Source organism: Rhizobium sp. YTU87027 (genome assembly GCF_050644135.1).
Classification (GTDB): domain Bacteria; phylum Pseudomonadota; class Alphaproteobacteria; order Rhizobiales; family Rhizobiaceae; genus Rhizobium.
Map to the genome: position 1 here is coordinate 3,482,501 of NZ_CP098440.1, position 112,697 is coordinate 3,595,197.

Consider the following 112,697-nt stretch of genomic DNA (forward strand, 5'->3'; position numbering starts at 1 on the left):
AATCAAACTCGGAAATAGCTGGTTCTCCGCGAAATCTATTTAGGTAGAGCGTCGACCGAATACCCTGGGGGGTAGAGCACTGGATGGGCTATGGGGACTCACCGTCTTACTGATCCTAACCAAACTCCGAATACCCAGGAGTACTAGTCGGCAGACACACGGCGGGTGCTAACGTCCGTCGTGAAAAGGGCAACAACCCTAACCTCCAGCTAAGGTCCCCAAGTCATGGCTAAGTGGGAAAGGATGTGAGGATCCCAAAACAACCAGGATGTTGGCTTAGAAGCAGCCATCATTTAAAGAAAGCGTAACAGCTCACTGGTCTAAATAAGGGTCTTTGCGCCGAAAATGTAACGGGGCTGAAGCCATGCACCGAAGCTGAGGATGTGTAGCAATACACGTGGTAGCGGAGCGTTCCGTAAGCCTGTGAAGGGACAGTCGTGAGACATCCTGGAGGTATCGGAAGTGCGAATGTTGACATGAGTAACGATAAAGAGGGTGAGAGACCCTCTCGCCGAAAGACCAAGGGTTCCTGCTTAAAGTTAATCTGAGCAGGGTTAGCCGGCCCCTAAGACGAGGCGGACACGCGTAGTCGATGGGAACCACGTTAATATTCGTGGGCCTGGTGGTAGTGACGGATTGCTCAACTTGTAAGGTCTTATTGGATTGATCTTGCAGGGACGCGGTTCCAGGAAATAGCTCCACCGTATAGACCGTACCCGAAACCGACACAGGTGGTCAGGTAGAGTATACCAAGGCGCTTGAGAGAACTATGTTGAAGGAACTCGGCAAATTGCACGCGTAACTTCGGAAGAAGCGTGACCCCTTCGCACGCAAGTGTGGTGGGGTGGCACAGACCAGGGGGTAGCGACTGTTTATCAAAAACACAGGGCTCTGCGAAGTCGCAAGACGACGTATAGGGTCTGACGCCTGCCCGGTGCTGGAAGGTTAAGAGGAGAGGTGCAAGCTTTGAATCGAAGCCCCAGTAAACGGCGGCCGTAACTATAACGGTCCTAAGGTAGCGAAATTCCTTGTCGGGTAAGTTCCGACCTGCACGAATGGCGTAACGACTTCCCCGCTGTCTCCAACATAGACTCAGTGAAATTGAATTCCCCGTGAAGATGCGGGGTTCCTGCGGTCAGACGGAAAGACCCCGTGCACCTTTACTATAGCTTTACACTGGCATTCGTGTCGGCATGTGTAGGATAGGTGGTAGGCTTTGAAGCGGGGACGCCAGTTTCCGTGGAGCCATCCTTGAAATACCACCCTTATCGTCATGGATGTCTAACCGCGGTCCGTTATCCGGATCCGGGACAGTGTATGGTGGGTAGTTTGACTGGGGCGGTCGCCTCCGAAAGAGTAACGGAGGCGCGCGATGGTGGGCTCAGACCGGTCGGAAATCGGTCGTCGAGTGCAATGGCATAAGCCCGCCTGACTGCGAGACTGACAAGTCGAGCAGAGACGAAAGTCGGTCATAGTGATCCGGTGGTCCCGCGTGGAAGGGCCATCGCTCAACGGATAAAAGGTACGCCGGGGATAACAGGCTGATGACCCCCAAGAGTCCATATCGACGGGGTTGTTTGGCACCTCGATGTCGGCTCATCGCATCCTGGGGCTGGAGCAGGTCCCAAGGGTTTGGCTGTTCGCCAATTAAAGCGGTACGTGAGCTGGGTTCAGAACGTCGTGAGACAGTTCGGTCCCTATCTGCCGTGGGTGTAGGAATATTGACAGGATCTGTCCCTAGTACGAGAGGACCGGGATGGACATATCTCTGGTGGACCTGTTGTCCTGCCAAGGGCATAGCAGGGTAGCTACATATGGAATGGATAACCGCTGAAGGCATCTAAGCGGGAAACCAACCTGAAAACGAGTATTCCCTATCAGAGCCGTGGAAGACGACCACGTTGATAGGCCGGGTGTGGAAGCGCAGCAATGTGTGAAGCTTACCGGTACTAATAGCTCGATTGGCTTGATCGTTCTCATTGATCAATGCTCATCTCCGACACAAGCGTGTCGGGGTGACGCCTAAACGTGTTCAAAAGAAAACAGGCGAATGCCTGCCAGCTTCTCAATTGTTGCGCTTCGCTGACCTGGTGGTTATGGCGGGGCGGCTGCACCCGTTCCCATTCCGAACACGGCCGTGAAACGCCCCAGCGCCTATGGTACTTCGTCTTAAGACGCGGGAGAGTCGGTCGCTGCCAGGTCTGCTAAACGCAACAACAAATCTTCTCATCATGAAATGACGGCCCAAGCCGAAACAAAAAGGGCCGCCTAAAGCGGTCCTTTCTGATTTGGGCCCTATATACAGAATGAAAAATCGGCGCACCGGACAGCTCGTCTGATGGTGCGTCCCTTACATGAACAACTTGTCTTCGCAAGTTGCTCAGGAAGAAGGCATAACCGCCAAGCGGTTACGCCGCCGCGACATTCGGTAAAGCCGAATGCGCTGGACGCGGGGTGGAGCAGCCCGGTAGCTCGTCAGGCTCATAACCTGAAGGCCGCAGGTTCAAATCCTGCCCCCGCAACCAATCCCCTAAAAAGCTAGAAAGACCGAAGTGTCCATAGCGCACCCACGCCTGGCAAATATCCTTGATCTTTGGCCCTCGGTGCTCTTTTGATGCATGTTGCATCAATTTATACCTCTATTGTTGTAATGGTTGGGAATATATTAGGCATTTTGCAACAAGAAGGCGCATGTTATTCTTGGAAGTCCTTAGGTTTTAGGGGGATGTCGGGATTGCCCCCGACATGGCATCGGCGTTGTTTGGTCTTAGATGAGCCAACGAGCGTCGTGTTGTTGTAAGCATTGGCTGCACGACTAGGAAAAATACAATCGGGAGGAGGCCTCCGATGTTTCGCATTGAGACGTGGCTTTTCTAGGCCGTTGAGGCGTGTTGCCAACAGGCGAGTGGCTGGGAACCACCTTCGACCGCACGGTCGGACCGGGATGAAGGTAGCCTGAATTATTCATGAGAGCTGAAAGCGCGGCAATGGTGCCGCTGTATACGGTATCGGGCGGATAGCGTTGTGAGAGCACGCGTCCGTATCTGACACTTTGGAAATTCGCCACAGCATTGGAGTGGGTCCGATGATCAATAGCTTTGGTGAAGACATCTACTTGCCTTTGGTGCAACTGATCTATGAGACCGTTGTCAGCCCCCCCGAATGGGAAAAGGTCTTAGCGGAACTGATCGACATCACCAAAGCAGCGGCGGGTGCTGTCGTGGGCTTTAAGGGAGCGGAGGATCGGCGCGCGAGCGTGTTCGCAAAGGGCGTCCCGAAAGTCGCGCTCAGCAATCCGCAGATGATAGCTGCATTGCATGCAGCGACGCTCACCCTGGGGCAAGGGGCGTTCCTGACGGTCGATCTAAAAGTCAAGATCAACCCGCAATGGAACGTGCCCGTACACGAGTGCTTTGGTACCGAGGGTAGCCTTCTCATGCTCTTGCTCGTCAAGGAAGGCGGGCGCCGGATTGCACTGATGCTTCATTTCGATCGGCCAGGTCGAAGCGAAACCGACAGAGCAGCTGAAACTCTGATGAAACTATTGCCACACTTTCAGACAGCCTTTGCGATTCAAAAGGCTGCGCTCCTAGAGCGTGAAAAATCCGCACATATGGAGAGCGCCTTCTTTAGTTCGTCGGCACCCTCTGCCCTCATCACCGAGGATTATCAGGTGCGCCTGGCGAATGCGAGCTTTGAGAAGTTTGTCGAAGCGTCGCATCTACTCGTCGAATATAGCGACTCGGTGATCGATTTCGTTGATACGGCCCTGCAGGAAGAAGTTGCTCGGCTGATCGGCATGGCGGCCTCCCATGGGCGCGTCCGGCATGTCGCCTGGGTCGAGGATAAGGTAAAGAATATCAAGTGGCTTGTCAGCGTGGACGCGTTGTCGGGGCGCGTTGGCCTAGGATCGCAATTCAAGAATGTTTTTGCCACCAACGAGCGTGTTTACATGCTCACGATACGGGAACTTGGTGGAAACAGCCTGCTGGCGCCTGACACCATAAAGTCGATTTTTGGCCTGACGCCGACGGAGGCTGATCTCGCATATTGTCTCCTGAGGGGAGAGACGGCTTCGGAGATCGCTCGGCAGCGCGGCGTCTCAAAGAACACCGTCCATAACCAGCTTGCCTCTGCGATGGCACGCGTAGGCGTGAGCCGGCAGACTCAATTTCTGCACTGCCTGTCCATGCTTTCCGCGATGTGTTGAAGTCCCGCTCAGAATCGCCAGGTAATGCTGACGGAAACGTTGTAGTCGATCGCGTGACTCATGCCGATTGTAGGCGATACGCCACCTGCGTCCGCGATGTAATTGATCGTCGGCACTTTGTTGAGGTAGTCAATGCCGGCGTTCAAACCGACAAGCAGGTTCTCCTTGGGCGCATAGCGCAGCCCGGCGCCAATGCCGGCAAGCAGGCTGGCGTCGTCACGCGTTTCGGAGACGAAGTCGAAAGCACCAGTCGATACACTCGGCAGAACTGCAGAGTAGTGGCTGCGATAGCGGGAGTGGAGGTAAGCGCCACCAAATCTCGCATCGAGCGAGACGCTGAGATCCGGCTGCAGCGCCTTGGCTATGCCGAGTTCGGCCAGAGCGCCGACATAGCGTGCATCGAGTTCATCGTTCTGTTCGACGCCAACCTGCGGGACCGATATGCCAGGGATGCTGGACCCAATAACGAGCGTCCTGCGAAAATCCACGTCGCGATCAATGGAGCGATACATCGGGCCGAACTTCGGGGTGATAGTCCAGCCGCCCTGGAGGTCGATCGGAGCGCCGAGTAGCAGTTCCTGATCGATGACAGTGGCATCCTCGCTGCGCTCGTCGACGATCGCGCTGTTGCTGAGGTCGCCGGTTGCTCGCAAGGTGAGGCCGGTGTTGTCAGCATAGGCCGCGTAAGCCGCAGCACTGGGTGTGCCACCATTGGTCACCAGCGCGGTAAATACGCCACCGGTAATCGAGCTGCTCGAGGCAAACTGGGTAATCCGGCCAGTGGGGTCCGACGACGACGCCGTGGAGTTAATGTGCGCTGTCCCGCCCGCGCTGTCGTTTACCGTCACATCTGCCACGGCGGCTGCTGGAAGGATGCCCGCCGGGGATGCCGTTAGTGTATTGATGCTGCCGTTCGCCGAGTTGCCAAAGCTTAGGTTCAGCGAATTCTGTCCGGCAAGGCTCGTTCGGTTCGTGGAATTGGATGAAAGGCCCGCGATGCTGCCGTTCCACTCCAGAACAAGGGGCTGCGACCCTATCTGCCCAAGCGGCAGATCCAGGCTGATGCCAAGGTTGAGACCGTCGTCAACGACCCTGCTGTCTCCGCTTCCGAAGAAATCGGGCCTTCGCGAACCCCAACTCGGCAAGCTTAACCAGTTGATGCCTGTCCCGATCTCCAGGCTTGGGGTGGCGTCCTCGTTCTGCGGCGCTAGCGTGGTGTCGTCGGCACGTGCAGTGGAGGTTGTGCCAGTAAGGCTTGCTAGGACCGCAACCAGAATTGCGGCCACTTTCTGGGGCAGAACGGCTTGGCGGATTCGCATTCTCTCGTCACCTCAAGATGGCGCCGACGCAGGCCGACGCGACACGCTGAGGTCTATTACTATTATAATTTAGTATACAATCAATTAGTCGCGGCGTCCGTCCTTGGGAGATGGTGCCATCGGGACATAAATGTCACGGCACCGAAACCACGCAGAGCTTCTCGCCGTTCGGACCATAGACGGTGAGCCGGGCGCTCCATCCGTTCGGCGACACGGAGACGGTTGATCTTGAAAGCGCGAGCCGTCCCGGGTTGTCCTTCTGGAAATCACCGCCTTGAACGTTGCTTGAAGTGTTGCCATTGGAACTCGAGAAAATCTCAAACTGATAACTTCCTGCGCCGCGACCGTCGCTTTCGATCGTCGGGACCAGGGTCATGGCATCCCCATTCTCTTTATGATGCTCGATGATGCAATGGACGGGGGGGAGGGCAGCAATCATTGTAGGACTCCCTAGCAAAGGAGGTCAGCGGCACGGCCGCTGACCTAAAGATATACTCGACTAATGCTGGATGGTCGTGGAGCTGTTGCCGACGCCGGACTGAACAGTGAGCGAGTTGTTGCCGAAGCCGGACTGGATGGTAGCAGAGACGTTTCCTAGGCCCCCTTGTACGGTAGTTGAGTGGTTGCCGACGCCGAATTGGGCTGTACCGGATGCGTTGTAGGCACCGAACTGAACGGTTGCCGAGTGATTCGCAATACCGGATTGGCCGGTAATGCTGAAGTTCCGGAAGCCGTTCTGGGCCGTGCCGGCGACGTTGCCCCAACCGCTTTGAAATGTCTGGGCTATATTATCCGCGGCGAACGCGCCGGAGATTGACGAAAGAGCAAACACGGTTGCAATTACTAGGCCCTTGATTTTCATTGTATCTCTCCTCTTCCTCCCGCCGGAATTGACGGTTGAGAGACACTACCGCATCGCTAGTCGCGCTAGGGCTGCAAAGCTTGCCTAACCCAAGAGGGAAGTCTCTAGTTTGAGCCAAGGAATATGGCTGCGAATTGGTCAGAGAGTGTGACAGGTGGTCTATTGCGCCATGCCAATAGGGATCTTCGCCAGAAGATTGGGCAAGAGGAACAGCAGAGTTTCCCGGGTTGCGCTGCGCCTAACGCAGCAGATGGAAGATCTATACAGCTATCCGCTTAGAAAGCATATACGGGCAGCGTTTTGCCGTGACGCCCGAGCCTATCCGGCAAGACGATGACTGGGGGATCCACTGGCCCCCTCGACCAGGGTAAGGTTCCTGCCCTCGGATTTCGCCCGTAAGAGCGCGGCATCCGCCCTTTGCAATAAGGTCGCGGTTGGCTTCCCGTCTTCCGTCGAGGCGATCCCGACTGATACGGTCACCGTCCCCAGGGGTTCCCTGATAGGTAATGGGGGCGGCCTCGACCGCAATACGGACCTTCTCTGCAATACCAAAGCCCATGTCTCTCGTCGATTCGGGCAGAATGATCGTGAACTCCTCGCCACCGAAGCGGTAAACGGAGCCTGACTTGCCGGCCGTTTCGTCCATGAAGGTTGCGACCTGCCGCATCACGTGATCACCGGCGTCGTGTCCGAACTCGTCATTGAAGCGCTTGAAGTGGTCGATGTCGACCATCAGGCAGGCCGTCGGGCGATCCGCGGAATCTCGGCGCAGTCGGTTCATTTCGTCGTCCAGTGAGCGTCGATTGAGAAGACCGGTGAGAGGGTCCCTGACGGCAAGATGCGTCAACCGATCTCTGAGCTGCAGATTGGCGATCGCCAGCCCGATGTTCTCGGCGATGATTTCGATGTAGAGCCGTGCGCTCTCCATTGCTTTGCCGCCATCCGTTCCCTCGAAATAGAGGAGGCCGACCGTGTCGCCGTGGGCTGACAGCGGTATGCAGATACAAGCATCGTCCCCAGCCTCCAGATGTTGGCAGGGTATATCGCCGCCCGAATGGTCGCTGATATGGGGCCTACCGCGCCGCAACCCCCAGCATTCCGCCGGCGCCAGGATGTCGTGTGACCGGCGCGGCTGGTGCCACTGGCTGGCAGACGTCAGCGCCGACCGGCCGCTGTTCATGAGGTACAGGTGCCCGGCGAGGTGCGGCAAAATCTGTGGCGCGAAAAGTGAGACGACCTCGGCAAGCTCTTCATGCTGCTGGCAGGCCTGAAGTCGATGCATCATCTGAAGGATGTGATCTTTCGTCTTTTGATCGTGCCGCCGCTCGGCATCAAGGCGCTCTCGTTCCAGGCCATTATCTCTGAAGATCTGGATCGCTTCGTTCGTTATGGGCGGACAAAATGAAAGCCCCGCCTGAGACAACAGTGAGTACAACCGCAACGGCATATGCCCAATTGGTGATCGTGCTGATCCGCATCCTGTTTCGTGCTCCGCGACACGTTGGTTCGCCTGCGTGGGCTCCTCGATGCTAAACTACGGCGATAAACGAGCATTTGATTCAGGCTCTCCAGGCGATACGCCTGGCTGATGCAGCGGGAGCGTCGCCGGCAGTCTAACACGTTGTCAATGGTTCCCGCCGCCTTTTGTCTATTCGACACGTCACCCTGGCCTTTGGCTTGCCGGGGTTGCCGGTGCTATTGATCCTATGTGCGAGAAAAAGTATTCCTTTTGTCGACAAAAGGATTCCAGGATGACTGATAACGATACGAATTCCACTCCTGAACGCAAGCGCGGCTCCGGCGTCAAGGTGGTCTATGACCTCCTGCGCGACGAGATCCTTGATCTGGTTTTGCCACCCGGCAGCCCGATCGATGAGGTGCAACTGGCCGAGCGGTTTAAGATGTCGCGCACACCGATCCGCGAGGCGCTGGTTCGGTTGGCGGGCGAGGGGCTGATTGATACGTTGCCCAATCGTTCGACCATGGTCTCGAACATCGATTTCTTCAACATGCACACCTTCTTCGATGCGCTAGTGCTGATGTATCGCGTGACGACACGCCTTGCCGCCCAATATCATCGTGCCGAGGACCTGCAGGTAATCCGCGCGCGTCAGGCCGAGTTTGCTGCCGCCGTGGCGGCGCAGGACGCCTTGGCTATGATTGCCACAAACGCCGCCTTCCATTCGGCCATCGCCGAGGCGGGTCGGAACGCTTATTTCACCGGCCTTTTCAATCGCCTTCTCGACGAAGGGCGGCGGATCCTGCGGCTCTATTACCAGTCCTATGAGGATCGCTTGCCGCAACGTTTCGTCGACGAGCACGAGGACATTATCGCGGTCATCGCTGCGCGCGATACCGAGGCCGCCGACCGCTTAGCGACGATCCATGCAGAGCAGATCGTGCAGCAGATACAGAAACTTTTCGCACGCGGCGGCAAGCTGGATATTGCTCTTTGATCTGCTGCATAATTTTTGTCGACAAATAATATGCAAGTGCTATAGTTGCCTTCGAAGACACGGGGACCGGGCCAATGCTTGCGAGTCGATCCCTTCCGTCCCGCCAGGCAAACAGGAGTTTCTCAATGAAGGCCAAGATTTTTTCCGGTGTAATTCCAGCTCTGATGACCCCCTGCAAGCAGGATCGTACCCCCGACTACGACGCCCTCGTCCGCAAGGGGCAGGAACTGATTACCCAGGGCATGTCGGCAGTCGTTTACTGCGGCTCCATGGGTGACTGGCCGCTCCTCACCGATGCGCAGCGCATGGAAGGCGTGGAACGCCTGGTAAGGGCCGGCATTCCGGTCATCGTCGGCACCGGCGCTGTCAACAGCGCGTCTGCTGTTGCCCATGCGGCGCATGCCCAGAAGGTCGGGGCAAAGGGTCTGATGGTTATCCCGCGCGTCCTGTCGCGCGGCTCGGTGATTGCAGCTCAGAAGGCGCACTTCAAGGCGATCCTTTCGGCTGCTCCGGATCTTCCAGCGGTCATCTACAACAGCCCTTATTATGGCTTCGCCACCCGCGCGGACCTGTTCTTCGCGCTCCGCGCCGAACATCCGAACCTCGTTGGCTTCAAGGAGTTCGGTGGCGCGGCTGATATGCGCTATGCGGCAGAAAACATCACCAGCCGCGATGATGGCGTTTCGCTGATGATCGGTGTCGACACGGCCGTCTTCCACGGCTTCGTAAATTGCGGTGCGACGGGCGCCATCACGGGCATCGGCAACGTCCTGCCGAAGGAAGTGCTGCATCTTTGCAACCTGGCCCAAGCCGCCGCTGCCGGCGACGCGGATGCCCGCCAGCGGGCGCTGGAGCTCGAGCAGGCGCTGGCCGTCCTCTCCTCCTTCGACGAAGGCGCGGACCTCGTGCTGTTCTTCAAGCACATGATGGTGCTGAAGGGCGACAAGGAATACACGCTCCATTTCTACGAAACGGACGTTCTGACGGACAGCCAGCGCGGCTACGTCGAGTCTCAGTTCAAGCTTTTCAACACCTGGTACGCAGAATGGAGCAAGCTCCCCGGCGCTGTAGAGAAATACAAGGTCTGATTTCAAGGACTCTCAAATCAAAAGGCCCTCCGCTTGGAGGGCCTTTGCGTTATCAGCGGTGTCAGGCGGTGGCTCAGGCCACCGCATCCAGGCCGAGCGCGAACAACCGTTCGAGCTGCTTGATCTCGGCGTCGGTCAGCGTAATGCCATCGGCCTCCGATTTGGCGCGTGCCACATACCGGCGCTGCGAGGGCAGGCGGGCGCCCTGGCCAACGATTGCCTCGAACAGTGTCTCGGCCCGTGCAAACGGATTGCCCGGTCGGCCGGCTGCGAAGGCTTCAGGGGAGAAGGCGATGATCAACTCGCCGTGGAACGGCGCAAGCGTGGTCGTGCCGAGATAGTCCAGCACCTCAGGGCTTGTCAGATCGCCGATCATGATGCCGGCCAACAGCTCGATCATCGTACCGATCGCAGATCCCTTGTGTCCTCCGAAGGGCAGCATGGCGCCGGCAAGCGCAGCTTCCGGATCGGTGGTCGGATTGCCTTCGGCATCGATCGCCCAGCCCTCCGGCAGCGACTTGCCGGCCCGCCGGTGTAATTCGATTTCGCCGCGCGCGGCGACCGACGTTGCAAAATCGAAGACATAAGGCGGTTGGCCGGCGCGCGGCCAGGCGAAGGCGAAGGGGTTGGTGCCGAGCAGCGGCTTGTTGCCGCCAGTCGGTGCAACCGTCGCATAGCTCGGGCACATCACCAGGCCGGCAAGCCCCTGTTCGGTCAGCGCTTCCGCTTCCGGCCAAAGTGCCGAGAAATGCGTGCAGTCGTTGATGACGAGCGCCGCAAGTCCGCAGGAGCGGGCGCGCTCTACGAGCGCCGGCAGGCCGAGTTCGAAGGCCGGATTGGCAAAGCCGCCCTTGGCATTGACCTTCACAATCGCCGAACCCTCCTGCAGCAGCAGTTCCGGCACCGCATCCGGCTTTACCTTGCCGGCCTTGACAGTGCGCAACGCACCCTCGATCCGGTAGATGCCGTGCGATTTGCAGGCATCCCGTTCCCCGGCGACGATCACGCGAGCGAGTGCGCCGGCTTGGATCTCGTTGAGGCCGGCCTTGCGAAAGATCGCATCGACCCGCTCCTTCAGTGCCGGGACGGTCAGGGTGGTGTTATCGCTCATCTTGTGTCTCTCATGGATGGCCCGGCCGCCGACAGCGATCGAGTGTTGATGTTGTAAATACATAGAGTATACAAAGATCCGACTTGTGCAATTCGCCTCCGGACGGATTTTCGCGTAAAGCACTCCGGGCACTCAAGAAAGGAATCGCAGATGGTCTTCACTCCCAATGGAAAACACCTCATCGCGGGCGAATGGCTCGACGGAGCAGGTACTTTTGCATCCGCGCCGGCCCACGGTCCAGTGCATCAATTCGCCGTCGGCACCGTTGATCTGGTGAACCGCGCTTGCGAGGCAGCCGAAGATGCTTTCTGGAGCTACGGCTACTCCACCCGAGCGGAACGGGCGGCATTCCTGCGTGCGATCGCCGATGAGATCGAGGCTCGCGCCGAAGCGATCACGGAGATCGGTAGCCAGGAAACGGGTCTGCCTCAGGCTCGCCTGCAGGGCGAACGCGGTCGTACGACCGGCCAGTTGCGTCTCTTCGCCGAGCACATCGAAAAGGGCGAATATCTCGACCGCCGCCGTGACGCGGCACTACCCGACCGTCAGCCTGCGCCGCGCCCGGAAATCCGGCTCATCCAGCGCCCGGTCGGCCCGGTGGCTGTCTTTGGCGCTTCGAACTTCCCGCTGGCCTTCTCGACTGCCGGCGGTGACACAGCGGCAGCACTTGCCGCGGGTTGCCCTGTCGTAGTCAAGGGGCATTCGGCGCATCCCGGAACCGGCGAAATTGTCGCGCAGGCTATCGAGGCGGCTATTCGCAAGACGGGTGTTCATCCTGGCGTCTTCTCGCTGATCCAAGGTGGCAACCGCGATGTTGGTCATGCGCTCGTGCAGCATCCGCGGATCAAGGCTGTCGGCTTCACCGGTTCGCTCGCCGGCGGTCGTGCGCTCTTCAATCTCTGCGCGGCGCGGCCGGAGCCGATCCCCTTCTTCGGCGAACTCGGTTCGGTCAATCCGATGTTTTTGCTGCCCGAAGCGTTGAAGGCGCGTGCAGAAACGCTCGGCCAGGGCTGGGCTGGGTCGCTGACCATGGGTGCCGGCCAGTTCTGCACCAACCCCGGCATCGCCGTAGTGGCGGAAGGCGCCGATGCCGATCGCTTTGTTGCGGCAACGGTCGAAGCACTTGGCAAGGTAGCGCCACAGACCATGCTGACCGATGGTATCGCGAAGGCCTACCAGGATGGGCAGTCCCGCTTTGCAACTCGCAATACGGTCAAATCGCTGTTCACCAGCGAGTCCTCCGGCCGCTCAGCCGCTCCGAACTTGTTTGAGACGACTGGCGCACAGTTCCTCGCCGATCACGCCCTGGGCGAAGAGGTCTTCGGACCGCTCGGCCTGGTCGTCCGTGTGCAGACGATCGATGAGATGGAGCAACTCGCTCGTGGCTTCGAAGGTCAGTTGACGGCGACGATCCATATGGATGCAGGCGACATTGCCGACGCCCGTCGTCTGCGCCCCGTGCTGGAACGCAAGGCAGGACGAGTCCTGGTCAATGGATTCCCGACCGGGGTCGAGGTGGTCGATTCCATGGTCCATGGCGGACCCTATCCAGCTTCGACAAACTTTGGGGCAACCAGCGTCGGCACAATGTCGATCCGGCGCTTCCTCCGCCCGGTTTCGTACCAGAACATGCCGGAAGATCTCCTGCCGGAAGATTTTCTCGGCTGATTCCTATCAAGGGTAGAAAAGCAAAGGGCGGCCATGACTTGGCCGCCCTTTTTTGTCGACATGGCCGCTATTCAACTTATACTTTTTGCATACTTCATGTATTTTAGCATTGATTTGCGCGCGCCGACGGGGAATAGTGCGCCTCGCTGTCAATCGACAATCCAACTCTGGGAGAGAGAATAGAATGAAACCCTCGGTCCTCGCCTTCGGCCTTCTGGCCGCCGCCACCGTTCTGACCAGCCCGGCCAAGGCCGATAAGCTGGATGACATTATCGGCTCGGGCACGCTGCGCTGCGCTGTCGTGCTGGACTTCCCGCCGATGGGTTCGCGCGACGAGAACAATAATCCGATCGGCTTCGACGTGGACTATTGCAACGATCTGGCCAAGGCGCTGGGCGTAACTGCCGAAATCGTTGAAACCCCGTTCCCCGAGCGTATTCCGGCACTGATGTCGGGTCGCGTCGATGTCGGCGTCGCCTCGACGTCCGACACGCTGGAGCGTGCCAAGACCGTTGGCATGACGGTTCCCTACTTTGCGTTCGAGATGGCTGTTACCGCCAACGAGAAGTCGGGTGTGAAGTCCTTCGAAGACATGAAGGGCAAGGTGGTCGGCGCCACTGCCGGTACGTACGAAGCAATCGCGCTCGAACAGCAGGTCAAGGCCTGGGGCGTGGGCGAGTTCCGTCCTTACCAGACGCAAGCCGACGTGTTCCTGGCACTGAGCCAGGGCCAGCTTGACGCCACCGTCTCGACCTCCACTGTTGCTCAGGCCAACGTCAAGACCGGCAAGTTCCCAGGCATCGCAGTGGTCGGCAAGGCGCCGTTCGATATCGACTACGTCGCGCTCTTCACCAACCGCGAAGAATACGGCCTCGTCAACTACCTGAACCTGTTCATCAACCAGCAGGTTCGTACTGGCCGCTACGCCGAACTCTACAAGAAGTGGGTCGGCGGTGACGTCCCGTCGCTCGCGGTCAACGGCGTTTACCGCTAATCCGTGCCGTTTCTCCCGCGGCGCGAGGTCATTCCTCGCGCCGTAGCTCTACGAAAAGGTGAGACGGTCATGTTCAACTACACCTTCCACTGGAACCAAGCGTTCAAGGCCTTGCCGCATATGCTGGACGGCGCGCTGGTCACGCTGCAGATTGCGCTCTTGTCCATGATCATCGGACTGGCTTGCGCGATCGCGCTGACCCTGTTCCGACTATCCGGCAACCGCATTCTGGATGGTTTTGCCACGGCCTGGGTCGAGATCGCGCGAAATACGCCTGCGCTCTTCCAGATCTACATGGCCCATTTCGGGCTCGGCAACTTCGGCATTCACCTCACTCCGTTTACCGCGCTTCTGGTCGGTATCGCCTTCAACAATGCCGGTTATCTGGCAGAAAATTTCCGCGGCGCGCTAAAAGCGATCCCGGACACGCAGACACGCGCCGGGCGCTCGCTTGGCATGACGTCGATGCAGGCTTTTCGCCTGATCGTGCTGCCGCAGATGCTACGCGTGGCCTTTCTGCCGGCGACTAACCAGATGGTCTGGGCCGTCCTGATGACATCGCTCGGGGTGACGGTCGGCATGAACACCGATCTTGCTGGTGTGACGCAAGAGCTGAATGCACGTTCTTTCCGCACCTTTGAATTCTTCGCCTTGGCTGCCGTGATCTACTACGTCATCGCCAAGGTTCTGACCTTAGCCGCCCGGGCACTCGCCTGGCGTATGTTCCGCTACTGAGAGAGGTGAGAGATGTTTAGTACTGCCCTCACCTGGAGTGATCTGGCCTTCCTCGCGCAAGGCGCGGGAATGACGCTTGCGGTCACGGTCGTTTCGGTTGCTGCCGGGACCGTTCTCGGTATCCTTTTTGGGATGATCCGCGTCGAACTCGGACCCTACTGGTCGGCACCGCTGACCTTCGCGCTGGACGTCTTCCGCTCGGTGCCTTTGTTGATCCAACTCGTGCTTGGCAACGCCCTCCAGTCGATCATGCGGCTTGGCTGGCCTCCGTTCACGACTTCCTGCGTCGTGCTGTCGCTCTATACGGCCGCCTATTGCACGGAGATCGTTCGCGGCGGTATTTCCGCGGTGCCGCCAACCACGCGTCGCGCGGCTCGCTCGCTCGGCATGACCTGGTGGCAAGACATGCGCTATATTGTTGCGCCGCTCGCCACCCGCGTTTCGCTTCCCTCCTGGATCGGCCTGACGCTCGGCGTCATGAAGGATTCAGCGCTGATGCTCTGGCTCGGCCTGATCGAGCTGTTGCGCGCCTCGCAGATTCTCGTGACCCGGCTGCAGGAGCCGCTGTTCATTCTGATGATCTGCGGTGCCGTCTACTTCATTATCAGCTTTCCCATCGCCCGGATTGGCGGGTATCTCGAAAAACGGTGGTCCCCCAATGATTGAGATTGAAAACGTCCGCAAATCCTTCGGCCCTTTGGAGGTTCTGAAGGGCATCAACCTCACTGTCCCAAAGGGTGAGGTGCTGACCATCATTGGCGGCTCCGGTTCGGGAAAGTCGACGCTGCTCACCTGCATCAACGGCCTCGAAGCCATTGACAGCGGTCGTATTGTCGTTGACGGCACTGATGTCCATGCCAAGGCGACCGACCTCAACAAACTCCGCCGCAAGCTCGGCATCGTCTTCCAGCAGTGGAACGCTTTCCCGCACCTGACCGTGCTGGAAAACGTCATGCTCGCGCCGCGAAAGGTGATCGGCCTCTCCAAGGCGGAAGCCGAAGCGATCGCCGTGAAGCAGCTCACCCACGTCGGCCTTGGGGAGAAGCTCAAGGTCTATCCGAACCGTATGTCCGGCGGCCAGCAGCAGCGCATGGCGATTGCCCGGGCGCTGGCCATGTCGCCGGAATACATGCTGTTCGATGAAGTCACCTCGGCGCTTGACCCGCAGCTTGTTGGCGAAGTGCTAGACACGCTCCGCATGCTCGCCTCCGAAGGCATGACGATGATCTGTGTCACGCACGAAATGAAGTTCGCACGTGAAGTGTCAGACCGCGTTGCCTTCTTCCACAAGGGCGTGATGGCCGAGATTGCTCCGCCGGAAGAGCTGTTCGGTGCGCCGAAGGACCCGGAGCTGCAGGCTTTTCTGGCTGCTACCCATTGAGGCGATGATGAACAATCAAAACCAACCTGACGTCATTGTGATCGGCGCGGGTGTCGTTGGACTTTCCGCGGCGATCGTAGCACAGGCAAGAGGGCTTTCCGTCGTCGTACTCGACCGGGAGGGTCCTGCTGCCGGAGCATCAGCAGGAAATGCCGGCGCCTTCGCCTTTACCGACATCTTGCCGCTTGCCTCGCCCGGCATCCTGAAGAAAGCGCCGAGGTGGCTTCTCGATCCGCTCGGCCCGCTGTCGGTGCGGCCTGCCTATGCCTTGCAGATAGCGCCGTGGATGTTCCGGTTCTGGCGTGCCTGCGCGCCGGGCCGTGTCGCCCATTCGACAGCGGCGCAAACCGCGCTGATGGACCTTTCGAAGGCCGAGCTCGAGCCATTCCTCCAGCAGACCGGCACCGGCGCCATGCTGCGCAAGGACGGCAATCTGCAGGTCTACGAAGGCGAAGCGGAATTGAAGGCCTCGCTTCCCGGCTGGAAGGCACGGGAAGCGCATGGGATCGAATTCCATCACCTTGATGCCAAGGGTATCGCCGAGATCCAACCGGGTCTGGCGCCGCGCTTTACTCACGGCACCTTCACGCCCGGCTGGTACTCGATCGCCGATCCCAAGCTATATACCCTGGCCCTGGCGGATCATTTTTGCGCCTTGGGCGGCGCGATCGAGCGCGCAGAAGTCACGGCTTTGCGTCCCGGCGAGGGCGGCGTCGATGTTGTAAGCGTCGGTGGAGCCTCGCGACGTGCTGCACGGGTGGTTCTGTCGGCGGGCGCCTTTTCGCACCAAGTGGCCCGCACGATCGGCGAGAACATTCCGCTCGAAACGGAGAGGGGCTACAATACCACGCTTCCTCCCGAGGCTTTCGACCTGCGGACACAAATTACCTTCGGCGGCCACGGTTTTGTCGTTACCCGGCTATCGACGGGTATCCGCGTCGGTGGCGCCGTTGAACTTGGAGGTCTCAAGCTCCCGCCGAATTTCCGCCGCTCGGACGCGATGCTGGAGAAGGCGCGCAATTTCCTGCCCGGCCTGAAGCCGCAGGGCGGCGTGCGATGGATGGGGTTCCGCCCGTCCTTGCCCGACAGCCTGCCCGCCATCGGCCAAGCCCGTGACACGCAGCGGGTGATCTACGCTTTCGGTCACGGCCATCTCGGCTTGACGCAGTCGGCAGGCACCGCACGGATCGTCGCGGATCTGTTGACTGGCAAGAAGCCCGCGATCGACATCGCGTCCTTCTCGCCCCAAAGATTCTGACGGAGGCGAACAGCGAGCCGACAGCGATGTTGGCTCGTAACGCCCCCGTTGGTGACCGCCATCTCCCCGTTTGAGGCCTCACCTGAATGAAACAGTCCGCACTCGATCGCAGCATTCTCGGTGGTTCCGCCAGTGGCCGCATCATCGCCACCCAGGAGGCCTTGAGCTTCTGGGGAGGAGTGGACCCGGCGACCGGCAGCGTGATCGATGTCCACCATCCGCTTCACGGAACCTGCTTGACAGGTAGCATCCTGATGATGCCGTCGAGCCGCGGATCCTGCACTGGTTCCGGTGTGCTTCTTGATCTCGTGCTGACAGGTCGCGCACCGGCCGCTCTGGTTTTTTCCGAAGCCGAGGACGTGCTGACGCTCGGCGCTCTGATAGCCTCTGAAATGTTTGGAAAGCCATTGCCGGTCGTGCGGCTTGGGCGGGAAGCCTTTGCGGCGCTCTCCCACGCCCATACCGCCGAGATCAGCGATGCGGCGGTTGTGGCAGACGGGTTGGAGATTCCGATCGCTACTCCGGCGACCGCTACACTTGACCTCACCGAAGCCGACCGCGCGATGCTTGACGGGCAACAGGGCGTCGCCGTTCAGCAGGCCATGCGCATCATCTGCGCCATGGCCGCGCAGCAGGGCGCACGCAGCCTTATCCGTGTCACGCAGGGCCACATCGACGGCTGCATCTATGCGAGCCCGGCCAATCTCACCTTCGCGGAAAAGATGGCCGAGATGGGGGCGCAGGTCTGCGTGCCGACGACCATGAATGCCATTTCCGTCGATCGTGCCAATTGGCAGGCGCAGGGCGTGCCGCAGGCCTTCGGCGACCCGGCCGCCCGGCTTGCCGATGCCTACCTCCGCATGGGCTGTCGGCCGACTTTTACTTGTTCTCCCTACCTGCTCGAAAGCGCGCCGCAGGCGGGCGAAGCCATTGCCTGGGCGGAATCCAATGCGGTGATCTTCGCCAACACGGTCCTCGGCGCGCGGACGGCAAAGCACCCAGATTTCCTCGATCTCTGCATCGCGCTGACCGGCCGAGCGCCGCTCTCCGGCGTCTATCTCGATGAGCACCGGAAGGCGCCGCGGGTCATCGATGTGGAGCTGCCGGACCGCGTCGATGATGCCTTCTGGCCGCTAATCGGCTATCTCGCCGGTCGCGCCGCACCAGACCGTATTCCGCTTCTGCGCGGCCTGAGCTCCGCACAGCCTTCGCAAGACGATCTCAAGGCATTGTGTGCCGCCTTCGGCACCACCTCAGCAGCACCCATGCTGCATGTAGAAGGTGTCACGCCAGAAGCAGCCGGCGCTGCACGAGACGATGCCGATCATGCTTCGATCTCCCGGGCCGATATGGTCGCCGCGTGGACGGTTCTGAACGCCGGGCCGGAAGAGGTTGAACTCATCGCCATCGGCAGCCCGCACGCCTCCCTGACCGAGTGCCGCGCCTTGGCGGAGGTCCTTGCCGGTCGCCGTCGGCATCCCGATGTCGCGGTGATCGTCACCGCTGGACGGCAGGTTATCAGCGACGCCCGCAACGAAGGTCTGCTCGGCAGATTGGAGGATGCGGGGGTGCAGGTGCTGCCAGATCTCTGCTGGTGTTCGATCTCCGAGCCCGTATTCCCGACGCGGACCCGTGCCCTGCTGACGAATTCCGGCAAGTATGCCCACTACGGCCCAGGGCTCTCCGGCCGCGCCGTTCGCTTCGGCAGCCTTGCCGATTGTGTCGAAGCGGCTCTAACTGGTCGCGTCCCCCCGCGGCTCCCCAATTGGCTTTCCTGAGGAGGTATCATGCGCAGTACCAAGACCATCCATGTCGTGTCCGCCCATGCCGAGGGCGAGGTGGGCGATGTCATCGTCGGCGGCGTTACGCCGCCACCCGGCGAAACCATATGGGAACAAAGCCGCTGGATCGCTCGCGATGGGACGTTGCGCAACTTCGTGCTGAACGAACCGCGTGGCGGCGTCTTCCGCCACGTCAATCTGCTGGTGCCCCCGAAGCATCCCGATGCCGATGCCGCCTTCATCATCATGGAGCCCGAGGACACGCCGCCGATGTCCGGATCGAATTCGATCTGCGTGTCGACGGTGTTGCTGGACAGCGGCATCCTGCCGATGCAGGAGCCCGTCACCGAGATCACCCTGGAAGCGCCCGGTGGCCTCGTCCATGTACGTGCCGAGTGCCGCAACGGCAAGGCCGAGCGCATCTTCGTGCAGAACCTGCCGAGCTTCGCCGAGCGGCTGGATGCGAAGCTGGAAGTCGAGGGTCTGGGCACGCTAACCGTCGATACAGCCTATGGCGGCGACAGCTTCGTGATCGTCAATGCAGCCGCGATGGGCTTCAGCCTGACGCCGGACGAGGCCCATGACATTGCGAAGCTCGGCGTGCGTATCACCAATGCAGCCAACGCCGCGCTAGGATTTCATCACCCCGAAAATCCGGACTGGAAGCACTTCTCCTTCTGCCTCTTCGCAGGGTCGGTGGAGCGCACCGCCGAAGGCCTGCGTGCGGGCGCCGCCGTCGCGATCCAGCCCGGCAAGGTCGATCGCTCGCCGACCGGAACGGCGCTGTCGGCGCGTATGGCGGTATTGCATGCGCGCGGCCAGATGAAGCTCGAAGATCGTCTAACGGCTGTCTCGCTGATCGGCTCGACCTTCTCCGGCCGCATTCTCGGCACGACGAAAGTCGGCGATCGCGCGGCGATCCTGCCGGAGATTTCTGGCCGGGCCTGGATCACCGGCACCCATCAGCACATGCTCGATCCGTCGGACCCCTGGCCAGAGGGCTACCGGCTCACCGACACCTGGGGTGCGCGCTGAATGGATGAGAAGGCCTGCCTGACGGCAGGCCTTCCGTCTGTTTGCTAACGATCCATGTGATAGCAGGCGGCGGTCTGCCCAGCACGAACCTGCTCCGTTGCCGGCATTTCCTTGCGACAGATTTCCGTCGCCTTCCAGCAGCGCGGAGAAAAGACGCAGCCTGGCGGCGGATTGAGTGGCGAGGGCGGATCACCTTGTAGGCGGATACGTTGTCGGTTCCGGGCAAGTTTCGGATCGGGCACGGGTGCCGCCGAAAAGAGGGCTTGCGTGTAGGGATGCGCTGGCCGGTCGAATACGGTAGCGCAATCGCCGGCCTCGACCACCTTGCCGAGATAGAGCACTAGCACGTCGTCCGAGATTAGTCGCACGACTGAAAGATCATGGCTGATGAAGATCAACGTCAGCCCAAACTCCTTGCGAAGCTTGCGCAGCAGCGTGATGACCTGCCCCTGGATCGATACGTCGAGTGCTGAGACCGGCTCGTCGCAGATAATGAGCTTCGGTCGCGTCACGACAGCGCGGGCGATGCCGATGCGCTGCGCCTGGCCGCCCGAGAATTCGTGCGGATAGCGGTTGATCATCTCCGGCACGAGGCCGACAGCACCCATGATTTCCCGCACGCGCGCCACGCGTTCGGCTTTCGTAAGCTTCGGTTCGAAGACTGTGAGCGGTTCGGCAATGATGTCGCCGACGGTCATGCGCGGGTCGAGCGAGGCGATCGGATCCTGGAAGATGATCTGCATGTCGCGGCGAGCTGCCCGCATCTCTTCGTCCGATAGGTCGAGGAGATTCCGGCCCTGCCACAAGATCCGGCCTTTTTGCGACTTCAGCAGACGCAGGATCGAGCGGCCGAGCGTCGACTTGCCGCAACCGGACTCGCCGACGACGCCGAGTGTCCGGCCTTCTCTGAGGTCAAAGCTGACATTGTTCACGGCGGTCAGCAGTGATGGCGGTTTGAAGAAGCTCTTCGACGGGATTTCGAACTGAGTAGTGAGGTTCTCAACTCGTAGGAGCGATCGTTCAGCCATGGTTCAAAACCTCCTCACGGCGCGGGAAGGGATGGAAGCAGGCCGCGGAATGACGTTCCGCCAATGTCTCGAGCTTCGGTGATACGTCGATGCAATCGTTCTGAACCATGGGACAACGCGGCGAGAAGCTGCAGCCCTTCGGCAGGTGCTGCAAATTGGGCGGCCGGCCGGGGATGACGGCGAGTTGGTCGACGTCCTGATCCGGCCGCGGAATGGAAGCGTGCAGCGCAGCCGTATAGGGATGCGCCGGCACCTCGAAGAGTTCGTCGACCGGCGCTTCCTCGACAATCCGCCCGGCATACATGACGGCCACGCGATCCGCGAGGCCCGCGACGACGCCCAGATCATGCGTGATCATGACAAGCGCCGTGTTCATTTCCGCCGTCAGGTCGTTGAAGAGATCGAGGATTTGCGCCTGGATCGTAACGTCAAGCGCTGTCGTCGGCTCGTCGGCGATGAGCAGCTTCGGCTTGGTCAGCAGCGCCATGGCAATGACGATGCGCTGGCGCATGCCGCCCGACAGCTCGTGCGGGTAGAGGTTGAAGCGCCGCGTTGGGTCGGGGATGCCGACCCGCTTCAGCATATCGAGTGCCTCGTTGCAGGCAGCCCGTGCCGTGAAGCCCCGGTGGACCTCGAGCTGCTCCGTCAATTGGCGGGAGATCCGCAGCGACGGATTGAGGGCCGTCATCGGGTCCTGGAAGACCATGGCCATGTCCTTGCCGCGGACATGGTCGAGTTCGCGCGGCTTCAACGCCAATACGTCCTTGCCCTCAAGCAACGCCTGGCCGCTGGTGCGGCCGTTCTTGGCAAGCAGGCCCATGACGCCGAGGAAGGTCTGGCTTTTGCCCGATCCCGACTCGCCGACAATCGCCACGCGCTCGCCGCGCCGGATCGAAAGGTTCATGTTGGAAACGGCCTTCACCTCGCCATCCGGCGTCGCAAAGGTGATCGAATAGTCTTTCAGTTCGAGAAGCGTATCGTTTTTTGTTTCTTGTTGCATCTATCGATCCTTCGGGTCGAACGCGTCGCGCAGGCCGTCGCCGATGAAAAGCAGGCTCATCAGCAAGGCGACGAGGAAGCAGGCCGGGAAGATCAGCAGCCACGGCATGCTTTCCATGGCGTCGGTGCCCTCGGCAATCAGGGTGCCGAGCGACGTCAGCGGTTCTTGAACACCGAAGCCAAGGTAGGACAGGAAGCTCTCTGTCGCGATAATTTCCGGAACCGTCAGCGCGGCGAAGATCACCACCGGTCCGACGAGGTTCGGGATGATGTGCTTGAGGATGATCTTGAATGGCTTCTGGCCGGACGCGCGGGCTGCTTCGATGAACTCACGCTGCTTGATCGACAGCGTTTGTCCGCGCACGATTCGGGCCATGGTCAGCCACTCAAGCGCACCGATTGCTGCAAACAGCAGGTAGACGTTTCGGCCGAACACCACCATCAGCAGGATGACGAAAAGAATGTAAGGCAGTGCATACATGATATCGACGAAGCGCATCATGATCGCATCGAGCCTGCCGCCGATGTAGCCAGAAATCGCGCCGTACAGCACGCCAATCACCACCGAAACGATGGTTGCCGTTGCCGCGACGGCGAGTGACACGCGGGTACCGTAGAGCACACGGGCAAGCAGATCTCGGCCATTCGGATCGGTGCCGAAATAGTGGCCGCTCTCCATATCGGGCGGCATCCGGAATGCCGCCCAGTCCGGCTCCTCATAGTCGAATGTGATGAGGTACGGGCCGAGGAATGCCGCCAGAATCAGGAGGACGAGCACAATGATGGCAACCACTGCTGCCTTGTTGCGGGAAAGACGACGCAGCGCATCGCCAGTCAGTGAGCGGCTCTTGTGGGAGAGCCCCTCGGCTTCGAGAAGTTGGGCCGCAAGCAACTCTCTCTTTGCGGGATTGAGGATCATCGGTTTCTCACTTTCGGATCGAGCCACGCATAGGCAATGTCGACGAGAAGGTTCAGAACGACGATCAGCACCATGTAGAAGATGACAGTGCCGAGAACCATGCCGTAGTCGCGGTTCAGCGCTGCGTTGACGAAGTAGCGGCCGATGCCGGGCAATCCGAAGATGCTCTCGACAACGAGCGAGCCAGTGAGAAGGTAGCTGGCCGCCGGGCCGAGATAGGACACGACAGGCATCATGGCGGGCTTCAGCGCGTGACGCATGACCGTTAGCCGCGGGCCGATGCCCTTGGCCTTGGCGGTGCGAATGTAGTTCTGGTTCATCACCTCGATCATCGAGCCGCGGGTCATGCGCGAGATGCGGCCCGCATGCGGCAATGCCAGCACAACGATCGGGATGACGAGATACTTGAACGAGCCGTCACCCCATCCGCCGACGGGCAACCAGCCGAGGTGGATGCCGAAAATCAGCTGCAGGATGGGCGCAATCAGAAAGTTCGGAAGAACCAGGCCGACGAGAATGAGCAGGCCGAGGACGTAGTCGGGCGCCTTATTCTGATAAACCGCCCCAAGACAGCCAACGGTCACGCCGATGAGAATGGCAAAGATGAAGGCGAGGCCGCCAATGGTGAAGGTGTAGGGCAAGCCAATCATGATCTGCTGGGCAACGCTGAAGTCTTCGTTGGCGAAGGACGGGCCAAGGTCACCCTTCAGGACGTCGAAGACATAGATCAGGTATTGTTCGATCAGCGGCTTATCGAGATTGTAGTGGGCCGCGAGGTTTTTCAGAATCACCGGCGGCAATGGCCGCTCGCCATCAAAGGGGCCGCCGGGAGCAAGGCGCAAGACAAAAAAGCTGAGTGTCACGGCGATCCACATCACGGGGATCGTCGACAGCAGGCGACGGAGTGCGTATTTGATCATGGTCGTGGATCGGCCCTTCCCACGTTCAGCGCGAAGGGCCGGTGTTCCTTATTCTTTGATTGACAGCCAGCGCGTGCGGTGGATGTCCTGAATATTGTCTTCGAAGCCCTGGACCTTCGGCGAAACGACGTTCTTCGAGACATAGTAGTACAGCGGAATGGCGGCGCTGTCGTCGAGCGCAAGCCGCTCGGCCTTCTTGAAGATCTCGGCGCGTGTCTTCAGGTCTGTCTGGGCGTTGGCTTCCTTGATCAGCTTGTCGTATTCCGGATTGCTCCAGCGGCCGTAGTTCATCGAGACGCCGGAAACCAGCAGACCGAGGAAGTTGTCCGGATCGTTGTAGTCCGCGATCCATCCGGCGCGGCCGATCTCGACCTGACCATGCTGCATTTCGTCGTAATGCACCTTGGTTTCGGTATTGTAGAGCTCGATCTGAACGCCGAGCGGCTTCCACATCGAAGCAATGGCGACCGCCACGCGCTTGTGGTTGTCGTTGGTGTTGTAGCGAAGCTGTGCTTTCAGCGGATGGTCAGGTCCGAATCCGGCTTCTTTGAGCAGCTTCTTTGCTTCTTCCACCTTTTCCTTGTACGGCATGTCCTTCCAGCTGACATAGGCAGGCTCGCCGTAGTTGGCGGTGCCTGGCGGAACCCAGGAATAGGCCGGCAGTTCGCCGGTGCCGAGAATCTTCGGACCGATCACTTCGCGGTTGACGGCCATGGAGAGGGCCTGGCGGACGCGCTTGTCGTTGAACGGCGGCTTGGTGGCGTTGAGGACGTAATAGTAGCTCGCAAGGTACGGCGTGACGTGCGCCTGACCCGGCAGGTTCTTCTTCATCCACTCGTACTGGTCAGTCGGGAAGTCGGTCATGATGTCGAACTCGCCGGCCCGGTAGCGCTTCAGGGCCGCTTCCTGGTCTTCGAGCGTGAAGAATTTGACGCCGTCGATCTTCAGGTCTTTCTCGCCGTAATACTGGTCGTTCTTGACGGTCGTGACGGACGCGCCCGGAATCCACTCGGTCGGTTTGTACGGGCCGTTGGTGACGATGTTGCCGATCTTCACCCAATCGGTGCCCTTCGCCTCAACCACATGCTTCGGCAGCGGATAGGCAGTGTAGTGCATCAACGAATTGATGAAGTAGGGGGTTGGGTTCTCGAGCGTGATCTCGAGCGTCTTGTCGTCGATTGCCTTAACGCCGAGCTGGCTGAAATCGGTGATTTCGCCCTTGTTGATCTTTTCCGCGTTCTTGATGGTGAACTGCAGGTACGCGTATTCGGCGGCGTTCTTCGGATCAACCAGGCGCTGGAAGGCGAAAACAAAGTCGCCGGCCGTTACCGGCTGTCCGTCCGACCACTTGATGCCGTCACGAAGCTTGAAGGTATAGACCTTGCCGTCGTCCGAAACCTTCCAGCTTTCGGCCTGCCCCGGAATCGGATCGTCCTTCGGGTCTTCCGTTACGAGGCCCTCGAAGATGTCGCCTGCAATGCGGTTTTCATAGTCGCTCGACAGCTTCTGGGGGTCGAGTGACTGCGGGTCGCCACCGTTGTGGATATTGAGCGTCGCTGCATGCGCCGACACGGCCAACAGTGAACCAAACACTGCTGAAGCCAGGATTTTTTTCGTAAGGAAGTTCATATGGGGGCCACCTTTCTAGGCTTTGCGCCTTTATTAGTCGTTTGTTCCCGTGACCAGTTACGTCCAGGTCAACGTGCAACCTATCGTAAAGGTCTGGCGTTGCAAGCCCCCAAATGAAATAGCGAGCACCGCCTTCTGCGGCGGTGATTTTTTGTGCCGCATTTCGTCAGGTGGCTACTGAAGGGAGGATTTTGGACAGATGTTGAAGCGTTTTGGTAAGATTGGCGCGGCCTCGTCATAATCAATCTTTGGTTGAATTTATTTATGCTAGCCGGCTCAATTTTCGGCGTTTGCAGGCCGAATTGCATTGATAATTCAACGACTGGTGCGTCGATTTGCCGTCTGTTTGCGACATTCGTCGCACCGATTTTTGAAATGTTGCGTTGTCCTCTGAGGGTCTGCGAATGACCGGAGCCAGATCGAGCCACGGAACGAGGAAGCCTGCGCCACGCATCGAGAGTACGTCATGACCCGAACAAGCACTTCCGCCGACGATGTGGCGTTGAGCACCGACATCAGGCCTACACGACGCGCTCGATCCTAGGGTCGCGATCGCCGGGCTCCAGGAAGCGACCGTCTGCCTCGTCTGCGGCGCTCACATTTGACGCCTCACTGCTCGCTGCTAGATTGAGCATGACGAAGAAGGAGGCTGCAATGACCGAAATGGAACTGCCTTGGGAGGGCGGCTGCCGATGCGGCCGCGTGCGATTGAAGATCAGCGCCAAGCCGCTGTTGACCATGGCCTGCCATTGCACGGGCTGCCAGAAGATGTCGTCAAGTGCCTACTCGTTGAGCGCGGCGATCCCGGCGGAAGGCTTTGCGATCACGGAAGGGGAGCCCGTCATCGGCGGTCTGCACGGTCCCGAGGCGCACCACTACTTTTGTGGCGACTGCATGACCTGGATGTTCACACGGTCGGAGGGGATGGATTGGTTCGTCAATCTTCGCCCGACGATGCTGGACGATCCGCGCTGGTTCAAGCCGTTCATCGAAACGTGGACGCGCGAGAAGTTACCCTTCGCCGAAACCGGCGCGGTCCGCAGCTATGAGGCGCTGCCCGAGATGGACGCCTATGAAGGCCTGGTGAAGGAATATATGGCCTGCAGCTGAGGCGGGGGAATCAGGTAATAGCCCGGCCATGCGTTGCTTGCCGGCCGGGCTGAAAGTGGCGCTTTACTCGTCGCCCATCTTGAGCGCGGCGATGAAGGCTTCCTGCGGAATCTCCACTTTGCCGAACTGGCGCATGCGCTTCTTGCCTTCCTTCTGCTTTTCCAGAAGTTTGCGCTTGCGGGTGGCGTCGCCGCCGTAGCACTTCGCCGTGACATCCTTGCGCAGCGCCGAAATGGTCTCGCGGGCAATGACGTTGCCGCCGATTGCAGCCTGAATCGGAATCTTGAACATGTGCTTCGGGATCAGCTCCTTCAGCCGCTCGCACATGTCGCGACCGCGCTTTTCGGCAGACGCGCGGTGGACGAGCATGGAGAGCGCATCGACCGGCTCGCCGTTGACGAGGATCGACAGCTTGACGAGATTGCCTTCACGGTAGCCTTCGAGGTGATAATCGAAGGAGGCATAGCCCTTCGAAATCGACTTCAGCCGATCATAGAAATCGAAGACGACTTCGTTGAGCGGCAGCTCGTAGGTCACCATAGCGCGCGTGCCGACATAGGTCAGTTCCGTCTGGATACCGCGACGGTCCTGGCAGAGCTTGAGGATGCCGCCGAGATAGTCATCCGGCGTCATGATCGTCGCCTTGATCCAGGGCTCGCGGATCTCTTCGATCTTGACGACATCGGGCATGTCGGCCGGGTTATGCAGCTCGCGCTCGCTGCCGTCCGTCATCGTCAGCTGATAGACGACCGAGGGGGCCGTCGCGATCAGGTCGAGGTCGAATTCGCGTTCCAGGCGCTCCTGGATGATTTCGAGATGCAGCAGGCCGAGGAAGCCGCAGCGGAAGCCGAAGCCGAGCGCCGCGGACGATTCCATTTCAAAGGAGAAGGAGGCGTCGTTGAGGCGAAGCTTGCCCATCGCCGCGCGCAGATCTTCGAAATCGGCAGCATCGACCGGGAAGAGGCCGCAGAAGACGACAGGCTGGGCCGGTTTGAAGCCCGGCAGGGCTTCGGCGGTCGGGCGCTTGTCTTCGGTGATCGTGTCGCCGACGCGGGTATCGGCCACCTCTTTGATCGAAGCAGTGATGAAGCCAATCTCGCCAGGACCGAGGCTATCGACATTGACCATCTTCGGCGTCAGCACGCCGATGCGCTCCACCTGGTACTTGGCATCGGTGCCCATCATGCGGATCGTCTGTCCCTTGGTCAGCACGCCGTCGATGACGCGGACGAGAACCATGACGCCGAGATAGGTGTCGTACCAGCTGTCGACGAGCAGCGCTTTCAGCGGCGCCTTTTCGCCACCCGGGCTCTTTGGCGCCGGCAGCTTCTGGACGATGGCCTCGAGGACATCAGGGATGCCGAGACCGGTCTTTGCCGAGATCAGCACGGCTTCCGAAGCGTCAATGCCGATCACTTCCTCGATCTGTTCCTTGATACGGTCGGGTTCGGCCGCAGGCAGGTCGATCTTGTTGAGGACGGTGACCAGCTCGTGATTGTTGTCGATCGCCTGGTAGACGTTGGCAAGCGTCTGGGCTTCGACGCCCTGCGACGCGTCGACGACCAGCAGCGAACCTTCGCAGGCCGAGAGCGAGCGCGAGACTTCGTAGGCGAAGTCGACGTGGCCGGGCGTGTCGATCAGGTTGAGGATATAGGTCTCGCCATCCTTCGCCTTGTAGTGCAGGCGCACCGTCTGGGCCTTGATGGTGATACCGCGCTCGCGCTCGATATCCATATTGTCAAGCACCTGCTCGGACATCTCGCGCTCGGCCAGGCCGCCGGTCGATTGGATCAGGCGGTCGGCAAGCGTCGATTTGCCGTGGTCGATGTGGGCCACGATCGAGAAATTGCGGATATGGGAAAGCGGAGTCGTCGAATTGGTGCTCATGCGCGCCATATAGCAGCGCTGCCCCTTGCCGCAAAGCGGAAAAGCAGGAGTTCGTTTACGATAAGCGGCTGTTTCTCAGCTGGAAACATAACTCTTGATTCCATCATCAGACTATGCATTTCTATTATAGTAGAAAATCGGATCTGATGATGGAACAGGAACTCGAAACGGCGATCGGCATTCGCATCCGCAAGCTCCGGGTGCAGAAGAACCTAACGTTGGACGACCTTGCCAATGCCTCCGGCGTCAGCCGCGCCATGATTTCACGGATCGAGCGCGGCGAGGCGAGTCCGACTGCCTCGCTGCTCGCGAGGGTCTGCGCAGCACTCGACTTGTCGCTTTCCGCCTTCTTCGCGGAAGAAGGCGAAGTCTCGCCGTTGTCGCGCCGGCAGGATCAGCAAGTCTGGCGGGATCCGGAGACGGGCTACGTCAGGCGCTCCGTCTCGCCGCCAGGCGCTGCTTCCGATGTCGACATCGTCGACGTCGAGTTTCCCCCAAACGGCCGCGTTAGTTTTCCGCCGCATGCAGCAAGCAGCGGCATGACCCAGCATGTCTGGCTGTTCGAAGGCGAGATGGAAATGACGACGGGCGATAGCGTGTATCGCCTTCTGCCCGGCGACTGTCTGTTCATGCCGGTCGGTGAAGGCCATGTTTTTCATAACCCCGGCAACATTCCCGCCCGCTATTGCGTCGTGCTCGACCGGGGCGGGCGCTAATTCATTTCAGGAGAAAAGTGATGACAGCAACGATCCGCCTTCTTGACGCGGCAAAGGCCCGCGCGGCGATCCCTGACCTTTGCGAGGTGCTGACCGACTGCGTCAACGGCGGTGCCTCCGTCGGCTTCATGCAGCCCTACACCAACGCCGATGCCGAGCCCTATTGGCAAGGTGTTGCAGATGCCGTTGCCTCAGGCGCGACGCTGCTCTTCGTGGCCGAGATCGACGGTCGACCCGTCGGCACGGTCCAGGTCGGTGCGGCGCAGATGCCGAACCAGCCGCATCGCGGCGATCTGAAGAAGCTGCTCGTGCATCGCTCCGCCCGCGGCAAGGGGCTGGCGAGTCTGCTGATGGATGCCGCGGAACGCGAAGCTGCCGTGCGCGGCAAGACGCTTCTGGTGCTCGACACGGCAACCGGAAGCGAAGCCGAAGCGATCTATCCACGGCTTGGCTGGGAGCGGGTCGGCGTGATCCCAGATTATGCGCTGTGGCCGGAAGGTGGCCTCTGCGCCACGACGTTTTTCTACAAGCGTGTTGCCTGAGATGGCTTAGGCGGGCTTCCGCTGCGGGTCGTCGAGCGCCGGATTGTAGAACAGCGATAGCGTCAGGCTCCTGGCGATCCGCTCGGCGGTCGCCATGAACCAGGCTTTGGCCTCCCGGTTCGGGGCGATGTCGCTGAGTGTCTCGGAAAACAGGGCCAGCCACTGCGGGAAGAGATCGGGCGACATGTTCGCGACACCGGTATGCGCCTGCACTGGCTTGCCGCCATAGGCTCCGCTGCGGAAAGCGACCGATGACCAGAAGCCCTTCATCTTCTGCATATGCTCGGGCCAGCGGCCAGAAAGGCGGGCATCGAATACCGGCCCAAGCGTCGGATGCTGGAGCACGCGGCCATAGAACGTCTCGACCAACCGATCGATGAACGCTTCATCGATGCCCATCGCCTTCATTTCGGCTTCGGCGCGCTCGCGAATGGCGGCCACATGTGCCGCACGGCCCTGTATTTCGGTATCCATCATGAACTCCGGCATGTCGCAACCCGCGACCGCTTCCATATAGGCGATTGGTACCGTGAGATGAAGGCGCTGCGACGCAAGGCAGCATTGCGTGTCAATAGCCGCTTCTGTCTTCGCTTCTGGGATCGTTGACCATCTTCTCGCGATAGATGTCGCCCTGTCGCGCCTTCAGCCGCCAAGGCCGGGCCTTCTGCAGCGGGACGTCGTAAAGGGCGTCGTCGCGGCCGAGCGTCGCGCTCACGAGGTTCGGTTCGGGAGTTGCAGGGCACTGCGTCACCCATTTTCCATCCGGGCCGATGATGCCCGCCGGGCCTTTGGCGGCCTTCTGCACCGGCGTCGCAGCGCTGATCCAGATGCAGTTCAGCCCCGCATGAGCGCGAAGCGCGATCTGGAAGTACTCGGCAATGCCATACGAGGAGAAAAGCACTGCATCGACGCCGAGTGTCTCGTATTCTTGAAACACTTCCTGAAATTGAGATTCGATGCAGATGGCGCAGCCGAATCGATAGCCGTCGGTATCGAAGGTAATCGGTGCGGTGCCTGGGGAGTACCAACCGCCAAGTTCGCTGTTCGACAGGAACCTCTTGTCGTAGCGGGTGAGAAGCGCCCCTTCTTCGGAGAAGATGTAGAGGCTGTTGTGTGGTGGATAACCGTTCTCCAGCCGATGCGCTCCGCCGACAGCCGCAAAGATGCCGAGGTCGCCGCAGAGATGGGCGATCGCCCTCAGCTCCGTCTCCTGCCTGTGCCAATCGAAACTCCTCCAGTCATCGGGATGCATGATCTGGAACTTCGAGTATCCCGAAAGCGCACCTTCGCAGAAGTTGATGACGCGTGCGCCGCTGGCGGCCGCGGCTACTATCATGTTTCGGATTGCGCTGCCGTTTGCTGCGATATCGGAGGAAACCAGGGTCTGTGCTGCGGCAATCCTCAACGGCGCACCTCTCGTGATTCGGTCCGCATCTTCCACCGATTTGGCGCAGCTTGGAAGCAGGCTAGGGCGTGGCGGGGCCACGCAGCACGCCGATCAGTGCTTTCCCATCGGTGAAATACGGGTCGCCACCACCGTTGCGACCGGTCTTCGTGGCGCCGATGCCCGGGATTTCATAGGTGGAGGACAATTGCCCGGCCGTCTGAAGGTCGCCGATAACAAGATTCCGCTCGGCATCGACATCAGGCGCAATGTGATGGGTGATCTGCCCGGTGTCGTGGCTGAAGCCAACACCGCGGTCAAAGCTCGCCGAGCCGAGCCAGAGTGGTCGCCCATCTTCACCGCTCTTCTTGGTTTCCCAGAAACGGACGTGGTGGCGTTCATCGGCGCTCTTGCCAACGGCCTTTTCAAAAGCCAGATCCTGTTGGCGGCCCTCGAACAGCAATGGGCTCACGGGAGCGTCGAGGTCGGGCCGATCGAGCACGACGCTCAAGCCGATTTCGGCCGATGTCCGTAGCGTGATCTTGTCAGCCGGATCCCATCCAGCCGACGCGAATGCCCGGAGCACCCCCTCCTTCGAACCGACAAGCCCAACATTGATGGGGTCGCCCGGAATGTCCTGTTTGGTGGTGGTCACCATTGGGCCAAATTCCGCGACGCGGCTGGCGTCGCGATGGATCCATATTTCAGGAATGAAGAAATAGGCGACAGCCAGATACGCAACCAACAGGACTGCAATGCCGCCCACCACGATCCGCGTTTTCGTCAAACGTCTCATCGAAGTCCCCCCAGCCTCGAGGCTATCATACAATCCTCTGGCGATGGGGCCAACATGCACCTTCCGCTGCGTTCGATCTCCAGGAATGCCTCATGCAGCTATCAGCATCTCGGCCCTGAACCCTTGCCATCCGCTCCCGTTGCGCTTAGCTCTCGGGCACCACGAATCCGGATATCGAATGCCACACAAGGTCTCCCTGTCCCGTCTCAAGCTGACAGACTTTCGCAACTACGCGTCTGTCTCGCTGTCGCTCGATGGTCGGCATGTGGTGCTGACGGGAGACAATGGCGCCGGCAAGACCAATCTGATGGAAGCTGTTTCCTTCCTGTCGCCAGGCCGCGGTCTGCGCCGTGCCACCTATGGCGATGTCACCCGCGTCGGCGCGACTGCTGGTTTCTCGATCTTCGCCGAGCTTGACGGTATGGAAGGCGAGGTGGAGATCGGCACCGGTGTCGACACCACCGATGACAGTGCGTCCCGGCGCCTGCGCATCAACGGCACGCCCGCAAAGTCGGCGGATGAACTGACCGATCATCTGCGCCTCCTATGGCTGACGCCCTCGATGGATGGGCTGTTCACCGGTGGCTCGTCCGAGCGCCGCCGTTTCCTTGATCGGCTCGTGCTGTCGCTCGATCCGGCCCATGGCCGCCGTGCCAGCGATTTCGAGCGCGCCATGCGCAGCCGCAACAAGCTGCTCGACGAGCGCCGCTTCGATCCCTCCTGGCTCTCCGGCCTCGAACAGCAAATGGCGAGCCTTGGCATTGCCATGGCGATGGCACGCCAGGAGATGCTCGGCCTTCTTGCCCGCCTCATCGACGAGACGCGCGAAACCTCGCCCTTTCCTGCTGCAGCGCTCGAGCTTGACGGCTTCATGGATGGTCAGTTCTCGCGCCCCGCCGTCGATCTTGAGGATGAGTATGCGGTCATGCTTGCGGAAAGCCGCTACCGCGACGCCGCGGCCGGTCGCACGCTCGACGGCCCCCATCGCGCCGATCTGCTTGTCCGCCACCGGCAGAAGCAGATGGAAGCAGCGCGCTGCTCCACCGGCGAGCAGAAGGCCCTCCTGGTCGGGCTGATTCTTGCCCATGCGCGGCTGGTCGCCAATCTCACCGACCACGCGCCGGTCCTCTTGCTCGATGAGATCGCCGCGCATCTCGACGAGGGAAGACGGGCTGCGCTGTTCGACCTCATTGACGCGCTCGGCGGTCAGGCCTTCATGACAGGCACGGATCGCGCCATGTTCTCCGCCCTCGGCGAGCGTGCGCAGTTCTTCACCGTTGCCGATGGAAAGGTTTTCGAATGACCGATGCCGCTTCCCCCTCGACCAAAGGCCGTGTTAGCATCGCGCCCATGGAACCCCTCAGCCCGGAAGAAATCGCGCGATATCAGCGTCATATCCTGCTTCCTGAGATCGGTGGCGCAGGCCAGCAGAAGTTGAAAGCTGCCCGCGTGCTGGTCATCGGTGCCGGCGGGCTGGGAGCGCCGGTCCTGCAGTATCTGGCGGCCGCCGGTGTCGGCACGATCGGCATTGCCGATGACGACCGCGTTTCGCTCTCCAACCTGCAGCGGCAGGTGATCCACGATTCCGGAACGATCGGCGAGCTGAAGACGGAAAGCGCCGCCTTCGCGATCGCCCGCCTGAACCCGCACGTTAACGTGATCCGCTTTGAAGAGCGCTTCTCACCGGATTCGGCGCGCCGTCATCTCTCTGGCTTCGATCTGCTGATCGACGGCTCCGATAATTTTGATACGCGCTATACGGCAGCCGCCGCCGCCGAGGCTGCGCAAATCCCATTGGTGACCGGCGCTGTCGGTCGTTTCGATGGCTCCGTCACCGTTCTGAAGCCTTACGAAGTGGCCGAGGACGGGACGCCAAACCCGACCTATCGCGATCTCTTCCCCGAGAAGCCGCCGGCAGGACTGATCCCAGCCTGTGCCGAGACTGGCATCATCGGCGCGCTGACGGGCGTGATCGGCACGCTGATGGCGATGGAAGCGATCAAGCTTGTCACCGGTACCGGCGAACCGCTAATTGGCCGGCTGCTGCTCTACGATGCGCTTGCCGCCCGCTTCGATACGATCCGCTACAAGCGCCGCCGCCAGAGGCAGAGCCAGGCATCATGAACATCGTTCGCATCGACGAGGATTTTCAGCGCTGGGAGGAGCTGTTGGCGCTGATCCTGTCGTCGTTCGCCTATATGAATGATCGCATCGATCCACCGTCTTCGGCCTTGAAACTTACGCCGGTGACGTTGGCAGATAAGGCGAGCTCCGAAATCGCCCATGCGGCTATGGAAGGCGGCATCTTGTGCGGCTGCGTCTTTCTGCGACCGGAAGAAGGCTGCCTTTATGTCGGCAAGCTGGCGATTGCCCCGGACGCCCAGGGCCGGGGCATCGGTCGCAAGCTGCTGGCCATTGCCGAGCAGGTAGCACGAGACCGCGCACTGCCGTCACTGCGGCTCGAGACCCGCATCGAGCTTGTCGAGAATCATGACGTCTTCATGCGCTGGGGATTTGAGAAGACTGCCGAAAACGCGCATCCCGGCTTCACCAGGACGACGTCGATCGAGATGCGCAAGCCGGTCTTGGCCTAACGGCCTGGCAGCACGCGGTTTGGCGGGCGATGGCCGTCGATGAAAGTCCGTATGTTGATGATCACCTTGTCGCCCATGTCGATACGGCCTTCGATCGTTGCCGAACTCATATGCGGCAGAAGCACGACCTTGCCTTCGTTCGCCAGTTTGACCAGCTTCGGGTTGACCGCCGGTTCGTTCTCGAAGACATCGAGACCCGCACCTGCCAGCTTGCCTTCACGCAGACTTTTGATCAGCGCCGCTTCGTCGATGACGTCGCCGCGCGCGGTATTGACCAGATAGGCGGTTGGCTGCAGCAAGGCCAGGCGGCGCGCTGAAAGCAGGTGGAACGTTGCCGGCGTCGAAGGGCAGTTGACCGAAACGATGTCCACACGGGCAAGCATCTGGTCGAGGCTTTCCCAGTAGGTCGCCTCCAACTCGTCTTCGGTCGCCGGGTTCACCCGCTTGCGGTTGTGATAATGGATCGAGAGGCCGAAAGCCTTGGCGCGGCGGGCAACGGCGGTGCCGATCCGCCCCATGCCAACGATGCCGATGCGCTTGCCGTGGATGCGCCGGCCGAGCATCCAGGTCGGCGACCAGCCGGGCCATTCGCCCGGATGGTCGGTCAGCACTCGCGCACCTTCGCCCAAGCGGCGCGGCACAGCGAGGATAAGCGCCATGGTCATGTCGGCCGTGTCTTCGGTCAGCACGTTCGGCGTGTTCGTGACGGTGATGCCCTTGCGGGCCGCCGCTTCGACGTCGATGTGGTCGGTGCCGTTCGAGAAACTGGCGATCAGCTTCAGCTGCGGCCCGACCTCTTCGATCAGGCTGGCGTCGATCCGGTCGGTGACGGTCGGTACCAGCACGTCGGCGCTTTTGACCGCAGCAATCAGCTCGGACTTGGAGCGCGGCGCATCGTCGATATTGAGTTCCGCGTCGAAGAGTTCGCGCATGCGCGTCTCGACTGCGTCGGGCAGCTTCCGCGTGATGTAGACCTTCGGTTTTTTCTTCGTCGTCATGTGCGCCGGCGCTAACTTGTAAAGAGGTCCTTAACCAAGACGCGGGATAATTTTCCCGTTCCGGGCATTTTCTACCAGACCCGCGCGCGAAGACAAACAAAACTCGCTCAGCGTGCGCAGGAATGTCGAATTCCCGGAATCAGGCAGCAGTCCTGCCCTCCTCTGAGCAAACGGAAGTCCCATGCATAGCAAAGTCCTGAAATCTTGCCTCGCCCTTGCGATCGGTTTCGTGCTTTCGGCGGGAACGGCTGAAATGGCCGCCGCACAGGCTGCAAAGGGACCGAGCGGCCTGCCGCTGCCGCGCTTCGTCACGCTCAAGTCAAAGCGCGTCAACCTGCGCATCGGCCCCGGCACCGACTATGCGGCCTCATGGATGTATCTGAAGGCCGGCCTGCCGGTCGAGATTATTCAGGAATACGATAACTGGCGTCAGATCCGCGATGCCGACGGCACCGAGGGTTGGGTCAACCAATCGCTGCTGTCGGGCTCGCGTGCGGCGATCGCGGCCCCGTGGATGAAGGGCAAGGGCAAGTCCGTCTACGTCAATATGCGCCGGGACGCTCTGCCGTCGGCAAGCATCGTCGCCAAGCTGGAGCCCGGCGTTATGATGAACATCGGCGAATGCAATGGCGATTGGTGCTTCGCCAAGAGCGACGGCGCCGAAGGCTGGGTGGCGCAGTCGGAAATCTGGGGAGCTTATCCAGGCGAAGCCTTTAAGTAAGGGTCGCCTGCTTGCCGGCTTCGGCAAGCGACTGCATCGGACGCGGGCCGATCTGCTGGATCACGATACCGGCGGCAAGGCAGCCGAGCTTGCCGCAATCTTCCAGCGTTCGACCTTGCGTGTAGCCGTAGAGGAAGCCCGCGGCGAACAGATCGCCCGCACCTGTGGTATCGACCAGTTGCTTGATCTTGATCGCGTCCACGTAGAAGCGCTCGTTGCCCCTCAGGATCACGGCGCCGTTCTCGCTCATCGTCACGGCGGCGATCTTGCAGTCCTTGGCGATGCTGTTCAGCGCCCCTTCGAAGTCGTCGGTTTCGTAGAGTGCCAGCGCTTCCTGACGATTGGCAAAGACGATGTCGACAGTGCCGGAGCGCATCAGGTCGAGGAATTCGCCGCGATAGCGGTCAACGCAGAAGCTGTCGGAAAGCGTCATCGACATTTCGCGGCCGTTCTCGTGGGCGATACGGGCGCATTCGCGGATCGCTTCCTTGGCGCGCGGCGGATCCCAGAGATAACCCTCGAAGTAGGTGACCTTGGACTGGGCGACGACGTCGACCTCGACGTCTTCGGGTCCGAGCTCGACACAGGCGCCGAGGTAGGTGTTCATCGAGCGTTCGCCGTCGTCGGTGACGAAGATCATTGAGCGAGCGGTCGGCGGGAATGTCCCCTTCGGCTGCGTCTGATAGTGAACGCCTTGTGCACGGATATCATGGGCGAAGATCTCGCCGAGCTGGTCTTCCGCGACTTTGCCGAAATAGGCAGCCTTGCCGCCGAAGCTCGCGACACCTGCCGCCGTGTTGCCGGCGCTACCGCCGGAGGCCTCTACCGCCGGTCCCATGCGCGCATAGAGAAGCTCGGCGCGCTCGGCATCGATGAGGTTCATCGCCGCCTTTGTGATCTCGTTGTCAATGAGGAACTGGTCGTCGCAACGCGCGATGATATCGACGATGGCGTTGCCGACAGTCAGAACATCGAATTTGGTCATGAAAGGGAAGGTCCCGGTTTAGGTGATAGCCGGTGACCGGTCTTAGCGAATTTTCGCCGCATGGGAAGCGGAAATGCCGTTCGAGCTTTCAATCGATCGCAAAAATGCGGCTGTGACGAATGAAATGCCACGAGCAGTTCGGCGGCGTGGCGGCGACGTTTCAATGAAGGAGTGTCTCAAGCAACGGCCGCATAGATGAGGTCGGGAACCACAAGCCACTCGTTCTTGCGCAAGGCGGACACATCGAGCCTGCCACGTCGGTCGCGGCGAGCAACTCCCACGAAGCGATAGCGGCTGCCTCTGGTGTCGATCACGCGAGCAGGGATGGGTCTGCCATCGATATGGCCGATGACCGGCCCATCGGACCGCGAACCATTCAGGAAAAAATACTCATGAGGGAGGCTCCTGCTCACCATCCTAGTGGCCTTTCGTTTGGTTGTGCGCACGGCGTAAGCTCACGGACGCACTTCTTTTCGTCGGGGCCGGCCTTCTCCAAAGGAACGGCGCTTTTTGATGGCGACCTGGAAAAAAGCCAAGGTGTTTTCTTGATCTCCGTGACAAATGCTTCCTTTGGCGACGGATGTAGGGCTCCCGCTGGCTGGCGAAAGTGAAGATGCCGTCGACAGGTGGCCAACGGTCACGTCTCGTCCCAAGGATGGAGACAAGCCATAGTCGTTCCATTCGGACGCCCGGGCCTGGAATTAAAATCTCATATGAATTGAAAGGCTGTGCATTGCCCGTGGCGGGCGATCTAATGCTCGATTTGCTGCTCTGCCACGGCGCTTGCGATAATCTGATCGGAGCCCTTGGCATAGAGTGGAAGCGTCAGGGTAATTGCTTCGTTGCGCCCGTTGATGCTGGCCGTATATCGCTTGTAGACGCGATCCTGCCCTTGCTCTTCACCTGCCGAGACAGCGTTCACTTTCTCGACTAAGGCCTTCTCGAAGACGGTTGCATCGACGTCGCCCAATGCCACCGTGCAACCTTCGATGGTTTTGCCCCCAACGTCCGCTCGCGAGACCACTAGAGCCTGAAAACTGTCGTTTTCACCGCCGCTGACGATCCACCCTTCCAGCGCTTCCGGGTTTTCCATCGGTGTGAAGGTCAGCGCCAGATCCTGTGCCATCGAAGGCCATTCGTCTGCTTTCGCGCGCTCTGATGTACGTTCGAAATCTGGACCGGAGGACACGCAGCTGTCGTAGAAGAACGCAAGCTTCGAGCTCGCGTCGTCGGCAAATGACGGTCCGGCCGCCACAAGCATGAAGAAGCAGACAGTCAAGCTACGCTTCATATTGTGTCTCCGCGCGTCAAAGCCAGTGCGGCCTTTCGGCCGCACTGATCATTTTAAAGTTGCCGGATATTGTCGGCAGAGGTTCTGCCGGTCCGACGGTCCTGCGCCACTTCGAACGCTATGCCCATTCCCTCTTTCACGGTGTCGATCCCGCCGCGTTGGGCGGCCGTGATGTGCAGGAAGACATCGGTGCTTCCGTCATCCGGCGTGATGAACCCAAAGCCCTTGTCCTGGTTGAACCACTTGACTTTACCTGTTGGCAAAATTTACCCCCATGTTGGTCTCCCCAGCCAAGATGCGACATCGCACGATTTTGTCGGCCGGCACAAGAGCCGTTGATAACAGGAGATTGCGGCGGGCTGACAGCGCTTCGCAAAAATGCGGAATTATGGAGCAAACGCCACCAAGCGCGATTCGAGGCCCAACGCGAGCGATGGCGGGTCCTGTATGGCGATTCCGGTTTATTCCGTCTCGTGCTAGGTTGCGGGCATGACACGAGACGCCGCTATTGCCAGAGCAGTGTCCTACCTCACATCGGGCCATTTCCGGAAGGATCTGGCGCGACGGGTCGCGATACCGACGGAGAGTCAGAACTCTGACCGCGCGTCGGTGCTCGACCTGTATATCGAGACCGAGATGAAACCGGCCTTCGAAGACCTCGGATTTGAATGTCGCAAACTTTCCCAAGATGGCTGGCCATTTCTTTACGTCGAGCGCGACGAGGATGCCCTTCGACCGACGGTATTGGGTTATGGCCACGGCGACGTCGTCCGGGGGCTCGACAATGACTGGGACGAGGGCCTCCCTCCCTGGCAGCTGACCGAGCGGGATGGCAGGTGGTACGGCCGCGGTGTCGCCGACAACAAGGGCCAGCATACAATCAACATCGGTGCGCTTCGGGCCGTGATCGAAACGCGCGGGAAGCTTGGATTCAACGCCAAGTATCTGATCGAGATGGGGGAGGAAAAGCTTTCCCCTGGCCTGCATGTACTGGTTGCGGCTCATAAGGAATTATTCCGCGCCGACGTGCTGATCGCCTCGGATGGTCCCCGTCTTTCGGCCACGCGGCCAACCATCTTTCTGGGGTCTCGCGGGGCGATCAGCTTTGACCTCTGGATCGATGCCCGCAAGGGCGGCCATCATTCCGGTAATTGGGGTGGCCTTCTATCCGACCCTGCAATCCAGCTTGCCCATGCGATCTCCAGTATTGCCTCGCCCTCCGGCAGGATTCTGGTGCCGGAATGGCTCCCGACGGGTATTCCGGACAATGTTCGCCGAGCTCTTGCGGACTGTGAGATCGAGAGCGGTGCCGAAGACCCGCAGATTGATCCCGATTGGGGCGAGCCTGGTCTTACTTCGGCGGAGAAGCTGTTCGCCTGGTGCTCATTCGCCGTACTGGCCTTCGAGGCCGGAAACCCGAGGGCGCCTATTGGGGCCATTCCGCCGCGCGCCTGGGCTCGCTGCCAGCTGCGCTTCGTCGTCGGTGTTGAGGTGGAAAATATCTTGCCGGCTCTGCGCCGTCATCTGGATCAGTGCGGTTTTTCCCAGGTTCAAATAGCGCAGGCGAACGATGCTGCTTTTCGTGCGACGAGGCTAGATCCTGAACATCCATGGGTTCGGTGGGCGGCGGACTCGATTGGCCGCACAACGGGGAAAAAGCCGGCCATACTGCCGAACCTTGGCGGCTCGCTGCCCAACGATGCCTTCTCTGACATTCTGCAGCTTCCGACCGTGTGGATACCGCACTCATATCCGGGCTGCTCACAGCATGCGCCGAACGAACATCTGCCTGTTGACATCGCCCGTGAAAGTCTCGCGTTGATGGCAGGGCTTTATTGGGACCTCGGCGAGCCAAACGTTCCGGGAGCGTCAAACGGCGATTGACCCGTCAGTGAGCGCGAGGCTGGTGGCATTTGCTCCATAAGAGGGCAAAAATGCCGCCCTGACGTCATCCCCGTGTCATTTTCAACCCCTATAAGGATGCTCATTGAGATTGGCATGAGCGGCTTGCGGGCTGCAGCCAATGGAGAAGGGGATGATGCCCTTCGACGATACCGGAGCGACGCTGACCACGGATGAACTGGCGGCTCGCGAACCGGCTATCCGGCCAGACCGGATGCGGAAAAGCGGGCAAGGCCCGCTTTCAGACTGCTGACAAACCCGTCGATATTTCGGCGGGTTTTGTTTTTTGCGGATGGGATTTTTCTGGCTGCAGGATTCTGGCAGAGGGAAGTCGGGTCGTTCCGGCTTACGCGGTGGCCGGTTTTGGCGCTTTTGTCAGGGCCATTGCGATCTTCTTGATGTTTTGGGCGGCCGCAGCCAACAGGCACTGGCATGCGACACGGGTGCGACTTCGGAAGCGGGCATAGCGATGCCCGTGAAGCTGCTTGGCATCGGCAAATGATCGCTCGACCGTCTCCTTGCGGCGCTTGTAGATTGCCTTGCCCCAAGGGGTCAGGCGGTTGGCGTCGGTGCGCTGGCGGGCATCGGCCCAGATATGGCGGGTGATGGTGCGTGTCGCCGTGGCGTTATTGGTGCAGGAGGCCAGCAAGGGACAATCGCAGCAGATGGCAGGATCCGAACGATAGTGGCGATAACCGTTGCGGTCGGTGGTGGCATAGGCGAGCAGTTGGCCTTCGGGGCAGCGATAACCGTCTGTCTCGGGCTCATAGTCGAATTTCGACTTGCGCATCATGCCGGCTCTGGGCGGGGTTGGGTTGCGATAGCCGGTGACACCGAGGATCTGGCGGTCCTCAAGACCCTTGGCGATGCCGGATGTCGCATAGCCGGCATCCAGCCCGACAGCACCAACCTCGAAGCCGAACCGCTCACGCTGGCGGTCCAGCCGGTCGAGATAGACGATACTGTCATGCACATTGGCGGGCGTGACATGGGTATCGGTGATGATCGCAAGCTTGCCATCCACCGTGCGGTGATCGAGGTAGAAGAAGCCCTTTGGCTTGCCGTCGCGCACCATGTAACCGCTGTCGGGATCGGTGCGCGACACCTTGGTTTCCTTCACCTGCGGCTCGCGCTCCTTTTCCTTCAAGGGCTTCTGGCCGTGCACTGCCCGCTCGGCCTCAATCGCCCGGTCGAGGTCGGCCCAGTAATCGGAGCGCGACTTTTCGATCATCGCAAGATCATATTTGCCCTTGTTGGCATTCGCCTTCAGATGCGTTGAATCCGTGTAAAGCACCGTGCCATCCACCAGGCCATGGCGGATCGCCTGCTCAACGATATGATCAAAGATGTCCTGGGCGACCGACGTATCGTTGAAGCGCCGGCGGCGGTTCTGGGACAGCGTCGAGGCGTCAAACACACCATCCGTCAGCTTCAGCTGCAGAAACCAGCGATAGGCGACGTTGACCTCGATCTCGCGCACCAGCTGACGCTCCGAGCGGATGCCGAACAGGTAGCCAATGAACAGAGCCTTGAACATCAAGGTCGGATCGAGCGGCGGGCGGCCGTTGTCGGCGCAATAAAGCCCGGCAACGCGATCGTGGATGAACGAGAAGTCGATCACCGCGTCGATCTTGCGCAGCAAGTGATCCTTTGGCACCAGACTGTCGAGCGTCACCATCTCGAGAGCCGTCTGGGTGGGGGCAGGTTTCTTCAACATGTCCCAATGAATCATAAACCCCTGGACGGTGCCAGGGGTTTGTCAGCAGTCTGAAAGCGGGCAAGGCCCGCTTTTTTTGTTTTTTGCCCGGCGTGTTTGTCATCTCGTCCGATTTGCTGCTACGCATAATCATCTCTCGCAAGGCAGCCGCATTGAATGTCAGCCATCATCTTCGACGTCCTTCCCATTTTCATCATGATCCTGATCGGTTGGCTGACCGTGAAACTGCGGCTGATGAAGGCGGAGATCGGGGATGCGCTGAGCGAGTTCGTCTTCAAGGTCGCCGTGCCGTTGTTACTGTTCCGCACGATCGCCGAAGCTGATTTTCATGGTGCCTCGCCGTTCCGTCTCTGGATCGCCTACTTCTCCGGCGTTGCGGTGACATGGGTCGCCGCCCATATCGCCGCGACGCGCTTCTTCGGGCGCGATGACCGCATCGGTGTGCTGGCCGGAGTGTCGTCAGCCTTCGCCAACACAATCTTCATCGGCTTGCCGCTCGTCCAGCGCACGGTCGGCGACAAGGGGCTCGTGCCGCTCTCCATTCTGATCGCGGTCCATCTTCCTGTGATGATGATCATCGGGACCATTATGATGGAGCGCGCCGAACACAAGATCGCCGGCAAGACGGAGCGCAGCATCGCCAAAGTGGTGCGCCAGATCGCCCATAATCTCCTCAAGAACCCTCTGGTGATCGGCTTGGCCGGGGGCGCTACCATGCATCTTCTCGGTCTCACCATGCCGGGGCCAGTCGAATCCATCGTCAATCAGATCGCGGGCGTGGCCGGGCCGGTTGCGCTGATCTCGCTCGGCATGGCGCTCGAAAAATACGGGATATCGGGCAACGCGGGCATTGCCAGCGTCACCTCCGCCTTCAAGCTGTTGCTGTTGCCGGCCTGCGTCTGGACGGCAAGCCGCCTGGTGGGCCTAGCCGGCGATTGGACGGCCGCTCTTGTGCTGATCTCGTCCGTTCCGACGGGCGTCAACGCCTGGCTGATCGCCAATCGCTTCGGTGTCGGCCATAGTCTGGCAGCCTCGACAATCACGCTGACCACCGCGCTCGGCGCCATCTCGGTGACGTTCTGGGCTTTTCTGCTCGGTGCATAGGACAAAAGAAAAGCCCGGCGTGGGGCCGGGCTTGTCCGCAAGAGCAGCGTAGCGATTATTGCGTCGCGCTAGCCGGTGCGTTCGGATCCGGAAGCGGAACCGGCGAATCGGCCAGGGTGTGAAGGTAGAGGATAACGTTGGCGCGATCCGTGTCCTTCGGTAGACCCGCAAAGCCCATCGCCGTGCCGGCAACATACTTCTTCGGCGCTGTCAGGAAATGGTTCAGATGATCGAAGGTCCACTTCTCGCTGCCGCCCTTGGAGAAGTCCTTCATAGCAGACGAATAGGCAAAGCCCTCGTGCGTGCCGATTGGACGATCGACGAGACCATAGAGGTTCGGGCCAACTTTGTTCGGCCCCCCCTTGGTCGCGTCATGACAGGCCTGACACTTCTTGAAGATAGCTTCGCCGGCCTTGGCGTCTGCCTTTGCGAGCAGCTGCGCGATCGGAACGGCTGCAGCAGGTGCGGCCTCGCCGCCACCGGAGGCTGCCGCCTCTTCGGCTACGATCGCAAAACCTTCCTTTTCCGGCTTCTCCGAATGAAAGATCCCCTCCGACGCGATGGAGACGGACATCAGAACGAAAACCGTCCCGAGCAGTGCCCCCACCGCCGTATTCACGTATGAATTCATCTGCAATGCTCCCCTTGCAGCCGGCAGACATAAAACCGGACCATCTTGAAATCGCGCGGAACCTATGTCTTTTGGCTATTCGTTGCAACAGTCTAAATGGGCTGTTGCGTGAGACTTTTTGACACCTTTCCGCCCGGATTAGAAGGCCCGAACAATGACCAGTCCAAATTTAGATGACGTGCTCGTGTTGATCCCGGCTCGCATGGCATCGACCCGTCTTCCGGGTAAGCCGCTCGCCGATATTTGCGGGCTGCCGATGATTGTTCAGGTGGCCTTGCGTGCCAAGGAGGCTGCGATCGGCCGCGTCGTCGTCGCGGTCGATGACCAGGAGGTCTACAATGTCGTTGCCGAGGCGGGCTTCGAAGTCACTATGACGAGCAAGGATCATCAATCCGGTTCGGATCGTATCTACGAAGCCCTGGCGAAGGTGGACCCGGAGGGGCGCGCCAAGTTCATCGTCAACGTGCAGGGTGACTTACCGACGATCGAGCCGGAAACCGTTCGTGCCGCGCTGCGCCCGCTGGAAGACCAAAGCGTCGATATCGGGACGCTGACGATCGAGATCGAGGACGAGGCCGACAAGACAGCGCCTCATATCGTCAAGGTCGTCGGTTCGCCGCTCTCCGACAGCCGCCTGAAAGCCCTCTACTTTACGCGCGCCACGGCACCCTACGGCAACGGCCCGCTCTATCATCATATCGGCCTTTATGCTTACCGCCGCTCGGCCCTGGAGCGTTTCGTCACGCTCGGACCGTCCGTGCTGGAGAAGCGCGAGTCGCTCGAACAGCTACGCGCGCTCGAAGCTGGCATGCGCATCGATGTCGAGATCGTTGACACGATTCCGCTTGGTGTCGATACTCCCGCCGACCTTGAAAAGGCGCGGCGCATTCTCTCCGCTAGAACGAAGTGACGGATTTCCCATGAATATCAAGACCAACAGGATCGCCTTTCAGGGCGAGTTCGGCGCGAATTCCGACATGGCGTGCCGCGACATGTTTCCGACCATGGAACCGCTGCCGTGCCAGACGTTCGAGGATGCCTTTGTGGCGGTCGAGAACGGCGATGCCGATATCGGGATGATCCCGATCGAAAACACAATCGCCGGTCGCGTCGCCGACATTCATCACCTGTTGCCGGAGTCGCGTCTGCACATCATCGGCGAGTATTTCATGCCGATCCGATTCCAGCTGATGGTGCTTCCTGGCGTCACCAAGGATGAAATCCGCACCGTTCACAGCCACATCCATGCGCTCGGCCAGTGCCGCAAGATCGTTCGCTCGCACGGCTGGAAGCCGGTGATCGCTGGCGATACGGCCGGCGCGGCAAAGCTCGTCAAAGAGACCGGAGATCGCTCGATGGCAGCGCTTGCTCCGCGTCTTGCTGCGGATCTCTACGGTCTCGAGATCGTTGCAGAGAACGTCGAAGATACTGAGGACAACGTCACCCGCTTCGTCGTCCTCGCTCGCGACGAGGAATGGGCGCATCGGAACTCCGCTGAAGAGAAGGTCGTCACGACCTTTGTCTTCAACGTCCGAAACATCCCTGCCGCGCTCTACAAGGCGCTCGGCGGTTTTGCGACGAACACCATCAACATGACAAAACTGGAGAGTTATCAGCTCGGTGGCAAGTTTGTCGCAACGCAGTTCTATGCCGACATTGAAGGCCATCCGAACGATCCGAACGTCCGGCGTGCGCTCGAAGAGCTGCGCTTCTTCTCCGAGAAGGTGCGCATTCTCGGCGTCTACAAGGGTCACCCGATGCGGGGCCAGTTACAGAAATGAAAAGGGCGCCTCCGGGCGCCCTTTCTGTTTTAGCTTACTTGTCCGGCTCACACACACGCAGGCGATGGCCGTCCGGGTCGAGCACGACGAAGGTCGGACCGAAATCCATGTCTGTGAGGTCTTGCGCGATTGGTAGCTGGCGTTTGCGCCAGTCCTCGTAAAGCGTTGACACGCCGTTCTCTCCGGGAACCATGAAGGCGATCTCGGCGCGGCTGCCGGTGGCGGACGGCTGCGGCGTAACATTGCTCAGCCGCCAGAGGCCGAGCGTGAAACCGCCGTCGAGCGCGAAAGTGACAAAGTTCGGCGCTTCGGCCACCGGCTCGCGGCCGAGCAGTGACCGGTAGAAGCCGGCGCTCGCGGCCGGATCCTTGACGTAGAGAATGATGAGATTCGGGCTGTTCATCGGGTCGTCCTCGTTGTGACAGGGTGGCAGGCGAAGAAACGCCGCTGCACCCATGGCAGCGGCGACGGTCGGTAACGCGTCTTGGGAGTTGCGTAGTCGCGGTCTATCCTTCGTGGCAGGTCCGGCCCCAATCCACGAAGCCGAGATCGCGTTTCATCGTCTCCGATAGCGCCTCCGGATCGAGGCGCGGATACTTGCTCCGTGCCATCTGGCGCGACGCCTTCAGCATCATCCGAAGCAGCATGGATTGCGGATATCCTGCATGGTCAGAGGTGTCCTCGATCGGAGGATTGCCACGCGTCGATCTGGTAAGGTTCAAGCTCGTCATCATCGGTCCTCCTGTTGGATTTGTACCGATAATAGCGCTGACCACTGTCAGTTTATGGCAGTAGTGTCGCGCTCAGTGCGCAACATCCTGTCGGTCTCGCCATTCCTTGAGAAGGACCGCGCGTCTGCGCGGATAACGCCCGTCCCGCGGAATCATCTCGACGATTCGGTCGGTGCGAAAGTGACGGTAATCCTGACGCAATTCGCACCAGGCGACAACAACACGCACTTGTTCGAAATAACTCAGCGCGAAAGGCCAGATATTGCGTACGGAGACGGTACCGCTCTCATCGGAATAGGTCAGCTTGAGAATCCGTTCGTTGCGGATTGCCTTGCGAATGGCACCGAGGTCCGCCTTGTCGGCGACGGGCGGCTTTAGGTGGACGAGCAGCGTCGATGTCTCGATTTCGTCGCGCATCTCTTGCGGTAGCACATCCGCGATCTTGGCCAGCGCATCGGCCCCGGCAGCGGCAAGTCGCGAATCGGCAGCACGCGCGACCCATCGCGAGCCGAGGACGAGCGCCTCGATTTCGTCTTGCGAGAACATCATCGGCGGCAGCATGAAGCCCGGCTTCAGTACATAGCCGAGGCCCGGCTCTCCTTCGATCAAGGCGCCTTGCGCCTGCAGGCTCGAAATGTCCCGGTAAAGTGTGCGGATGCTGACGCCGGTTTCCGTTGCGAGCACGGCACCGCTGACCGGCCGGCGATAGCGTCGCAGGGTTTGCAGCAGCGTCAAAAGGCGTTCGGAGCGCGCCATGTCATGGGCCTCGTTCTGTCAGGCCTTATTGCCTTTTCCACTCCACCCAGTCGCGCATCAGCCGGTGGGCGATCGCGCCCTTGGGCGGCGGTGCCTTGCCCGTTGCGCTGGGGCGCTCGAGCATCTCAAGCGTTTCCTCGCGCGTGAACCAGCGGCAGTCTTCCAATTCCTGGCTGTCGAACTTGACCTCCTTGGACTTGGCTTCGGCATAACAGCCGATCATCAGTGTATGCGGCATCGGCCAGGGCTGCGAGGCGTGGTAGCGAATCCGTCCCGTATGAATTCCGGATTCTTCCAGTGTCTCGCGCCGCACGGCGTTCTCGATCGTTTCGCCCGGCTCCACGAAACCGGCGAGACAGGAATACATGCCCGGCGCAAAGTGCGGGCTTCGGCCGAGGAGGCAGAGATCGCGCTCCTCATCAATGGTCAGCATGATGACGACGGGATCGGTGCGCGGGAAGATTTCGTGTCCGCAGGCGGAGCAGACGCGCTTGTAGCCGCCGATATGGATCTCCATGGTCGAGCCGCAGCGGCCGCAGAACTTATTGTCCCGGTTCCAGCGGATGAGGCTTGCTCCTTGGGCGAACTCACCGAGCAGGACCTCGTCGATCAGCATTTCGCGGAACAGTGAACGGCCATCCGAGGGCTTGTAATGGCTGGCGAGTTCTTCTTCCGGAACACCCACCGGCACGGCGAGACGCGGTTCCCCGGTCTTGCGGTAGCCGAGCAGCACTGTTTCGTCCCAGTTCGGCTGTAGGTCTTTCAGTTCGTAGCGCGCAAACAACGGATCGAGCACTTGCCCATCATGCTTGAGGACCAGCTTGTCGCCAGCGAAGGCGAAGATATGGGTTCCTTCCTTCGCCAATGCCTTGTCGACCGAGGTCTCGTCGCGATGTTCGGAATCGCGGATCAGGTCATTGGCGGCGAAGGCAGTCAGACTGCTGGGTTCCGGATGCGGAACATCCGAATCGAAAAGCGAACGGCTCATGATGAAAGGGCTTCCCGCAACTTCTCTATAAGGTCATCTCTCTTGTCCGCCGCATAAGGCTCAGCCTTGCCAAAACCCCAAACCGGATTTGGCCAATTGGCATCGCCTTCGAAGCGGGCAATGACATGAACATGAAGCTGACGGACGATATTGCCAAGGGCCCCAATATTGATTTTTGTGGCGCCGGTGATCGTCTTCAGTGTGGAGGCGACCATCTCCGTCTCGAATGTCAGCATCACCTGATCGAGGGGTGTGAGTTCGAAGACTTCGCTTATATCCATCCTGCGTGGCACAAGAATCAGCCACGGCCAGCGGGCGTCCTTCGACAGCCTGAGATCGCAAAGTCCGGTCTGCATGACTCTGTCGCTATCGCTTTCCAACCGACGGTCGAGCTTGAATTCGTCCAACAGGCATTCCTCCATGTTTTCCTGAGGCTAGCAGTTTTTTTTGAGCTTGGCTTGCTTTTGATGGCGATATTGCCGATATGTGCATCCGGGAGGTTGGTGGTGGACGAGCCACTCGCCAACCGGGTCAGGTCCGGAAGGAAGCAGCCCTAACGAGCCCGGCACGGGTCATCGTGCCAGCCTCCCACCTTTCTCTCCATTCTTGCTCGGGCAGTCCGGGTGATAAGCAGGGCGATGAGCGACACCGAGCGACAGTCAAAAGATGCCGCCTCGACGGGCACCGGATACCGGGTGCTGGCACGCAAATACCGCCCCAAGGATTTCACGGATCTGATGGTCGGCCAGGAGCCGATGGTCCAGACCCTGACCAACGCCTTCGAGACCGGCCGTATCGCGCAGGCCTACATGCTGACCGGCGTTCGCGGGGTCGGCAAGACGACGACGGCCCGCATCCTCGCTCGTGCGCTGAACTATAAGACGGCCGATATCGACAAGCCGACGATCGACCTACGGATTCCTGGCGAGCATTGCCAAGCGATCATGGAAGGCCGGCATGTCGACGTCATCGAGATGGATGCCGCCTCTCACACCGGTATCGACGATATCAGAGAGATCATCGAGCAGGTGCGCTACCGTCCGGTTTCGGCGCGCTACAAGGTCTACATCATCGACGAAGTGCACATGCTCTCGACGCAGGCCTTCAACGGCCTGCTGAAGACGCTCGAAGAGCCACCGGAGCATGTGAAGTTCATCTTCGCTACCACCGAAATCCGCAAGGTCCCGATCACGGTCCTGTCGCGCTGCCAGCGCTTCGACCTGCGCCGCATCAGCGCCTCTGATCTCGTTGGCCTCTTCACTACGATCGCGTCAAAGGAAGGCATCGAGGCCGAGCCCGATGCGCTGGCGATGATCGCCCGTGCGGCCGAAGGCTCGGCGCGTGATGGTCTTTCGCTGCTTGATCAGGCGATCGCCCATGGTAGCGGTGCCGTTTTGACCGAAGCCGTGCGCGGGATGCTTGGCCTCGCCGACCGTGCCCGCATCGTTGATCTCTTTCATCACATCGTCAAAGGCGATGTCGCTGCGGCGCTCGGCGAATTCGAAAGCCAGTACGAAGCCGGCGCCAATCCTGTTGCAGTGCTGACCGATCTTGCTGATTTCACGCATCTCGTCACGCGGCTGAAATATGTGCCTGATGCCGCGAACGACCCATCGCTCAGCGAAATCGAACGCACGAAGGCTGCTGAATTCGCGCAAGGCGTGGCGGTGACGACGCTGTCGCGCATCTGGCAGATGTTGCTGAAGGGCATTCCGGAGGCCGAGGGTTCCTCGCGCCCGGCCGGTGCCGCCGAGATGGTGCTGATCCGACTGGCGCATGCCGCGCATCTGCCGGCGCCGGAAGATGCCGCGCGCCGTCTCGCAGAGTTTTCGGAGACGAACGGCGGCGGCCGTCCAACAGCCTCGTCAGGCAACGGCGGTGGCGGCGCAACGGTGAACTATCAGGGGAATCTGGCGGCACGATCGACGGAGTCGATTCCCCGTCCACAGCCCGCCGGCCCGACCGCGATGCTGCGCGCGGTGCCTAATCCCAATCCGCAGAGCATGCCGGTCGGTCGCGTTGAGACGAAGCCAATCGAAGCGCCAAAGCCATCGGTGCCAGTCAATTCCATTGCTGATATCGCCAATCTGGCCGGCGAAAAGCGCGATGCCAAGATCAAGGCACTGGTGCGCAACTTCGTGCGCCCCGTTCGCATCGAACCCGGTCGCCTCGACGTCAATCTGACGGAAGGCGCCCCCGCTACGCTGCTCAACGAACTGGCGGTCAAGCTCAAGGAGTGGACTGGCATCCATTGGATCGTCAGCCTCAGTCGCGAGCAGGGCCAGCCGACCATCGTCGAGGCCGAAGCCAACGCCAAAGCGCAACAGGTCAGCGACGCGCGTCAGGATCCGGATGTGGCGGCGATCCTCGCACAGTTTCCGGGCGCCAAGATCATCGATGTCCGCGTGCGGGCGCCAGAGCCCGATGAGGAAGAGGAGGTCAAGGCGCCGGCCGCTGCCGAATCCGACGAGGGCGACATCCTGCCAGGCGACGACATAATTTTCTAAAGTATCGAGAAGGAGCGAGACGATGCGCGACATCATGGGCATGATGGGCAAAGTCAAGGAAATGCAGGCCAAGATGGAGAAGATGCAGGCGGAGATCGCCGAACTCCATGCGGAGGGCAAATCGGGTGGCGGTCTCGTTACCGTCATTCTCAACGGCAAGGGCGAGATGCAGAGCCTGAAGATCGACCCGTCACTGTTCAAGGAAGACGACGTCGAGATTCTCGAAGACCTGATCGTTGCCGCTCACAAGGATGCCAAGGACAAGGCTGAAGCCGCCGCCGCTGAAAAGACCAAGGCGCTGACCGCCGGCCTGCCGATTCCTCCCGGTTTCAAGATGCCGTTCTGATCTCCGGCAGAGATCAAGAGAGAGGTGTCGGCTGCGTCGGCATCGCTTCCGTCACGCAGTAGGGAGGATTGCCGATGACGTTGACCAGTCTATTTGTCTTTGCCTCCGCATTGTTCGTGGCGGCCGGTTCCCCGGGGCCAAGTGTCGCCGCACTCGTTGCCCGCGTGATTTCCAAGGGTGCGCGTGACGTTCTGCCGTTCCTGGCGGCCATGTGGCTCGGCGAAGCAATCTGGCTGACTTGCGCCGTCGCAGGCCTCGCGGCGATTGCCGAAACCTTCCACTACGCCTTCGTTGCCATCAAGTGGCTTGGCGTCTGCTATCTGTTCTATCTCGCCTGGAAGATGTGGTTTGCATCGCCCGATAGTGAAGGCGAGGCGCTGCCCGATGCGCAGTCGCCGCTGAAGCTCTTTCTGGCTGGTATGACGGTAACGCTCGGCAACCCGAAGATCATGATGTTCTATATGGCGCTACTGCCGTCGATCATCGACATCCACGCCGTGACCGTCGACGGTTGGGCCGAACTCGTTGCGATGATGTTTCTGGTGCTGATCGTGATCGATATCAGCTGGGCGCTGGCAGCCGCCAAGGCAAGAAGCTTCCTGAAGAGCCGCCGCGCGGTGCGTATGGCCAATCGTGCCAGCGCCGGTACGATGGCCGGCGCTGCTGTCGCAATCGCGATGCGCTAGGCTACCTCTGCGAGATATGCCGCTTGGGGGCTGGTGGCGGAGGTGCCGGTGGCACCCAGGTCAGGATCATATTCGCAACGCCCGCTGCGATATTGAGACCGGACGTGCCCTCAGCCGAGACCGGTTGTAGAGCAATCGAGCCCTCGAACCCCCCGATCAGGACATTGGCCCCAACACCGAGCCCGACCGTCGCATTGGCTGCGACGCCGGAGTAGCTGCCCTGCAGGGCACCGTCGAGCCGGTTGGTCGGTGCGTAGACGAGCCAAATCAATCCGCCGCCGGCGAGAGTCCCGATATCAACGCCAAACTTGGTGATCGTGCCGGTATAGTGTTCGCTCGGTCGATCAGGGGAGGACGGCGTGAATATGCAGTTGAGCGTCCGCTTGGAGCCGATGATGACACCGAATCCCGGAGAAATATCACAGCCCAGCGAGCCGACTTTGACGCGGGCTGCCGCCGGCGTTGCTGATAGGAAGGCAGTGGCTGTTGCGGCAATGACTGCCGCCGCGATAAGTCTTGCGATGGACATGCGAGCCTCCTTCGATTTGCACTCCGTGCGTGAAAATCTAGGAGTGTTGTCGTCGTCAGCAAGTGGTAGTGGTCGAAATCCGTCTCAGGGGTAGTTGCGGGGCAGTTTCATCAGTTCGCGACCGATCGGCTTCATAGGCTCGCTGCGCAACACGAGGGATGTTGTTACCGCACCATAGCGCGCTATGCTGTCGACGATGATTTCAAGCTCGGACGGTGAGGGGACCAAGACTTTCAACACGAAACAGTCCTCTCCGGTCAGCCTTAGAACCTCGATAATCTGCGGCATTTCGGAGAATTGCTTGAGGCAGGCACGGATATGTTCGTGGGTGGTGCGTAGCCGGATTATGGCGATCATGCCCAGCCCGAGTGCCGCCATGTTGATGCGGGCACCGTAACCCTCGATAATGCCTCGCTCTTCCAGGCGTTTCAGCCGCTCGGAGGCGGCCGGTTGTGACAGGCCGACCTTTCGCCCGAGTTCGGAAACGGAGATGCGTCCGTCCGCCTGCATGATCTCGACAATCAGCATGTCGGTGGGGTCAAGTTGCCGGTTCACGAAGCCAGTCATTATTGTTCGCCTTTAATTCATCGGCTGGAGGATATTTTGGCCGATGATTTCCTATGTCCGTTGCCGACTATCTCATGCAGCTTACGCGTCGAGCAACAGGAAGGAATCGATGCGAGATATCATTACCTTGCCCGGCATCGGCGGGTCTGGCGAAGCACACTGGCAATCCCGATGGGAGGCGAGCGATTCTCGCATACGGCGCTTTTCGCCCTCGAATTGGGATCAGCCAGACCTTGAGGATTGGATTGCAGCGCTGGACCGTGCCGTTGCACAGTCAAAGGCCGAACCGGTTCTCGTCGCTCATAGCCTCTCCTGTCTGCTGGTTGCCCATTGGGTTTGGCGGGGCAAGCATCGCGCCCGTGGCGCTCTGCTGGTCGCTCCCCCGGATCCGTCTTCGCCGGCTTTTCCGTCAGAGGCTGCCGGCTTTGCCAATCCACCGGCAAGTGCGCTCCCGTTCGCGTCCCTTGTCATAGCCAGCAGCGACGACCCTTTCGGCTCGCTTAACCATGCGCGCACCACGGCCAACGGTTGGGGCAGCGAATTCATGGACATCGGCGCCCGCGGTCACATCAACGGGACGAGTGCGCTTGGCGAGTGGCCGCAGGGAAGGGCCGCTCTGGCAGCCCTTCAGGCGCGCTTGCGCTAGACCTCTGCCTGCGCTTCCAGGATGTTGCGGAGCCTGTAGTGGATCGGAGCCGAGAGATAGCGGTTGCGATCCTGCGTCGCGAGCGTCTTGCCGAATGTCGCGATCATCTCGGGCATCGTGACCTTTTCGCCGCCATAGGGGAGATGGTCGATCGGCATTCCGGCCGCGATCGCTCCATTCTTCAGAACGCGGCAATAGACGCCCGGTCGCGCCGCTTTGGTGTAGCGCTTGGCGAAGCGCGGGTCGCCCATCCGGGCGGCAAAGGTCGCGCAAGGGATACGCGCGCTGGTGACCTCGAGAACCAGATTGCCGGCTATGAATCGATCACCGACCGAGACGATGCGGTTATCGAGACCGCCGATCACCATGTTCTCTCCGAACGTGCCCGGCTCGACGATTCGTCCTAGTTCCTTCGACCACCACTCGAGCGTCAGCGACCCCTCGAGATAGACGGCCTGGTCGACGCCGCCATGGTGCTTGCGGTTGCTGATTGCATCGCCGACGAGCCCCTCGGCATCGACAAGCACATTGCCGCCGATCGGATGCTTGTAGATGCCCGTCTTGCAGCTCTTGCCGGGCAGGCGCTCGGCACTGCCGATGCAGACGGCGAGGATTTTCATTCGCTCCGCACTCCCAACATGTTTCCGTTTTGGCATCATATGGGCTAATAACCGCTCATGGCAAAGCGAGTCACTGGCCCCGAAATCGAAAAACTGATCCAGCTGCTGGCGAAGGTGCCGGGCCTCGGCCCGCGCTCCGCGCGTCGCGCCGCGCTGCATCTCATCAAGAAAAAGGACCAGCTGCTCGGCCCTTTGTCGAATGCGATGGGCGAGGCCTATGACAAGGTCAAGATCTGCTCGCGTTGCGGCAACGTCGATACGGTGGATCCCTGCACTGTCTGCACGGACGACCGCCGCGACCAGTCCGTCATCATCGTTGTCGAAGATGTTTCCGACCTCTGGGCGCTGGAGCGCGCCGGCGCGCTGAACGCCGCCTATCATGTCCTCGGTGGTACCTTGTCTCCCTTGGATGGGGTCGGACCCGACGATCTCAATATTCGCGGCCTGATCGAGCGCGTCACTGCCGGCGGCATTCGTGAGCTGATCATCGCGGTCAATGCGACCGTCGAGGGACAAACGACAGCACACTATATAACCGACCAGCTGACCGGGCTGGACGTCAAGATTACGCGCCTTGCCCACGGTGTCCCGGTCGGCGGCGAACTCGACTATCTCGACGAAGGAACGCTGCAGGCGGCACTCAGGGCGCGCACGGCAATCTAGGGGGAAGCATGAGTAAGCGCATTTTCGGCCGCCTTTTGATCGCGACGGCAGCGCTGCTGACGCTGTCATGCGGGCCGGCACTTTCGGCGTCCAAGGCCGATGTCGAGGCGCAGTTCGAGAAATGGGTGCAGACTGACCTCTGGCCGGAAGCGCAGAAGAACGGCATTTCGGAGCGGGCGTTTAGCGCATCCTTTGCGGGCGTCGAACTCAATTGGGACCTGACCGATCTCGCGCCTCCCGGCTTCCCGCCGCCGAAGCAGCAGAAGCAGACACAGGCCGAATTTTCATCCCCAGGTCCGTATTTCAATGAGGACCGGTTGGCGCGGCTGACCGCCACCGGCCGAGGCTTTGCCTCGCAATATGCCTCGGCGCTGAAAAAGATCGAAAGGACCTACGGCGTTCCCGGTTCGATCGTGCTGGCCGTCTGGGGGCGCGAAACGGGGTTCGGGGCAGCGAAAATCCCGAATTCGGCGATCGAAGTGCTGGCGACCAAGGCTTTCATGTCGACGCGCAAGGAGATGTTCCGCACGGAACTTCTTGCTGCCCTGCACATCATCGATCGCGGCGACGCAACGCCTGCTGAATTCAAGGGGTCGTCTGCCGGTGCACTCGGTCAGCCGCAGTTCATGCCCACCAGCTACCTCAAGTATGCCGTCGATTTCGATGGCGACGGCCATCCCAATATCTGGACGTCTGTACCCGATACACTTGCCTCGATTGCCAACTTCCTGGCCCAGAAGGGCTGGCAGCGCGGTCGTAGCTGGGGCTATGAAGTCACGATTCCCGATCAGGTTTCCTGTGCGCAGGAGGGGCCGGATCTCGCCAAGCCCGTATCGCATTGGGCCTCGCTTGGCATCACGCGCATATCGGGCAAGGCCTTCCCCTCCGACGAAGGCAAGGCATCTGGCATGATGCTCGTCCCGGCGGGCCGCGACGGACCGGAATTCGTCGTCACGCCGAACTTCTACGTGATCAAGGAATACAACAACTCCGATCTTTACGCGCTCTATATCGGCAATCTCGCGGATCGGATCGCCTATGGTTCCGGCGCCTTCCAGGGGCCGTGGGGCGATGTCGGCAAGATGCTGCGCTCCGACGTGGCGGCCATGCAGAAGGCGTTGGAGAAAAAGGGATATGATGTCGGCGGCTCCGACGGGCTGCCGGGTTACAAGACGCGCCGGTCCATTGGTCAGTGGCAGGAAAAGAACGGCATGAAGCCCACCTGTTATCCCGAGGCATCGATGATCGGCAGGTTGAAGTAAACCTAGAGGCTACGCTTCAGCCCTTCGTGGCTCGCGACGAACCCCAGCTTCTCGTAGAAGCGGATCGACTCCGTCCGCGATTTGTCGGAGGTCAATTGTACCAGGCCGCAACCGCGCTCGGCGCAGCGCGCCACCGCCCATTCGATGAAATCGGAGCCAAGGCCCGATCCTCGGGCGCCCCTAGCGATGCGCACGCTTTCGATCTGTCCGCGCCACATGCCAGTCCGCGACAGACCGGGAATGAAGGTCAGCTGCAGGCAGCCGACGACGCGATCGCGCTTATTGACGGCGACGGCCAGCAACTGGTTGGGATCGGCCTCGATCGCCGCGAATGCTGCGACATACCTGGCATCCGGCGGATCCGAGACGATCTCGCGCGTCGCTCCTAGATCGTCGTCGGCAAGCAGGTCGATGATATCAGGCAGATCGGAAGAACGGGCAGGGCGGAAGGAATGCATGACTTGCCTCAATGGTGCAGGTCGATTGGCGCCTTGTAGAAGACGTCGTCATTGGGCGGAATAGCCTGGCGCTCGATCAGCCGGTGCACCTTCGGTAGGTCCTCGCCGCGGTGAAGATCGCGCAATCGTTCGATGTTTTCCGCATCGGCCTGCGTGCGGCGCTGATTGTGCCGGATGTATTCGACCCAGGTCGGCGTGTGATAGGTCTCCGTCCATCGGCCTGGCTTTTCGAGGTCGCGCATCAGCGCCCAATTGCGGGCGCCATCGCGAATGCGGATCCGTCGGCGGTCACCCATCAGTGCCAGGAACTCGGGAACATCAGCATCGGCGATTTCGTAGTCGATCTGGACGACGATTGGGCCACTGCGTGGCGTAATATCGAGACCGAGCGCCGGTTCGGTGAAGCGGTTCAGCGGGTCGAGGTTGAGCGAGGCAAAGGCCGGCATGGCGAAGCGCAGCCCGACGACGATGCCGAAGAGCATGACAACGGCCGAGATCAGCAGGGCATTGGAGACACCGTAACGGTCGGCGGCCACGCCCCAGATCCAGCTACCGCCCGCAATGCCGCCAAAAGTCACCGTCTGATAGAGGGACAGCGCGCGACCGACGACCCAACGCGGCGTCGACAGCTGCACGATCGTATTGAACAGCGAAAGCGCTAATACCCAGCAAGCGCCCGATATCGCCAGTCCGGCGCAGGTCAGCGCGGCAATCGGGCTGAAGGCGGCGATCGCGGCGCTCAGTGCAAAGCCGGCGAAGGAGATACGCACGATCGTTTCGCTCGAAAAGCGTTCGCGCAGCCAATCATTCAGCACCGCGCCGCCGATCGCGCCAATACCAAAGGAGCCGAGCATGAGGCCATAGGTCAACGGGCCGCCGACAACGAGGTTGATCGCCACGATCGGCAGCAAAGCGAGTATCGAGCTGGCACTGATCCCGAAGATGAGACCGCGCAGCAGCACTTTCTGCAGATTGGGCGACATCGACACATAACGAAGGCCAGCAAACACCGCGCTGCCGAGCGTCTCCCGCGGCAGGGTGGAGGTCGGCAAGCTCGGTTTCCAGCGCATCAGCGCATAGATCAGCGCGAAATAGCTCAGTGTGTTGACGGCAAACGCCGCCGCGGCGCCGGCGGCAGCGACGATGACACCACCGATCGCCGGGCCGACGCTGCGCGTGATGTTGAAGCCGACGCTGTTGAGCGTGACGGCGCCAGGCAGATCCGCCCGCGGCACGATGTCGCCGACCGAGGCCTGCCAGGACGGGTTGTTTAGCGCCGTGCCGCATCCGATCAGAAACGTGAAGAAAAGGAGCAGCCACGGCGAAAGCCAGCCGAAATAGGCCGAGATGCTAAGCAGCGCCGAAACAGCAAGCATGAAGTATTGCGCCGTCAGCATCACCCGGCGCCGGTCGAAGCTGTCGGCAAGGGCGCCAGACACGAGCGAAAAAAGCATGATCGGCAACGCCGTCGATGTCTGCACCAGCGCGACCATATTCTCCGATGCCGTGATGGTCGTCATCATCCAGGCGGCGCCGACCGCCTGGATCAATCCCCCGAAATTCGAGGCGAGGCTTGCAAACCAGATCCTCCGGTAGGTTTCGTGCCGCAACGGCGCCAGTGTCGACGAAGTGTAAGGCACGATCCCTCCCGATGCCGGTCCCTAGGAACCAATATATGGCGCAAGATGCCTCTGGCTAGCGCCGGGGCGCATCCGGAACGTTGGCGACGGAGCTTGCAATTTCGGAAAAACCGGCCTATATGGCTCTCAAATCTTGATCGTTTTGATGAAGAGTGGGCCGCAAGGACCCGCTCTTTTTTATTACCGCGATCACCCAAAATGCATGAAATTGCTAGGAGCGCATCGCTTGTCGGATCCGACGAAAGCAGACAATGAACTTGAGCCGCGGCTGATCACCGAGACCGGTCTCGACCAGCGTCTTGCCGACATTATCGAGCCTGTATTGGTGGATCTCGGGTTTCGCCTGACCCGCGTGCGGATGCTCAATCAGAACGGCGCAACCCTCCAGATCATGGCCGAGCGCAACGACGGAACGATGACTGTGGAGGACTGCGAGGCGGTCTCGATGGCCATTTCTCCGGTTCTGGATGTGGAAGATCCGATCGATCGGGAGTATCATCTCGAGGTGTCTTCGCCGGGTATCGATCGTCCGTTGGTGCGGAAATCGGATTTCACCCGCTGGCAGGGACACCTTTTGAAGTGCGAGACGTCGATCATGATCGGCAACCGCAAGCGCTTCCGCGGCAAGATCGTGGAGAGCGATGCGGATGGTTTCACGCTCGAGCGTGACCAGGTTGCCTATGGCGAAGAGCAGAAGGTTGTCATCCCTTTCACTGCGCTCAGCGATGCGAAGCTCATTCTGACCGACGATCTGATCCGTGATGCACTGCGCGCCGACAAGCTGGCGAAGGCAGAGGCCGCGAACCAGAACGAAGCGGAAGACGAAGAATAACCGATCAACTTGTGGCTCCAGGGACGGGAACCCGGGACGCCTAGACGGAGAGAAAAGACAATGGCAGTCAGTGCGAACCGGCTCGAACTTCTGCAGATCGCAGATGCAGTGGCGCGCGAAAAAGTCATCGACCGCGAGATCGTGCTTGCCGCAATGGCGGACGCGATCCAGAAGGCAGCGCGCTCCCGCTACGGTACCGAGTCCAACATCCGCGCCGACATCAATCCGAAGACCGGTGAGATCCGTCTTCAGCGTCTGCTCGAAGTTGTCGACAAGGCTGAAGACTATTCGACCCAGATTCCGCTTGAGCTGGCCCGCGATCGCAACCCGGATGCAGCGCTTGGCGATTTCATCGCCGATCCGCTGCCGCCGATGGATTTCGGCCGTATCGCTGCCCAATCCGCCAAGCAGGTCATCGTCCAGAAGGTTCGCGAAGCCGAGCGTGACCGCCAGTTCGACGAGTTCAAGGATCGCGTCGGCGAAATCGTCAACGGCACCGTCAAGCGCGTCGAATACGGCAACGTCATTGTCGACCTCGGCCGTGGCGAAGGCATCATCCGCCGTGACGAAATGATCCCGCGCGAAAACGTCCGCTATGGCGATCGCGTCCGCGCATACGTATATGACGTTCGCCGTGAACAGCGCGGCCCACAGATCTTCTTGTCGCGCACGCATCCGCAGTTCATGGTCAAGCTCTTCACCATGGAAGTGCCTGAGATCTACGACGGCATCATCCAGGTGAAGTCGGTTGCCCGCGATCCGGGTTCGCGCGCCAAGATCGCCGTGATCTCGAACGACAGCTCGATTGATCCGGTCGGCGCCTGCGTCGGTATGCGCGGTTCGCGTGTTCAGGCCGTCGTCGGCGAACTCCAGGGCGAAAAGATCGACATCATTCCGTGGTCGCAGGACCCGGCGACCTTCGTCGTCAACGCCCTGCAGCCGGCTGAAGTCGCCAAGGTCGTTCTCGACGAGGATGCCGAGCGCATCGAAGTCGTGGTTCCGGACGAGCAGCTGTCGCTGGCCATCGGTCGCCGCGGTCAGAATGTCCGCCTGGCGTCGCAGCTGACCGGCTGGGACATCGACATCATGACGGAAGCCGAAGAATCCGAGCGCCGTCAGAAGGAATTCAACGAGCGCACCAACCTGTTCATGGATTCGCTCGACGTTGACGAAATGGTCGGTCAGGTTCTGGCCTCGGAAGGTTTTGCGGCAGTCGAAGAGCTTGCCTATGTCGACCTTGACGAAATTGCCTCAATCGACGGTTTTGACGAAGACACGGCACAGGAAATCCAGACGCGTGCCCGCGAATATCTGGAGCGCCTGGAAGCCGAAATGGACGAGAAGCGCAAGGCGCTCGGCGTTTCCGACGAACTGCGCCAGATCGACGGCATGACCGCGCAGATGATGGTCGCGCTCGGCGAAGACAGCATCAAGACGATTGAGGACTTCGCCGGCTGCGCCGCTGACGATCTCGTTGGCTGGAGCGAGCGCAAGAACGGCGAGACCAAGAAATTCGAAGGCCTGTTCTCGAAGTTCGACGTTTCGCGCGTCGAGGCTGAGCAGATGGTCGTCCAGGCTCGCCTCGCGGCTGGCTGGATCACCGAAGAAGACCTCGCCAAGGACGCGGAAGCTGAAGAAGCTCCCGAGGCCGAGCAGGAAGTATAATGTCCGCGCGTGAGCCGACCGTTTCTCCTGAGGACGACGATCTTGCAGGATATGACGTGAATGGTCGCATGTGCATCGTGACGCGCGAAAGCGGATCGCCGGATGAGCTGATCCGCTTCGTTGCCGCTCCGGATGGGACTGTCATCGCCGACCTGAAGCGACAGCTTCCGGGACGCGGCTGCTGGGTCAAGATCGATCGCTCGTTGGTCGACAAGGCGGTGGCGAAGAAGCTCTTCGCCCGCGCCTTGAAAGCGGATGTGAAGGCGGCAGCCGATCTTGGCCAAGCCGTAGAGACGCTGTTTGCGCAGCAGTTGATGCAGATGATGAACATGGCTCGCAAGGCGGGCCAGTTCGTTACGGGTTCCGCGAAAGTGGATGCCGCAGTCAGGAGTGGAGCCGCGATCGCAGTGTTCCACGCAACGAATGCCGCCGAGGATGGCGTGAGAAAGATAGACCAGGCTCGCAAGGCTTGGCATCTCGGAATGGAAACCGAGGAAGAAATACCTTCCTTCCGTCTCTTCTCGGAGGACGAAATGGAAGGGGTGATGGGCCAGAACGCTTTTATCCATGCTGCAGTGCTTGCAGGGCAGGCGGGTGAGGGTGTAGTGAAGCGCGCAAAGATGCTCGAACAGTACCGTAGTGGCGGTCAGTCCCGGGCACCGGGCGGCGCTGGCCGGCAAAAACAATGATACGGTCACCGGCATCGGCCGGCTGCTACATCATTGATCGACAGTATTTGAACGACAGGGTCTGATGACGTCATCGCTCCCTGTCCGAAGGAACGGGAACGAATGACCGATAGCAATGACGACAAGACACTGAACGGACCGGGCAAGAAGACTTTGACCCTGAAGCCGTCGGGAATGAGCCAGGGCACCGTGCGCCAGGATATGGGCCGCGGCCGCACCAAGGCGGTCGTTGTCGAGACCCGCAAGCGGCGTCCGATGCGTCCGGAGGACGAGCGCCCGATCACCCCCGTAGGCTCCAGCGCTCCGGTTCGTGCCGAAGCAGCTCCGAGCGTGCACCAGCCGCGCGCGCCGCAGGTGCCACAGCCGCGCATTCAGCCGACGGGCGGCCAGCAGTCGCGTCCGCAGCAACCTTCTTCTCAGCCTCCGCGTCAGCAGGATCGCCCTCGTCCGGTGGTCCTGAACCATCTGTCGCCTGAGGAAATGGATGCGCGCCGGCGCGCGCTCGCCATGGCACAGGTTCGCGATGCCGAGGATGCGGTTCGCCGCGCCGAGGAAGAAAAGCGCCGCGCCGCGGAAGAAGCCGTGCGCCAAGCCGCTGAGGCTGAGGAAGCCAAGCGCCGCGCTGCGGAAGAAGCTGCTGCTCGGGCCGCTGAAGCCGCCGCCGCTCCGACTGCGCCAGCAGCACCTGCTGTTGTCGAGCAACGCACTGAGGCGCCGCGCGTTCAGCCGGCTGCGCCCGTCGCGCGCCGTCCGGATGCTGCGCCATCTCCGGCCGTGGCACGCCCGGCACCTGGCGCTGTTGCGCCGGCTGGACGCGGTCGTCGCGACTCTGACGACGACGATCGCTCTGCGCCGCGTGGCGGCGCGCCGGTTCGTGGTCGTGTCGTTCGTCCCGAGCCCGCAAAGCCGGTGACGACTCGCCCCAAGGGTGAGGAGGATCGTCGCCGCGGAAAGCTGACGATCACGACCGCAAGCGAGGATGAAGACAGTGCACGCGGCCGTTCGCTCTCGGCAATGCGCCGTCGTCAGGAGAAGTTCCGCCGCAGCCAGATGCAGGAAACCCGCGAGAAGATTTCGCGAGAAGTCGTTCTGCCGGAGACCATTACCATCCAGGAACTGTCGCAGCGCATGTCCGAACGCGCGGTCGATGTCATCAAGTACCTGATGAAGGAAGGCCAGATGATGAAGCCGGGCGACGTCATCGACGCCGACCTTGCTGAACTCATCGCTGGCGAATTCGGCCACACAGTCAAGCGCGTTTCTGAATCCGACGTCGAACTTGGCATCTTCAACGTTGCCGACGATGAGGGCGATCGCGTTTCGCGTCCGCCTGTTGTGACCATCATGGGCCACGTCGACCACGGCAAGACCTCGCTGCTCGACGCCATCCGTCATGCCAATGTGGTTGCTGGCGAAGCCGGTGGTATCACGCAGCATATCGGCGCCTATCAGGTCGAGCAGAACGGTCAGAAGATCACCTTCATCGACACCCCCGGCCACGCCGCCTTTACGGCAATGCGTGCCCGCGGTGCGCAGGCGACCGACATCGCGATCCTGGTCGTTGCAGCTGATGACAGCGTCATGCCGCAGACGATTGAATCGATCAACCATGCCAAGGCGGCTGGTGTTCCGATCATCGTGGCGATCAACAAGGTCGACAAGCCGACCGCCGATCCGCAGAAGGTGCGCACGCAGCTCCTGCAGCACGAAGTCTTCGTGGAATCGATGGGCGGTGAAGTTCTTGACGTCGAAGTTTCGGCCAAGACCGGAAAGAACCTCGACAAGCTGCTGGAAGCCATTCTGCTGCAGGCCGAAATCCTGGACCTCAAGGCCAATCCGAACCGCACGGCGGAAGGTACCGTCATCGAAGCCCAGCTCGACCGTGGCCGCGGTTCGGTTGCCACGGTTCTCGTCCAGAACGGTACGCTGAAGCCCGGCCAGATCATCGTCGCTGGTGATGTCTGGGGTCGTGTCCGCGCCCTCGTCAACGACAAGGGCGAACACATGAAGGAAGCCCCGCCGGCCATGCCGGTCGAGGTGCTCGGCCTTTCCGGCACGCCGCAGGCAGGTGACAGGTTCGCCGTCGTTGAAAACGAAGGCCGCGCCCGCGAGATCTCGGAATATCGCCAGCGTCTCGCTCGCGACAAGGCTGCCGCCCGCCATTCGGGCCAGCGCGGCTCGCTGGAACAGATGATGACGCAGCTGCAGTCGGCGGGCGTCAAGGAGTTCCCGCTGGTCATCAAGGGTGACGTGCAGGGTTCGATCGAAGCGATCGCTGGTGCGCTCGAAAAGCTCGGTACGGACGAAGTTCGTGCCCGCATCGTTCACTCGGCTGTCGGCGGTGTAACGGAATCGGATATCTCGCTTGCCGAGGCATCGGGTGCTGCGATCATCGGCTTCAACGTTCGTGCGAATGCACAGGCCCGTACGCTGGCAGAACGCCAGGGCATCGAAATCCGTTACTACAACATCATCTACGATCTGGTGGATGACGTGAAGGCGGCGATGTCGGGTCTGCTCTCGCCGGAGCGTCGCGAAACCTTCCTCGGCAATGCCGAGATCCTCGAGGTGTTCAACATCACGAAGGTCGGCAAGGTCGCGGGTTGCCGTGTTACCGAGGGCAAGGTCGAGCGTGGAGTTGGTGTCCGCCTCGTCCGCGACCACGTCGTCATCCACGAAGGCAAGCTCAAGACGCTCAAGCGCTTCAAGGACGAAGTCTCGGAAGTGCATTCCGGCCAGGAATGCGGTATGGCTTTCGAGAATTACGAAGACATCCGCGCCGGCGACACGATCGAGTGCTTCCGCGTCGAGCACATCACCCGTACGCTCTGATCGTGTGATATTGGACATTTGGACGGGCGCCGGATCAACTGAGGCCGGCGCCCGAACCTTTTGAGGCAAAGAAAAATGGCAACAAGACCAACAACCTCCGCACCTTCGCAGCGTATGCTGCGCGTCGGCGAGCAGGTTCGCGCCGCTATCACGCAGGTTCTGCAGCGTGGCGAAGTGCGCGATGACGTGATCGAGAAGACCGTCATTTCCATCTCCGAAGTCCGCATGTCGCCTGATCTGAAGATCGCGACGGCCTACGTGACGCCGCTCGGTGTAACGGATCATGATGCAGTGATCGCTGCGCTGAACCGCAATGCGAAATACATCCGTGGCCGCCTTGGCCCGCAGCTTCGGCAGATGAAATACATGCCGGATATCCGCTTCCGCGACGATACGAGCTTCGACAATTACAAGAAGATCGACGAGTTGCTGCGCTCGCCGGAGGTGAGCCGCGATCTCGACCACGGCGATACCGAAGAAGAATAGTAGAAGAGACTGATGTCCAAACCACGTAAACCGAAGGGCCGCCCGATCTCGGGCTGGCTGATCCTCGACAAGCCGGTCGATTTCGGCTCCACCGAAGCTGTTTCCAAGATCAAGTGGCTGTTCAAGGCGCAGAAATGCGGTCACGCCGGCACGCTCGACCCGCTGGCCTCGGGCATGCTGCCGATCGCGCTTGGTGATGCGACGAAGACCGTTCCCTACGTGATGGACGGCCGCAAGATCTACGAGTTCACCGTAACCTGGGGCGAGGAGCGCGCAACCGACGATCTCGAGGGCGATGTAACGCAGAGCTCCGACAAGCGCCCGAGCGAACAGCAGATCCGCGACCTCCTGCCAAAATACACCGGCGTCATCAGTCAGGTGCCGCCGCAGTTTTCGGCAATCAAGATCGCGGGCGAGCGCGCCTACGATCTGGCCCGCGATGGCGAGGCGGTGGAAATCCCCTCCCGTGAGGTCGAGATCTTCCGCCTGACGCTGTTGTCATGCCAGGACGCCAATACGGCGCATTTCGAAGTCGAATGCGGCAAGGGCACCTATGTACGCGCGTTGGCGCGCGATTTCGGCCGCGAACTCGGCTGCTACGGCCACATCTCGGGCCTGCGCCGCAGCTTCGTTGCACCGTTTGCCGAAGAAACCATGGTGCCGCTTGCCGACCTCGTCGCGCTCGAGGCGATCGAAGACGCCGACGAACGGCTTGCCGCCCTGGATGCCCTGCTGATCGACACCAGCGAAGCGCTCTCCTCGTTGCCGCATCTCGTCGTCAATGACGACCAGGCACATCGTCTGAAGATGGGCAATCCGATCCTCGTGCGGGGTCGCGACGCACCGGTTGCCGAAAGCGAAGCTTATGCTACGTCTCGCGGCAAACTGGTTGCGATCGGCGAGATCGGCCAAGGTGAGTTCCGCCCGAAACGCGTCTTTGGCTGAGCTTCTATAAACTTCTGGTTTTCGCCCGCTCTAGCGCCGGCAAAACCATAGATGGCAGTTGTCAGCCTTTGGCATTGAGATATGTTTGCCTGATCCGGGCCGTGGAGCCCTTTGGATCAGGGAGACAGTCATGGGCAGACTTGCAGCCGGCATCCTGATGTTCTTCTCGGCGCTTTTGATGGCCGCCAACGGTCACTCCGCAGAGCGCTGGGCCACGTTACCGGCCTTCCCGCCAATGCCGACAGCAAAGACGAGCGGCATGGCTCCCGTCAACGACATCAAGATGTATTACGCCGAGTATGGTGAGGGCGATCCGATCCTGTTCATCCATGGTGGGCTCGGTAGCGCGGACGTCTGGGGCTATCAGGTGGCTGAGTTCGCGAAGGATCATCGGGTAATCGTGGCTGACAGCCGCGGACACGGCCGCTCGACGCGTAGTGAGCAGCCGTTCGGCTATGACCTGATGACGTCGGATTATGTCGCTTTGCTGGACTATCTGAAGCTCGACAAGGTGACCCTGGTCGGCTGGTCTGATGGCGGCATCATCGGCATCGACATGGCGATGAAGAACCCTGAGAAGCTGACGTGCGTGATCGCGCAGGCGGCGAACGTCACGACCGACGGCCTAAAGGCCGACGTTATGACCAACGAGACTTTCAGCAATTACATCAATGCCGCCGGCGAGACTTACAAAAAACTCTCGCCGACACCGAACGAATATGATGCCTTCGTTACCGAGATCTCGGCGATGTGGGCGAGCCAGCCGGCCTGGACTGCCGACGACCTTGGCAAGATCAAGGTACCCGTCACCTTGACGATCGGCGACCACGACGAGGCAATCAAGCTCGACCATACCGAGATGATGGCCAAACAAATTCCGGGATCGAAGCTGGTGATCCTCAAGGACGCGAGCCACTTCGCCATGCTGCAGAACCCGGAGGGCTACAATGCCATGATCCGGGATGCGATGGCCGGAAAGTGACGAATCGGCGATCTGTGGCATACCTCTTTCCATTGCAGCGCATTTGGTTTATACGCAGCGCCAGCAATCGGGCTCGGCCCGAATGCATTCGCGGCCGAAGCTGGACGACATCCCGGCTTTTGGCGACCTAATCTCCTCTCATAGAAAGGAACATCCGATGTCGATTACTGCTGAGCGCAAGACGGCTCTGATCAAGGAATACGCAACGTTCGAAGGCGACACCGGTTCTCCGGAAGTTCAGGTTGCCATCCTGACCGAGCGTATCAACAACCTGACCGGCCACTTCAAGGACCACAAGAAGGATAACCATTCCCGCCGTGGTCTGCTGACGATGGTTTCCAGCCGCCGCTCGCTTCTTGACTACCTCAAGAAGAAGGACGAAGGCCGCTACACCAAGCTGATCGGCAGCCTGGGTATCCGCCGCTAATGATTTTTCGGCGGGCGCTCCCCCTTGGGACGCCCGCCGGATTTTTTTGGGGAACCTTTCCCCACCCGCCGCCCATGGCGGATTGCCCGGCAGACCCGGATGGGCCGGTTCTGCCAAACCAACCGTTGACCTGTCATGGGGCAGGATTGCCGGATGCTTTCGGCCAGAGCTCGAGGAGCTTTGGCCCGGTCTCTTCCGGGGCCGTTGATGTAAAGCCTCCCGTTGTCTTGCCCATGATGCGTCACACCGATTGCGGTTGACCGTGCGCCGTGCCTTGGAAGGCGGGGCGCATGTTCCCGCATTGAAGGACAAGACATATGTTCGATACTCATAGTGTGGAAATCGAGTGGGCAGGCCGCCCGCTGAAGCTCGAAACCGGCAAGATCGCCCGCCAGGCTGATGGTGCCGTTCTCGCGACTTACGGCGAAACAGTGGTTCTCGCCACCGTCGTTTCCGCCAAGGCGCCGAAGCCGGGCCAGGACTTCTTCCCGCTGACCGTCAACTACCAGGAAAAGACCTACGCAGCCGGCAAGATTCCCGGCGGCTACTTCAAGCGTGAAGGCCGTCCGAGCGAAAACGAAACCCTCGTTTCCCGCCTGATTGACCGCCCGATCCGCCCGCTCTTCCCGGAAGGCTACAAGAACGACACCCAGGTCGTCGTCACCGTCATCCAGCATGACCTCGAAAACAACCCCGACATCCTGTCGATGGTTGCGACCTCGGCGGCACTCACCCTTTCGGGTGTTCCCTTCATGGGCCCGGTCGGTGGCGCCCGCGTCGGCTACATCAACGGTGAATACGTTCTCAACCCGCATCTCGACGAGATGGACGAGTCGGTTCTCGACCTCGTTGTCGCAGGTACGCACGACGCCGTTCTGATGGTTGAATCCGAAGCCAAGGAACTGAATGAAGAAGTCATGCTCGGCGCCGTTATGTTCGGTCACCGCGGCTTCCAGCCGGTTCTCGACGCGATCATCAAGCTCGCCGAAGTGGCAGCCAAGGAACCGCGCGACTTCCAGCCGGAAGACTATTCGGAACTCGAAGGCGAAATGCTGAAGCATTTCGAAGCCGAGCTGCGCACCGCCTACAAGAACACGCAGAAGGCTGAGCGCTACGCTGCCGTCGACGCCGTCAAGGCGAAGGTCAAGGCACACTTCCTGCCGGAAGAAGGCGAAGCCAAGTACACGGCCGAAGAAGTCGGCGCGATCTTCAAGCACCTGCAGGCGAAGATCGTACGTTGGAACATTCTCGACACCAAGAGCCGTATCGACGGCCGCGACCTCGAAACCGTTCGTCCGATCGTCTCGGAAGTCGGCCTCCTGCCGCGCACGCACGGTTCGGCGCTCTTCACACGCGGTGAAACGCAGGCGATCGTCGTTGCCACGCTCGGCACCGGCGAAGACGAGCAGTACGTTGACAGCCTCACGGGTATGTACAAGGAGCGCTTCCTGCTTCATTACAACTTCCCGCCCTACTCCGTAGGCGAAACCGGCCGCATGGGCTCTCCGGGCCGCCGCGAAATCGGTCACGGCAAGCTCGCATGGCGCGCCATCCACCCGATGCTGCCGTCGGCTGAGCAGTTCCCCTATACGCTGCGCGTTGTCTCCGAAATCACCGAGTCGAACGGCTCGTCCTCGATGGCAACCGTCTGCGGCACATCGCTCGCTCTGATGGACGCCGGCGTTCCGCTCGCCAAGCCGGTTGCCGGTATCGCCATGGGTCTGATCCTCGAAGGCGATCGCTTCGCCGTTCTCTCCGACATCCTCGGTGACGAAGACCACCTCGGCGACATGGACTTCAAGGTCGCCGGTACCGCTGACGGCATCACTTCGCTGCAGATGGACATCAAGATCGCCGGTATCACCGAAGAGATCATGAAGGTCGCGCTCAGCCAGGCAAAGGGCGGTCGTGCCCACATCCTCGGCGAAATGGCCAAGGCCATCACCGAGAGCCGTGGCCAGCTCGGCGAATTCGCACCGCGCATCGAAGTCATGAACATTCCGGTCGACAAGATCCGCGAAGTTATCGGCTCCGGCGGCAAGGTCATCCGCGAAATCGTCGAAAAGACCGGCGCGAAGATCAACATCGAAGACGACGGCACGGTTAAGATCGCTTCCTCGTCCGGCAAGGAAATCGAAGCGGCCCGCAAGTGGATCCACTCGATCGTTGCTGAGCCGGAAGTTGGTCAGATCTACGAGGGCACGGTCGTCAAGACCGCCGACTTCGGCGCATTCGTCAACTTCTTCGGTGCCCGTGACGGCCTCGTCCACATCTCGCAGCTCGCTTCCGAGCGTGTTGCGAAGACGCAGGACGTCGTCAAGGAAGGCCAGAAGGTCTGGGTCAAGCTCCTCGGCTTCGACGAGCGCGGCAAGGTCCGCCTGTCGATGAAGGTTGTCGACCAGGCAACCGGCCAGGAGCTCCCGGCTGCCGAAAAGTCCGAAAAGAAGAAGGAAGATGCGGCTGAGTAAGCCGCGCCTTTCAAACCATTCGAGGGCGTGGGAGTTTTCCCGCGCCCTTTTTGTATCCGAAGGCGAGAAGAGATCATGAGCCGCGAAACCCTGAAGACCCTGTTCCATCCCTTTGCCAGCGGCACCGTCGACGCGCCCGGCGAAGGCGAGCGTGTGCTCTTTCTGGGCGCCGAGGCAGGCTTCGCCGTGCCGGAGGGCTTTGCCGCCTCGCTGAGCGCCGTACAGGGCCTCCGGCCGCTGTACCGGCAGCTTCTCTCCCAACGCATCGAAACCACGCCTGAGATTGAAGGCGAGGACTACGATGCCGCCTTGGTCCTCTGCAACAAACACAAGGGCGAGAACGAGGCCAACATCGCTGCCGCGCTTCAGCGTGTGAAGGTCGGTGGCCTGATCGTCATCGCCGGCGGCAAGGAGGACGGCATCCAGTCGCTCCGCAAGCGCATGGAGGGTTTCGGCTTCGAGATCGAGCATATGCCGAAGTATCACGGCGTTGCGTTGTGGGTCGCGCGGCCGGCCGATGTCAGCGAGATCGTCGGCAAGCTCGCCAAGCCAGCCGTGCGCGTCGATGGCCGCTTCGTGGCCGCGGCTGGCATGTTCTCGCACGACCGTATCGATGACGGCTCGGAGCTGCTCGCCTCGCGTCTGCCTGCGGATTTCACCGGCGATGTCGCTGATTTTGGCGCTGGCTGGGGCTATCTCTCTGTCGAACTCGCGGAGCGGTCTCCCGGCGTCAGCCGTCTTGACCTTTACGAAGCCAACCACGCTGCTTTGCAGGCCGCCAAGGCCAACCTGGCGGAGAACTGCCCCGATGTGCCCGCGCGCTTCTTCTGGCACGATCTGGCCGGCGAACCTGTTAAGGACAAGTACGACCTCGTCATCATGAACCCACCCTTCCATGAGGGCCACGCGGCGGAGCCGTCACTCGGCCAGGCGATGATCAAGACAGCCGCGTCGGTGCTGCGTGGCGGCGGTCGCCTGCTGCTGGTTGCCAATCGCGGCCTGCCCTATGAGCCGGTGCTCGCTGCGAACTTCAAGGAAAGCGGAGAGACCTGCCGCAATGCCCGCTTCAAGGTGCTTTGGGCGAAGAAGTAAGCTGCCGGCATAGGCAGCCTTGGGGGATCTGCTAGACTTGCTGCAGATGGGAGAGAACAGGGGGAGAGACATGGAGACGGAAGCCAACAAGACGCTCGTAAGGGCCTATGTCGAGGCATTCAATCGCTTCGACACGGCGGCACTGCGCGAGCTGTTTGCCGCCGATGCGCGGATTTACGGTGTTCTAGGGTATGGCGGTCTCGATGACGTCGAGCCCATCTGGCGCGAGCTTCACGAGGGTATGAATATAAACCTCGAGATCCTCGATATCGCCGCCGAGGGAGCGAATGTCGTGGTTCGCTATCGGGAAAGCGGGCGCTATTGCGGTTTCTTTCGCGGTCTCGTGGGGCATGACCCGACCGGAAAAAGCTACGAAGTCACTGCAATGGAATGGTTCGTTGTCGAGAATGGAAAGATTGCGACTCGCTGGGGCGCCAGGGATTCGGCGGCCATCTTGCGGCAGGTCACGCATCCCTAGCGGATGCATCTTGAAGAAAAAAGCCGGGCTCGTCATCAAGCCCGGCCTTCAGTGTCTATTCCACGTCTGCCCGGCGTAGCGCGTCGAGCGCCGGCATCGAGGTAATGTTGAAGCCGGCGTCGACGAAGTGGATTTCGCCGGTGACGCCTGCTGCCATGTCGGAGAGCAGGTAGAGGGCCGAATTACCGACGTGATCGATGGTCACGGTCTTGCGCAGCGGCGAGTTCTGCTGGTTCCACGACAGAATGGCGCGGGCGTCAGAGATACCGGCGCCGGCGAGCGTGCGAATCGGGCCGGCGGAGATCGCGTTGACGCGAATACCACGCGGGCCGTAGTCGGCGGCCAGATAGCGCACAGACGCCTCAAGGGCGGCCTTGGCAACACCCATGACGTTGTAGTTCGGGATGACGCGCGTCGAGCCGTTATAGGTCAGCGTCAGCATCGACCCGCCTGCATTCATCAGCGGTGCGCAGCGCTTGGCGATTTCCGTGAAGGAAAAACAGGAGATGACCATCGTGCGGCTGAAGTTGTCGCGCGTGGTGTCGGCGTAAAGGCCCTTGAGCTCGTTCTTGTCGGAAAAGCCGATGGCGTGCACGACAAAGTCGAACGTGCCCCACCGTTCCCTGATGGCATCGACGGTGGCATCGACGGAGGCAATGTCCTCGACATCGCAAGGCAGAACGAATTCGGATCCGACTTCGGCGGCCAGCGGCTTGACTCGCTTGCCGAGCGCATCGCCCTGATAGGTAAAGGCGAGTTCGGCGCCCTGCGCTGCCAGCGCCTTCGAAATTCCCCAGGCGATGGAATGGTTGTTCGCGACACCCATGATGAGGCCGCGCTTACCCTGCATAATTCCCGTCATATTGTTATCCGTTATAGCGCTGGAAGACGAGCGTGGCGTTGGTGCCGCCAAAGCCGAAGGAGTTGGAAAGCGCAATGTCGATCTTGGCGTCGTCGATACGCTTGCGAACGATCGGAACACCGTCGAATTCCGGGTCGAGCTCGGTGATGTGGGCGCTTTCGCCGATGAAGCCGGCCTGCATCATCAGCAGCGAGTAGATCGATTCCTGCACGCCGGCTGCGCCCAGCGAGTGGCCCGTCAGCGACTTGGTCGACTGGATGTGCGGGATCTTGTCGCCGAAGACTTCGCGGATCGCACCAATTTCCTTGCTGTCGCCAACAGGGGTGGAGGTGCCGTGCGTGTTGATATAGTCGACATCGCCCTTAACGGTGGCGAGCGCCTGACGCATGCAGCGGATCGCGCCTTCGCCCGATGGAGCGACCATGTCGTAACCATCGGAGGTCGCGCCGTAGCCGACGATTTCGGCGTAGATCTTTGCCCCGCGCGCCTTGGCACGCTCCAGTTCTTCCAGCACGAGCACGCCCGCGCCGCCAGCAATGACAAAACCGTCACGGCTGACATCATAGGCGCGCGAAGCCGTATTAGGCGTGTCGTTGTATTTGGAGGACATGGCGCCCATGGCGTCGAAGAGGTTCGACATCGTCCAGTCGAGGTCTTCGTGGCCGCCAGCGAACATCACGTCCTGCTTGCCCCACTGGATCATTTCGGCGGCATTGCCTATGCAGTGTGCCGAGGTCGAGCATGCCGACGAGATTGAGTAGTTGACGCCGTGGATCTTGAACCAGGTCGCGAGCGTTGCCGATGCCGTCGAAGACATGGCCTTCGGCACGGCAAACGGGCCGATGCGCTTCGGGCTGTTGTTTTTGATGGTGATGTCGGCGGCTTCGATCAGCGTCCGGGTCGATGGACCGCCCGAGCCCATGATGATGCCGGTGCGCTCGTTGTTGCTGATATCGCTCTCTTCCAGACCGGAATCCGCGATCGCCTGCTTCATCGCGACATGGTTCCAGGCGCCGCCCTGCGACAGGAAGCGCATCGCACGACGATCGACCAGATCAGTCGGATCCAGCGTCGGGCGACCCCATACCTGGCATTTGAAGCCGTGCTCGGCAAAATCGTTGGAGAAGGAAATGCCGGACTTGGCATCGCGCAGCGAGGCAGTGACCTCGGCAGCATCATTGCCGATCGAGGAAACAACGCCCAGACCCGTGACAACTACCCGTCTCATGTGTTTCGACCTTTTCGTTTTTTCTAACTTGGAAACCGGGCATGTATGCCCGGTGCAATCAGGCTTCTTTGTCCTTGGACAGGCCGACGCGCAGGTCGGTGGCCTGGTAGATGGTTTCGCCGTCGGCCTTCAGCCAGCCATCGGCGGTGCCGAGAACCAGCCGGCCGCGCATGACGCGCTTGAAATCGATGCCGTACTCGAGCAGCTTCGTGGTCGGGCGGATCATGCCCTTGAACTTCACTTCGCCTGTCGAAAGCGCCATGCCGCGCCCGGGCTCGCCCAGCCAGCCGAGGAAGAAGCCAGTCAGCTGCCACATGCCATCAAGGCCAAGGCAGCCTGGCATGATCGGGTTGCCGGCGAAGTGGCACGGAAAATACCAGTCGTCTGGCTTCACGTCGTACTCGGCGCGGATGTAGCCCTTGTCGAAGGCACCGCCGGTTTCGGAAATGTCAGTAATGCGATGAACCATCAACATCGGCGGGAGGGGAAGCTGCGCGTTGCCCGGACCGAACAGTTCGCCGCGGCCGCAGGCCAGAATTTCCTCGTAGTTGAAGCTGGATTGTTTCGTCGCCATGAAAACTCTAATTCCCCCCGCAACTGTGCCGATGGATGTGAACGTTTAGTCCAAGTTCAGCAGAAAATGAAGCATAAGCATGACTGAGCTTCACCCACCTTCGGAGGACCGGCTGCGCGCCTTATTTGGTGGTCGCATACAGGAAGGCCAAGCCCCCGGCCAGCACTAATTGCGCCAAAAGCCCGATTTTGCGGCGCTTTCGCACTCTTTGTCCCCATTGAAACTATTGAAACGCTTTTGCGCAAAAGTTATATGGCTAATGAAACCTGATTGCTTGACGCTAGATTAACCGGAGTTTGTCGGATGGTGGCAGAGGCCCCGCTTACCATTGAGGCACGGCTGAGACACGCCGGCCTGCGTCCGACGCGCCAGCGCGTCGCACTCGGTGACCTGCTCTTTGCCAAAGGCGATCGGCATCTGACGGTTGAAGAACTCCATGAGGAGGCCGTGCAGGCGGGCGTGCCGGTGTCGCTGGCGACCGTCTACAACACGCTCCACCAGTTCACCGAGGCCGGTATGATCCGCGTTCTCGCCGTCGAAAGCGCCAAGACCTATTTCGACACCAACGTCTCCGACCATCACCACTTCTTCATCGAGGGCGAAAATGATGTGCTCGATATTCCGGTCAGCAATCTGACCATCGGCAATCTTCCGGAGCCGCCGGAAGGCCTCGAAATCGCGCATGTCGACGTGGTGATCCGCCTGCGCGCCAAGCGGCGCTGATTTCACATCACATCGTCAGGGTGCCGGCCGGGCTTGGCCCTATACGTCGGAAACGTCCAGCCGAAGTACAGCGCGCCGCCACGCACGAGGAATGCCGCAACGACACCGACTGCGGAGGCTGCATAGAGCGGCAGATCAAGTGCATTCGCAGCCGTAAAGATGCCGCCGCCGACCAATGCTGCGGTGATGTAGATTTCCGGCCGCAGCAACACGGACGGCTCATTGGCCAAGAGATCGCGGAGAATGCCGCCGAAGGTCGCCGTCAATGTCCCGGTGACGATGCCGATCGTTGGTGAGCCAGTAGCGGCAAGACCCTTCGCCGCACCCATCACGCAATAAGCGGAGAGCCCGACGGCATCCAGCCAGATCAGCAAGCGATAGCGCGACTCGACAAGGTGGGCGGTAAAGAACACCAGGACGCCGACGGCACAGCAGACGATGACGTAAGTCGGGTTCAGAACCCAGAATACCGGCACGCGTCCAAGAATAATGTCGCGTACCGTGCCGCCGCCAGTGCCGGTAACGATCGCAAAGAAGAGAAAGCCGATCAGGTCGAGCTGCTTGCGCGACGCCGCGAGCGCGCCGGTCGCCGCAAAGAGCGCAACGCCGGCATAATCAACGTAGACGAACGGCGACATGCAGTCCTCCAGAACCGACGAGTATCTTTCCGAAATATGAATCACGGCGGCAAGGGCGGCGCAAGGCGGATCAGCCAAACTGTGCGGCCAACAGCGTCCTTATTCGACCAAAAGAGAAACCCTCGTGAAAACGCTTCTGATCGCTTTGAACATTGCCGCGCTACTCGCCGCACCAGTTGCGGCTTTTGCCCAGCAGTCGCTTATCTCGGACCCGGAGATTTATGAGAAGAAGCACTTTCAGGAACAGTGCACCAAGGCCGAGTTTTCGGATGGCTACGTCATCCGCCAGGATATCAACAACGACGGCCTGGTCGACGCCGTCGTCAATGAGGGCGAGTTGACCTGCGACGGCGAGAAGGGGCCGCAGTGCAATGACGACGGCTGCACCTACAATTTCTATCTGCAGGTGGCCGAGGGCGGTTATTTCATGATCGCAACCGCCCAGATCTATGGCTACGACTTCGTGAAGCGCTTCGGCAACATGGTGCTGGCGATGAAAATGCACCCGCGCTTCTGCGATCGCCCGGATGCCGACAAGACGAAAGAGCCTTGCATCGTCACGGCCCGCGTGCGCGGCACCAAGTTCGTGACGATCTCCAAGAAATAGCGCGTTCAGCCGGGATAGAGCTCTGAGGTGCGACCGGCGAGATAGTAGCCGACAAGACCGAACCATTCGCGGATCGCTGTTGCGAGGTTCTGGGAATTTCGGCTCGGTTGCGTGAAATCGAGGCCAAGACTCTCTCGTCCGTCGGTCCGATAATCTGTCGGCCAGGGCACGATGTCGATACCAAGCTTGCGGAAAATACCGACCGACCGCGGCATATGATAGCCTGAGGTGATCAGCAGGCAGTTCGAGAGGCCATGGCTCGCCAGGAGTTCCTTGGTGTTCATTGCGTTTTCGAACGTCGTCCGTGACGTCGTTTCCTCAACCAGGCGTTCCCTGCCAATGCCGAACATCGGGAAGAAGCGCGCCGATATCACCGCGTCGCCTTCATAGATTCCGGAAATCGAACCATCACCTCCTGAAATCAAGATTCGCGCCTGCGGAAATTTCTGTGCCAGCCGCAGCGCCTCGACGAAGCGATCACCGCCGGCATTGAGCTCGACGCCGTGTCGGGCGGTATTCACCTCGTTCTCGAAAGCGCCGCCCAACACGATCATGCATTGCAGGTTTGCCGGATCCTGCGGTTTCATAAACCGATCCTCGAGACCTTGCAGAAGGTAGTTGCCGGCAGTCGTGTAGAGCGTGATGAACAGGATGAGGCCCGCAATCGCGGACGAAACGAAGCTTGTCGCACGCCAGCGGATAAGGCCCGCCAGCACGGCAAGCACGACGAAAAGAAAAGCGAGCGACAATGGTTGCCCAAACAGCCAGACGAGCTTTGAAAAGAGAAACAAGGATGCCTTCCTTCCGCGGTTTTCCGCGCACCCGTTATCTGATTCGGTGGGGCTCTATTGTGACCGTGACTTCTTATGCACTGGCGAACGTGGCGCGGCGTTAAACCGGCTTTGGGTGCGTCTGGGAATCAAGAGGGTGGCGAGCGCAACCAGCATCGCAAAAACGGCAATCAGCCACAGCGCCGCCGCCCCGGCGATCTGTGTCAGCAGCGCCCCAACGATGGCCCCAGCCAGCATGCCGGCCCAAGGCACGATCTGGATGGTCCAGTCCATTCGCCTGTCGCCGATGATCCAGCGTCCAAGACCGCGTCCGAAACGTGAAAGTGCCCCTGTGACATAGGTCAGCCCGATCGGCAGCCCTTCGATCTGCTCGACCGCCGCGTTCACCATCCCCATCGAGGCGACGATGAGATAGAAGCGCGGCATTTCCGCACTCTCGCCCATCATAAGCGAGGCGGTTGCCAGCGCGATGCTGACGCATGACAGTACGGCGAAGGTGCGCCGGTCCGAGAAATGCGCGATCACGATGCCGACGGCGTTGCCAAGCACGAAGACCATGATCGCCGAGAGAAGAATGGCTGCATGCCGCAGGTTGCCCTCTCCGAGCGACAGGGCTGCACGTGTCGTGTTGCCCGTCATGAACGAGACGAAGTCCCCTGTCAGTGAAAGGCCAGTCGCATCGGTCATCCCGGCCAGAAAGGAGATCGCGCCGGCAAGCGTCAGGCCCGTTGCCGTTCTGCGCGTATGGATAAGCCGCCGCCGTCTTTCTCGTGTCATTAAACCAAGGCTCCAGTCCGCCGGATAAGCCGGCGTCGACACACATAGCCGCTGTTGCTAAAAAATTGGCAAAGCATCGGCAAGCGAAGCGCCCTGGCAGACGACTCTTCAGTTGATCGTGACGGTCGATATCGCCCAAATCCGGCCAGGCGGGCGCTAAGACACAAATGTTTCGATGCAACAAGAAAGCACTATATCTTCGGAAAATTTGGTGGAGCTAAGCGGGATCGAACCGCTGACCTCTTGCATGCCATGCAAGCGCTCTCCCAGCTGAGCTATAGCCCCATCAAGGCGGTCCGGCGAGCCGGTCCTGGGATGCTTCGCGAAGGCTTGCCTCGCGGAGTGGCGGCTTATTACTTCCGGTTTTTGGAGATAGCAAGCCAAAAAAATCGGCCCGGCGAAATTTTCTCGTCCGGGCCGAGACTTAATCCGATCAGACTTCGTCTTCGTCGCCGGTGACGCCGATGATGTCGCTCATGTCGTCATCATCATCGTCTTCGTCGGCTTCCAGGAAGGTGTCGTCGTCGTCGCCTTCGATTTCGACGTCGTCGTCGCCCATATCAGGAATGTCGTCGCCGGATGCGCCTTCATCGGCGTCCTCGAGCGAAACCATTTCGACTTCCGTGTTTTCGGTATCGACTTCCGCCACTTCCTCTTCATCCTGGGCTTCAGCCGCTGCGGCAGCGGAGGTTTCCTCAAAGAAGGAGAGGGGATAGGACTTGCCTGTATAAGGAGAAACAATCGGATCCCGGTTCAGGTCGTAGAACTTCTTGCCGGTTTCCGGATCGGTACGCTTCGTTCCAAGTTCAGCTTTCGCCACTGTAAGCCTCGTGAGAATGGCCGAATCAAGATTCGGCAAATGCCGTGAAAACCGGCGTTCTATTCGGAATTTATAAGCCGGTCCCCATAATCGTTGCAGCACGGCATGTCAAAGCCAAACTTCACGCATCGCTCATGCGCGACGGATGACCGGCGCCGCCGTTTGTGGTACTGAGCCGGCGATTGTTCATTTGCAGGGCAGATCGGCATCTCGCCGGCTGCCGGAATGGGTGCGAGACAATGTACCAGCCGCCGCATTTTCGTGAGGAAAACTTAAGCGTCCAGCACGCTTTGATCCGGGCCTATCCGCTCGGCATGCTGATCACTGCGGGTGCCTCAGGCCTGATGGCGAATTCGATTCCTTTCCATCTGGATGCCGCGGCCTCCCAGAAGGGTACGCTGCGCCTTCACCTCGCCAAGGCCAATCCGCAGTGGCGCGATATCGAGGCCGGCGCCGACGTGCTGGCCGTCTTCCAGGGCGCCGATGCCTACATCACGCCATCCTGGTACCAGACGAAGCAGGAGACCGGCAAAGTCGTGCCGACCTGGAACTATGCGATCGTGCAGGTGAGGGGCAAGGCACGTGTCATCGATGATGCCGACTGGTTGCTTCGGCAGATCAACGCGATCACCACGCAACAGGAAGGGCCGCGCGCTAGCCCCTGGGCAGTCGGCGATGCGCCGGATGATTTCATCCGCGCGCAGATGAAGGGCATCATCGGCGTCGAAATCGAGATTGCCGCGATCGAAGGCAAGTGGAAGGTAAGCCAGAACCGACCGGTTGCCGATCGCGAGGGCGTTGCTGCTGGCCTCGGCGAAGACGCCGGGCAGGCGGATATGGTCGATCTCGTCCGCCACTACGGCGGACTGGCGGAAAAATGAACGGACAGATGACCTCAAGACACTTTACCATTGCCATCGATGGACCGGCGGCCGCCGGCAAGGGAACACTTTCGCGCCGCATCGCGGAGACCTACGGATTTCATCATCTCGACACGGGCCTCACTTATCGCGCCACCGCAAAGGCCTTGCTCGACGCTGGCCTGACGCTCGACGATGAGGCGGTGGCGGAAAAGATGGCTCGCGAGGTTGAATTGGCCGGTCTCGATCGCGATATACTCTCGAAACACGAGATCGGCGAGGCGGCCTCGAAGATCGCGGTTATGCCCGCTGTGCGGCGTGCACTGGTGGAGGCGCAGCGGCGGTTTTCGGAAAAGGCGCCGGGAACGGTGCTCGACGGCCGCGATATCGGCACCGTCGTCTGCCCGGCTGCGCCGGTGAAGCTTTATGTAACGGCAAGTCCCGAGGTTCGGGCCAAGCGCCGCTACGACGAAATAACAGGCAAGGGAGGAATTGCCGATTTCGATGCCATTTTCGACGACGTCAAGCGCCGCGACGAACGCGACATGGGACGGGCCGACAGCCCTTTGAAACCAGCCGAAGACGCGCACTTGCTTGATACGTCGGAAATGAGTATAGAGGCCGCGTTTCAAGCTGCGAAATCGATCATCGATGCAGCTTTGAGCCGAAATACCTAATTCGAGCGATTTGCCCAAGCTTTGCCTGGGTCGCTTCCGAAGACTAAGCCTGAAATTCCGTCCAAGCGCCGGATTGCTTTCCGATAGGAAGCGGACTGGGTTCAGGCCCGTTCAACACGAACCAACCGGCGCATACGTATCCGGATTCGGATATGCAGGAGATTACATGTCAGTAGCTACTCCCTCTCGCGAAGATTTCGCGGCCCTTCTCGAAGAGTCCTTTGCCAAGCACGACCTGGCTGAAGGCTATGTCACCAAGGGCATCGTAACGGCAATCGAGAAGGACTCTGCCGTTGTCGACGTCGGCCTCAAGGTCGAAGGTCGCATCCTACTCAAGGAATTCGGCGCCAAGGCCAAGGACGGCTCGCTCAAGGTCGGCGACGAAGTCGAAGTTTACGTTGAGCGCATCGAAAACGCTCTCGGCGAAGCAGTTCTGTCGCGCGAGAAGGCTCGCCGCGAAGAAAGCTGGATCAAGCTCGAAGCCAAGTTCGAAGCTGGTGAGCGCGTTGAAGGCGTCATCTTCAACCAGGTCAAGGGCGGCTTCACGGTTGACCTCGACGGCGCGATCGCCTTCCTGCCACGTTCGCAGGTCGACATCCGTCCGATCCGCGACGTTACCCCGCTGATGCACAACCCGCAGCCCTTCGAAATCCTCAAGATGGACAAGCGCCGCGGCAACATCGTCGTATCGCGTCGTACGGTTCTGGAAGAATCCCGTGCCGAGCAGCGTTCTGAAATCGTTCAGAACCTCGAAGAAGGCCAGGTTGTTGACGGCGTCGTCAAGAACATCACCGACTACGGTGCGTTCGTTGACCTCGGCGGCATCGACGGCCTGCTGCACGTCACCGACATGGCATGGCGCCGTGTGAACCATCCGTCGGAAATCCTGTCCATTGGCCAGCAGGTCAAGGTTCAGATCATCCGCATCAACCAGGAAACCCACCGCATCTCGCTCGGCATGAAGCAGCTCGAGTCGGATCCGTGGGATGGCATCCAGGCCAAGTATCCGGAAGGCAAGAAGATCTCCGGTACCGTCACGAACATCACCGACTACGGTGCGTTCGTCGAGCTGGAGCCGGGCATCGAAGGCCTGATCCATATCTCGGAAATGTCCTGGACCAAGAAGAACGTACACCCCGGCAAGATCCTGTCCACGAGCCAGGAAGTCGAAGTCGTCGTTCTCGAAGTCGATCCGTCCAAGCGTCGTATTTCGCTCGGCCTCAAGCAGACCCTGGAAAATCCGTGGGCGGCATTCGCTCGCAACCATCCGGCTGGCACTGAAGTCGAAGGCGAAGTCAAGAACAAGACCGAATTCGGCCTGTTCATTGGCCTCGACGGCGATGTTGACGGCATGGTGCACCTCTCTGACCTCGACTGGAACCGTCCGGGCGAACAGGTCATCGAAGAATACAACAAGGGCGATGTCGTTAAGGCTGTCGTTCTCGATGTAGACGTCGAAAAGGAGCGCATCTCGCTCGGCATCAAGCAGCTCGGCAAGGACGCTGTCGGCGAAGCAGCAGCTTCGGGCGAGCTGCGCAAGAATGCAGTCGTTTCCTGCGAAGTTATCGCAGTCAACGACGGCGGCATCGAAGTGAAGCTCGTCGACCACGAAGACATCACCTCGTTCATCCGCCGTGCAGACCTGTCGCGCGACCGCGACGAGCAGCGTCCGGAACGCTTCTCGGTTGGCCAGGTTGTTGACGCCCGCGTCACCAACTTCTCCAAGAAGGACCGCAAGATCATGCTGTCCATCAAGGCTCTGGAAATCGCGGAAGAGAAGGAAGCTGTTGCTCAGTTCGGTTCGTCCGACAGCGGCGCTTCGCTCGGCGACATCCTCGGCGCGGCTCTGAAGAACCGCGGCGGCGAATAATCGTCAGCCTCAGGCTTGAAGACTAAAAGAACCCGCCGGAGTGATCCGGCGGGTTCTTTGCATTTGTGCTGTCCATGCAAGTGTGGCGGGCTATTCCCAGTCGACCTTGCGCCGGTAGAGCATATAGGCCTCGTCCGCATTTGCAGCCATCGGCAGCGGCGGCGCCGGTCGGTGAGGCGGTGTCCCCGCCTTGATCTGACTTTCCCGGGAGGTCAGAGCCTCTGCGACTTCGTCGTCGGTGGCGACACCCGTTCCTTCCTCCTCCGACGGTTCGCCGTGCTGCTCCGCATCTTGCTCCGACGGCTCGCCGCCATTGTGGTCTTCGCGGTACATCTCGCGGGCGCCGCTATCGTCAGCCTCGTCCTTTGAGAATTCGTAGGGCTGCATCGCGTAGGGTACGCCCTCGACAATCTTCATCAGCACCGGCACATAGGTTTCGTCGATGGCCTGCTGCACGATCAGGGGGCCCTGGACTTCCGGAGCCTGATGTTTCTTCGCGGTTGCGATAGCTGCTTCGCCTGCCGGCTGTTCTGCCACGAGCGGTGACTGGCGTGCCATGCCTTCCGGCAGGGGCAGCACGCGATCAGGCAGTGCAGTCAACTCCTCCGGTAGATCGGTCAGGATCGTCTCATCGAGGATGATGTCGATTTCGACTGCCGGATCCGGGTCGGCTGCCTCGAGCAGTGCTTCCGTTTCCTGGTCCTGAATAATTGTCACGATCAGTTTCGTTGTGTCGTCCGACAGGGATGCAGGTATCGCCGCCCAACTCCTCGGAATAATGGGATCGCCCTTGGATGCTGTCCCATGCGTGTCCGCGTGCATGGTTTCGTGGGCCGCCTCGACCTTTTCCTCGGACGCCACGCTCTCCAGCAAGACTTCGCCGCGCTCGGGGAACGCTTCTTCGCCGCTCGCCTCGACAGCCGTTTCGGCGATCAGCTTGTCGGTGGAGACAGATCCTTTGATGAGTTGGACGGGTTCGCCGTCCGCATTGAGATACGCGGCGGCAACGAGTGCCGTCTGCGGTCGCGGAGCTTCCGGCTCTTGCTTCGCCATAACGGGAGTCCGTGCTGTTCCAGCGAGATTGTCCCGATGGATGCTGACTTCGCGCTGCTCCTGGCGCAGCGGCGCGGCATCGTTCTGGCCGTAGGAGCGAACGACGGCGCGGGCCGCAAGATCGCGATCCTTGTAGCGAATGGTTTCGAGATAGGTGGCGATGCGGGCGGCTTCCGGTCCGGCCGGGTTCCGCAGCGCCTCGGCCAGCAGGCGAAGCGGAACTGCATGGCCTTGCATTGCAAGGTGACGCTCTACCTGTTCGATTTTCGCCGGCGGCAATTTCTGAATCGCGGCCGCCAGGCGGGAGGCAAAGGCGAGATCGGTTTCATCTTCCTCCCGCGGGATTGAAAGCGCCTCGCTGGTCGCATTGAGCACATCAAGAAGGGCGTCGACCATGCGTGCACGCACGGCCAGCAGCAGGATGTTGAGCTTGCCGGCAACGGAGGAATTAAGATCCGCGCCCTGGATCTGGTGGACCGGAGCAACTGTGCCGGCAGCGCGCACGAGGCCGTCAGTGCTGACAGCCACCGTCTGCCCCTGGGAAGATAAACTTGCATTTGACGCTGCACGAACCGGAGTCAACATGTCATGCTCCTTCTTTCGTAAAGTGCGATGAAAGCAGGTTACAAGAAGGCCGCGCTCATCCGGCCCGTCGCATTCCCCGGCAGTCCTTCCTGCGCGACGTGACGCTCCATCGCGCCGTCGAATGCATAAAAATTGGTAAAGAATTTAACGACGCGGCGGTTAACGAATCGCTAATGGCCGGTGCGAGGTTGGGCCGCACGCGGTCCTATCTGTGCAAAATCCAGAAATGTTTCAGCTATGCGCGAAGATGTCGGCTTCTTCCCAGCCGAGCAGGTCGAGCTTGGCGCGTGTCGGAAGGAATTGGAAGCAGGCATTGGCGTGATCCATGCGGCCATCGCGCACCAGCCGTTCAGTCAGCTTGTCACGCAACGCATGCAGGTAGAGGACGTCGGACGCGGCGTACTCCAGCTGGGCTTGCGACAGAGTTGCTGCCGCCCAGTCGGAAGACTGCTGCGCCTTGGAAATGTCGACCTCAAGCATTTCCTTGAGATTATCCTTGAGGCCGTGCCGGTCGGTATAGGTGCGGCAAAGGCGCGAGGCGATCTTCGTGCAGAAGACCGGCTGGGCGGTAACGCCGAACGTGTGGAACAGAACGGCGATGTCGAAACGGCCGTAGTGGAAGATCTTTTGGCGGGAAGGATCCGCCAGCATCGCAACCAGGTTCGGTGCGTCCTTCTGGCCGGCAGTGATGCGGATTACATCAGCCGAACCGTCGCCCGGCGAGAGTTGCACAAGGCATAGCCGGTCGCGGCGCGGCACGAGGCCGAGCGTTTCGGTATCGATGGCAATGGCTCCGGTGTAGCGCGCGGCATCCGCCGCGGAAATATCACCTTCATGGTAACGTATGGTGGCTGCCATCGATCTTGTCTCTCACTCAAACTGTCACTTGTGGCGCTATAGCGCAAAGTCACCGCAGACGATACCGCCAAGGCTCAGAATGTCGGCGGCGTATTGATCCAGAGGACGATGGTTTCGCCGTCGTGACGGTTGCGCCAGGAATGGTAGCGGCGGCTCTCGAAGTAGAGCGAATCGCCCGGCCCAAGGTCGAAGAATTGATCGGAATCCAGCACCAGTTCCAGCCGCCCTGAGAGCACGTGCATAAACTCCTCACCTTCGTGGCGATAGGCGCCTTCGCTTGCCGCGCCAGGCGCGAGCACGAAACGATGGCAATCCATCATCGTGCGCCCTTCGGCCAGAAGCTGGACGGTGACACCGGGCGTCGTTTCCGGCCATGTGCGCCAGGCGCCGGCACGAACGACCGTAGGCACGTCGTCGCGTTCCTCCCCCGACAGGCGAGAAACGGTGGTGCCGTAATATTCGGCGAGGTCGTGGAGCGTCTTGAAGCTCACCCCCTGGGACGTGCGCTCGAGCGTCGACAGCGTCGAGGCAGCAATGCCGATGTCGCTCGCGACCTGATCCAGCGTCCTACCCGCGCCATGGCGCAGGCTGCGCAGCCGCCGTCCGAGATCCGACGCGTCCGCTGGATCCGAGTTTTCCGACGGCTCTTCGCTTTCCAACGCCGCGCGAATGGCAGCTGGATTTAAGCCGCGCTCGGTTCGATACCAGGCTATCTTCTTTATTCGCGCGACGTCTTCGGTGCTGTATTGCCGGTGTCCGGTGTCCGAGCGGTCCGGAACGACAAGCCCCTGGCTTTCCCAAAGACGCAAGGTGGATGCGGAAACGCCCGCTGATTTTGCCGCCTCCGCTACCTTGTAGCGCACGGGCGTCCCATTGTTCATAAGCCAAATATTCCCGGTTCGTTTGTCTTCTTGAGGCCGTCTCCGGCCTTCTTTTCTTGAGTCGACCATCGCCGAAAACGACCACGGTTTGAAGCGGAAAATGCCGCTTGCTTTCTTGCAGGAAAAATGTAGGAGTTTTGTACATATCTTGCAGAAGTTATGCAAGATCGTTTTCAACTGATTCCAGAGCGCAGGAACCCCCCGATGACCGCGACCACTCTTACAGACCGGAAGAATGCTGCCATTTCGCGCGGCGTTGGCATGACCACGCAGATCTATGCCGACCGCGCAGAGAATGCTGAAATCTGGGACAAGGAAGGTCGCCGCTATATCGACTTCGCGGCAGGTATCGCCGTTCTCAACACCGGTCATCGCCACCCGCGCGTGATCGCTGCCGTCAAGGAACAGCTCGATCACTTCACCCACACCTGCCACCAGGTCGTTCCCTACGAGAACTACGTGCACCTCGCCGAGCGCCTGAATGCGCTGACGCCGGGCAATTTCGAAAAGAAGACGATCTTCGTCACGACGGGTGCCGAGGCCGTTGAGAATGCCGTGAAGATCGCTCGCGCTGCGACCGGTCGTTCCGCCGTCATCGCTTTCGGCGGCGGCTTCCATGGCCGTACCTTCATGGGAATGGCGCTGACAGGCAAGGTCGTGCCCTACAAGGTCGGCTTCGGCGCAATGCCGGGCGATGTCTTCCACGTTCCGTTCCCGGTCGAACTCCATGGTGTGACGCCGGATCAGTCGCTCGCCGCGCTGAAGAAGCTGTTTGCCGCCGACGTCGATCCGCAGCGCGTCGCCGCCATCATCATCGAGCCGGTCCAGGGCGAGGGTGGTTTCTACTCGGTGCCCGTTTCCTTCATGAAGGCATTGCGCGAACTCTGCGACCAGCACGGCATCCTGCTCATCGCCGATGAGGTCCAGACCGGTTTTGCCCGCACAGGAAAGCTGTTCGCGATGGATCACCATGAGGTCGCCCCTGACCTGATGACCATGGCAAAGAGCCTTGCTGGCGGCTTCCCGCTCGCAGCCGTCACCGGTCGTGCAGAGATCATGGATGCGCCGGGACCGGGCGGTCTTGGCGGCACCTATGGCGGCAATCCGCTCGGCATCGCGGCCGCCCATGCTGTTCTTGATGTCATCAAGGACGAAGGTCTCTGCGACCGCGCCAACCAGCTTGGCAGCCGGCTCAAGCAGCGCCTCGAATCGCTTCGCGAGAAGGCGCCCGAGATCGTCGACATCCGCGGCCCGGGCTTCATGAACGCCGTCGAGTTCAACGACAAGACGACGAACGTGCCGAGCGCCGAATTTGCCAACAAAGTCCGCCTGATCGCGCTCGAGAAGGGCCTGATCCTTCTGACCTGCGGCGTCCATGGAAACGTCATTCGCTTCCTCGCGCCGATCACCATTCAGGACAATGTCTTCGGCGAAGCACTCGACATTCTGGAAGCCTCGATCCTCGAAGCAAGCGGCAAGTGAGGCGATAGCCCCTTTGCCTGGAGTTACATGACATGGCATTCACGACTGCACTGACAAAACACGTCCCCTTCTCTTCGCCTTTCCTGCGCGACGCCGGTTACATCAACGGCGTCTGGACGGAAGGCGGCGCGACCAAGACCTTTGACGTCCTCAATCCCGCGACTGGCGAACTGCTGGCCTCGCTACCGGACATGGGGGGCACCGAAACGCGAGAAGCGATCGATGCTGCTTATGCCGCGCAGCCGGCCTGGGCCGCGCGCCCTGCCAAGGAGCGCGCCGGGATCCTGCGCAAGTGGTTCGACCTGATGGTCGCCCATGCCGATGAGCTGGCGGCGATCCTGACGGCCGAAATGGGCAAGCCCTTCGCGGAGGCTCGCGGCGAAATTCTTTACGCCGCAGCCTATGTCGAATGGTATGCGGAGGAAGCCAAGCGTATCTATGGCGAAACGATCCCCGCGCCCTCGAACGACAAGCGCATGATCGTCATCAAGCAGCCCGTTGGTGTCGTTGGCACCATCACGCCCTGGAATTTCCCGGCCGCGATGATCACCCGCAAGATCGCTCCGGCGCTCGCCGTTGGCTGCACCGTCGTTTCCAAGCCGGCCGAACAGACGCCGCTGTCGGCGCTGGCGCTTGCCGTTCTTGCCGAGCAGGCTGGTATTCCCGCCGGCGTCTTTAACGTCATCGTTGGCGAAGACGGCCCGGCGATCGGCAAGGAACTCTGTGGCAACGACAAGGTGCGCAAGATCAGCTTCACCGGCTCGACGGAGGTTGGCCGCATCCTGATGCGCCAGTGCGCCGATCAGATCAAGAAGATCAGCCTCGAACTCGGCGGCAATGCGCCCTTCATCGTCTTCGACGATGCGGATCTGGATGCGGCGGTCGAGGGTGCTCTCGCGTCGAAGTATCGCAATGCCGGTCAGACCTGTGTCTGCGCCAACCGCCTCTACGTGCAATCCGGCGTCTACGATGCCTTTGCCGCCAAGCTCGCCGCGAAGGTGGGAGAAATGTCCGTCGGCGACGGCTTCAAGGCTGGCGTGACGATCGGCCCGTTGATCGATGAGCAGGGACTGGCGAAGGTGGAAAGCCACGTCGCGGATGCGGTGTCGAAGGGCGCGAGGATCGTCACGGGCGGCAAGCGCATCGAGGGTGCCGGCACCTTCTTCACGCCAACAGTGCTCACCGGTGTTACCCGCGAGATGACGGTCGCGCGCGAAGAGACCTTCGGTCCGGTCGCCCCGCTCTTCCGTTTCGATACTGTGGAAGATGTGATCGCGCAGGCCAACGACACCGAGTTCGGTCTTGCCGCCTATTTCTTCGCCGGCGATCTGAAAAAGGTCTGGCGCGTCGCCGAGGCGCTGGAATACGGCATGGTCGGCATCAACACCGGCCTCATGTCGGCGGAAACGGCTCCGTTCGGCGGCATCAAGCAATCCGGCCTTGGCCGCGAGGGATCGCGTCACGGCGCCGACGACTATCTCGAGATGAAATATCTCTGCATGGGCAACCTCTAGGTGCTAGATCGCTCACGCCTCGAAAGTGCAAAGGGATCGCCGGTATCGGTGGTCCCTTTTTCTTTCGGTTGCAAAAAGGTTTAGCTTTGTGCGGCCGGCCCCCAGTCCGGCAGCGGGAAGACCCGGTCATAGGCCCAGTTGAAGACGAAGGCGTAGACCATGTAGAAAAGCGCGAAGGATACATCCATCATCAGCGCTTGAACGACACTGATGCTGAGGTACCAGGCAATCATCGGCAATAGCGCCAGCAGCAACCCGACCTCGAACATGACGGCATGCAGCACGCGGATTGCGACACTCTTCAGCGTGCTGCCACTCAGGCGCTGCATCAGGTGGTCGAATCCCAGATTATAGATGTAGTTCCAAAGCGTCGCCAGCGTCGCGCCGACAACGCCGATCACGCCGATGTCGGCCATGGGCATGCCGAAGGCCAGCGCCCCGAGCGGCGTGACGAGCGCTAATCCGATGAGTTCGAAGCTGATGGCGTGACGGACACGGTCTGCGGTTTTCCGCATAATTACCCCCATTGGGAATGTTCGGGTCGTCCCGAGTTGATGCCCATGGAGGGGGAGGTCGTCCTCACGCCCCTGTAATAGGTATTCCGGCCGCCAATAACAAGGGCGGGAGCTTTGCTTAGTAGTGCGGCGGCCGCGTAATTGCCGGGGCCTCCAGCGATTGCTCCTCAAGCGACAGAAACCGCTCCGTCAGCCTGTCGAGCTTGGCGCGCGTCTGCTCCACGACCTTCCATTGTTCGGCCAGCTGGTCGGATAGCTCTTCGATCGTCTTTGCCTGGTGGGCAACGATTTCCTCGAGCTTCGTCACGCGGCTTGTCTCTTCGGACATGGAACCTCCTTGCCGCAAGCGGCCAATTTCGTCCGCATCTGAAAAGCGGAAATAGTCCGCGCGGTCAATCATTTCGAGGGTCGAATGGAGCGATTCACAAAAGCGAACCGTTTGGTTACTAAAAGCCCTTGCCGCGTTCCGTCTTGTGGGGTAGGCCGGTAGCTCTCAGGAGGAATTCTCATGGATGTTGGAAACGGCTTTCTTCATCCGGACCGGCTCTTTCCGGCCGATCCGGCAACACGCACGATCGCGCGGGACCTTTACGAGACGGTTCGCGCGCTGCCGATCGTAAGCCCGCACGGGCATACCGAGCCGTCATGGTTTGCCGACGACAAGCCGTTCGAAGACGCGTCCTCGCTGCTCGTCATTCCGGATCACTATCTCTTCCGCATGTTGCATAGCGTCGGCGTCAAGCTCGATGATCTCGGCGTTCCGCGCCTCGACGGCAAGCCGGTCGCCAAGGGCCGCGACATCTGGCGCGCCTTTGCCGCGCAGTACCATCTCTTCCGTGGCACGCCGTCGAGCCTCTGGGTCGACCATGCAATGTCGGCCGTGCTCGGCTGCGAAGAGCCGCTGACGCCTGAAAATGCAGATGCGCTCTACGACCATATCAATGCGCAGCTGGCGCTGCCGGAGTTCCGCCCGCGCGCCCTGCACAAGCGTTTCGGCATCGAGACGATTGCCACGACGGAAGGCGCGCTCGATCCGCTGGTGCATCACCAGAAGATGGCGGAAGACGGCTGGATCGGCCGCGTCCGCACCACCTATCGGCCGGATAGCATCACCGACCCGGATGCGGTCAGCTTCCGCGAAAACCTGGTTCGGCTTGGTGAACTGACCGATTGCGACGTGACCAAGTGGGATGGGCTGATCGATGCCCACCGCAAGCGCCGTGCCTATTTCCGCCAATTCGGCGCGACCGCCACCGACCATGGCGTGCAGACGGCCTTTACGGCGGACCTGCCGCTGGCCGACAAGCAGCGCCTGCTCGACAAGGTGCACAAGGGCACGCTGAGCGCCGAGGAGGCGGAACTCTTCCGCGGCCAGATGCTGACCGAAATGGCCGGGCTTTCGGCCGAAGACGGCATGACGATGCAGATCCACGCCGGCTCGCGCCGCAACACCGATCGCGAACTGTTCCAGACCCGCGGCCCAAATATGGGCGCGGACATTCCGACGCCGACCGATTGGGTCGGCGGCCTCTCGGCCATGCTGTCAAAGTACGGCCATGCACCGGGATTGCGTGTGCTCCTGTTTACCCTCGACGAGACGACCTATGCGCGCGAGCTGGCGCCGATGGCCGGCCATTGGCCGTGCCTGATGATCGGCCCGCCCTGGTGGTTCCACGACAGCCCGAACGGCATTCGCCGCTATCTCGATCAGGTGGTTGAGACGGCCGGCTTCGCCAACCTGGCGGGCTTCAACGACGATACGCGCGCTCTTCTGTCGATACCGGCCCGCCACGATGTCTGGCGCCGCGAGGTCTGCCGCTTCCTGGCGCAGTTCGTGACGGAACACCGCATGACGCGCAAGGAAGCCGAGATCGTCGCCGGCGAACTCTCCTACGGAAACGCGAAGAAGGCATACAAGCTGTGACCGAACGTCTGACGAGCCTTTCCGGCCTGGCGCCGACCGCCAAGCTTCCGGCCTATGATCGCAAGGCGCTTAAGTCGGGCATCCTGCATCTCGGTCCCGGTGCGTTCTTTCGCGCCCACTTCGCGCCGTTTACCGATGCCGCGATTGCGGTCGCGGGTGGCGATTGGGGCATCGAGGTCGCGAGCCTGCGTACGGCCGACGTCGCCGATCACCTGAACGAACAGAACGGGCTCTACACGATGCTCGTGCGCGATACGTCTGGCACGACCGCGCATGTCATCGGCCCGATCCTGCGCGCTCATGTCGCGACCCGCAATCCCGGCGACCTAATTGCAAGACTCGAGGATCCGGCTATCCGCATCGTCAGCCTGACGGTAACGGAGAAGGCTTATGGCTTCGATTCCGCGACGGGCGGGCTCGACCTGAAACACCCCGACATTGCCGCCGACCTCGCCAACCGCCATGCGCCCCGCGGCGTCATCGGCTATCTCATCGAAGGTCTTGCGCGCCGCCGCGCCAAAGGCATCGCGCCGTTCACACCGCTCAGCTGCGATAACCTGCCAAGCAACGGCGCCGTCTTGAAGCGGCTCGTGCTCGAGTTTGCCGGTCGCATCGATCCGGAACTGAGGCAGTGGATCGAGGAGAATGTACCGTTCCCGTCGACCATGGTCGATCGCATCACGCCGGCAAGCACGGATGCCACCTATCGCGATGCCGAAAGGCTGACTGGCAGGCAGGATCTGGCGGCGATCGAGACCGAGCCTTTCACGCAATGGGTGATCGAGGATCACTTCGCCAACGGCCGCCCGGAATGGGAAAAGGCCGGAGCCTTGATGGTCGAGGAGGTCTCCGCTTACGAAAAGATGAAGTTGCGGATGCTCAATGGCGCGCATTCGCTGCTCGCCTATCTCGGGTATATAGGCGGCTATGAATTTATCCGCGACGTCATGGATGATACCGGCCTGGCAGGCCTGGCACGCCGTCACATGAATGCGGCCGCCGCCACGCTCGATCCCGTGCCCGGCATCGATCTCGAGGCCTATGCGGACGAGTTGATCGCACGCTTTGCAAACAAGGCGATCGCCCACCGCACCTATCAGATCGCCATGGACGGCACGCAGAAACTGCCGCAGCGTCTTCTGGAGCCCGCGACTGAGGCTTTGACGCATGGCGCGAAGGCTGAGACCTACGCGATCGCGGTGGCTGCGTGGATGCGCTATGCCCTTGGCGTTGACAGGAACGGCGAACGTTACGAATTGCGCGACCCCCGCGCGGCGGAAATTGCGGCATTGCTGGCCGACGTGCCGCGCAACGGCGGCGCCGTGTCGAAAGCGCTGTTCGGGCTACCTGGCCTTTTCCCGTCAGCGCTGACCGTCAACATCGCCTGGACGGAGGATGTGGCGAACAAGCTGGAAATCCTGATCCAGGACAACAAGCTCCCGCTGTTTTGAGAAAGGGCCTGCGACAGATGTCATAGCCGCAGGCGATTTTTTCAGGCAGGTGATCGCTACCCTCGCATCCCCCCTGGTAGCTGTTTTTTGCCGGGTTGCCCGCCCCCAGCCGTCATCCCTGTGCTTGCCACAGGGATCCAGCGCGCCCAAATCCTTGGGCGCAGGAGATTCTTTTCCACGGGTTATGGTCATTCACCGCGCCGACGCGCGGTGGCTGGATTCCCGTGACAAGCACATGAATGGCGGCCTAGTGGGACTCAGTGCCTATGCCTTCACCCGCGCCATCTCCGGATCGTACAACGGCTTCAGCGAGACCCGGCAGGGGACGCGTTCGCGCGCCACGTCGAGTTCGTAGCTGCCTGATAGAACGAAGTCTTCGCTTACGCCTTCCGGGTTGCGCACATAGCCGTAGCCGATCGGCTTGCCGACCGTGTAGCCGAAGCCGCCGCTGGAGAGCCAGCCGACGCGCTTGCCGTCGCGGTAGATCGTCTCGCGGCCAAGCAGCACGACATCGGGATCATCAGGCACGAAGCAGGCCAGCATCTTATTGACGCCAGAGGCGAGTTGCCGTTCGATCGCCTCGCGGCCGCGAAACGGCGTGCTCTTCCTGGTCTTCACGGCCCAGCCAAGCCCGGCTTCGATGGGCGTGTGATCCGGACCGATATCCGAACCCCAGGCGCGATAGCCCTTCTCAAGGCGGCAGCTTTCGATGGCGCGATAGCCGGCGTTGGTGAGCTGCAGCGGAGCACCCGCCGCCATCAGCGCGTCATAAACAGTCGTTGCGTATTCGATCGGCACATGCAGCTCGTAGCCGAGTTCCCCGACATAGGTGATGCGCAGCGCCCGAACCGGGCAGGCGGCGATACCGATGGTCTTGATGCGGCCGAACGGGAATGCGGCGTTGGAAACGTCGCTGTTTGTCACCTTCTCCAGCACTGCGCGCGCATTCGGCCCCATCAGCGAAAGAACGGAATAGGCGGACGTGACGTCGACGAGCTCCGAGTGCATCCCGTCAGGAATATTGCGTGCGATCCAATCGAAGTCATGCGTCGCGAAACCGGTGCCGGTCACGATGTAATACTCGTCGTCGGCCACGCGCGCGCAGGTGAGATCGCATTCGATACCGCCCTTGTCGTTCAGCATCTGCGTGTAGACGAGCGAGCCGACCGGTTTTGCCGCATCGTTGGAGGCAATCCACGAAAGCGCAGCCTCGGCATCGCGCCCCTTCAACACGAATTTGGCGAAAGACGTCTGATCGAAGATCACGGCGGCTTCACGCACGGCCTTGTGCTCGCGCCCGACGGCCTCGAACCAATTCTGGCGGCCGTAGGTGTAGATATCCTTGGGCTCCTCGTTGGCGAAGAGATCGGCAAACCAGTTCGGCCGCTCCCATCCAAGCTTTTCGCCGAAACAGGCGCCCTGCGCCTTCAGACGGTCGTAGAGCGGCGATTTGCGGCACGGCCGACCGCTGGAATACTCCTCGAAGGGGAAGGCCAGCGTGTAGTGCTTGCCGTAGGCTTCCAGCGTGCGGGTGCGCACCCAGTCCGTATCGAAGTGCGGACGTCCGAAGCGGCGGATATCGACCGGCCAGAGGTCGTAGGGCGGTTCGCCCTTGGCAACCCATTCGGCCAACGCCATGCCGGCGCCTCCACCGGACGCGATGCCGAAGGCGTTGAAGCCGGCGCCGACAAAGAAGTTCTTCAGCTCCGGCGCTTCGCCGAGAATGAAATTGCCATCTGGCGTAAAGCTCTCCGGCCCGTTCAGCAGCTGTTTGACGCCGACGGTTTCGAGCGCCGGGACGCGGCCGAGTGCCTGTTCCATGATCTGTTCGAAATGCTCGAAATTGCTGTCGAGCAGCGTGTAGTGGAAGCCCTCGGGAATACCGCCCCTGGCCCATGGGATCGGGTTCGGCTCATAGCCGCCCATAACGATGCCGCCGACCTCTTCCTTGTAGTAGGTCAGCCGATCGGGATCGCGCAGCGTCGGCAGGTTCGAGGGAACACCAAAAGACTCGGTGATGATATACTGGTGCTCGACGGAGACGAGCGGCACATTGACGCCGAAGCGGGCGGCAAAGGCTCGCGTCCACTGCCCGGCGCAGACGACGACGCGTTCGCACTCGATCCGCCCATGCTCGGTAATGACAGCGCGGATCCGGCCCTTGTCGATCTCGAGGTCGATAACCTCGGTATCCTCGAAGATCGAAACGCCGGACATGCGGGCGCCCTTCGCAAGTGCCTGCGTGATGTCGGACGGATTGGCCTGGCCATCGGTCGGCAGGTAGGCGGCACCGACGAGGTCGTCTATTGTCATCAGCGGCCAGAGATCGAAGGCCTCCTGCGGCGTCAGCAGTTGCATGTCGAGCCCGAAGGATTGCGCGGTCGTCGCCTGCCGCTTGACCTCGGTCCAGCGCTCCTCGTTGCAGGCAAGGCGCAGGCCCCCATTCATCTTCCAGCCGGTGCCAAGGCCCGTTTCGGCCTCGAGCTTCTTGTAGAGATCGACGGAATAGCCGAGCAGCTGGGTAATATTGGCGCTGGTGCGCAACTGGCCGACGAGGCCGGCCGCATGGAAGGTCGTACCCGAAGTCAGTTTCTTCCGCTCGAGCAGCACGGTGTCCGTCCAGCCGAGCTTGCCGAGATGGTAGGCCGTCGAGCAGCCGATGATCCCGCCGCCGATGACGACCGCCTTGGCGGTCTTTGGCAATTCCTTCGTCATATTACCGATCCTGTTCAAAAGCGTCATAGGCGCGCTCGAAGCGCGCTAAGTTCTCGGCCGTATAGCCGGCGTAGTCGAAGTCGATGGTGGAGTGGATTTCGGAGACCATGCTCCATAATGTCTCGCGCAGCAGCGACGCGCATTTCATGGCCTGGTAGCGCCGCCAGAGATCAGCACTCAGCGGCATCCGGTAGTAGGCCTCGAGCATGGATCGCTCGGCCGCTTCGGAAAACTCGCTGTTGGAGGCAAGGCCGCCCAGATCGAAGAGCGGAGTGTTGAACCCCGCATAATCCCAGTCGATCAGCCACAGCCGCTTGCCATCATCGAGGAAATTGGCGGCCAGCATGTCGTTGTGCCCGAAGGCGATCTCGAACGGGCCGCCCGCCACCTCCAGCCTTTCGGCCTTGGCGAGTAGATCCGGGAAAAGCTGGCAATAGCGACTGTTGGCGGCCTCCAGATTGGCGATGTAATCGCGAATGACATGGAACACCCAGAAGATCGCCGCCGCACCGCGAAATTCACGGGCGATGTCATGGTGGCAGGCCCGCACCAGCGGGATGACCCGCTCCAACATCTCGGGGCGCCGAATGTCCTCGGGCGTGAGCGCCTCCGACTCGATGTAGTCGAGGACGAGCACACCCGGCGCGTGATGAATGACTTCGGGCGAAAGCCCTGCGGCATGTGCAGCCTGGCTTGCGGCAAGCTCGTTCTGCCGGCTGATATGGTGGACCGGAATATCTTCACCCAGCCGGACAACCCGTCGAACCGTGCGATCCCGCACCAGATAGTTCCGGTTGGTAATGCCGCCGGTAATAGGCACAATTTCGATCGGACCCTGCCAGATGCCAAGCGCATGAATCCGATCTTCAGGCGTCACGCTTTTCCCCTTCGCGGCCTATCTTATTGAAATCATGGCCAGAGCGGGATCAGCTGTCAAGCATGCTAGATGGCGGCGCCTGATGCGTCGAAGACGTGACACCGCGCCGGGTCGAAGGACGCTTTCACGTTCGTTCCGCGTTCGACCTTCTGCTGTCCGTCGAGCGCAATCGTCAGCTGCTGTCCGTCCGGCGTCTTCGCATAGAGCATGGTGGCGCCGCCAAGATTCTCGACGAGGTCGATGTTAACAGTCGCAAGCGTGATGCCGCTACTTTCGAGTACGGAAAGATGTTCCGGACGGATGCCGAAGGTGATGGTCTGGCCGGCTTCGGCCTTCAGCCGCCGCGGCAGGCGAACGGCGTTGCCGCAGACGTTGATGATCGTCTCGGCCTCACCGACTTGCTCGACGCGCGCCTGCAGGAAGTTCATCTTCGGGCTGCCGATAAAGCCCGCCACGAAGCGGTTGGCGGGATTGTTGTAGAGGTCGAGCGGCGCTCCGACCTGTTCGATGCGGCCGGAGTTCAGCACCACGATCTTGTCGGCCATGGTCATGGCCTCCACCTGGTCGTGGGTGACGTAGATCATGGTGTTGCCGAGGCTGCGGTGCAGGCGGGAGATCTCGACGCGCATCTGCACGCGCAGTTCCGCGTCGAGGTTGGAGAGCGGCTCGTCGAAGAGGAAGATGCGCGGCTCGCGCACGATCGCGCGGCCGATCGCCACGCGTTGGCGCTGACCGCCAGAGAGCGCCTTCGGCTTGCGTTCCAGCAGCTTCTCGATCTGCAGGATTTCAGCGGCGCGCTTTACCTTCGGCTGAATCTCGGCCTTCTTGTAACCGGCGGTCTCAAGCCCGAAGGCAAGGTTCTTGTAAACGGACATGTGCGGATAGAGCGCATAGGACTGGAACACCATCGCGATGCCGCGCTTGGCCGGCGCCACCTCGTTCATCCGCTCGTTGTCGAGCAGAAGCGCACCGCCGGTGATCTCTTCCAGACCCGCAATCATGCGCAGCAGCGTGGACTTGCCGCAGCCCGAGGGGCCGACAAAGACCGCGAACTCGCCGGGATCGATCTTCAGGTCGATGCCGTGGATAACATCAAGGGCGCCGTAGCGCTTTTCGACCTTCTGGAGAACGACGCTTGTTGCCATGATCTCAGGATCCTCCCTGGTCCGTTACTTCGTGCGAGCACGCCAATCGGCGTACTTCGGGCTGTCCGATCCGATCGGCAGGATGACTTCGCTGCCGGTATCGGACGATTGATAGATCGCGGTGACGAGTTCCAGCGCGCGGCGCGCGTCCCTTGTCGTCACCGGCAGCGGCCTGTTGCCGGTGAGATAGGCGTGAAAGTGCTCCATCTGGGTGGTGAAACGCGGCGCCACCGGCTGCCAGTCGCCGATGACGGCGTCGATGCGCGCCTGAACCTCGTCATTGGCGGCGATGATCTTCCACGGATCCTTGCCCGGCGAATAGGGCTCGTGGTTGCTCTCGAAGGTGACGTTCTCGAAATGCAGCCGCAGGCGGCTGATCTGCTCCTGCGAACCGAGTGTGCAGGAGAGCGACACGAAGGCGCCGTTTTGCATCAAAAGGCTTGCCGAAGCGCAGTCCTCGACCTCGATATCGTTGACCCGGGTCGCGACGCGGCCGAAGACCTTCGAAACCGGCCCCATCAGGTGCAGCAGCATGTCATGCAGGTGCAGCGCATGGGTTACCAGCACACCGCCAAGCTCGGTCGCCCATTTGCCGCGCCACGGCACGGAATAGTATTCGGGCGTGCGCAGCCAAAATGTCTCCACCGAGCCCATGTAGGGCTTGCCTGCGATACCGGCCTCGATGATCCGCTTCGCCTTCTCGATGCCGTCGCCGTAGCGATACTGAAAGATCGGCATCAGCGTTCCCTTGGCTGCCTTCTCCGCCTGCATGATCGTGTCGACCCCGGAAAGTGAGCCGGTCAGCGGCTTCTCGCAGATGACATGCTTGCCCGCTGCCAGCGCTGCCACCACCTGCTCCAGGTGAATGCCGGGCGGCGTGCAGATGTCGACGATGTCGACGCTCTCGTCATCAAGCACATCGGCAAACGAGGTCGTGCGCTTGGCGATGTCGAACTCGTCGCCGATCTCGCGCAGCCGCTCTTCGTTGAGGTCGCAGATCGCCACGACCTTGAACTTTTCCGGATGCGGCAGGTAGCCTTCGACGATGTGGGAACGGCCGATGCCGCAGCCAACGATCGCAACTCTCTTGATACTCATTGATCTATATCCGTAACTGCATCAGCGCTTCATGCCTGTCGTAGCGATGCCTTCGATCAGCAGCCGCTGGAAGAACAGGAAGAACAGGAACACCGGCACCAGCGTCAGCGTTGACATGGCGAACAGGCCGCCCCAGTCCGATGCGCTGGTCGAGTCGACGAAGGTGCGCAGACCGAGCTGGATCGTATAGGTGTTCATGTCGTTCAAGTAGATCAGCGGGCCGAAGAAGTCGTCCCAGGTCCAGATGAAGGAGAAGATCGCGGCGGTCGCGAGCACCGGGAGCGACAATGGCAGCATGATCTTCCAATAGATGCGCCAGGCGCTGCAGCCGTCCATCATCGCGGCTTCGTCGAGCTCGCGCGGAATGCCGCGGAAGAACTGCACCATCAGGAAGATGAAGAAAGCATCGCTTGCCAGGAATTTCGGCACCACGAGCGGCAGGATCGTATTTACCCAGCCGAGATTGAGAAACAGCACATACTGCGGAATGAGCGTCACGTGATACGGGATCATCAGCGTGCCGAGCATGATTGCGAACCAGAAGTTCCGGCCGGCAAAACGCAGGCGTGCAAAGGCATAGGCTGCGAGCGAACAGGCGACGACATTGCCGATGACAGTCAGCACCGAGATAACGAGCGAGTTCCAGAAGAACCGGCCGAAGGTGATGTCGAGCCCGGTCCAGCCCCGCACATAGGACGAGAAATCGGTCGACGACGGAATGAGCGAGGTCGAGGAGAAGATCTCGTTTTCCGGGCGGACCGAGGCCGAGACCATCCACAGCAGCGGATAGAGCATCAGCAATGAGCCGAGGATCAGCAGCGTATGGATCGCAATTGACGCCGGAAGGCTTCGTTTGGTGATGTCGGAAGGTGGTGCCGCAACAGCTGATGTGATTCCGTTAGTCATCGTAGTGCACCCAGTAACGCGAGGTCAGGAAGGAAAACGCCGTGAAGATCGCGATGATCAGCACGAGAATCCAAGCGAGCGCCGAGGCGTAGCCCATACGGAAGTTTCCGAAAGCCTCCTGATAGAGATAGAGTGTGTAGAACAGCGTCGAGTTGATCGGTCCGCCGGTGCCGCCGGAGATGATGAAGGCCGGTGTGAAAGCCTTGAAGGCATCGATCGTCTGAACAACGGCGTTAAAGAAGATAACAGGCGTCAGCAGCGGCAGCGTGATCTTGTAGAACTGCCGGAACTTGGATGCGCCGTCGAGGCTGGCGGCCTCATACATATCGGTCGGAATCTGGCGCAGGCCGGCTAGGAAGATGATCATCGGCGAACCGAACTGCCAGACGCTCAGCGCCACCAGCGTGTAGATCGAATAGCTCGGATGCGAGATCCAGCTCGGACCTTGGATACCCAAATGGGCAAGCGCGGCATTGACCAGGCCATCGCCGGCGAAGAGCTGTCGCCAGAGGACGGCGATCGCCACGCTGCCGCCAAGCAGTGACGGCAGGTAGAAGATCGCGCGGTAGAGCGGCAGGCCGCGGACGCCTTTGTTGAGAGCCATCGCGACCAGCAGCGCGAAGGTCAGCTTGAAGGGTACCGACAGGACCACATAAGTCAGCGTGACCTTCATTGCCGCAGCAAATTTCGGATCGGCGGTTGCGATGCGCACATAGTTTGCCGCTCCCACCCACTCGGCCGAGCGGATCATGTCGAAATCCGTGAACGAAAGGTAGAGCGAGATTACGGCCGGTCCGAGCGTCAGCCCGAAGAAGCCGATCAGCCACGGCAGAAGGAAGAGGTAGCCGGGGGCATTGGCGGCCCAGAGGCGTTTGAAACGCCCCTCGGCCGCCGCCCCGTATTTACTCTTGATTGCGTCCGGGGCGGTCGTGCGCATCACATCACTCATCCGCGTCAGCCTTTGGCGAGAATGCGGCTGATCTCGTCGACCAGTTGCTTGCCGCCATCGCTCGGCGAGAGCTGACCGAACGCGACCTGCTCGGAGATGGTGCGCAGCACCACCTGTCCTTCACCGGCGCCAGAGGGCGGCGGCGGTGGTAGTTTGCCGGCAAGGTCACCGAGACCGCTGACATAGTCGAGGGGGATCTTGCCCGTCGCATCGAGCTTGGCGGCCACAACGTCGCGCATCGCCTTCGATTCCGGAATACCGCGTTCGACGTCTAGCGCCAGAGCGGCATCGGGGTTGGTGACGAAGAAGTTGACGTAATCGACGGCCTGGTCGATGACCTTCGACTGCGAAGACACCGAGAAGAACATGGACGGCTTGCGGTAGTGGCCGCCCTTTGAATCGGCCTTGATGCGCGGATAGTTGTTTAGCGCCAGCTTGTCTTTGCTGACAGCCTGGAAGCCGACGAATTGGTTGCTGTGCGCGTAGTCGACTGCGGCCTTGCCGAGAGTGACAGGGCTGGTGTCGATCGTGTCCTTGTAGAGCGCCTGAACGTCGGGTGGCACGCAGGCCTTCGCTTCGCGGAACTTGTTCCACATATCGAACCATTCGGACGCCTCTTCGGCGCCGAAAGCAATCTTGGAATCGGCCGTGTAGAGTGCCTTGCCGCGCTGGCGGAGATAGTTTTCCAGGAGCGGTTCGTTGCCGCTGCCGTCGGCAAAGCCATAGAAGCCTTTGCGCTTGCCAGCCTTGGTGATCTCGGCACCGATCTTGCCGAATTCCTCCCAGGTGGTTGCCTGCGTCGGCAGATTGACGCCGGCCTCTTGGAACGCGGTTGTGTTCAGAACCGTCGCTGCGGAGTTTGCGCCGAGGCTGACGCCGTAGAAATGGCCGTCGACGCTGCCGCCCTCGATTTGCGCCGGATCGAAATCGCTGAGATTGAGCTTGGCCGGCATATAGGATTCGAGCGGGGCAAGCGCGCCGCGCCGCGCATATTCAACGATGTAGCGGTAGTCCATCTGGATGACGTCGGGGGCATTGCGGCCGGCGACCTGGGTCGCCAGGCGTGGCCAATAGTCCCCCCATCCGAGGAATTCGCCGGTGATCGAGGTTCCCGCATTCTTCGTCTGATAGAGCTGCGAAACCTTGTTGGTGCGGTCAGCGCGCGGCTGCGAACCCCACCACAGAAGCCGCAGGCGGGTATCGGCGGCAAAGGCCTTCGAACCCAGTGCGGACATCGAAAGAAGCGTTGCTCCCCCCGCCATGAAATTACGTCTGCTTACGCGTAGTGTCATCTGTTCTCCTCCTCCCTTGGGGAACGCCTCCACACGTTCCTTGCTGGTTTCTCTTGCAACAAATAACTAATTGGTTACAAGCTATGGAGAAGCATTGAGGCTGTCAAGCGCTGATGTGATAGTGCTTCTCATGCTTCTCGTTTTTTACAATTCGCTCGCAACGTACTATGAGCGCAATGGGGAAATAAGAAAGGTGGGCCGATGGAAGGCGCCGGCGGAAGTGGGGAAAAGAAGCGAGTCAGGCGCCAATCGCCCGAGCGTGTTTTGCAGCGCGATCCAGAACGGACCCGTGCGGCCATCCTCGAGGCGGCGACCAAGGAGTTCGCCGAGAACGGCATGGGCGGGGCTCGTGTCGATGCGATCGCGGAGCGCGCCGGTACAAACAAGCGGATGCTTTACCACTATTTCGGCGACAAGGAGCAACTCTATCTCAGGGTGCTCGAGGAGGCCTATGTCGGCATTCGCACGGCCGAGCGCGAGCTCCATATCGGTGATCGCACGCCGCAGGAAGGCATTGGCGAGCTTGCGCTTTTCACCTGGCGTTACTTTCTCAAGCATCCGGAATTCCTCAGCTTGCTCGGGACCGAAAACCTTCATCGCGCCCGCTGGCTGCGCCAATCCGTTCGGCTCAAGGAGCTGCATTCGCATTTGATCGGGGAACTTGCCGAGGTGCTGGAGCGCGGCAAGAAGGCCGGGGTCTTTATTCCCAGCGCCGATCCGCTGAATGTCTACCTGACGATTGCCTCGCTCGGATACTTCTACCTCTCCAACCAGTATACGCTTTCGACGATCTTCGGTCGCGACCTGGTCGAACCGGGCAATCTCGACGCCTGGGAGCGACACATCGTTCACGTGACCCTCGCGTCGATTTCCGCCTGATCCGCGAAATTCGCGATCGGCTATTGACAGTGGACGGTGTCTGTCATCAGGTAACTGTTTAGTTACAGCCTGATGTGGTCCGCAGATTGGGGAGCCGCGACTTGTTGGGCATCGGACCAATTTTCGTTTCATGACGCATGAAGGAGGATCATACGATGGAGAAACGTCGCTTTGCCTTGATCGGAACGGGAAACCGCGGAACCACCATGTGGGGCAAGGAACTGCTTGCCGGCTGGCGCGAGCATGTGGATCTCGTCGCGATCGTCGACACCAATTCGCTGCGTGCCGAACGGGCCCGAACGATGATCGGCAGCAATGTGCCGATCTACGAGAATATCGACGCCATGCTCGCCGAACAACAGGTCGATCTCGTCATAGTCTGTACGCCTGATTATACCCATGACGATATCGTCGTTCGTGCGCTGGAAGCCGGCATCGATGTCATCACGGAAAAGCCGATGACCACGGCGGTCGACAAGATCCGCCGTATCCTCGACACCGAAAAGCGTACAGGCAAGCGCGTGGATGTCTCCTTCAACTATCGCTATGCGCCGACGGCCGCCAAGATCAAGGAACTGCTGAACGCTGGCGAGATCGGCCGCGTCACCTCGGTCGACTTCCACTGGTACCTCGACACCAAGCACGGCGCAGACTATTTCCGCCGCTGGCATGCCTATACGGAAAACTCCGGCAGTCTTTTCGTGCATAAGGCGACGCACCACTTCGATCTCCTGAACTGGTATCTCGACAGCGATCCGGATGCCGTTACCTCCTTTGCGGATCTCCAGAATTACGGCCGCAAGGGGCCGTTCCGCGGCCTGCGCTGCAAGCTCTGTCCGCACACCGGCGAGTGCGACTACTACCTCGACCTCGAAGCTGATCCTTTTCTCGAATCGCTTTACGAAGATCCGTCGAAGATCGACGGCTATTTCCGCGACGGCTGCGTCTATCGCGAGGATATCGACATCCCCGACACGATGGTCGTCAGCATCCGTTACAAGAACAATGTCCACGTCTCCTATTCGCTGAACACCTTCCAGCCGATCGAAGGCCACCACATCGCCTTCAACGGCACGCATGGGCGCATCGAGTTACGTCAATACGAGAAGCAGCCCTGGGAAACGCCCGACGAAGACACCATCCTGCTCGTGCGCAACTTCCCGAAGGACAAGCCCGCCGTCGAACGCATCGTCGTGCCGCATTCGGCGGGCGGCCACTACGGCGGCGACGACCGCATGCGCAACATGATCTTCAAGCAGGGTATGGAAGACAAGCTCGGTCAACGTGCCGGCACGCGCGCCGGCGCCATGTCTGTACTGTGCGGCATTGCCGCTTTGACAAGCTCGCGCACGGGCAAGGTCGTGAAGATCTCCGACCTGATGCCGGAGATTGTCGCAGGCAGCGCGCCGGCCGGTTTGAAAGCCGGCTAAGCGATAAGTGCCAGATCGCGGCGCAGGATCTGATAGAGGAGCGGTTCGCCTTTGATGAACCGCTCTATTTCATCGACTGCCATGTCTCCAAGCCGCCCGCGCTCCAGTCCGACGGCGCCGGCGATGTGCGGTGTCAGGAAGACATTCGGCAGATCGTAAAAGGCGGACATCGGCTCCGGTATTTCCGGCTCGGTCACGTCGATGATTGCGTCGATCCGTCCGGCGGCAAGCGTCTTCAACAGTGCCGTCTCGTCGATCAAGGAGCCGCGTGCTGTGTTGATCAATGTCGCGCCGTCCTTCAGCAACAATAGTTCTTCGGCTCCAATCATATGACGCGTTGACGGCAATGATGGTGCGTGCAGGCTGACGATATCCGACTGCTTCATTAGCGTGGTCAGATCGACCTTCTCTGTTCCAAGGTCGATTGCCTCACCGGTATCGATCGTGGGATCGAAGAGAAGCACGCGGTATTGAAAGGGCCGCAGTAGTTCGATGACGCGCCGACCGATGCGTGACGCTCCGACAATACCGACCGTTCGGCGATAGTTGCCGATTGCCAGCCGCTGCATCGCGTGTGTCCGGTCGCGATTGCGATCCGCCACATAGAGGTCGCGGAAGCCGAACACCTGCTTGCCGGCAAAGATGATTGCCGCAAGCGTGAACTCCGCAACCGGAACGGAGTTCGCCTCGGCCGCGTGGGTCACGGCAATGCCGGCATCGAATATCTGCTCGTCGACAATGCCTTTCACGGTTCCGGCCGCATGCGCGATCAGCCGCAGGCGTGGAGCATCCGCAAGGATCTCCCGCCCAACATAGGGCGCACCCCAACCGGTAATCAGCACTTCCGTCTCGGCGAGAATGCGCTTGGCCCGGTCGCTGTCGAAGCACTCGAGCGGTTCGGGGTCGAGCACGCGTCCGACTTCGCCCAGCCGGCGTAGGGCGTCAGGAGAGAGAACATGTTCCGTGCGCGAAGGCTGCATCGCAAGCGCGATGAAGGGGTGCTTCATGGCAACTGCCCCGGAGCCTCGATGGCACTGACGCGGATCCCTTCTTTCGCGACAAGCGCTTCGAGTTCGGCAATATCGGGGGCTCTCGGCGGAGTGGCCCAGGCGCCGAGCAGGGTGCCGGTATCATTCGCGGCGAGGACAGCGGTCACCAGGATCGTCTGGCCGGCCGGTATCTTGCCACGCAATTGCGGCACAAGCGTCTTGGCGACGATCATGTTGGTGTTCGGCGGCGCCTTCTGCGTCAGGCCCGTGCGCGGTACAGCGGAGCCGATGTCGAGAATGCCGCTGAAGTCGTCTTCGCCGATCGCATAGGCGCTCGAGCCCTCCGCGACTAGCGTGTCGAGTTCGAAATCCCGGCGCGCGATCGCAAAGCCACCCTCCGCCGTCTGTAGCGGTCGGGGCGTGTTGATCCGGTGGACGCGGATGTGCCAGGGCGCAGCCGGCACCAGCCAGGTTTCGACACCCACATCCGGGAGTGGCGACCACTTGGAGTAAAGAACCTCACCCGCAAGCTTGGCTTCCCGGTTGGTCTCGCGAACGCGGTAGTGCACGCCGTCATCGCTGAAGGCGAGGGCAGAATCAAAGGCTGCGCCCGCGAAGTTGCGCTCGTCGGATTCGACGCTGAACCCATAGCGGCTGGAATAGGCGAATTTCGCGTATTTCTCTGTGCCGAACCGCATTTGCAGGTTCTCCTGGCCGGAGGAAAGCGCGACGACATCGCCACGATCACGCATCAGCACCATGCCTGGATGGCGCTGCGGCAGGACGCTCGCCGTTTCAACCGGTGGCGCTTCCGCGGCTGTCCAGAAGGGATGATCCTCGGCCAGGGCAAGCGGCAGGAATGCTTTGAAGGCCCAGTAGGGCGAACCGGCCGAATTGTAGTTCTCTGACATCAGCAGGTTGGGATAGCCGAACCCGATCGACAGAATGCCGTCACGATTGGTCATCGGCTTGTCCTTCCACCAGCGCAGGTGCTGAAGGCACAGGCTCTTGATCTCGCCCCAAGGCAGCGCTTCAAGATCGGCAAAGGCAAGCGCCGACCAGAAGCCGGCGCAAGCGAAGCGATAGGTCAGGCTGCGGCCAAACGGGATGGTCGCCCCATCGGCGCCGAACCAGTGCCTGAAGTCGTTTGCAAAGAGGAGGGCGCGTTCGCGGTAGCGCCTTGCATAGTCGTCATCGACGAGCTTGGAATAGATCAGGCCGTAGAAGTGCATGGCGAACGGAATGTAGTGGTCGATCCGGCGGACGTTGCCGTCACGGTACCAGCCGTCGCCGATATAGAAGCCCTCAAGCTCTTCGAGATATTGCTTGGTCAGGCTGCGATCGAAATTGGCGCCGACGCGGTCGAGCGCGATGTCAACGAAGATGCGGAAGAATTTCCAGTTGTTGTCGGCATAGTCGAACTGCCGCGCATGCTTGAGATAGGCAACGACGTTGTCGCGCGCCCGGCCGCCAAGCGGCTCCCAGACCCTTTCCGGCACGAGCGCCAGAGCAAAACCGAGCGCCGCAAGCTCCACCATGCGCTGGTCACGGCCGTTGACCGTTCCCCAATATTCCGGATGCTTTGGATCCGTGCCGTTAGCAATGCCCTCGGCAAAACGATGCCATTCGGCAAAGTCGCCGCCGCCGGCACCGAAGGGTGCCAGCCCCCAGAGCGGCCGCGCAAAGCCCTCGAGATCCGCTGCAGCGCGGTCGAAATGTGCAGCGGCGCCGTCGAGCCGGACGCGGGCATTACCTGCGGAGAAGTAGGGGAGCAGCGGATCGAAGAGGTCGCGAAGCGCGCGCGCCATGTCCTCGCGCGTCTTCAGCGGATTGTTGGCAAGCGGATTTGCACTGGCGGTGTCATAGGTCATCGGCATTGCTCATGTCAGGGGTTCGGGACGGTGCCGCCGGCAATTGGGACAACGGCATGGCAAATCTGGCGGGCAGGGGCGGTGCGATCCTTGAAACGCGCAACCATGAGGCAGACTGCCTCCCTGCCCAGCGCCACGCGATCCACGCGCATGGTCGACAGCGGCGGGTTGGTCATCAGCGCGCAGGGAAGGTCATCAAAGCCGACGATGGCGAAATCCTCAGGCACCCGTAGTCCGGCCTCGGTCACTGCTTCCAGAACGCCGACGGCAATGAAGTCGTTCATGCAGAAGGCGGCGGTGAAGCCGGCTTTCTCCGCGAGCACGTAAGACGTCAGCTCATGCGCCTCGTGAGTTGCGCTGCCCTTGAAAGTCATCGACACAAGATGCCCTTCGGCGCCGTCGACCTCGGCAATTGCTGCCTTGAAGCCCCGCACGCGCTCGCGGATGGTGTTTCGATGCGAGCCCGTCAGATGCAGGATCTTGCGGTGGCCGGCATTCAGCAGGCGGGTTGTCGCTTCATATGCGCCGAAGAAGTTCGAGGGCGAAGCGCCGTCGATCTTCAATTGCGGATCGGTGCCGTTGACCAGTACCGTCGGGATCGCTGCGTCCTCGAGCCAGGCGCGCAGCTCGGCGCTCGGATCAATTCCGACCAGAAACAAACCACCGGCGCCGGCCGTCTGCATATACTCGTGAACCACGTCGGGTGTCGCCCTGTGCTCGCGGATCAGCCGCACCTCGAAGGGGAGACCGGCGTCGAGGGCGCCGGCGCGCAACCCTTCGACGATTCCTTCGTAGAAGACGCTAAGCCCGCCTGTGACCCCATCGCTTGCAATCAAGGCGAGGGTGCCGCGCAGCGCGCCGCTTGCGGTGCGGGCAGAGTAACCGTTCTCGGCCGCCACCTTGAGAATATGCTGGCGCACGCTTTCGCTGATGCCGGGCTCGTTTGCGAGCACGCGGGATACCGTGGATACAGATACGCCGGCCATCGTCGCGATGTCGGCCTGTCTCAGTTTTTTGGTCTTGTTCTCGTTCATACGAGGAAGATTATGCAAATTATGCAAATTTGCAAGAAAAGATAATTTGTTGCATTGAGAATTTTTTTGCGTAATCTACCCCGCATAAGCCCAATGAGCCGTTGGAGGACGGCGGGCGATGAAAGAGGAGGATGAAAAATGCAGGTCAATCGCCGTTCATTTCTGATGGGTTCGGCTGGCGTCGCTGCCGGGCTAGCCTTCGGTGCCGGAAGCGCAATTCCCGCCTTTGCGGAAGACGCCAAGCTGCGCGCCATGTGGTGGGGCTCAAACGATCGCGCCAAGCGCACGCTCGATGTCGCGAAGCTCTATGAAAGCAAGAACGCAGGCGTATCGATCGTCGGCGAGTCGCTGAGCGGCGATGGCTACTGGACGAAGCTGTCGACACAGATGGCCGGTCGCGCGATTGCGGACGTGTTCCAACTCGAGCCGGGAACGATCTCGGACTACTCCAAGCGCGGCGCCTGCCTGGCGCTGGACGCGTTCGTGCCCACGACATTGAAGGTCGATTCCTTCGGCAAGGACGTACTGAAGCTGACAACGGTGGATGGCAAGCTCTACGGCGTCGGTCTCGGCCTCAACTCTTTCGCCCTGTTCTTCGACCAGACTGCTTTTGACAAAGCGGGCATCCCCGTACCGACCGCGGATCTGACCTGGGATGAGTACGCCAAGCTCGCGGTCGAACTGACGAAGGCCGGAGGCAAGGATAACTACTGGGGCGGTCCTTACGGTGCTCGCTACGCTTACGTCTTCGATGCATGGCTGCGCCAGCGCGGCAAGAGCCTCTATGCCGACGGCAAGCTCGGCTTCAGTGTTGACGACGCAACGGCCTGGTTCACCTACTGGGAAGACCTGCGGAAGAAGGGCGGCACGGTTGCAGCTGATGTTCAGACGCTGGACCAGAACACGATCGACACGAACTGCCTCGCGCTTGGCAAGTCAGCCATGGGCATGGCGTATTCCAACCAGCTCGTCGGCTATCAGCTGATCTCCAAGAACAAGCTGGCAATCACACTCCTGCCGCGCGAGAAGAAAGGTGGCCCGTCCGGCCACTACTATCGCCCGGCTCTGATCTGGAGCATCGGCGCGACGACAAAGAACGGCGAGGCTGCGGCCAAGTTCATCGACTTCTTCGTCAACGATGTGGACGCTGGCAAGATCCTTGGCGTCGAGCGCGGCGTGCCGATGTCGCCTGTCGTGCGCGAGGCGATTCTCCCCCACCTCAATCCGACCGAACAGGACACTGTGAAGTATATCAACCTGCTGAAAAATCAGGTCGGCGAGTATCCGGCGCCTGCGCCGCTCGGCTCGACGCAGTTCGATCAGCGCGTCTTCCGTCCGATCGCCGATGAGCTCGCATTCGAGCGCACGACGCCTGCGGAGGCAGCGGCACGGCTCCTGGAAGAAGGCAAGGCGACGATCAAGGGCTGATTGCACCCTACATCGCTTAAGTTCTGGATCGCGGCGGGCGTCAGTCTGCCGCGATTTTCTTTGTTGCCGGTCGTTCTCGATGCCTCGATGACAATTGTATGATTTTTTGCATGAGAAAACCTTTTCTCACTTGACGATGAAGATGGGAAAAGCTTTTCTCATCCACAAATGAGGAGGAGCGCGGTGAACATCGCGGGAGGAAAAAGAGGCCGGATCACCATCCACGACGTCGCAGCGGCGGCGGGCGTCAGCATTTCCACCGCTTCCAAGGCTTTGAATGAAACCGGCCGTATGAGCGCCGAAACCCGGGAGCGGGTCAAGCGCATTGCTGGCGAGGTCGGCTTCCGCCCGAATGCGCTCGCCCGCGGTCTGCTGAGCAAGCGCAGTTTCACAGTCGGGCTGCTGACCAACGATACCTACGGGCGCTTCACGCTGCCTGTGATGGCCGGCATTTCCGAAGCGCTCGTCGATCATGGCGTGTCGGTTTTTCTTTGTGCAATCGAAGATGATCCGGCGCTTGGCCAGATCCATGTCGATGCCATGTTGGAAAAGCAGGTGGACGGGATCATCGCTACCGGGAAGCGACTGGACCGGCAGCTTCCGGTCGATCTGTCGAACCTGCACGTGCCTGTCGTCTACGCGTTCACGGAGGGGACGCCGTCAAGCGTCACCTTCCGCTCCGACGATGCGCAGGGTGCGCGGTTGGCGGTGGAATGGCTGGTCAAAATGGGCCGTCGGCGGATTGCCCATGTGACCGGGCCTGAGAGCTTCTTCTCTGTTCGCGAGCGCGCCGACGCCTATCGCGAGGTGATCGGTGGGGAGGGGCTCGTCAGGTTTGGCCATTGGGCGGAATCCTGGGGCCACGAAGCCGTCGCGGAGATCTGGAACGGAGAGGGTGAAAAACCGGACGCGATCTTCTGCGGCAACGATCAGATCGCCCGTGGCGCGGTGGATGCGCTGCGCGAGCGCGGTATTCGGGTGCCTGAGGATGTTTCCGTGGTCGGGTTCGACAATTGGGAGATTGTCGCTGGCCAGACGCGGCCGCCGCTCACTTCCGTCGATATGGAGTTGAAGGAACTGGGACGCCAGGCCGGGTTGACGGTTCTGGCGCTGGCGGAGGGTCGCCCGGTGGAGCCGGGTGTCAGGAAATTGCCGTGCCGGCTTGTGGTGCGGCAGTCATGCGGGGCCCAAAGCCCCAGGAGATGAGGAACCGGCGCGGAGGAGTGCGCCAATTTGGGAGGAGTGCCATGATTAAGCGTCTGTTGGCTGCGACAAGCGTTGCCACCCTATGCCTGGTGTCCGGAGCGTCGGCCGCCGAGAAAGTCGAAATGTGGGTTCGCACAGGTATCGGCGAGTCCTTCAAGAAGGTTGTCGAAGCCTACAACTCCAGCCACGAGAACCAGGTCGTCGCGACCGAGGTGCCGTTCTCGGAACTCGTCCAGAAATACGCAACCGCCATCGCTGGCGGCCAGGCGCCGGACGCACTGTCGATGGATCTCATCTACAACCCGGCCTTTGCCGCCGCGGGACAGCTGGAAGACCTGACGGACTGGGCAAAGAAGCTGCCCTATTTTAATTCGCTATCGCCGTCGCACGTCCGCCTCGGTACCTATCAGGATCGCGTCTACGGTTTGCCGCTGTCGGTCGAGACGTCGGTCTTCGCCTGGAACAAGGACCTCTATAAGAAGGCGGGTCTCGATCCTGAAAAGGCGCCCGCGACCTGGGAGGAAATCACCGCCAACGCCGAGAAGATCCGCAAGCTCGGTGATGACACCTACGGCTTCTATTTCTCCGGCGGCGGCTGCGGCGGCTGCATGATCTTCACGTTCACGCCGCTCACCTGGGGTGCCGGCGCTGACATCCTGTCGGCCGACGGCAAAACGGCGACGCTCGATACCCCGCAGATGCGCAAGGCGGTCGATTACTATCGCGACATGGTGAAGAAGGACCTTGTCCCGGCGAGCGCTGCCAGCGACAACGGCGCCAACTTCTTGACCTTCACCAATGGCAAGATCGGTCAGCAGAGCCTCGGCGCCTTTGCAATCGGCACGCTCGTCACCGAGCATCCCGACATCAACTTCGGCGTGACCCTCATTCCGGGCGTTGACGGCAAGCCTTCTTCGTTTGCCGGCGGTGACAACTTCGTCATCACCAAGGGCACCAAGAAGATCGACGCCGTCAAGGAATTCCTCGAATACATCTATTCGATGGATGGCCAGAAAGTCATGGCGAAGTACGGCAGCCTGCCGACCCGCGGTGATATCGCCGACAAGGTGCTCGAGGGGCTCGATCCGCGGATGCAGGTCGGCTTGAAGGCCATTTCGGTCGCCAAAACGCCCTACACGCTGCAGTTCAACGATCTGGTCAACAGCGCCAACGGTCCGTGGGCGACCTTCACCAACGCCGCCATCTTCGGTGACGATGTCGACGGTGCCTTCAAGAACGCGCAGTCGGAGATGCAGTCTATCATCGACAGCGGCCAGTAATCTCCCAAGGCCGTGGCCGGAGGATGGTGGCAGTCCTCCGGCCGATTTTATCAGGAATGATGCGGAGTGTTTCGATGACCGTGACGGGTCGAAAGCAGACAGCATGCGTGCGCAGACGTGCCCCACGACCGGAATGGACGGGCCTCCTCTATATCGCTCCGGCGATGCTTTTGGTGATCGTGTTCTTCGTGCTGCCGGTGGGCTTCACCGCCTGGATGAGCCTTCACAACTGGCCGCTGATGGGGGCCCAGCGCTGGATCGGCTTCAACAACTATCTCCGCATGTTCAATGACGGCCGCTTCGTCGCGGCGCTGAACTTCACCGCCTACTACACGGTCATCGTGACGATCCTGATCTTCGCGGTCGCCTTTCCGCTTGCCCTTTTTGTCGAGCGGCAGCGGGCCTTCGTCAGCACTTATCGCACCGTCATCTTTCTACCCGTCGTCGTCGGTCTGGCGTCGGCGTCGCTGCTTTGGGTATGGCTCGCCAACGTCGACAGCGGTTTCATCGGTCCCGCCCTGAAGGCACTCGGACTGGTCGAGAAGAGCCCCAATCTGCTTGCCACCTTCGACAGCGCATTCCTGACGATCTGCGTCATGGTCGTGTGGAAGATAGCCGGCTTTACAATGATCATCCTGCTGACCGGGCTGCAGGCGATTCCGACCGACCTGACCGAGGCTGCCGTCGTCGATGGCGCCAACTGGTGGCAGCGCTTCCGCTTTCTGACGCTGCCGCTGATGCGCCGCACGATCGCGCTCGCGCTGATCATTTCCGTGACCGGCTCGATCCTCGCCTTCGACCAGTTCTACATCATGACCTCAGGCGGGCCGCAAAACCGAATGATCTCCGTCGTCTACTATATCTTCAACCAGTCGTTCGTGTCCTTCAATCTCGGATACGGCGCGGCGCTGTCCATTGCACTTCTGGCCATTCTCGTGGTCATCAGTGTTGTGCAGCTTTGGCTGCTGCGTGTCGGGGAGGAGCGCTGATGAGCCTCGTCACTGGTCGCAAGCGAAGCCGTGTTATCCGTGCGCAGGCCGCCTATCACGGCACCGGCATAGCCATCGCCATCTTCTTTCTCGCTCCCTTTGTGATCACGTTGCTGGCCTCACTCCGGCATGGCACGGAGGCGCGGCTGCCACCGCTGCCGCCATGGCCGACGAACGGTATCAGCTTCGATTCCTATCGCTCGCTCGACAGTTTCGGTGCCGGCATTTTGCAGCACACCCTCAATTCGCTCATCGTGTCCGTTGCGACAGTGGTGCTGACCGTGGTCATCAGCCTGCTCGCCGGCTACGGTTTCTCGCGCTATCGTTTCCCGATGAAGAACGTCTTCTTCATCCTGATCATCGCGACGCTGATGATCCCCTTCCAGTCGATCCTGACGCCGCTCTTCATCATCCTCGCCAAGCTCGGGCTCAACAATTCACTGTTCGGTTTGACGCTGGTCTATGTGACCCTGCAACTGCCGTTCTCGGTGTTCATGATGCGTAACGCCTTCGACGCGGTGCCGAAGGAGATCGAGGAAGCCGCGCGTATCGACGGCGCCCATGACCTGAAGATGCTTGTGCTGGTCCTGCTGCCGCTCGTGCTGCCGGGTGTGGCGACGGTGGCGATCTTTGCCTTCCTCAATGCCTGGAACGAATTCCTGGCTGCGCTCGTGCTGCTTTCCAGCAACGAGAAATACACGCTGCCCGTCCTGATGATGGCCGTGCGCGCCGGTCGTCTGGGCGCGATCAACTGGGGCGCCGTGCAGGCGGGTGTCGCCGTCATGACGATCCCCTGCCTCATCGTTTTCCTGCTTCTGCAACGCTACTACATGCGCGGGCTCATGGCCGGCGCAGTGAAATGACTTCCGAAGAAAGATGGATCAAGCCATGAACAAGTTGAAAAGAGACCGCCAGTTTCGTCCGCTTCCCGTGCCTGATGTCGACGTGAACGGCCTGTTCGGGGAGCGCCAGGACGCGATCTGCGATTCCACCGCTGAAACGCTGCTCGACCGTTGCGTCGAAGCCGGCATGCTGCAGGCGATCGACATTACCAAGCCGAGCCCCGGCGTTG

At 60.6% G+C, this 112,697-nt stretch carries 109 protein-coding genes, 2 tRNA genes, 2 rRNA genes and 1 other RNA gene (2 of these 114 running past the window's edge); 60 read left to right on the forward strand and 54 right to left on the reverse strand.

Annotated elements, in window-relative coordinates; genetic code table 11:
* The 4 genes from NBG89_RS17175 to NBG89_RS17190 form a co-directional block, all read left to right on the forward strand.
* Positions 1-1,974 (forward strand): 23S ribosomal RNA (locus NBG89_RS17175) (it extends 826 nt beyond the left edge of the window).
* A 112-nt stretch (positions 1,975-2,086) separates the two neighbouring features.
* Positions 2,087-2,201: ribosomal RNA gene (gene rrf, locus NBG89_RS17180) — 5S ribosomal RNA — on the forward strand.
* A 247-nt stretch (positions 2,202-2,448) separates the two neighbouring features.
* Positions 2,449-2,525, forward strand: a tRNA-Met gene (locus NBG89_RS17185).
* Positions 2,526-3,085: 560 nt separating this feature from the next.
* Positions 3,086-4,210 carry a helix-turn-helix transcriptional regulator gene (locus NBG89_RS17190; protein ID WP_431322727.1) on the forward strand — a complete coding sequence of 375 codons (1,125 nt, stop codon included), beginning with the start codon at positions 3,086-3,088 and terminating at the stop codon, positions 4,208-4,210.
* 8 nt (positions 4,211-4,218) lie between these two features.
* On the opposite strand, the gene NBG89_RS17195 is transcribed toward NBG89_RS17190, so the two are convergent.
* The 4 genes from NBG89_RS17195 to NBG89_RS17210 all read right to left on the reverse strand — a co-directional run bounded on the left by NBG89_RS17195 (position 4,219) and on the right by NBG89_RS17210 (position 7,676).
* Entirely contained in the window at positions 4,219-5,529 is a 1,311-nt protein-coding gene (locus NBG89_RS17195) for a hypothetical protein (protein WP_431320926.1), read from the reverse strand.
* 133 nt (positions 5,530-5,662) lie between these two features.
* Complete coding sequence (gene csgH / locus NBG89_RS17200) at positions 5,663-5,968, reverse strand: curli-like amyloid fiber formation chaperone CsgH (protein ID WP_431320927.1); 306 nt, start codon at positions 5,966-5,968, stop codon at positions 5,663-5,665.
* Between the two features lie 60 nt (positions 5,969-6,028).
* Positions 6,029-6,391 carry a hypothetical protein gene (locus NBG89_RS17205; protein WP_431320928.1) on the reverse strand — a complete coding sequence of 121 codons (363 nt, stop codon included), beginning with the start codon at positions 6,389-6,391 and terminating at the stop codon, positions 6,029-6,031.
* A 259-nt stretch (positions 6,392-6,650) separates the two neighbouring features.
* The gene (locus tag NBG89_RS17210; protein WP_431320929.1) at positions 6,651-7,676 is read right to left on the reverse strand and encodes a sensor domain-containing diguanylate cyclase; all 1,026 of its coding nucleotides are present in this window, start codon (positions 7,674-7,676) and stop codon (positions 6,651-6,653) included.
* 466 nt (positions 7,677-8,142) lie between these two features.
* On the opposite strand from NBG89_RS17210, the gene NBG89_RS17215 reads away from it, so the two are divergent.
* Together NBG89_RS17215 and NBG89_RS17220 are read left to right on the forward strand one after the other, a co-directional pair.
* Positions 8,143-8,847 carry a GntR family transcriptional regulator gene (locus NBG89_RS17215; RefSeq protein WP_431320930.1) on the forward strand — a complete coding sequence of 235 codons (705 nt, stop codon included), beginning with the start codon at positions 8,143-8,145 and terminating at the stop codon, positions 8,845-8,847.
* A 125-nt stretch (positions 8,848-8,972) separates the two neighbouring features.
* Complete coding sequence (locus tag NBG89_RS17220; RefSeq protein WP_431320931.1) at positions 8,973-9,935, forward strand: dihydrodipicolinate synthase family protein; 963 nt, start codon at positions 8,973-8,975, stop codon at positions 9,933-9,935.
* A 73-nt stretch (positions 9,936-10,008) separates the two neighbouring features.
* Here the strand turns inward: NBG89_RS17220 and NBG89_RS17225 are convergent, their stop codons facing one another.
* Entirely contained in the window at positions 10,009-11,046 is a 1,038-nt protein-coding gene (locus tag NBG89_RS17225) for an Ldh family oxidoreductase (protein WP_431320932.1), read from the reverse strand.
* A 150-nt stretch (positions 11,047-11,196) separates the two neighbouring features.
* Between NBG89_RS17225 and NBG89_RS17230 the strand changes: the two genes are divergently transcribed.
* The 8 genes from NBG89_RS17230 (at position 11,197) to NBG89_RS17265 (ending at position 19,898) form a co-directional block, all read left to right on the forward strand.
* Complete coding sequence (locus NBG89_RS17230; RefSeq protein WP_431320933.1) at positions 11,197-12,714, forward strand: aldehyde dehydrogenase (NADP(+)); 1,518 nt, start codon at positions 11,197-11,199, stop codon at positions 12,712-12,714.
* 184 nt (positions 12,715-12,898) lie between these two features.
* Positions 12,899-13,708 (forward strand): transporter substrate-binding domain-containing protein, encoded by an 810-nt coding sequence (locus tag NBG89_RS17235; protein WP_431320934.1) that lies wholly within the window; start codon positions 12,899-12,901, stop codon positions 13,706-13,708.
* 69 nt (positions 13,709-13,777) lie between these two features.
* A complete protein-coding gene (locus NBG89_RS17240; RefSeq protein ID WP_431320935.1) occupies positions 13,778-14,443 on the forward strand; it encodes an amino acid ABC transporter permease in 666 nt (221 codons plus the stop codon).
* A gap of 12 nt (positions 14,444-14,455) precedes the next feature.
* On the forward strand, positions 14,456-15,109 hold the full coding sequence (locus NBG89_RS17245) for an amino acid ABC transporter permease (RefSeq protein WP_431320936.1): 654 nt from the start codon (positions 14,456-14,458) through the stop codon (positions 15,107-15,109).
* A complete protein-coding gene (locus NBG89_RS17250; RefSeq protein WP_431320937.1) occupies positions 15,102-15,824 on the forward strand; it encodes an amino acid ABC transporter ATP-binding protein in 723 nt (240 codons plus the stop codon). The genes NBG89_RS17245 and NBG89_RS17250 overlap by 8 nt, the downstream gene beginning before the upstream one ends.
* 7 nt (positions 15,825-15,831) lie before the next feature.
* Positions 15,832-17,082, forward strand: a complete 1,251-nt coding sequence (locus tag NBG89_RS17255) for an NAD(P)/FAD-dependent oxidoreductase (RefSeq protein ID WP_431322728.1) — start codon at positions 15,832-15,834, stop codon at positions 17,080-17,082.
* A gap of 86 nt (positions 17,083-17,168) precedes the next feature.
* Positions 17,169-18,860, forward strand: coding sequence for an aconitase X (locus NBG89_RS17260; protein WP_431320938.1), 1,692 nt, complete (start codon positions 17,169-17,171; stop codon positions 18,858-18,860).
* A 9-nt stretch (positions 18,861-18,869) separates the two neighbouring features.
* Complete coding sequence (locus NBG89_RS17265; RefSeq protein WP_431320939.1) at positions 18,870-19,898, forward strand: trans-3-hydroxy-L-proline dehydratase; 1,029 nt, start codon at positions 18,870-18,872, stop codon at positions 19,896-19,898.
* Between the two features lie 44 nt (positions 19,899-19,942).
* Here NBG89_RS17265 and NBG89_RS17270 read toward each other — a convergent pair whose 3' ends face one another.
* Genes NBG89_RS17270 through NBG89_RS17290 form a run of 5 tightly spaced genes read right to left on the reverse strand, consistent with a single transcriptional unit; the run spans position 19,943 to position 25,393 of the window.
* Positions 19,943-20,926, reverse strand: a complete 984-nt coding sequence (locus tag NBG89_RS17270; RefSeq protein WP_431320940.1) for an ABC transporter ATP-binding protein — start codon at positions 20,924-20,926, stop codon at positions 19,943-19,945.
* Positions 20,919-21,926, reverse strand: coding sequence for an ABC transporter ATP-binding protein (locus NBG89_RS17275; protein ID WP_431320941.1), 1,008 nt, complete (start codon positions 21,924-21,926; stop codon positions 20,919-20,921). Before NBG89_RS17275 ends, NBG89_RS17270 begins: the two co-directional genes overlap by 8 nt.
* Positions 21,927-22,844, reverse strand: coding sequence for an ABC transporter permease (locus NBG89_RS17280; RefSeq protein WP_431320942.1), 918 nt, complete (start codon positions 22,842-22,844; stop codon positions 21,927-21,929).
* Positions 22,841-23,764, reverse strand: a complete 924-nt coding sequence (locus NBG89_RS17285; RefSeq protein ID WP_431320943.1) for an ABC transporter permease subunit — start codon at positions 23,762-23,764, stop codon at positions 22,841-22,843. Before NBG89_RS17285 ends, NBG89_RS17280 begins: the two co-directional genes overlap by 4 nt.
* Positions 23,765-23,812: 48 nt before the next feature.
* Complete coding sequence (locus NBG89_RS17290; protein ID WP_431320944.1) at positions 23,813-25,393, reverse strand: peptide ABC transporter substrate-binding protein; 1,581 nt, start codon at positions 25,391-25,393, stop codon at positions 23,813-23,815.
* 654 nt (positions 25,394-26,047) lie between these two features.
* Here NBG89_RS17290 and NBG89_RS17295 point away from each other — a divergent pair.
* Positions 26,048-26,503 (forward strand): GFA family protein, encoded by a 456-nt coding sequence (locus tag NBG89_RS17295; protein WP_007528867.1) that lies wholly within the window; start codon positions 26,048-26,050, stop codon positions 26,501-26,503.
* A gap of 63 nt (positions 26,504-26,566) precedes the next feature.
* Here the strand turns inward: NBG89_RS17295 and lepA are convergent, their stop codons facing one another.
* On the reverse strand, positions 26,567-28,399 hold the full coding sequence (lepA, locus tag NBG89_RS17300; protein WP_088692598.1) for a translation elongation factor 4: 1,833 nt from the start codon (positions 28,397-28,399) through the stop codon (positions 26,567-26,569).
* Between the two features lie 140 nt (positions 28,400-28,539).
* Between lepA and NBG89_RS17305 the strand changes: the two genes are divergently transcribed.
* Both NBG89_RS17305 and NBG89_RS17310 read left to right on the forward strand, forming a co-directional pair.
* Positions 28,540-29,106, forward strand: a complete 567-nt coding sequence (locus tag NBG89_RS17305; RefSeq protein WP_431322729.1) for a helix-turn-helix domain-containing protein — start codon at positions 28,540-28,542, stop codon at positions 29,104-29,106.
* Between the two features lie 20 nt (positions 29,107-29,126).
* Positions 29,127-29,648, forward strand: a complete 522-nt coding sequence (locus NBG89_RS17310) for a GNAT family N-acetyltransferase (protein WP_431320945.1) — start codon at positions 29,127-29,129, stop codon at positions 29,646-29,648.
* 6 nt (positions 29,649-29,654) lie between these two features.
* Here the strand turns inward: NBG89_RS17310 and NBG89_RS17315 are convergent, their stop codons facing one another.
* From NBG89_RS17315 to NBG89_RS17325, 3 genes are all read right to left on the reverse strand, one after another.
* Complete coding sequence (locus NBG89_RS17315; protein WP_431322730.1) at positions 29,655-30,122, reverse strand: group III truncated hemoglobin; 468 nt, start codon at positions 30,120-30,122, stop codon at positions 29,655-29,657.
* Positions 30,123-30,216: 94 nt separating this feature from the next.
* Positions 30,217-31,053, reverse strand: coding sequence for a carbon-nitrogen hydrolase family protein (locus NBG89_RS17320; protein WP_431320946.1), 837 nt, complete (start codon positions 31,051-31,053; stop codon positions 30,217-30,219).
* A gap of 61 nt (positions 31,054-31,114) precedes the next feature.
* Positions 31,115-31,828, reverse strand: a complete 714-nt coding sequence (locus tag NBG89_RS17325; protein WP_431320947.1) for an LssY C-terminal domain-containing protein — start codon at positions 31,826-31,828, stop codon at positions 31,115-31,117.
* Positions 31,829-32,006: 178 nt separating this feature from the next.
* On the opposite strand from NBG89_RS17325, the gene recF reads away from it, so the two are divergent.
* Genes recF through NBG89_RS17340 form a run of 3 tightly spaced genes read left to right on the forward strand, consistent with a single transcriptional unit; the run spans position 32,007 to position 34,422 of the window.
* On the forward strand, positions 32,007-33,131 hold the full coding sequence (recF, locus tag NBG89_RS17330) for a DNA replication/repair protein RecF (protein ID WP_431320948.1): 1,125 nt from the start codon (positions 32,007-32,009) through the stop codon (positions 33,129-33,131).
* Positions 33,128-33,952: a molybdopterin-synthase adenylyltransferase MoeB gene (locus tag NBG89_RS17335; RefSeq protein WP_431320949.1), complete on the forward strand. Its 825-nt coding sequence runs from the start codon at positions 33,128-33,130 to the stop codon at positions 33,950-33,952. The genes recF and NBG89_RS17335 overlap by 4 nt, the downstream gene beginning before the upstream one ends.
* Entirely contained in the window at positions 33,949-34,422 is a 474-nt protein-coding gene (locus tag NBG89_RS17340) for a GNAT family N-acetyltransferase (RefSeq protein ID WP_431320950.1), read from the forward strand. Before NBG89_RS17335 ends, NBG89_RS17340 begins: the two co-directional genes overlap by 4 nt.
* Here NBG89_RS17340 and NBG89_RS17345 read toward each other — a convergent pair.
* Entirely contained in the window at positions 34,419-35,420 is a 1,002-nt protein-coding gene (locus tag NBG89_RS17345) for a 2-hydroxyacid dehydrogenase (RefSeq protein WP_431320951.1), read from the reverse strand. The genes NBG89_RS17340 and NBG89_RS17345 overlap by 4 nt on opposite strands.
* 181 nt (positions 35,421-35,601) lie before the next feature.
* Here NBG89_RS17345 and NBG89_RS17350 point away from each other — a divergent pair, with 181 nt between their 5' ends.
* Positions 35,602-36,141 (forward strand): SH3 domain-containing protein, encoded by a 540-nt coding sequence (locus tag NBG89_RS17350; protein ID WP_088692590.1) that lies wholly within the window; start codon positions 35,602-35,604, stop codon positions 36,139-36,141.
* On the opposite strand, the gene NBG89_RS17355 is transcribed toward NBG89_RS17350, so the two are convergent.
* From NBG89_RS17355 to NBG89_RS17370, 4 genes are all read right to left on the reverse strand, one after another.
* On the reverse strand, positions 36,134-37,126 hold the full coding sequence (locus NBG89_RS17355) for an adenosine kinase (RefSeq protein WP_431320952.1): 993 nt from the start codon (positions 37,124-37,126) through the stop codon (positions 36,134-36,136). The two genes, NBG89_RS17350 and NBG89_RS17355, sit on opposite strands and share 8 nt — an antisense overlap.
* 176 nt (positions 37,127-37,302) lie before the next feature.
* Entirely contained in the window at positions 37,303-37,542 is a 240-nt protein-coding gene (locus NBG89_RS17360; RefSeq protein WP_431320953.1) for a hypothetical protein, read from the reverse strand.
* A 335-nt stretch (positions 37,543-37,877) separates the two neighbouring features.
* A complete protein-coding gene (locus NBG89_RS17365) occupies positions 37,878-38,417 on the reverse strand; it encodes a hypothetical protein (RefSeq protein WP_431320954.1) in 540 nt (179 codons plus the stop codon).
* Between the two features lie 53 nt (positions 38,418-38,470).
* Entirely contained in the window at positions 38,471-38,680 is a 210-nt protein-coding gene (locus NBG89_RS17370; protein WP_007528897.1) for a cold-shock protein, read from the reverse strand.
* A 226-nt stretch (positions 38,681-38,906) separates the two neighbouring features.
* Here NBG89_RS17370 and NBG89_RS17375 point away from each other — a divergent pair, with 226 nt between their 5' ends.
* Positions 38,907-40,301 (forward strand): M20 family metallopeptidase, encoded by a 1,395-nt coding sequence (locus NBG89_RS17375; RefSeq protein ID WP_431320955.1) that lies wholly within the window; start codon positions 38,907-38,909, stop codon positions 40,299-40,301.
* Positions 40,302-40,665: 364 nt separating this feature from the next.
* On the opposite strand, the gene NBG89_RS17380 is transcribed toward NBG89_RS17375, so the two are convergent.
* Positions 40,666-42,036, reverse strand: a complete 1,371-nt coding sequence (locus tag NBG89_RS17380) for an IS1182 family transposase (RefSeq protein ID WP_431320956.1) — start codon at positions 42,034-42,036, stop codon at positions 40,666-40,668.
* A gap of 156 nt (positions 42,037-42,192) precedes the next feature.
* On the opposite strand from NBG89_RS17380, the gene NBG89_RS17385 reads away from it, so the two are divergent.
* Positions 42,193-43,140, forward strand: a complete 948-nt coding sequence (locus NBG89_RS17385) for an AEC family transporter (RefSeq protein ID WP_431320957.1) — start codon at positions 42,193-42,195, stop codon at positions 43,138-43,140.
* A gap of 55 nt (positions 43,141-43,195) precedes the next feature.
* Here NBG89_RS17385 and NBG89_RS17390 read toward each other — a convergent pair whose 3' ends face one another.
* Complete coding sequence (locus NBG89_RS17390; RefSeq protein WP_431320958.1) at positions 43,196-43,771, reverse strand: c-type cytochrome; 576 nt, start codon at positions 43,769-43,771, stop codon at positions 43,196-43,198.
* 154 nt (positions 43,772-43,925) lie between these two features.
* On the opposite strand from NBG89_RS17390, the gene NBG89_RS17395 reads away from it, so the two are divergent.
* A complete protein-coding gene (locus NBG89_RS17395; protein WP_431320959.1) occupies positions 43,926-44,681 on the forward strand; it encodes a 3-deoxy-manno-octulosonate cytidylyltransferase in 756 nt (251 codons plus the stop codon).
* A gap of 10 nt (positions 44,682-44,691) precedes the next feature.
* The gene (locus tag NBG89_RS17400; RefSeq protein ID WP_088692583.1) at positions 44,692-45,552 is read left to right on the forward strand and encodes a prephenate dehydratase; all 861 of its coding nucleotides are present in this window, start codon (positions 44,692-44,694) and stop codon (positions 45,550-45,552) included.
* A gap of 34 nt (positions 45,553-45,586) precedes the next feature.
* Here NBG89_RS17400 and NBG89_RS17405 read toward each other — a convergent pair whose 3' ends face one another.
* The 5 genes from NBG89_RS17405 to NBG89_RS17425 form a co-directional block, all read right to left on the reverse strand.
* The gene (locus NBG89_RS17405) at positions 45,587-45,955 is read right to left on the reverse strand and encodes a VOC family protein (RefSeq protein ID WP_431320960.1); all 369 of its coding nucleotides are present in this window, start codon (positions 45,953-45,955) and stop codon (positions 45,587-45,589) included.
* A gap of 103 nt (positions 45,956-46,058) precedes the next feature.
* Positions 46,059-46,286 carry a hypothetical protein gene (locus NBG89_RS17410; RefSeq protein WP_431320961.1) on the reverse strand — a complete coding sequence of 76 codons (228 nt, stop codon included), beginning with the start codon at positions 46,284-46,286 and terminating at the stop codon, positions 46,059-46,061.
* Positions 46,287-46,355: 69 nt separating this feature from the next.
* Complete coding sequence (locus NBG89_RS17415; RefSeq protein WP_431320962.1) at positions 46,356-47,039, reverse strand: helix-turn-helix transcriptional regulator; 684 nt, start codon at positions 47,037-47,039, stop codon at positions 46,356-46,358.
* A 25-nt stretch (positions 47,040-47,064) separates the two neighbouring features.
* The gene (gene nudC, locus NBG89_RS17420; protein WP_028749287.1) at positions 47,065-48,027 is read right to left on the reverse strand and encodes an NAD(+) diphosphatase; all 963 of its coding nucleotides are present in this window, start codon (positions 48,025-48,027) and stop codon (positions 47,065-47,067) included.
* Complete coding sequence (locus NBG89_RS17425) at positions 48,024-48,434, reverse strand: HIT domain-containing protein (protein ID WP_431320963.1); 411 nt, start codon at positions 48,432-48,434, stop codon at positions 48,024-48,026. Before NBG89_RS17425 ends, nudC begins: the two co-directional genes overlap by 4 nt.
* Positions 48,435-48,522: 88 nt before the next feature.
* Between NBG89_RS17425 and ffs the strand changes: the two genes are divergently transcribed.
* The 4 genes from ffs (at position 48,523) to NBG89_RS17445 (ending at position 51,566) form a co-directional block, all read left to right on the forward strand.
* Positions 48,523-48,619, forward strand: an RNA gene (gene ffs / locus NBG89_RS17430) — signal recognition particle sRNA small type.
* Between the two features lie 46 nt (positions 48,620-48,665).
* Positions 48,666-50,534 carry a DNA polymerase III subunit gamma/tau gene (locus tag NBG89_RS17435; protein ID WP_431320964.1) on the forward strand — a complete coding sequence of 623 codons (1,869 nt, stop codon included), beginning with the start codon at positions 48,666-48,668 and terminating at the stop codon, positions 50,532-50,534.
* 22 nt (positions 50,535-50,556) lie between these two features.
* On the forward strand, positions 50,557-50,880 hold the full coding sequence (locus NBG89_RS17440; RefSeq protein WP_007799011.1) for a YbaB/EbfC family nucleoid-associated protein: 324 nt from the start codon (positions 50,557-50,559) through the stop codon (positions 50,878-50,880).
* A 74-nt stretch (positions 50,881-50,954) separates the two neighbouring features.
* On the forward strand, positions 50,955-51,566 hold the full coding sequence (locus NBG89_RS17445; protein ID WP_431320965.1) for a LysE family translocator: 612 nt from the start codon (positions 50,955-50,957) through the stop codon (positions 51,564-51,566).
* A 1-nt stretch (position 51,567) separates the two neighbouring features.
* On the opposite strand, the gene NBG89_RS17450 is transcribed toward NBG89_RS17445, so the two are convergent.
* On the reverse strand, positions 51,568-52,095 hold the full coding sequence (locus NBG89_RS17450; RefSeq protein WP_431320966.1) for a DUF992 domain-containing protein: 528 nt from the start codon (positions 52,093-52,095) through the stop codon (positions 51,568-51,570).
* 84 nt (positions 52,096-52,179) lie between these two features.
* Positions 52,180-52,662, reverse strand: a complete 483-nt coding sequence (locus NBG89_RS17455; protein WP_431320967.1) for an Lrp/AsnC family transcriptional regulator — start codon at positions 52,660-52,662, stop codon at positions 52,180-52,182.
* Positions 52,663-52,771: 109 nt separating this feature from the next.
* Here NBG89_RS17455 and NBG89_RS17460 point away from each other — a divergent pair, with 109 nt between their 5' ends.
* On the forward strand, positions 52,772-53,308 hold the full coding sequence (locus tag NBG89_RS17460) for an RBBP9/YdeN family alpha/beta hydrolase (protein WP_431320968.1): 537 nt from the start codon (positions 52,772-52,774) through the stop codon (positions 53,306-53,308).
* On the opposite strand, the gene NBG89_RS17465 is transcribed toward NBG89_RS17460, so the two are convergent.
* A complete protein-coding gene (locus NBG89_RS17465; RefSeq protein ID WP_431320969.1) occupies positions 53,305-53,928 on the reverse strand; it encodes an MOSC domain-containing protein in 624 nt (207 codons plus the stop codon). The genes NBG89_RS17460 and NBG89_RS17465 overlap by 4 nt on opposite strands.
* 57 nt (positions 53,929-53,985) lie before the next feature.
* Between NBG89_RS17465 and recR the strand changes: the two genes are divergently transcribed.
* Both recR and NBG89_RS17475 read left to right on the forward strand, forming a co-directional pair.
* Positions 53,986-54,591 carry a recombination mediator RecR gene (gene recR, locus NBG89_RS17470; protein WP_088692570.1) on the forward strand — a complete coding sequence of 202 codons (606 nt, stop codon included), beginning with the start codon at positions 53,986-53,988 and terminating at the stop codon, positions 54,589-54,591.
* An 8-nt stretch (positions 54,592-54,599) separates the two neighbouring features.
* On the forward strand, positions 54,600-55,853 hold the full coding sequence (locus NBG89_RS17475) for a lytic murein transglycosylase (RefSeq protein WP_431320970.1): 1,254 nt from the start codon (positions 54,600-54,602) through the stop codon (positions 55,851-55,853).
* A gap of 2 nt (positions 55,854-55,855) precedes the next feature.
* Here NBG89_RS17475 and NBG89_RS17480 read toward each other — a convergent pair whose 3' ends face one another.
* Positions 55,856-56,311, reverse strand: a complete 456-nt coding sequence (locus NBG89_RS17480) for a GNAT family N-acetyltransferase (RefSeq protein WP_431320971.1) — start codon at positions 56,309-56,311, stop codon at positions 55,856-55,858.
* 8 nt (positions 56,312-56,319) lie between these two features.
* The gene (locus NBG89_RS17485; RefSeq protein WP_431320972.1) at positions 56,320-57,951 is read right to left on the reverse strand and encodes an MFS transporter; all 1,632 of its coding nucleotides are present in this window, start codon (positions 57,949-57,951) and stop codon (positions 56,320-56,322) included.
* A 226-nt stretch (positions 57,952-58,177) separates the two neighbouring features.
* Between NBG89_RS17485 and rimP the strand changes: the two genes are divergently transcribed.
* The 11 genes from rimP (at position 58,178) to NBG89_RS17540 (ending at position 70,847) form a co-directional block, all read left to right on the forward strand.
* Complete coding sequence (gene rimP / locus NBG89_RS17490; RefSeq protein ID WP_431320973.1) at positions 58,178-58,783, forward strand: ribosome maturation factor RimP; 606 nt, start codon at positions 58,178-58,180, stop codon at positions 58,781-58,783.
* A 60-nt stretch (positions 58,784-58,843) separates the two neighbouring features.
* Positions 58,844-60,448 carry a transcription termination factor NusA gene (gene nusA, locus NBG89_RS17495; protein ID WP_088704171.1) on the forward strand — a complete coding sequence of 535 codons (1,605 nt, stop codon included), beginning with the start codon at positions 58,844-58,846 and terminating at the stop codon, positions 60,446-60,448.
* The gene (locus NBG89_RS17500) at positions 60,448-61,137 is read left to right on the forward strand and encodes an RNA-binding protein (RefSeq protein ID WP_431320974.1); all 690 of its coding nucleotides are present in this window, start codon (positions 60,448-60,450) and stop codon (positions 61,135-61,137) included. The genes nusA and NBG89_RS17500 overlap by 1 nt, the downstream gene beginning before the upstream one ends.
* Before the next feature lie 102 nt (positions 61,138-61,239).
* Positions 61,240-63,969, forward strand: a complete 2,730-nt coding sequence (gene infB / locus NBG89_RS17505; protein WP_431320975.1) for a translation initiation factor IF-2 — start codon at positions 61,240-61,242, stop codon at positions 63,967-63,969.
* Between the two features lie 75 nt (positions 63,970-64,044).
* The gene (rbfA, locus tag NBG89_RS17510; RefSeq protein WP_088704169.1) at positions 64,045-64,455 is read left to right on the forward strand and encodes a 30S ribosome-binding factor RbfA; all 411 of its coding nucleotides are present in this window, start codon (positions 64,045-64,047) and stop codon (positions 64,453-64,455) included.
* 12 nt (positions 64,456-64,467) lie between these two features.
* Positions 64,468-65,400 carry a tRNA pseudouridine(55) synthase TruB gene (truB, locus tag NBG89_RS17515; protein ID WP_088692561.1) on the forward strand — a complete coding sequence of 311 codons (933 nt, stop codon included), beginning with the start codon at positions 64,468-64,470 and terminating at the stop codon, positions 65,398-65,400.
* Between the two features lie 130 nt (positions 65,401-65,530).
* Positions 65,531-66,382: an alpha/beta fold hydrolase gene (locus tag NBG89_RS17520; protein WP_431320976.1), complete on the forward strand. Its 852-nt coding sequence runs from the start codon at positions 65,531-65,533 to the stop codon at positions 66,380-66,382.
* A gap of 157 nt (positions 66,383-66,539) precedes the next feature.
* Positions 66,540-66,809 (forward strand): 30S ribosomal protein S15, encoded by a 270-nt coding sequence (gene rpsO, locus NBG89_RS17525; RefSeq protein WP_016552226.1) that lies wholly within the window; start codon positions 66,540-66,542, stop codon positions 66,807-66,809.
* 317 nt (positions 66,810-67,126) lie between these two features.
* The gene (gene pnp / locus NBG89_RS17530; protein WP_088692559.1) at positions 67,127-69,277 is read left to right on the forward strand and encodes a polyribonucleotide nucleotidyltransferase; all 2,151 of its coding nucleotides are present in this window, start codon (positions 67,127-67,129) and stop codon (positions 69,275-69,277) included.
* A gap of 75 nt (positions 69,278-69,352) precedes the next feature.
* On the forward strand, positions 69,353-70,369 hold the full coding sequence (locus tag NBG89_RS17535; protein WP_431320977.1) for a class I SAM-dependent methyltransferase: 1,017 nt from the start codon (positions 69,353-69,355) through the stop codon (positions 70,367-70,369).
* 70 nt (positions 70,370-70,439) lie between these two features.
* Entirely contained in the window at positions 70,440-70,847 is a 408-nt protein-coding gene (locus tag NBG89_RS17540; RefSeq protein WP_431320978.1) for an ester cyclase, read from the forward strand.
* Between the two features lie 55 nt (positions 70,848-70,902).
* On the opposite strand, the gene fabI is transcribed toward NBG89_RS17540, so the two are convergent.
* The 3 genes from fabI to fabA are packed head-to-tail and all read right to left on the reverse strand — an operon-like array spanning position 70,903 to position 73,511.
* A complete protein-coding gene (gene fabI / locus NBG89_RS17545) occupies positions 70,903-71,709 on the reverse strand; it encodes an enoyl-ACP reductase FabI (protein WP_431320979.1) in 807 nt (268 codons plus the stop codon).
* A 4-nt stretch (positions 71,710-71,713) separates the two neighbouring features.
* Positions 71,714-72,937, reverse strand: a complete 1,224-nt coding sequence (fabB, locus tag NBG89_RS17550; RefSeq protein ID WP_431320980.1) for a beta-ketoacyl-ACP synthase I — start codon at positions 72,935-72,937, stop codon at positions 71,714-71,716.
* A gap of 58 nt (positions 72,938-72,995) precedes the next feature.
* A complete protein-coding gene (gene fabA, locus NBG89_RS17555; protein WP_007528973.1) occupies positions 72,996-73,511 on the reverse strand; it encodes a 3-hydroxyacyl-[acyl-carrier-protein] dehydratase FabA in 516 nt (171 codons plus the stop codon).
* Between the two features lie 303 nt (positions 73,512-73,814).
* Between fabA and irrA the strand changes: the two genes are divergently transcribed.
* Complete coding sequence (gene irrA, locus NBG89_RS17560; RefSeq protein WP_088692554.1) at positions 73,815-74,234, forward strand: iron response transcriptional regulator IrrA; 420 nt, start codon at positions 73,815-73,817, stop codon at positions 74,232-74,234.
* A gap of 2 nt (positions 74,235-74,236) precedes the next feature.
* Here irrA and NBG89_RS17565 read toward each other — a convergent pair whose 3' ends face one another.
* Entirely contained in the window at positions 74,237-74,872 is a 636-nt protein-coding gene (locus tag NBG89_RS17565; RefSeq protein WP_431320981.1) for a trimeric intracellular cation channel family protein, read from the reverse strand.
* A 124-nt stretch (positions 74,873-74,996) separates the two neighbouring features.
* On the opposite strand from NBG89_RS17565, the gene NBG89_RS17570 reads away from it, so the two are divergent.
* Positions 74,997-75,479, forward strand: a complete 483-nt coding sequence (locus tag NBG89_RS17570) for a hypothetical protein (RefSeq protein ID WP_431320982.1) — start codon at positions 74,997-74,999, stop codon at positions 75,477-75,479.
* Positions 75,480-75,484: 5 nt separating this feature from the next.
* Here the strand turns inward: NBG89_RS17570 and NBG89_RS17575 are convergent, their stop codons facing one another.
* From NBG89_RS17575 to NBG89_RS17590, 4 genes are all read right to left on the reverse strand, one after another.
* The gene (locus tag NBG89_RS17575; RefSeq protein ID WP_431320983.1) at positions 75,485-76,270 is read right to left on the reverse strand and encodes a YdcF family protein; all 786 of its coding nucleotides are present in this window, start codon (positions 76,268-76,270) and stop codon (positions 75,485-75,487) included.
* 54 nt (positions 76,271-76,324) lie between these two features.
* Complete coding sequence (locus NBG89_RS17580; RefSeq protein ID WP_431320984.1) at positions 76,325-77,047, reverse strand: YoaK family protein; 723 nt, start codon at positions 77,045-77,047, stop codon at positions 76,325-76,327.
* Positions 77,048-77,256: 209 nt separating this feature from the next.
* Positions 77,257-77,332: transfer RNA gene (locus NBG89_RS17585), tRNA-Ala, on the reverse strand.
* 148 nt (positions 77,333-77,480) lie between these two features.
* Positions 77,481-77,867, reverse strand: a complete 387-nt coding sequence (locus NBG89_RS17590; RefSeq protein ID WP_007528983.1) for a TIGR02300 family protein — start codon at positions 77,865-77,867, stop codon at positions 77,481-77,483.
* Between the two features lie 239 nt (positions 77,868-78,106).
* Here NBG89_RS17590 and NBG89_RS17595 point away from each other — a divergent pair, with 239 nt between their 5' ends.
* The 3 genes from NBG89_RS17595 to rpsA all read left to right on the forward strand — a co-directional run bounded on the left by NBG89_RS17595 (position 78,107) and on the right by rpsA (position 81,274).
* Positions 78,107-78,748: an FMN-binding negative transcriptional regulator gene (locus tag NBG89_RS17595; RefSeq protein WP_431320985.1), complete on the forward strand. Its 642-nt coding sequence runs from the start codon at positions 78,107-78,109 to the stop codon at positions 78,746-78,748.
* 8 nt (positions 78,749-78,756) lie between these two features.
* The gene (cmk, locus tag NBG89_RS17600; protein WP_431320986.1) at positions 78,757-79,404 is read left to right on the forward strand and encodes a (d)CMP kinase; all 648 of its coding nucleotides are present in this window, start codon (positions 78,757-78,759) and stop codon (positions 79,402-79,404) included.
* Between the two features lie 166 nt (positions 79,405-79,570).
* On the forward strand, positions 79,571-81,274 hold the full coding sequence (rpsA, locus tag NBG89_RS17605; RefSeq protein WP_431320987.1) for a 30S ribosomal protein S1: 1,704 nt from the start codon (positions 79,571-79,573) through the stop codon (positions 81,272-81,274).
* Positions 81,275-81,364: 90 nt separating this feature from the next.
* On the opposite strand, the gene NBG89_RS17610 is transcribed toward rpsA, so the two are convergent.
* The 3 genes from NBG89_RS17610 to NBG89_RS17620 all read right to left on the reverse strand — a co-directional run bounded on the left by NBG89_RS17610 (position 81,365) and on the right by NBG89_RS17620 (position 84,651).
* Entirely contained in the window at positions 81,365-82,855 is a 1,491-nt protein-coding gene (locus NBG89_RS17610) for a hypothetical protein (protein WP_431320988.1), read from the reverse strand.
* 288 nt (positions 82,856-83,143) lie between these two features.
* The gene (locus tag NBG89_RS17615; protein WP_431320989.1) at positions 83,144-83,770 is read right to left on the reverse strand and encodes a ribonuclease D; all 627 of its coding nucleotides are present in this window, start codon (positions 83,768-83,770) and stop codon (positions 83,144-83,146) included.
* 74 nt (positions 83,771-83,844) lie between these two features.
* Positions 83,845-84,651 (reverse strand): MerR family transcriptional regulator, encoded by an 807-nt coding sequence (locus tag NBG89_RS17620; protein WP_431320990.1) that lies wholly within the window; start codon positions 84,649-84,651, stop codon positions 83,845-83,847.
* A 204-nt stretch (positions 84,652-84,855) separates the two neighbouring features.
* Between NBG89_RS17620 and NBG89_RS17625 the strand changes: the two genes are divergently transcribed.
* A complete protein-coding gene (locus NBG89_RS17625; protein ID WP_431320991.1) occupies positions 84,856-86,133 on the forward strand; it encodes a 4-aminobutyrate--2-oxoglutarate transaminase in 1,278 nt (425 codons plus the stop codon).
* A 32-nt stretch (positions 86,134-86,165) separates the two neighbouring features.
* A complete protein-coding gene (locus NBG89_RS17630; protein ID WP_431320992.1) occupies positions 86,166-87,647 on the forward strand; it encodes an NAD-dependent succinate-semialdehyde dehydrogenase in 1,482 nt (493 codons plus the stop codon).
* 80 nt (positions 87,648-87,727) lie between these two features.
* On the opposite strand, the gene NBG89_RS17635 is transcribed toward NBG89_RS17630, so the two are convergent.
* Positions 87,728-88,162, reverse strand: coding sequence for a PACE efflux transporter (locus tag NBG89_RS17635; protein ID WP_431320993.1), 435 nt, complete (start codon positions 88,160-88,162; stop codon positions 87,728-87,730).
* Positions 88,163-88,280: 118 nt separating this feature from the next.
* Positions 88,281-88,490 (reverse strand): SlyX family protein, encoded by a 210-nt coding sequence (locus NBG89_RS17640; RefSeq protein WP_088704158.1) that lies wholly within the window; start codon positions 88,488-88,490, stop codon positions 88,281-88,283.
* Between the two features lie 180 nt (positions 88,491-88,670).
* On the opposite strand from NBG89_RS17640, the gene uxaC reads away from it, so the two are divergent.
* Together uxaC and NBG89_RS17650 are read left to right on the forward strand one after the other, a co-directional pair.
* Positions 88,671-90,086 carry a glucuronate isomerase gene (uxaC, locus tag NBG89_RS17645; RefSeq protein ID WP_431320994.1) on the forward strand — a complete coding sequence of 472 codons (1,416 nt, stop codon included), beginning with the start codon at positions 88,671-88,673 and terminating at the stop codon, positions 90,084-90,086.
* Positions 90,083-91,537, forward strand: a complete 1,455-nt coding sequence (locus tag NBG89_RS17650; RefSeq protein ID WP_431320995.1) for a mannitol dehydrogenase family protein — start codon at positions 90,083-90,085, stop codon at positions 91,535-91,537. Before uxaC ends, NBG89_RS17650 begins: the two co-directional genes overlap by 4 nt.
* Positions 91,538-91,801: 264 nt before the next feature.
* On the opposite strand, the gene NBG89_RS17655 is transcribed toward NBG89_RS17650, so the two are convergent.
* The 7 genes from NBG89_RS17655 to NBG89_RS17685 all read right to left on the reverse strand — a co-directional run bounded on the left by NBG89_RS17655 (position 91,802) and on the right by NBG89_RS17685 (position 100,519).
* Positions 91,802-94,252, reverse strand: coding sequence for a GcvT family protein (locus NBG89_RS17655; RefSeq protein WP_431320996.1), 2,451 nt, complete (start codon positions 94,250-94,252; stop codon positions 91,802-91,804).
* A gap of 1 nt (position 94,253) precedes the next feature.
* Positions 94,254-95,129, reverse strand: a complete 876-nt coding sequence (locus NBG89_RS17660; protein ID WP_431320997.1) for a phosphotransferase — start codon at positions 95,127-95,129, stop codon at positions 94,254-94,256.
* Positions 95,130-95,194: 65 nt separating this feature from the next.
* Entirely contained in the window at positions 95,195-96,274 is a 1,080-nt protein-coding gene (locus NBG89_RS17665; RefSeq protein ID WP_431320998.1) for an ABC transporter ATP-binding protein, read from the reverse strand.
* A gap of 24 nt (positions 96,275-96,298) precedes the next feature.
* Complete coding sequence (locus tag NBG89_RS17670; protein ID WP_431320999.1) at positions 96,299-97,372, reverse strand: Gfo/Idh/MocA family protein; 1,074 nt, start codon at positions 97,370-97,372, stop codon at positions 96,299-96,301.
* A 21-nt stretch (positions 97,373-97,393) separates the two neighbouring features.
* Positions 97,394-98,278 carry a carbohydrate ABC transporter permease gene (locus tag NBG89_RS17675; RefSeq protein ID WP_431321000.1) on the reverse strand — a complete coding sequence of 295 codons (885 nt, stop codon included), beginning with the start codon at positions 98,276-98,278 and terminating at the stop codon, positions 97,394-97,396.
* The gene (locus tag NBG89_RS17680; protein WP_431321001.1) at positions 98,271-99,227 is read right to left on the reverse strand and encodes a carbohydrate ABC transporter permease; all 957 of its coding nucleotides are present in this window, start codon (positions 99,225-99,227) and stop codon (positions 98,271-98,273) included. Before NBG89_RS17680 ends, NBG89_RS17675 begins: the two co-directional genes overlap by 8 nt.
* Before the next feature lie 5 nt (positions 99,228-99,232).
* Positions 99,233-100,519 (reverse strand): ABC transporter substrate-binding protein, encoded by a 1,287-nt coding sequence (locus tag NBG89_RS17685; RefSeq protein ID WP_431321002.1) that lies wholly within the window; start codon positions 100,517-100,519, stop codon positions 99,233-99,235.
* Between the two features lie 201 nt (positions 100,520-100,720).
* Here NBG89_RS17685 and NBG89_RS17690 point away from each other — a divergent pair, with 201 nt between their 5' ends.
* A complete protein-coding gene (locus NBG89_RS17690; RefSeq protein WP_431321003.1) occupies positions 100,721-101,398 on the forward strand; it encodes a TetR/AcrR family transcriptional regulator in 678 nt (225 codons plus the stop codon).
* A gap of 155 nt (positions 101,399-101,553) precedes the next feature.
* Positions 101,554-102,828: a Gfo/Idh/MocA family protein gene (locus NBG89_RS17695; protein ID WP_431321004.1), complete on the forward strand. Its 1,275-nt coding sequence runs from the start codon at positions 101,554-101,556 to the stop codon at positions 102,826-102,828.
* Here NBG89_RS17695 and NBG89_RS17700 read toward each other — a convergent pair.
* Genes NBG89_RS17700 through NBG89_RS17710 form a run of 3 tightly spaced genes read right to left on the reverse strand, consistent with a single transcriptional unit; the run spans position 102,825 to position 106,722 of the window.
* Complete coding sequence (locus tag NBG89_RS17700; RefSeq protein WP_431321005.1) at positions 102,825-103,835, reverse strand: hydroxyacid dehydrogenase; 1,011 nt, start codon at positions 103,833-103,835, stop codon at positions 102,825-102,827. The genes NBG89_RS17695 and NBG89_RS17700 overlap by 4 nt on opposite strands.
* Positions 103,832-105,688, reverse strand: a complete 1,857-nt coding sequence (locus NBG89_RS17705; RefSeq protein ID WP_431321006.1) for a DUF2264 domain-containing protein — start codon at positions 105,686-105,688, stop codon at positions 103,832-103,834. Before NBG89_RS17705 ends, NBG89_RS17700 begins: the two co-directional genes overlap by 4 nt.
* A 14-nt stretch (positions 105,689-105,702) precedes the next feature.
* The gene (locus tag NBG89_RS17710) at positions 105,703-106,722 is read right to left on the reverse strand and encodes a LacI family DNA-binding transcriptional regulator (RefSeq protein ID WP_431321007.1); all 1,020 of its coding nucleotides are present in this window, start codon (positions 106,720-106,722) and stop codon (positions 105,703-105,705) included.
* Between the two features lie 138 nt (positions 106,723-106,860).
* Between NBG89_RS17710 and NBG89_RS17715 the strand changes: the two genes are divergently transcribed.
* From NBG89_RS17715 to NBG89_RS17740, 6 genes are all read left to right on the forward strand, one after another.
* The gene (locus NBG89_RS17715) at positions 106,861-108,150 is read left to right on the forward strand and encodes an ABC transporter substrate-binding protein (protein WP_431321008.1); all 1,290 of its coding nucleotides are present in this window, start codon (positions 106,861-106,863) and stop codon (positions 108,148-108,150) included.
* 183 nt (positions 108,151-108,333) lie between these two features.
* Positions 108,334-109,356: a LacI family DNA-binding transcriptional regulator gene (locus tag NBG89_RS17720; protein ID WP_431321009.1), complete on the forward strand. Its 1,023-nt coding sequence runs from the start codon at positions 108,334-108,336 to the stop codon at positions 109,354-109,356.
* Positions 109,357-109,397: 41 nt separating this feature from the next.
* Entirely contained in the window at positions 109,398-110,636 is a 1,239-nt protein-coding gene (locus NBG89_RS17725) for an ABC transporter substrate-binding protein (RefSeq protein ID WP_431321010.1), read from the forward strand.
* 74 nt (positions 110,637-110,710) lie between these two features.
* Positions 110,711-111,625 (forward strand): carbohydrate ABC transporter permease, encoded by a 915-nt coding sequence (locus tag NBG89_RS17730; RefSeq protein ID WP_088692626.1) that lies wholly within the window; start codon positions 110,711-110,713, stop codon positions 111,623-111,625.
* Positions 111,625-112,488 (forward strand): carbohydrate ABC transporter permease, encoded by an 864-nt coding sequence (locus tag NBG89_RS17735; protein WP_431321011.1) that lies wholly within the window; start codon positions 111,625-111,627, stop codon positions 112,486-112,488. The genes NBG89_RS17730 and NBG89_RS17735 overlap by 1 nt, the downstream gene beginning before the upstream one ends.
* Before the next feature lie 25 nt (positions 112,489-112,513).
* Positions 112,514-112,697, forward strand: the beginning of a protein-coding gene (locus NBG89_RS17740; protein ID WP_431321012.1) for a glycoside hydrolase family 127 protein. Its footprint extends 1,730 nt past the window's final position; only the first 184 of its 1,914 coding nucleotides appear in the window; the start codon lies at positions 112,514-112,516; the stop codon falls past the right edge of the window.

Coding starts and splice junctions, on each gene's coding strand:
- NBG89_RS17190 (WP_431322727.1), top strand. CDS start 3,086: ATGATCAATAGCTTTGGTGAAGACATCTACTTGCCTTTGGTGCAACTG.
- NBG89_RS17195 (WP_431320926.1), bottom strand. CDS start 5,529: ATGCGAATCCGCCAAGCCGTTCTGCCCCAGAAAGTGGCCGCAATTCTG.
- csgH (WP_431320927.1), bottom strand. CDS start 5,968: ATGATTGCTGCCCTCCCCCCCGTCCATTGCATCATCGAGCATCATAAA.
- NBG89_RS17205 (WP_431320928.1), bottom strand. CDS start 6,391: ATGAAAATCAAGGGCCTAGTAATTGCAACCGTGTTTGCTCTTTCGTCA.
- NBG89_RS17210 (WP_431320929.1), bottom strand. CDS start 7,676: ATGATGCATCGACTTCAGGCCTGCCAGCAGCATGAAGAGCTTGCCGAG.
- NBG89_RS17215 (WP_431320930.1), top strand. CDS start 8,143: ATGACTGATAACGATACGAATTCCACTCCTGAACGCAAGCGCGGCTCC.
- NBG89_RS17220 (WP_431320931.1), top strand. CDS start 8,973: ATGAAGGCCAAGATTTTTTCCGGTGTAATTCCAGCTCTGATGACCCCC.
- NBG89_RS17225 (WP_431320932.1), bottom strand. CDS start 11,046: ATGAGCGATAACACCACCCTGACCGTCCCGGCACTGAAGGAGCGGGTC.
- NBG89_RS17230 (WP_431320933.1), top strand. CDS start 11,197: ATGGTCTTCACTCCCAATGGAAAACACCTCATCGCGGGCGAATGGCTC.
- NBG89_RS17235 (WP_431320934.1), top strand. CDS start 12,899: ATGAAACCCTCGGTCCTCGCCTTCGGCCTTCTGGCCGCCGCCACCGTT.
- NBG89_RS17240 (WP_431320935.1), top strand. CDS start 13,778: ATGTTCAACTACACCTTCCACTGGAACCAAGCGTTCAAGGCCTTGCCG.
- NBG89_RS17245 (WP_431320936.1), top strand. CDS start 14,456: ATGTTTAGTACTGCCCTCACCTGGAGTGATCTGGCCTTCCTCGCGCAA.
- NBG89_RS17250 (WP_431320937.1), top strand. CDS start 15,102: ATGATTGAGATTGAAAACGTCCGCAAATCCTTCGGCCCTTTGGAGGTT.
- NBG89_RS17255 (WP_431322728.1), top strand. CDS start 15,832: ATGAACAATCAAAACCAACCTGACGTCATTGTGATCGGCGCGGGTGTC.
- NBG89_RS17260 (WP_431320938.1), top strand. CDS start 17,169: ATGAAACAGTCCGCACTCGATCGCAGCATTCTCGGTGGTTCCGCCAGT.
- NBG89_RS17265 (WP_431320939.1), top strand. CDS start 18,870: ATGCGCAGTACCAAGACCATCCATGTCGTGTCCGCCCATGCCGAGGGC.
- NBG89_RS17270 (WP_431320940.1), bottom strand. CDS start 20,926: ATGGCTGAACGATCGCTCCTACGAGTTGAGAACCTCACTACTCAGTTC.
- NBG89_RS17275 (WP_431320941.1), bottom strand. CDS start 21,926: ATGCAACAAGAAACAAAAAACGATACGCTTCTCGAACTGAAAGACTAT.
- NBG89_RS17280 (WP_431320942.1), bottom strand. CDS start 22,844: ATGATCCTCAATCCCGCAAAGAGAGAGTTGCTTGCGGCCCAACTTCTC.
- NBG89_RS17285 (WP_431320943.1), bottom strand. CDS start 23,764: ATGATCAAATACGCACTCCGTCGCCTGCTGTCGACGATCCCCGTGATG.
- NBG89_RS17290 (WP_431320944.1), bottom strand. CDS start 25,393: ATGAACTTCCTTACGAAAAAAATCCTGGCTTCAGCAGTGTTTGGTTCA.
- NBG89_RS17295 (WP_007528867.1), top strand. CDS start 26,048: ATGACCGAAATGGAACTGCCTTGGGAGGGCGGCTGCCGATGCGGCCGC.
- lepA (WP_088692598.1), bottom strand. CDS start 28,399: ATGGCGCGCATGAGCACCAATTCGACGACTCCGCTTTCCCATATCCGC.
- NBG89_RS17305 (WP_431322729.1), top strand. CDS start 28,540: ATGGAACAGGAACTCGAAACGGCGATCGGCATTCGCATCCGCAAGCTC.
- NBG89_RS17310 (WP_431320945.1), top strand. CDS start 29,127: ATGACAGCAACGATCCGCCTTCTTGACGCGGCAAAGGCCCGCGCGGCG.
- NBG89_RS17315 (WP_431322730.1), bottom strand. CDS start 30,122: ATGGATACCGAAATACAGGGCCGTGCGGCACATGTGGCCGCCATTCGC.
- NBG89_RS17325 (WP_431320947.1), bottom strand. CDS start 31,828: ATGAGACGTTTGACGAAAACGCGGATCGTGGTGGGCGGCATTGCAGTC.
- recF (WP_431320948.1), top strand. CDS start 32,007: ATGCCACACAAGGTCTCCCTGTCCCGTCTCAAGCTGACAGACTTTCGC.
- NBG89_RS17335 (WP_431320949.1), top strand. CDS start 33,128: ATGACCGATGCCGCTTCCCCCTCGACCAAAGGCCGTGTTAGCATCGCG.
- NBG89_RS17340 (WP_431320950.1), top strand. CDS start 33,949: ATGAACATCGTTCGCATCGACGAGGATTTTCAGCGCTGGGAGGAGCTG.
- NBG89_RS17345 (WP_431320951.1), bottom strand. CDS start 35,420: ATGACGACGAAGAAAAAACCGAAGGTCTACATCACGCGGAAGCTGCCC.
- NBG89_RS17350 (WP_088692590.1), top strand. CDS start 35,602: ATGCATAGCAAAGTCCTGAAATCTTGCCTCGCCCTTGCGATCGGTTTC.
- NBG89_RS17355 (WP_431320952.1), bottom strand. CDS start 37,126: ATGACCAAATTCGATGTTCTGACTGTCGGCAACGCCATCGTCGATATC.
- NBG89_RS17360 (WP_431320953.1), bottom strand. CDS start 37,542: ATGGTGAGCAGGAGCCTCCCTCATGAGTATTTTTTCCTGAATGGTTCG.
- NBG89_RS17365 (WP_431320954.1), bottom strand. CDS start 38,417: ATGAAGCGTAGCTTGACTGTCTGCTTCTTCATGCTTGTGGCGGCCGGA.
- NBG89_RS17375 (WP_431320955.1), top strand. CDS start 38,907: ATGACACGAGACGCCGCTATTGCCAGAGCAGTGTCCTACCTCACATCG.
- NBG89_RS17380 (WP_431320956.1), bottom strand. CDS start 42,036: ATGTTGAAGAAACCTGCCCCCACCCAGACGGCTCTCGAGATGGTGACG.
- NBG89_RS17385 (WP_431320957.1), top strand. CDS start 42,193: ATGTCAGCCATCATCTTCGACGTCCTTCCCATTTTCATCATGATCCTG.
- NBG89_RS17390 (WP_431320958.1), bottom strand. CDS start 43,771: ATGAATTCATACGTGAATACGGCGGTGGGGGCACTGCTCGGGACGGTT.
- NBG89_RS17395 (WP_431320959.1), top strand. CDS start 43,926: ATGACCAGTCCAAATTTAGATGACGTGCTCGTGTTGATCCCGGCTCGC.
- NBG89_RS17400 (WP_088692583.1), top strand. CDS start 44,692: ATGAATATCAAGACCAACAGGATCGCCTTTCAGGGCGAGTTCGGCGCG.
- NBG89_RS17405 (WP_431320960.1), bottom strand. CDS start 45,955: ATGAACAGCCCGAATCTCATCATTCTCTACGTCAAGGATCCGGCCGCG.
- NBG89_RS17410 (WP_431320961.1), bottom strand. CDS start 46,286: ATGATGACGAGCTTGAACCTTACCAGATCGACGCGTGGCAATCCTCCG.
- NBG89_RS17415 (WP_431320962.1), bottom strand. CDS start 47,039: ATGGCGCGCTCCGAACGCCTTTTGACGCTGCTGCAAACCCTGCGACGC.
- nudC (WP_028749287.1), bottom strand. CDS start 48,027: ATGAGCCGTTCGCTTTTCGATTCGGATGTTCCGCATCCGGAACCCAGC.
- NBG89_RS17435 (WP_431320964.1), top strand. CDS start 48,666: ATGAGCGACACCGAGCGACAGTCAAAAGATGCCGCCTCGACGGGCACC.
- NBG89_RS17440 (WP_007799011.1), top strand. CDS start 50,557: ATGCGCGACATCATGGGCATGATGGGCAAAGTCAAGGAAATGCAGGCC.
- NBG89_RS17445 (WP_431320965.1), top strand. CDS start 50,955: ATGACGTTGACCAGTCTATTTGTCTTTGCCTCCGCATTGTTCGTGGCG.
- NBG89_RS17450 (WP_431320966.1), bottom strand. CDS start 52,095: ATGTCCATCGCAAGACTTATCGCGGCGGCAGTCATTGCCGCAACAGCC.
- NBG89_RS17455 (WP_431320967.1), bottom strand. CDS start 52,662: ATGACTGGCTTCGTGAACCGGCAACTTGACCCCACCGACATGCTGATT.
- NBG89_RS17460 (WP_431320968.1), top strand. CDS start 52,772: ATGCGAGATATCATTACCTTGCCCGGCATCGGCGGGTCTGGCGAAGCA.
- NBG89_RS17465 (WP_431320969.1), bottom strand. CDS start 53,928: ATGAAAATCCTCGCCGTCTGCATCGGCAGTGCCGAGCGCCTGCCCGGC.
- recR (WP_088692570.1), top strand. CDS start 53,986: ATGGCAAAGCGAGTCACTGGCCCCGAAATCGAAAAACTGATCCAGCTG.
- NBG89_RS17475 (WP_431320970.1), top strand. CDS start 54,600: ATGAGTAAGCGCATTTTCGGCCGCCTTTTGATCGCGACGGCAGCGCTG.
- NBG89_RS17480 (WP_431320971.1), bottom strand. CDS start 56,311: ATGCATTCCTTCCGCCCTGCCCGTTCTTCCGATCTGCCTGATATCATC.
- nusA (WP_088704171.1), top strand. CDS start 58,844: ATGGCAGTCAGTGCGAACCGGCTCGAACTTCTGCAGATCGCAGATGCA.
- NBG89_RS17500 (WP_431320974.1), top strand. CDS start 60,448: ATGTCCGCGCGTGAGCCGACCGTTTCTCCTGAGGACGACGATCTTGCA.
- infB (WP_431320975.1), top strand. CDS start 61,240: ATGACCGATAGCAATGACGACAAGACACTGAACGGACCGGGCAAGAAG.
- rbfA (WP_088704169.1), top strand. CDS start 64,045: ATGGCAACAAGACCAACAACCTCCGCACCTTCGCAGCGTATGCTGCGC.
- truB (WP_088692561.1), top strand. CDS start 64,468: ATGTCCAAACCACGTAAACCGAAGGGCCGCCCGATCTCGGGCTGGCTG.
- NBG89_RS17520 (WP_431320976.1), top strand. CDS start 65,531: ATGGGCAGACTTGCAGCCGGCATCCTGATGTTCTTCTCGGCGCTTTTG.
- rpsO (WP_016552226.1), top strand. CDS start 66,540: ATGTCGATTACTGCTGAGCGCAAGACGGCTCTGATCAAGGAATACGCA.
- pnp (WP_088692559.1), top strand. CDS start 67,127: ATGTTCGATACTCATAGTGTGGAAATCGAGTGGGCAGGCCGCCCGCTG.
- NBG89_RS17535 (WP_431320977.1), top strand. CDS start 69,353: ATGAGCCGCGAAACCCTGAAGACCCTGTTCCATCCCTTTGCCAGCGGC.
- NBG89_RS17540 (WP_431320978.1), top strand. CDS start 70,440: ATGGAGACGGAAGCCAACAAGACGCTCGTAAGGGCCTATGTCGAGGCA.
- fabI (WP_431320979.1), bottom strand. CDS start 71,709: ATGACGGGAATTATGCAGGGTAAGCGCGGCCTCATCATGGGTGTCGCG.
- fabB (WP_431320980.1), bottom strand. CDS start 72,937: ATGAGACGGGTAGTTGTCACGGGTCTGGGCGTTGTTTCCTCGATCGGC.
- fabA (WP_007528973.1), bottom strand. CDS start 73,511: ATGGCGACGAAACAATCCAGCTTCAACTACGAGGAAATTCTGGCCTGC.
- irrA (WP_088692554.1), top strand. CDS start 73,815: ATGGTGGCAGAGGCCCCGCTTACCATTGAGGCACGGCTGAGACACGCC.
- NBG89_RS17565 (WP_431320981.1), bottom strand. CDS start 74,872: ATGTCGCCGTTCGTCTACGTTGATTATGCCGGCGTTGCGCTCTTTGCG.
- NBG89_RS17580 (WP_431320984.1), bottom strand. CDS start 77,047: ATGACACGAGAAAGACGGCGGCGGCTTATCCATACGCGCAGAACGGCA.
- NBG89_RS17595 (WP_431320985.1), top strand. CDS start 78,107: ATGTACCAGCCGCCGCATTTTCGTGAGGAAAACTTAAGCGTCCAGCAC.
- cmk (WP_431320986.1), top strand. CDS start 78,757: ATGACCTCAAGACACTTTACCATTGCCATCGATGGACCGGCGGCCGCC.
- rpsA (WP_431320987.1), top strand. CDS start 79,571: ATGTCAGTAGCTACTCCCTCTCGCGAAGATTTCGCGGCCCTTCTCGAA.
- NBG89_RS17615 (WP_431320989.1), bottom strand. CDS start 83,770: ATGGCAGCCACCATACGTTACCATGAAGGTGATATTTCCGCGGCGGAT.
- NBG89_RS17620 (WP_431320990.1), bottom strand. CDS start 84,651: ATGAACAATGGGACGCCCGTGCGCTACAAGGTAGCGGAGGCGGCAAAA.
- NBG89_RS17625 (WP_431320991.1), top strand. CDS start 84,856: ATGACCGCGACCACTCTTACAGACCGGAAGAATGCTGCCATTTCGCGC.
- NBG89_RS17630 (WP_431320992.1), top strand. CDS start 86,166: ATGGCATTCACGACTGCACTGACAAAACACGTCCCCTTCTCTTCGCCT.
- NBG89_RS17635 (WP_431320993.1), bottom strand. CDS start 88,162: ATGCGGAAAACCGCAGACCGTGTCCGTCACGCCATCAGCTTCGAACTC.
- NBG89_RS17640 (WP_088704158.1), bottom strand. CDS start 88,490: ATGTCCGAAGAGACAAGCCGCGTGACGAAGCTCGAGGAAATCGTTGCC.
- uxaC (WP_431320994.1), top strand. CDS start 88,671: ATGGATGTTGGAAACGGCTTTCTTCATCCGGACCGGCTCTTTCCGGCC.
- NBG89_RS17655 (WP_431320996.1), bottom strand. CDS start 94,252: ATGACGAAGGAATTGCCAAAGACCGCCAAGGCGGTCGTCATCGGCGGC.
- NBG89_RS17665 (WP_431320998.1), bottom strand. CDS start 96,274: ATGGCAACAAGCGTCGTTCTCCAGAAGGTCGAAAAGCGCTACGGCGCC.
- NBG89_RS17670 (WP_431320999.1), bottom strand. CDS start 97,372: ATGAGTATCAAGAGAGTTGCGATCGTTGGCTGCGGCATCGGCCGTTCC.
- NBG89_RS17675 (WP_431321000.1), bottom strand. CDS start 98,278: ATGACTAACGGAATCACATCAGCTGTTGCGGCACCACCTTCCGACATC.
- NBG89_RS17680 (WP_431321001.1), bottom strand. CDS start 99,227: ATGAGTGATGTGATGCGCACGACCGCCCCGGACGCAATCAAGAGTAAA.
- NBG89_RS17685 (WP_431321002.1), bottom strand. CDS start 100,519: ATGACACTACGCGTAAGCAGACGTAATTTCATGGCGGGGGGAGCAACG.
- NBG89_RS17690 (WP_431321003.1), top strand. CDS start 100,721: ATGGAAGGCGCCGGCGGAAGTGGGGAAAAGAAGCGAGTCAGGCGCCAA.
- NBG89_RS17695 (WP_431321004.1), top strand. CDS start 101,554: ATGGAGAAACGTCGCTTTGCCTTGATCGGAACGGGAAACCGCGGAACC.
- NBG89_RS17700 (WP_431321005.1), bottom strand. CDS start 103,835: ATGAAGCACCCCTTCATCGCGCTTGCGATGCAGCCTTCGCGCACGGAA.
- NBG89_RS17705 (WP_431321006.1), bottom strand. CDS start 105,688: ATGACCTATGACACCGCCAGTGCAAATCCGCTTGCCAACAATCCGCTG.
- NBG89_RS17710 (WP_431321007.1), bottom strand. CDS start 106,722: ATGAACGAGAACAAGACCAAAAAACTGAGACAGGCCGACATCGCGACG.
- NBG89_RS17715 (WP_431321008.1), top strand. CDS start 106,861: ATGCAGGTCAATCGCCGTTCATTTCTGATGGGTTCGGCTGGCGTCGCT.
- NBG89_RS17725 (WP_431321010.1), top strand. CDS start 109,398: ATGATTAAGCGTCTGTTGGCTGCGACAAGCGTTGCCACCCTATGCCTG.
- NBG89_RS17730 (WP_088692626.1), top strand. CDS start 110,711: ATGACCGTGACGGGTCGAAAGCAGACAGCATGCGTGCGCAGACGTGCC.
- NBG89_RS17735 (WP_431321011.1), top strand. CDS start 111,625: ATGAGCCTCGTCACTGGTCGCAAGCGAAGCCGTGTTATCCGTGCGCAG.